Origin of the sequence: Mesorhizobium sp. WSM4307 (assembly GCF_007003945.1) — a bacterium.
Lineage (GTDB): Bacteria > Pseudomonadota > Alphaproteobacteria > Rhizobiales > Rhizobiaceae > Mesorhizobium.
This window is the reverse complement of sequence record NZ_VFTB01000004.1, coordinates 396,802-510,448: the sequence shown is the minus strand read 5'-3', so window position 1 is coordinate 510,448 and position 113,647 is coordinate 396,802. Positions and strand designations below refer to the sequence as shown.

Annotated in this window: 108 protein-coding genes and 1 pseudogene (1 of these 109 cut by a window edge); 53 read left to right on the top strand and 56 right to left on the bottom strand. The window is 63.5% G+C overall.

Annotated elements, in window-relative coordinates:
- The 7 genes from FJV83_RS12485 to FJV83_RS12455 all read left to right on the top strand — a co-directional run.
- Positions 1–1,085: the 3' portion of a slipin family protein gene (locus FJV83_RS12485; protein WP_185973330.1), read on the top strand. It extends 61 nt beyond the left edge of the window; the window shows 1,085 of its 1,146 coding nt (coding positions 62–1,146); its start codon lies beyond the left edge, outside the window; its stop codon occupies positions 1,083–1,085.
- 162 nt (positions 1,086–1,247) lie between these two features.
- Complete coding sequence (locus FJV83_RS12480; protein ID WP_010909964.1) at positions 1,248–1,529, top strand: acyl carrier protein; 282 nt, start codon at positions 1,248–1,250, stop codon at positions 1,527–1,529.
- A 56-nt stretch (positions 1,530–1,585) separates the two neighbouring features.
- Positions 1,586–2,776 carry a beta-ketoacyl-ACP synthase gene (locus FJV83_RS12475; protein WP_095790945.1) on the top strand — a complete coding sequence of 397 codons (1,191 nt, stop codon included), beginning with the start codon at positions 1,586–1,588 and terminating at the stop codon, positions 2,774–2,776.
- Between the two features lie 54 nt (positions 2,777–2,830).
- Positions 2,831–4,102, top strand: coding sequence for a beta-ketoacyl-ACP synthase (locus tag FJV83_RS12470; protein WP_095772911.1), 1,272 nt, complete (start codon positions 2,831–2,833; stop codon positions 4,100–4,102).
- Between the two features lie 36 nt (positions 4,103–4,138).
- The gene (locus FJV83_RS12465) at positions 4,139–5,167 is read left to right on the top strand and encodes a zinc-binding dehydrogenase (RefSeq protein ID WP_095772912.1); all 1,029 of its coding nucleotides are present in this window, start codon (positions 4,139–4,141) and stop codon (positions 5,165–5,167) included.
- Between the two features lie 13 nt (positions 5,168–5,180).
- Positions 5,181–6,167 (top strand): lipid A biosynthesis lauroyl acyltransferase, encoded by a 987-nt coding sequence (locus FJV83_RS12460; RefSeq protein ID WP_179295839.1) that lies wholly within the window; start codon positions 5,181–5,183, stop codon positions 6,165–6,167.
- Between the two features lie 144 nt (positions 6,168–6,311).
- The gene (locus FJV83_RS12455) at positions 6,312–7,142 is read left to right on the top strand and encodes a class I SAM-dependent methyltransferase (RefSeq protein WP_246691851.1); all 831 of its coding nucleotides are present in this window, start codon (positions 6,312–6,314) and stop codon (positions 7,140–7,142) included.
- On the opposite strand, the gene FJV83_RS12450 is transcribed toward FJV83_RS12455, so the two are convergent.
- From FJV83_RS12450 to FJV83_RS12440, 3 genes are all read right to left on the bottom strand, one after another.
- A complete protein-coding gene (locus FJV83_RS12450; RefSeq protein ID WP_142878229.1) occupies positions 7,130–8,344 on the bottom strand; it encodes an NAD(P)/FAD-dependent oxidoreductase in 1,215 nt (404 codons plus the stop codon). The genes FJV83_RS12455 and FJV83_RS12450 overlap by 13 nt on opposite strands.
- Before the next feature lies 1 nt (position 8,345).
- Positions 8,346–9,311 carry an ATP-grasp domain-containing protein gene (locus FJV83_RS12445; RefSeq protein WP_246691850.1) on the bottom strand — a complete coding sequence of 322 codons (966 nt, stop codon included), beginning with the start codon at positions 9,309–9,311 and terminating at the stop codon, positions 8,346–8,348.
- A 581-nt stretch (positions 9,312–9,892) separates the two neighbouring features.
- Positions 9,893–10,324, bottom strand: coding sequence for a L,D-transpeptidase (locus FJV83_RS12440; protein ID WP_095772917.1), 432 nt, complete (start codon positions 10,322–10,324; stop codon positions 9,893–9,895).
- 220 nt (positions 10,325–10,544) lie between these two features.
- Here FJV83_RS12440 and FJV83_RS12435 point away from each other — a divergent pair, with 220 nt between their 5' ends.
- The 5 genes from FJV83_RS12435 to FJV83_RS12415 all read left to right on the top strand — a co-directional run bounded on the left by FJV83_RS12435 (position 10,545) and on the right by FJV83_RS12415 (position 17,110).
- A complete protein-coding gene (locus tag FJV83_RS12435; RefSeq protein WP_142878231.1) occupies positions 10,545–11,822 on the top strand; it encodes an acetylornithine deacetylase/succinyl-diaminopimelate desuccinylase family protein in 1,278 nt (425 codons plus the stop codon).
- A 124-nt stretch (positions 11,823–11,946) separates the two neighbouring features.
- On the top strand, positions 11,947–13,425 hold the full coding sequence (locus tag FJV83_RS12430; RefSeq protein WP_142885308.1) for an ABC transporter substrate-binding protein: 1,479 nt from the start codon (positions 11,947–11,949) through the stop codon (positions 13,423–13,425).
- A 252-nt stretch (positions 13,426–13,677) separates the two neighbouring features.
- The gene (locus FJV83_RS12425) at positions 13,678–14,625 is read left to right on the top strand and encodes an ABC transporter permease (RefSeq protein WP_142885307.1); all 948 of its coding nucleotides are present in this window, start codon (positions 13,678–13,680) and stop codon (positions 14,623–14,625) included.
- Positions 14,622–15,491, top strand: a complete 870-nt coding sequence (locus FJV83_RS12420) for an ABC transporter permease (protein ID WP_142885306.1) — start codon at positions 14,622–14,624, stop codon at positions 15,489–15,491. The genes FJV83_RS12425 and FJV83_RS12420 overlap by 4 nt, the downstream gene beginning before the upstream one ends.
- Positions 15,488–17,110, top strand: coding sequence for a dipeptide ABC transporter ATP-binding protein (locus tag FJV83_RS12415; RefSeq protein WP_142885305.1), 1,623 nt, complete (start codon positions 15,488–15,490; stop codon positions 17,108–17,110). The genes FJV83_RS12420 and FJV83_RS12415 overlap by 4 nt, the downstream gene beginning before the upstream one ends.
- Before the next feature lie 14 nt (positions 17,111–17,124).
- On the opposite strand, the gene FJV83_RS12410 is transcribed toward FJV83_RS12415, so the two are convergent.
- On the bottom strand, positions 17,125–17,556 hold the full coding sequence (locus FJV83_RS12410; RefSeq protein WP_027046940.1) for a TerB family tellurite resistance protein: 432 nt from the start codon (positions 17,554–17,556) through the stop codon (positions 17,125–17,127).
- A gap of 134 nt (positions 17,557–17,690) precedes the next feature.
- Here FJV83_RS12410 and FJV83_RS12405 point away from each other — a divergent pair, with 134 nt between their 5' ends.
- The 4 genes from FJV83_RS12405 (at position 17,691) to FJV83_RS12390 (ending at position 20,122) form a co-directional block, all read left to right on the top strand.
- Positions 17,691–18,476, top strand: a complete 786-nt coding sequence (locus tag FJV83_RS12405; RefSeq protein WP_095787450.1) for a TSUP family transporter — start codon at positions 17,691–17,693, stop codon at positions 18,474–18,476.
- A 51-nt stretch (positions 18,477–18,527) separates the two neighbouring features.
- Positions 18,528–18,698 (top strand): hypothetical protein, encoded by a 171-nt coding sequence (locus tag FJV83_RS12400; RefSeq protein WP_142885304.1) that lies wholly within the window; start codon positions 18,528–18,530, stop codon positions 18,696–18,698.
- Positions 18,699–18,799: 101 nt separating this feature from the next.
- The gene (locus FJV83_RS12395) at positions 18,800–19,630 is read left to right on the top strand and encodes an AraC family transcriptional regulator (RefSeq protein WP_095787576.1); all 831 of its coding nucleotides are present in this window, start codon (positions 18,800–18,802) and stop codon (positions 19,628–19,630) included.
- Between the two features lie 72 nt (positions 19,631–19,702).
- Positions 19,703–20,122 carry a VOC family protein gene (locus FJV83_RS12390; protein ID WP_095772923.1) on the top strand — a complete coding sequence of 140 codons (420 nt, stop codon included), beginning with the start codon at positions 19,703–19,705 and terminating at the stop codon, positions 20,120–20,122.
- A gap of 3 nt (positions 20,123–20,125) precedes the next feature.
- Here FJV83_RS12390 and FJV83_RS12385 read toward each other — a convergent pair whose 3' ends face one another.
- Together FJV83_RS12385 and FJV83_RS12380 are read right to left on the bottom strand one after the other, a co-directional pair.
- Positions 20,126–21,601: a cobyric acid synthase gene (locus FJV83_RS12385; protein WP_095772924.1), complete on the bottom strand. Its 1,476-nt coding sequence runs from the start codon at positions 21,599–21,601 to the stop codon at positions 20,126–20,128.
- Entirely contained in the window at positions 21,601–22,215 is a 615-nt protein-coding gene (locus FJV83_RS12380) for a dimethylsulfonioproprionate lyase family protein (protein ID WP_142885303.1), read from the bottom strand. Before FJV83_RS12380 ends, FJV83_RS12385 begins: the two co-directional genes overlap by 1 nt.
- A gap of 142 nt (positions 22,216–22,357) precedes the next feature.
- Between FJV83_RS12380 and FJV83_RS12375 the strand changes: the two genes are divergently transcribed.
- Genes FJV83_RS12375 through mmsB form a run of 3 tightly spaced genes read left to right on the top strand, consistent with a single transcriptional unit; the run spans position 22,358 to position 24,849 of the window.
- Complete coding sequence (locus FJV83_RS12375) at positions 22,358–23,524, top strand: isobutyryl-CoA dehydrogenase (RefSeq protein WP_095772926.1); 1,167 nt, start codon at positions 22,358–22,360, stop codon at positions 23,522–23,524.
- A gap of 21 nt (positions 23,525–23,545) precedes the next feature.
- Positions 23,546–23,914, top strand: coding sequence for a four helix bundle protein (locus tag FJV83_RS12370; RefSeq protein ID WP_095772927.1), 369 nt, complete (start codon positions 23,546–23,548; stop codon positions 23,912–23,914).
- Between the two features lie 50 nt (positions 23,915–23,964).
- The gene (gene mmsB, locus FJV83_RS12365) at positions 23,965–24,849 is read left to right on the top strand and encodes a 3-hydroxyisobutyrate dehydrogenase (protein WP_142878237.1); all 885 of its coding nucleotides are present in this window, start codon (positions 23,965–23,967) and stop codon (positions 24,847–24,849) included.
- A 282-nt stretch (positions 24,850–25,131) separates the two neighbouring features.
- Here the strand turns inward: mmsB and FJV83_RS12360 are convergent, their stop codons facing one another.
- From FJV83_RS12360 to FJV83_RS12325, 8 genes and pseudogenes are all read right to left on the bottom strand, one after another.
- A complete protein-coding gene (locus FJV83_RS12360; protein WP_095772929.1) occupies positions 25,132–25,776 on the bottom strand; it encodes a cytochrome c oxidase assembly factor Coa1 family protein in 645 nt (214 codons plus the stop codon).
- Between the two features lie 84 nt (positions 25,777–25,860).
- Positions 25,861–26,166, bottom strand: a complete 306-nt coding sequence (locus FJV83_RS12355) for a hypothetical protein (protein WP_245318123.1) — start codon at positions 26,164–26,166, stop codon at positions 25,861–25,863.
- A gap of 197 nt (positions 26,167–26,363) precedes the next feature.
- Complete coding sequence (locus tag FJV83_RS12350) at positions 26,364–27,743, bottom strand: aspartate aminotransferase family protein (protein WP_095772931.1); 1,380 nt, start codon at positions 27,741–27,743, stop codon at positions 26,364–26,366.
- A gap of 50 nt (positions 27,744–27,793) precedes the next feature.
- Positions 27,794–27,919 (bottom strand): capsid protein, encoded by a 126-nt coding sequence (locus FJV83_RS12345; RefSeq protein ID WP_095772932.1) that lies wholly within the window; start codon positions 27,917–27,919, stop codon positions 27,794–27,796.
- 67 nt (positions 27,920–27,986) lie between these two features.
- Positions 27,987–30,050 carry a prolyl oligopeptidase family protein gene (locus tag FJV83_RS12340; protein ID WP_095772933.1) on the bottom strand — a complete coding sequence of 688 codons (2,064 nt, stop codon included), beginning with the start codon at positions 30,048–30,050 and terminating at the stop codon, positions 27,987–27,989.
- 78 nt (positions 30,051–30,128) lie between these two features.
- Entirely contained in the window at positions 30,129–31,256 is a 1,128-nt protein-coding gene (locus FJV83_RS12335; RefSeq protein WP_245433484.1) for an MFS transporter, read from the bottom strand.
- Between the two features lie 155 nt (positions 31,257–31,411).
- Positions 31,412–31,721 (bottom strand): annotated as a pseudogene (locus tag FJV83_RS12330) (MFS transporter); the annotation flags it as partial.
- Between the two features lie 59 nt (positions 31,722–31,780).
- On the bottom strand, positions 31,781–33,688 hold the full coding sequence (locus FJV83_RS12325) for a phospholipase D-like domain-containing protein (RefSeq protein ID WP_142885302.1): 1,908 nt from the start codon (positions 33,686–33,688) through the stop codon (positions 31,781–31,783).
- Positions 33,689–33,958: 270 nt separating this feature from the next.
- Here FJV83_RS12325 and FJV83_RS12320 point away from each other — a divergent pair, with 270 nt between their 5' ends.
- The 4 genes from FJV83_RS12320 to FJV83_RS12305 all read left to right on the top strand — a co-directional run bounded on the left by FJV83_RS12320 (position 33,959) and on the right by FJV83_RS12305 (position 40,089).
- Positions 33,959–35,536, top strand: coding sequence for a trimethylamine methyltransferase family protein (locus FJV83_RS12320; RefSeq protein ID WP_142885344.1), 1,578 nt, complete (start codon positions 33,959–33,961; stop codon positions 35,534–35,536).
- Between the two features lie 135 nt (positions 35,537–35,671).
- The gene (locus FJV83_RS12315; protein ID WP_142885301.1) at positions 35,672–36,157 is read left to right on the top strand and encodes a DUF559 domain-containing protein; all 486 of its coding nucleotides are present in this window, start codon (positions 35,672–35,674) and stop codon (positions 36,155–36,157) included.
- Positions 36,154–38,724 (top strand): FAD-dependent oxidoreductase, encoded by a 2,571-nt coding sequence (locus FJV83_RS12310; protein ID WP_142885300.1) that lies wholly within the window; start codon positions 36,154–36,156, stop codon positions 38,722–38,724. Before FJV83_RS12315 ends, FJV83_RS12310 begins: the two co-directional genes overlap by 4 nt.
- A gap of 9 nt (positions 38,725–38,733) precedes the next feature.
- On the top strand, positions 38,734–40,089 hold the full coding sequence (locus FJV83_RS12305; protein ID WP_142885299.1) for a Xaa-Pro peptidase family protein: 1,356 nt from the start codon (positions 38,734–38,736) through the stop codon (positions 40,087–40,089).
- Here the strand turns inward: FJV83_RS12305 and FJV83_RS12300 are convergent.
- Positions 40,054–40,881, bottom strand: a complete 828-nt coding sequence (locus tag FJV83_RS12300; RefSeq protein WP_142885298.1) for a PhnD/SsuA/transferrin family substrate-binding protein — start codon at positions 40,879–40,881, stop codon at positions 40,054–40,056. The genes FJV83_RS12305 and FJV83_RS12300 overlap by 36 nt on opposite strands.
- A 93-nt stretch (positions 40,882–40,974) precedes the next feature.
- Positions 40,975–41,985: a fatty acid desaturase gene (locus tag FJV83_RS12295; protein WP_179296431.1), complete on the bottom strand. Its 1,011-nt coding sequence runs from the start codon at positions 41,983–41,985 to the stop codon at positions 40,975–40,977.
- Between the two features lie 230 nt (positions 41,986–42,215).
- On the opposite strand from FJV83_RS12295, the gene FJV83_RS12290 reads away from it, so the two are divergent.
- The gene (locus FJV83_RS12290; RefSeq protein ID WP_095772939.1) at positions 42,216–43,073 is read left to right on the top strand and encodes a helix-turn-helix transcriptional regulator; all 858 of its coding nucleotides are present in this window, start codon (positions 42,216–42,218) and stop codon (positions 43,071–43,073) included.
- Between the two features lie 149 nt (positions 43,074–43,222).
- A complete protein-coding gene (gene bmt / locus FJV83_RS12285; RefSeq protein ID WP_095772940.1) occupies positions 43,223–44,245 on the top strand; it encodes a betaine--homocysteine S-methyltransferase in 1,023 nt (340 codons plus the stop codon).
- Between the two features lie 9 nt (positions 44,246–44,254).
- Here bmt and FJV83_RS36400 read toward each other — a convergent pair whose 3' ends face one another.
- The 6 genes from FJV83_RS36400 to FJV83_RS12255 form a co-directional block, all read right to left on the bottom strand.
- Positions 44,255–44,536, bottom strand: coding sequence for a hypothetical protein (locus FJV83_RS36400; RefSeq protein ID WP_185973329.1), 282 nt, complete (start codon positions 44,534–44,536; stop codon positions 44,255–44,257).
- Between the two features lie 211 nt (positions 44,537–44,747).
- Positions 44,748–46,871 (bottom strand): VWA domain-containing protein, encoded by a 2,124-nt coding sequence (locus tag FJV83_RS12275; protein WP_142885297.1) that lies wholly within the window; start codon positions 46,869–46,871, stop codon positions 44,748–44,750.
- Positions 46,872–46,873: 2 nt separating this feature from the next.
- A complete protein-coding gene (locus tag FJV83_RS12270) occupies positions 46,874–47,434 on the bottom strand; it encodes an RNA polymerase sigma factor (protein ID WP_095773110.1) in 561 nt (186 codons plus the stop codon).
- Between the two features lie 191 nt (positions 47,435–47,625).
- Positions 47,626–48,363, bottom strand: coding sequence for a dienelactone hydrolase family protein (locus tag FJV83_RS12265; RefSeq protein ID WP_095773111.1), 738 nt, complete (start codon positions 48,361–48,363; stop codon positions 47,626–47,628).
- Between the two features lie 105 nt (positions 48,364–48,468).
- Complete coding sequence (locus FJV83_RS12260; RefSeq protein WP_142885296.1) at positions 48,469–49,155, bottom strand: hypothetical protein; 687 nt, start codon at positions 49,153–49,155, stop codon at positions 48,469–48,471.
- 89 nt (positions 49,156–49,244) lie between these two features.
- Positions 49,245–50,819 (bottom strand): trimethylamine methyltransferase family protein, encoded by a 1,575-nt coding sequence (locus FJV83_RS12255; RefSeq protein ID WP_142875703.1) that lies wholly within the window; start codon positions 50,817–50,819, stop codon positions 49,245–49,247.
- A 289-nt stretch (positions 50,820–51,108) separates the two neighbouring features.
- Between FJV83_RS12255 and FJV83_RS12250 the strand changes: the two genes are divergently transcribed.
- Positions 51,109–51,807, top strand: coding sequence for a B12-binding domain-containing protein (locus FJV83_RS12250; protein WP_032930649.1), 699 nt, complete (start codon positions 51,109–51,111; stop codon positions 51,805–51,807).
- Positions 51,808–51,891: 84 nt separating this feature from the next.
- Here the strand turns inward: FJV83_RS12250 and FJV83_RS12245 are convergent, their stop codons facing one another.
- Positions 51,892–52,029, bottom strand: coding sequence for an entericidin A/B family lipoprotein (locus FJV83_RS12245; protein WP_019858698.1), 138 nt, complete (start codon positions 52,027–52,029; stop codon positions 51,892–51,894).
- Between the two features lie 54 nt (positions 52,030–52,083).
- On the opposite strand from FJV83_RS12245, the gene FJV83_RS12240 reads away from it, so the two are divergent.
- Positions 52,084–52,713: a DUF1638 domain-containing protein gene (locus tag FJV83_RS12240; RefSeq protein WP_142885295.1), complete on the top strand. Its 630-nt coding sequence runs from the start codon at positions 52,084–52,086 to the stop codon at positions 52,711–52,713.
- Positions 52,714–52,723: 10 nt separating this feature from the next.
- Here FJV83_RS12240 and FJV83_RS12235 read toward each other — a convergent pair whose 3' ends face one another.
- A complete protein-coding gene (locus FJV83_RS12235; RefSeq protein WP_095772945.1) occupies positions 52,724–53,644 on the bottom strand; it encodes an NAD(P)-dependent oxidoreductase in 921 nt (306 codons plus the stop codon).
- A 153-nt stretch (positions 53,645–53,797) separates the two neighbouring features.
- On the opposite strand from FJV83_RS12235, the gene FJV83_RS12230 reads away from it, so the two are divergent.
- The 6 genes from FJV83_RS12230 (at position 53,798) to FJV83_RS12205 (ending at position 58,497) form a co-directional block, all read left to right on the top strand.
- Entirely contained in the window at positions 53,798–54,373 is a 576-nt protein-coding gene (locus tag FJV83_RS12230; protein WP_142885294.1) for a DUF4893 domain-containing protein, read from the top strand.
- Between the two features lie 86 nt (positions 54,374–54,459).
- Positions 54,460–55,242, top strand: coding sequence for a formyl transferase (locus tag FJV83_RS12225; protein ID WP_142885293.1), 783 nt, complete (start codon positions 54,460–54,462; stop codon positions 55,240–55,242).
- Positions 55,243–55,443: 201 nt separating this feature from the next.
- Complete coding sequence (locus FJV83_RS12220; protein WP_095772947.1) at positions 55,444–55,746, top strand: virulence factor; 303 nt, start codon at positions 55,444–55,446, stop codon at positions 55,744–55,746.
- Positions 55,739–56,353: a methylenetetrahydrofolate reductase C-terminal domain-containing protein gene (locus FJV83_RS12215; RefSeq protein WP_095772948.1), complete on the top strand. Its 615-nt coding sequence runs from the start codon at positions 55,739–55,741 to the stop codon at positions 56,351–56,353. The genes FJV83_RS12220 and FJV83_RS12215 overlap by 8 nt, the downstream gene beginning before the upstream one ends.
- Complete coding sequence (locus FJV83_RS12210) at positions 56,350–57,441, top strand: methylenetetrahydrofolate reductase (RefSeq protein WP_095772949.1); 1,092 nt, start codon at positions 56,350–56,352, stop codon at positions 57,439–57,441. Before FJV83_RS12215 ends, FJV83_RS12210 begins: the two co-directional genes overlap by 4 nt.
- An 81-nt stretch (positions 57,442–57,522) precedes the next feature.
- On the top strand, positions 57,523–58,497 hold the full coding sequence (locus FJV83_RS12205; protein ID WP_095772950.1) for a methyltetrahydrofolate cobalamin methyltransferase: 975 nt from the start codon (positions 57,523–57,525) through the stop codon (positions 58,495–58,497).
- Between the two features lie 79 nt (positions 58,498–58,576).
- On the opposite strand, the gene FJV83_RS12200 is transcribed toward FJV83_RS12205, so the two are convergent.
- Positions 58,577–58,837, bottom strand: a complete 261-nt coding sequence (locus FJV83_RS12200; protein WP_095772951.1) for a hypothetical protein — start codon at positions 58,835–58,837, stop codon at positions 58,577–58,579.
- 71 nt (positions 58,838–58,908) lie between these two features.
- Between FJV83_RS12200 and FJV83_RS12195 the strand changes: the two genes are divergently transcribed.
- The 3 genes from FJV83_RS12195 to FJV83_RS12185 all read left to right on the top strand — a co-directional run bounded on the left by FJV83_RS12195 (position 58,909) and on the right by FJV83_RS12185 (position 62,540).
- On the top strand, positions 58,909–60,978 hold the full coding sequence (locus FJV83_RS12195) for an ASKHA domain-containing protein (RefSeq protein ID WP_095787430.1): 2,070 nt from the start codon (positions 58,909–58,911) through the stop codon (positions 60,976–60,978).
- A 188-nt stretch (positions 60,979–61,166) separates the two neighbouring features.
- Positions 61,167–61,352: a hypothetical protein gene (locus tag FJV83_RS12190; protein WP_027046953.1), complete on the top strand. Its 186-nt coding sequence runs from the start codon at positions 61,167–61,169 to the stop codon at positions 61,350–61,352.
- Positions 61,353–61,583: 231 nt separating this feature from the next.
- The gene (locus FJV83_RS12185; protein ID WP_095772953.1) at positions 61,584–62,540 is read left to right on the top strand and encodes an alpha/beta hydrolase; all 957 of its coding nucleotides are present in this window, start codon (positions 61,584–61,586) and stop codon (positions 62,538–62,540) included.
- Between the two features lie 21 nt (positions 62,541–62,561).
- Here the strand turns inward: FJV83_RS12185 and FJV83_RS12180 are convergent, their stop codons facing one another.
- Positions 62,562–63,461: a LysR substrate-binding domain-containing protein gene (locus FJV83_RS12180; RefSeq protein WP_010910020.1), complete on the bottom strand. Its 900-nt coding sequence runs from the start codon at positions 63,459–63,461 to the stop codon at positions 62,562–62,564.
- Positions 63,462–63,691: 230 nt separating this feature from the next.
- On the opposite strand from FJV83_RS12180, the gene FJV83_RS12175 reads away from it, so the two are divergent.
- The 3 genes from FJV83_RS12175 to FJV83_RS12160 all read left to right on the top strand — a co-directional run bounded on the left by FJV83_RS12175 (position 63,692) and on the right by FJV83_RS12160 (position 65,634).
- Positions 63,692–63,877: a hypothetical protein gene (locus FJV83_RS12175; protein WP_095772954.1), complete on the top strand. Its 186-nt coding sequence runs from the start codon at positions 63,692–63,694 to the stop codon at positions 63,875–63,877.
- Positions 63,878–64,214: 337 nt separating this feature from the next.
- Positions 64,215–64,349 carry a hypothetical protein gene (locus FJV83_RS37540; protein ID WP_080512035.1) on the top strand — a complete coding sequence of 45 codons (135 nt, stop codon included), beginning with the start codon at positions 64,215–64,217 and terminating at the stop codon, positions 64,347–64,349.
- A gap of 283 nt (positions 64,350–64,632) precedes the next feature.
- On the top strand, positions 64,633–65,634 hold the full coding sequence (locus tag FJV83_RS12160; RefSeq protein ID WP_095772955.1) for a GlxA family transcriptional regulator: 1,002 nt from the start codon (positions 64,633–64,635) through the stop codon (positions 65,632–65,634).
- Positions 65,635–65,642: 8 nt separating this feature from the next.
- Here the strand turns inward: FJV83_RS12160 and FJV83_RS12155 are convergent, their stop codons facing one another.
- The 14 genes from FJV83_RS12155 to FJV83_RS12090 all read right to left on the bottom strand — a co-directional run bounded on the left by FJV83_RS12155 (position 65,643) and on the right by FJV83_RS12090 (position 83,198).
- Positions 65,643–66,440, bottom strand: coding sequence for an ABC transporter ATP-binding protein (locus FJV83_RS12155; RefSeq protein ID WP_095773114.1), 798 nt, complete (start codon positions 66,438–66,440; stop codon positions 65,643–65,645).
- The gene (locus tag FJV83_RS12150; RefSeq protein WP_095772956.1) at positions 66,437–67,210 is read right to left on the bottom strand and encodes an ABC transporter permease; all 774 of its coding nucleotides are present in this window, start codon (positions 67,208–67,210) and stop codon (positions 66,437–66,439) included. The genes FJV83_RS12155 and FJV83_RS12150 overlap by 4 nt, the downstream gene beginning before the upstream one ends.
- An 87-nt stretch (positions 67,211–67,297) precedes the next feature.
- Positions 67,298–68,248, bottom strand: coding sequence for an ABC transporter substrate-binding protein (locus FJV83_RS12145; RefSeq protein WP_142885292.1), 951 nt, complete (start codon positions 68,246–68,248; stop codon positions 67,298–67,300).
- A gap of 213 nt (positions 68,249–68,461) precedes the next feature.
- Positions 68,462–69,310, bottom strand: coding sequence for a DUF1194 domain-containing protein (locus FJV83_RS12140; protein WP_095772958.1), 849 nt, complete (start codon positions 69,308–69,310; stop codon positions 68,462–68,464).
- 94 nt (positions 69,311–69,404) lie between these two features.
- Positions 69,405–71,966 carry an FAD-dependent oxidoreductase gene (locus FJV83_RS12135; protein ID WP_142885291.1) on the bottom strand — a complete coding sequence of 854 codons (2,562 nt, stop codon included), beginning with the start codon at positions 71,964–71,966 and terminating at the stop codon, positions 69,405–69,407.
- 139 nt (positions 71,967–72,105) lie between these two features.
- Positions 72,106–72,864, bottom strand: coding sequence for an FkbM family methyltransferase (locus FJV83_RS12130; protein WP_142885290.1), 759 nt, complete (start codon positions 72,862–72,864; stop codon positions 72,106–72,108).
- Positions 72,861–74,093 carry a DUF2029 domain-containing protein gene (locus FJV83_RS12125; RefSeq protein WP_142885289.1) on the bottom strand — a complete coding sequence of 411 codons (1,233 nt, stop codon included), beginning with the start codon at positions 74,091–74,093 and terminating at the stop codon, positions 72,861–72,863. Before FJV83_RS12125 ends, FJV83_RS12130 begins: the two co-directional genes overlap by 4 nt.
- A 25-nt stretch (positions 74,094–74,118) precedes the next feature.
- A complete protein-coding gene (locus FJV83_RS12120; protein ID WP_185973332.1) occupies positions 74,119–75,549 on the bottom strand; it encodes an aspartate aminotransferase family protein in 1,431 nt (476 codons plus the stop codon).
- Positions 75,550–75,651: 102 nt separating this feature from the next.
- Positions 75,652–76,659, bottom strand: a complete 1,008-nt coding sequence (locus tag FJV83_RS12115) for an NAD(P)-dependent oxidoreductase (RefSeq protein ID WP_142885287.1) — start codon at positions 76,657–76,659, stop codon at positions 75,652–75,654.
- A complete protein-coding gene (locus FJV83_RS12110; RefSeq protein WP_142885286.1) occupies positions 76,656–77,090 on the bottom strand; it encodes an EamA family transporter in 435 nt (144 codons plus the stop codon). The genes FJV83_RS12115 and FJV83_RS12110 overlap by 4 nt, the downstream gene beginning before the upstream one ends.
- A gap of 124 nt (positions 77,091–77,214) precedes the next feature.
- Positions 77,215–78,564 (bottom strand): FAD-binding oxidoreductase, encoded by a 1,350-nt coding sequence (locus tag FJV83_RS12105; protein WP_142885284.1) that lies wholly within the window; start codon positions 78,562–78,564, stop codon positions 77,215–77,217.
- Between the two features lie 2 nt (positions 78,565–78,566).
- A complete protein-coding gene (locus tag FJV83_RS12100; RefSeq protein ID WP_142885283.1) occupies positions 78,567–80,000 on the bottom strand; it encodes a UbiA family prenyltransferase in 1,434 nt (477 codons plus the stop codon).
- A 226-nt stretch (positions 80,001–80,226) separates the two neighbouring features.
- Entirely contained in the window at positions 80,227–80,490 is a 264-nt protein-coding gene (locus FJV83_RS12095) for a hypothetical protein (protein WP_027145877.1), read from the bottom strand.
- Positions 80,491–80,708: 218 nt separating this feature from the next.
- A complete protein-coding gene (locus FJV83_RS12090; RefSeq protein WP_095790912.1) occupies positions 80,709–83,198 on the bottom strand; it encodes a mechanosensitive ion channel family protein in 2,490 nt (829 codons plus the stop codon).
- A gap of 204 nt (positions 83,199–83,402) precedes the next feature.
- Between FJV83_RS12090 and FJV83_RS12085 the strand changes: the two genes are divergently transcribed.
- Genes FJV83_RS12085 through FJV83_RS12070 form a run of 4 tightly spaced genes read left to right on the top strand, consistent with a single transcriptional unit; the run spans position 83,403 to position 88,553 of the window.
- Positions 83,403–84,662 (top strand): sarcosine oxidase subunit beta, encoded by a 1,260-nt coding sequence (locus tag FJV83_RS12085; protein ID WP_095773115.1) that lies wholly within the window; start codon positions 83,403–83,405, stop codon positions 84,660–84,662.
- 24 nt (positions 84,663–84,686) lie between these two features.
- Positions 84,687–84,983, top strand: a complete 297-nt coding sequence (locus tag FJV83_RS12080; RefSeq protein ID WP_142885281.1) for a sarcosine oxidase subunit delta — start codon at positions 84,687–84,689, stop codon at positions 84,981–84,983.
- Complete coding sequence (locus FJV83_RS12075) at positions 84,980–87,973, top strand: sarcosine oxidase subunit alpha (RefSeq protein WP_142885279.1); 2,994 nt, start codon at positions 84,980–84,982, stop codon at positions 87,971–87,973. The genes FJV83_RS12080 and FJV83_RS12075 overlap by 4 nt, the downstream gene beginning before the upstream one ends.
- Positions 87,966–88,553: a sarcosine oxidase subunit gamma gene (locus FJV83_RS12070; protein WP_095772972.1), complete on the top strand. Its 588-nt coding sequence runs from the start codon at positions 87,966–87,968 to the stop codon at positions 88,551–88,553. Before FJV83_RS12075 ends, FJV83_RS12070 begins: the two co-directional genes overlap by 8 nt.
- Before the next feature lie 21 nt (positions 88,554–88,574).
- On the opposite strand, the gene FJV83_RS12065 is transcribed toward FJV83_RS12070, so the two are convergent.
- Positions 88,575–88,985, bottom strand: a complete 411-nt coding sequence (locus tag FJV83_RS12065; RefSeq protein WP_142885278.1) for a VOC family protein — start codon at positions 88,983–88,985, stop codon at positions 88,575–88,577.
- The gene (locus tag FJV83_RS12060) at positions 88,982–89,494 is read right to left on the bottom strand and encodes a DMT family transporter (protein WP_142885276.1); all 513 of its coding nucleotides are present in this window, start codon (positions 89,492–89,494) and stop codon (positions 88,982–88,984) included. The genes FJV83_RS12065 and FJV83_RS12060 overlap by 4 nt, the downstream gene beginning before the upstream one ends.
- 86 nt (positions 89,495–89,580) lie before the next feature.
- Between FJV83_RS12060 and FJV83_RS12055 the strand changes: the two genes are divergently transcribed.
- On the top strand, positions 89,581–90,477 hold the full coding sequence (locus FJV83_RS12055; RefSeq protein ID WP_142885274.1) for a LysR family transcriptional regulator: 897 nt from the start codon (positions 89,581–89,583) through the stop codon (positions 90,475–90,477).
- 165 nt (positions 90,478–90,642) lie between these two features.
- Complete coding sequence (locus tag FJV83_RS12050) at positions 90,643–92,085, top strand: MFS transporter (protein ID WP_095772974.1); 1,443 nt, start codon at positions 90,643–90,645, stop codon at positions 92,083–92,085.
- 35 nt (positions 92,086–92,120) lie between these two features.
- Here the strand turns inward: FJV83_RS12050 and FJV83_RS12045 are convergent, their stop codons facing one another.
- The gene (locus tag FJV83_RS12045) at positions 92,121–92,825 is read right to left on the bottom strand and encodes a nitroreductase (protein WP_185973328.1); all 705 of its coding nucleotides are present in this window, start codon (positions 92,823–92,825) and stop codon (positions 92,121–92,123) included.
- A 204-nt stretch (positions 92,826–93,029) separates the two neighbouring features.
- Between FJV83_RS12045 and FJV83_RS12040 the strand changes: the two genes are divergently transcribed.
- The 5 genes from FJV83_RS12040 to FJV83_RS12020 all read left to right on the top strand — a co-directional run bounded on the left by FJV83_RS12040 (position 93,030) and on the right by FJV83_RS12020 (position 100,665).
- On the top strand, positions 93,030–93,593 hold the full coding sequence (locus FJV83_RS12040; protein ID WP_095772976.1) for an XRE family transcriptional regulator: 564 nt from the start codon (positions 93,030–93,032) through the stop codon (positions 93,591–93,593).
- Between the two features lie 97 nt (positions 93,594–93,690).
- Complete coding sequence (locus FJV83_RS12035) at positions 93,691–96,144, top strand: FAD-dependent oxidoreductase (protein WP_095787413.1); 2,454 nt, start codon at positions 93,691–93,693, stop codon at positions 96,142–96,144.
- Positions 96,141–97,040 carry a homocysteine S-methyltransferase family protein gene (locus FJV83_RS12030; RefSeq protein WP_142885271.1) on the top strand — a complete coding sequence of 300 codons (900 nt, stop codon included), beginning with the start codon at positions 96,141–96,143 and terminating at the stop codon, positions 97,038–97,040. Before FJV83_RS12035 ends, FJV83_RS12030 begins: the two co-directional genes overlap by 4 nt.
- The gene (locus tag FJV83_RS12025) at positions 97,040–98,221 is read left to right on the top strand and encodes a pyridoxal phosphate-dependent aminotransferase (RefSeq protein WP_095790906.1); all 1,182 of its coding nucleotides are present in this window, start codon (positions 97,040–97,042) and stop codon (positions 98,219–98,221) included. The genes FJV83_RS12030 and FJV83_RS12025 overlap by 1 nt, the downstream gene beginning before the upstream one ends.
- The gene (locus FJV83_RS12020; RefSeq protein ID WP_142885269.1) at positions 98,218–100,665 is read left to right on the top strand and encodes an FAD-dependent oxidoreductase; all 2,448 of its coding nucleotides are present in this window, start codon (positions 98,218–98,220) and stop codon (positions 100,663–100,665) included. Before FJV83_RS12025 ends, FJV83_RS12020 begins: the two co-directional genes overlap by 4 nt.
- A gap of 213 nt (positions 100,666–100,878) precedes the next feature.
- Here the strand turns inward: FJV83_RS12020 and FJV83_RS12015 are convergent, their stop codons facing one another.
- The 7 genes from FJV83_RS12015 to FJV83_RS11985 are packed head-to-tail and all read right to left on the bottom strand — an operon-like array spanning position 100,879 to position 107,481.
- Entirely contained in the window at positions 100,879–101,466 is a 588-nt protein-coding gene (locus tag FJV83_RS12015; protein WP_095787411.1) for an NAD(P)H-dependent oxidoreductase, read from the bottom strand.
- A complete protein-coding gene (locus tag FJV83_RS12010) occupies positions 101,466–102,047 on the bottom strand; it encodes an NAD(P)H-dependent oxidoreductase (protein WP_142885267.1) in 582 nt (193 codons plus the stop codon). The genes FJV83_RS12015 and FJV83_RS12010 overlap by 1 nt, the downstream gene beginning before the upstream one ends.
- Before the next feature lie 48 nt (positions 102,048–102,095).
- Entirely contained in the window at positions 102,096–103,499 is a 1,404-nt protein-coding gene (locus FJV83_RS12005; RefSeq protein ID WP_142885342.1) for an FAD-binding oxidoreductase, read from the bottom strand.
- Entirely contained in the window at positions 103,499–104,800 is a 1,302-nt protein-coding gene (locus FJV83_RS12000; protein WP_142885265.1) for a cytosine deaminase, read from the bottom strand. Before FJV83_RS12000 ends, FJV83_RS12005 begins: the two co-directional genes overlap by 1 nt.
- Positions 104,801–104,804: 4 nt before the next feature.
- Positions 104,805–105,653, bottom strand: coding sequence for an ABC transporter permease (locus FJV83_RS11995; RefSeq protein WP_140889340.1), 849 nt, complete (start codon positions 105,651–105,653; stop codon positions 104,805–104,807).
- Entirely contained in the window at positions 105,640–106,464 is an 825-nt protein-coding gene (locus tag FJV83_RS11990; RefSeq protein ID WP_142885264.1) for an ABC transporter ATP-binding protein, read from the bottom strand. The genes FJV83_RS11995 and FJV83_RS11990 overlap by 14 nt, the downstream gene beginning before the upstream one ends.
- Positions 106,465–106,476: 12 nt before the next feature.
- Positions 106,477–107,481, bottom strand: a complete 1,005-nt coding sequence (locus FJV83_RS11985) for an ABC transporter substrate-binding protein (protein ID WP_095773117.1) — start codon at positions 107,479–107,481, stop codon at positions 106,477–106,479.
- Between the two features lie 265 nt (positions 107,482–107,746).
- Here FJV83_RS11985 and FJV83_RS11980 point away from each other — a divergent pair, with 265 nt between their 5' ends.
- Both FJV83_RS11980 and FJV83_RS11975 read left to right on the top strand, forming a co-directional pair.
- Positions 107,747–108,130: a RidA family protein gene (locus FJV83_RS11980; protein WP_142885262.1), complete on the top strand. Its 384-nt coding sequence runs from the start codon at positions 107,747–107,749 to the stop codon at positions 108,128–108,130.
- Between the two features lie 54 nt (positions 108,131–108,184).
- Positions 108,185–108,988 carry a creatininase family protein gene (locus FJV83_RS11975; RefSeq protein WP_095787406.1) on the top strand — a complete coding sequence of 268 codons (804 nt, stop codon included), beginning with the start codon at positions 108,185–108,187 and terminating at the stop codon, positions 108,986–108,988.
- Positions 108,989–108,994: 6 nt separating this feature from the next.
- On the opposite strand, the gene FJV83_RS11970 is transcribed toward FJV83_RS11975, so the two are convergent.
- Complete coding sequence (locus FJV83_RS11970) at positions 108,995–109,504, bottom strand: tyrosine phosphatase family protein (RefSeq protein WP_095787405.1); 510 nt, start codon at positions 109,502–109,504, stop codon at positions 108,995–108,997.
- Entirely contained in the window at positions 109,501–110,547 is a 1,047-nt protein-coding gene (cobD, locus tag FJV83_RS11965) for a threonine-phosphate decarboxylase CobD (RefSeq protein WP_142885260.1), read from the bottom strand. The genes FJV83_RS11970 and cobD overlap by 4 nt, the downstream gene beginning before the upstream one ends.
- On the opposite strand from cobD, the gene cbiB reads away from it, so the two are divergent.
- Complete coding sequence (gene cbiB / locus FJV83_RS11960) at positions 110,546–111,520, top strand: adenosylcobinamide-phosphate synthase CbiB (RefSeq protein WP_142885259.1); 975 nt, start codon at positions 110,546–110,548, stop codon at positions 111,518–111,520. The genes cobD and cbiB overlap by 2 nt on opposite strands.
- Here the strand turns inward: cbiB and cobO are convergent.
- Genes cobO through FJV83_RS11940 form a run of 4 tightly spaced genes read right to left on the bottom strand, consistent with a single transcriptional unit; the run spans position 111,517 to position 113,634 of the window.
- Positions 111,517–112,131 (bottom strand): cob(I)yrinic acid a,c-diamide adenosyltransferase, encoded by a 615-nt coding sequence (cobO, locus tag FJV83_RS11955; protein WP_142885257.1) that lies wholly within the window; start codon positions 112,129–112,131, stop codon positions 111,517–111,519. The two genes, cbiB and cobO, sit on opposite strands and share 4 nt — an antisense overlap.
- Positions 112,131–112,643, bottom strand: coding sequence for a bifunctional adenosylcobinamide kinase/adenosylcobinamide-phosphate guanylyltransferase (gene cobU / locus FJV83_RS11950; RefSeq protein ID WP_142885255.1), 513 nt, complete (start codon positions 112,641–112,643; stop codon positions 112,131–112,133). The genes cobO and cobU overlap by 1 nt, the downstream gene beginning before the upstream one ends.
- Entirely contained in the window at positions 112,636–113,439 is an 804-nt protein-coding gene (locus FJV83_RS11945) for a CbtA family protein (RefSeq protein WP_142885253.1), read from the bottom strand. Before FJV83_RS11945 ends, cobU begins: the two co-directional genes overlap by 8 nt.
- Before the next feature lie 15 nt (positions 113,440–113,454).
- Positions 113,455–113,634 carry a CbtB domain-containing protein gene (locus FJV83_RS11940; RefSeq protein WP_142885252.1) on the bottom strand — a complete coding sequence of 60 codons (180 nt, stop codon included), beginning with the start codon at positions 113,632–113,634 and terminating at the stop codon, positions 113,455–113,457.
- Between the last annotated feature and the right edge of the window lie 13 nt (positions 113,635–113,647).

The following is a 113,647-nucleotide window of genomic DNA, read 5'->3' as shown; positions in this document are numbered from 1 at the left end:
CCCTCACCCTCTACAAGGGTGAGATCAAGGCCGTCCTGATGCCGGGCGAGCACTGGCTAGCCAACCGGCGCGGGAGCCTGGAAGTGTCACGGCACGATCTGAAGAACCCGGAATTCGTTTCGGCATACGAGAAGGCGTTGTTCGACAAGCTCCCGGATGTGACCGCGCGTCATTTCACCGTCGTTCGCACCGGGCGCACGGATGTCGCCATCATCGAGCGTGACGGAAACCTGCATGCCGTTCTGGCGCCGGACCGCAAGCTGGTTCTGTGGACCGATGCCGGCCCGTGGGCGGTGACGACGGTCGATACCTCGGCCGATCTGGCCATCGATCCGGCGGTCATGCGCCGGCTCGGCCAGGCCCGGAAGGCGGAGTTGATGTCCGTCCATCCGGTCGTCGATGGCCAGGCCGGCCTGCTGTTCGTCGACGGTGTCCTGGTCCGGACGCTAGCCGCGGGCGTGCACGGCTTCTGGAATGTCGGACGCCTGGTGCAGGTGAAGGTCGTCGACCTCAAGCGCCAGTCGCTCGACGTCGCCGGGCAGGAAGTGCTGACCAAGGATCGCGTGACGATCCGCGTCAACATCGCCGCCGAATACCGGGTCGTCGACCCGGTCAAGGCGGTGAGCGCCGTGAAGGACTTCTCCGAGGCCCTTTATCGCGCCCTGCAATACGCCTTCCGCAAGACGCTGGGCGCGCTGACGCTCGACCAGATCCTTGAAAAGAAGGTAACGGTCGACGAGGAAGCCGCGGCCAAGGTCCGTGCCGACATGGCCGAGATCGGCGTCGAGGTCAGCGATATCGCCCTCAAGGATGTGATCCTGCCGGGCGAGATGCGCGAGATCCTCAACCAGGTGGTTTCGGCCGAAAAGCAGGCCGAGGCCAACGTCATCCGCCGCCGCGAGGAGACGAACGCCACGCGTTCCCTGCTCAACACGGCCAGGGTGATGGCGGAGAACCCGGTGATGCTGCGGCTGAAGGAGCTCGAGGCTCTGGAAACCATCGCCGGCAAGGTCGAGCGGCTGACCGTCCACAACGGAACGGGCGGGCTGCTGAACGATCTGGTCAAGCTCCGTGACAACAACTAACCTGACGTAATGGGAAGGGGCGCCGGGCGCCCCTTCTTGCGTTTCTTGGGCACGCTTCCCATCTGCGCCCGGACTATCAGGCCTTTTCCTGCCGGGAAAAACCGATTAGACAGCGCCCAAACAGGATGCGGACAGATTCCGCCCGCAAAGAAGGAAAAGCCCTTGTCCACCACGTTCGACAAAGTCGCCAAGATCATTGCCGACACCAGCGAGATCGATATCGACACCATCACGCCCGAGAGCCACACGATCGACGATCTCGGCATCGACAGCCTCGATTTCCTCGACATCGTCTTTGCCATCGACAAGGAATTCGGCATCAAGGTGCCGTTGGAAAAGTGGACCCAGGAAGTCAATGACGGCAAGGCTTCGACCGACGACTACTTCGTCATGAAGAACCTGTGCGCCAAGATCGACGCGCTCGTCGCCGCCAAGACCGCCTGACGTCAGTTGAGCGCGTGACCTTGACGCGCTTTGCCGCCTGACCCACAAAGCCGCCCATGAGTAACCCCCGCGACGTCGTCATCACTGGTATCGGCCTTGTCTCCTCGCTGGGAGAAGGCCCTGACGCCCACTGGCAGAAGCTCGCGCAACCGGGCCTGCAGCCGGTGCTCGAAACCGCGCGCTTCGCGCCCTATACCGTTCATCCGCTGCCGGAGATCGACTGGAACCTGCAGATCGCCAAGCGCGGCGACCAGCGGCAGATGGAGACATGGCAACGGCTCGGCACCTATGCCGCCGGCCTGGCGCTCGACGATGCCGGCATCAAGGGCAATGACGAGCTTTGCACGACCATGGACATGGTGGTGGCCGCCGGCGGCGGCGAGCGAGACGAGGCGGTCGACGCCGCCATCCTCGCCGCTTCGGAAAGCCGCAACGACCGCGATGTACTGCTCAACGAGAAGCTGACCACGGAATTGCGGCCGACCTTGTTCCTGGCCCAGCTTTCCAACCTTCTCGCCGGCAACATCTCCATCGTCCACAAGGTGACGGGCTCCTCGCGCACCTTCATGGGCGAGGAAGGGGCCGGCGTTTCCGCCGTCGAGACGGCCGCGGCGCGGATCCGCTCGGGCCAGTCGACGCACGTGCTGGTCGGCGGCGCCTTCCAGACCGAACATTCCGATATGCTGCTCGGCTACGAGCTTGCCGGCTATCTGCATCGCGGCCCCTGGAAGCCTGTCTGGCAAAGGCAGGGTGCCGAGGGTGGCGGCGTGGTCTCCGGCTCCGGCGGCGCCTTCCTGGTGCTGGAACAGCGCGACCACGCAATGAGCCGTGGGCGCAAGATCTATGCCGAGCTCGGACCGGTCGTCTCCGGCCGGGCCAGGCGGTCGCGCGGAGAACTCGACGCCGAAATCGCCGGACTGCTCAGCCAGGCGGCGCTGCCGAACGGCAGACTGCTCGCCATGTCGGGCGCGTCCGGCGCGCATGCCGCAACCACTGCCGAGAAAACAGCGCTCGATGCCGTCGAGACAATCGCCGCGCGCGGCTTCTCGACGCTGACCGGACACATGAAGGAAGCGCAGTTTCCGTTCGCCGTGGCGCTGGCGGCACTCGCCGTTGACCGTAAGGCCGCCTACCCCGTCTTTGATGCCGCGGCCGAGAAGCCGTTCGAAGGCATTCCCGCAAGCGTCCTTGCAACGGCGATCGGCTATCACCAATTCGAAGGCATGGCGCTGGTCAAATCAGCGTAAGGCGGGCACTCGCCATGCTGCCATGCTGCAGAGATAAACCGCTCGAGGGCTCCGATGACCAATTTCAGAGATCACATGGGCAGGCCGATCGTCGCCGTCACCGGTATCGGCGTGGTGACTTCGCTTGGCGTCGGCAAGGCTGACAATTGGGCGGCGCTGACTTCGGGCAAGTCGGGCATCCACCCGATCACCCGCTTTCCGGTCGACCACCTCAACACCCGCATTTCCGGCATGGTCGACTTTCTGGACTCAAGCTCGAAGGGCGCCAGCCCCCTCACCTACGAGCTGGCCGAAACCGCCGCGCATGAAGCCGTGGCCGAATCCGGCCTTGATTCCAGCGATTTCGGTGGGCCTCTCTTCCTTGCCTCGCCGCCGGTCGAGCTCGACTGGCACGAACGCTTCTCGCTCTACAATTCCGACAAACAGGACGCCGGCGCCGAAAGGCTGCTGCGGGTAGCGCGCGGACTGAAGGAACTCGACATCTTCGAGACCACCCAGTTCGGCTCGATCGCTGACCGGCTCGCCGATCGGTTCGGCACGCGCGGCCTGCCGATCACGCTGTCGACCGCCTGCGCCTCGGGCGCCACAGCCATCCAGCTCGGCGTCGAGGCGATCCGCCGCGGCGAATGCGACCGGGCGCTGTCGATCGGCGCCGACGGCTCGGCGACCGCCGAGGCACTGATCCGCTTCTCGCTGCTGTCGGCGCTGTCGACCCACAACGACATTCCCGAAAAGGCTTCCAAGCCGTTCTCCAAGGACCGCGACGGCTTCGTGCTGGCCGAGGGCTCCGGCGCGCTGGTGCTGGAATCGCTGGAAGCAGCCCTGGCCCGTGGCGCGACCGTGCTCGGCATCCTGCGCGGCTGCGGCGAAAAGGCCGACGATTTCCACCGCACCCGCTCCAAGCCTGACGGTTCGCCGGCAATCGCGGCGGTTCGCGCCGCCCTTGCGGATGCGGGCCTCAGCAAGGACGAGATCGACTACGTCAACGCCCATGGCACCTCGACGCCGGAAAACGACAAGATGGAGCATTTGTCGCTGTCGACAGTGTTCGGCGAGCGCATCGGCTCGATGCCGGTCTCGTCGAACAAGTCGATGATCGGCCACACACTGTCCGCGGCGGGCGCCGTCGAGGCGGCGTTCTCGCTGATGACGATGCGCGAAAGCGTCATTCCGCCGACCATCAACTACGACAATCCCGACCCGGCGATCGTGCTCGACGTGGTGCCGAACAAGAAGCGCAACGCCGAGGTTCGCAGCGTTCTGTCGAACTCCTTCGGCTTCGGCGGCCAGAACACTTGCCTTGTCATGGCGCGGGAACCGGTCTAAGCGACCTTTTTCAGCCCCACTGAACCGACAGGCCCAATGCGCGCATTGCAACTTATCGAGGATCGCCGTCTTGAGACGGTGGACCTGCCGCCTCCCCCGCCACCCGCACTCGGCGAAGTCACGCTGCGCATCAAGGCAGTGGCGCTGAACCATATCGACGTCTGGGGCTGGCGCGGCATGGCCTTCGCCAAGCGCAAGCTGCCGTTGGTTGTCGGCGCCGAGGCCTCCGGCGAGGTCGAGGCGGTCGGTCCCGGCGTGTCCAGCCTGCTGCCCGGGCAATTGGTGTCGATCTACGGCGCGCGCACTTGCGGCCTTTGCCGCGCCTGTCGCGAAGGCCGCGACAATCTCTGTGAACATGTTTCCGGCGTCCACGGCTTCCATCTCGACGGTTTTGCCCAGGAGAAGATCAACCTGCCGGCGCGCCTGCTGGTCCCCGCCCCGCCCGGCGTGAGCGATATCGGCGCCGCGGTGGCCCCCGTCACCTTCGGCACGGTCGAGCACATGCTGTTCGACAATGCGAGATTGCAGCCCGGCGAAACCATCCTCGTCCATGCCGGCGGCTCCGGCATCGGTTCGGCGGCGATCCAGCTGGCGAAGCGGATGGGCTGCACCATCATCACCACGGTCGGTTCCAACGACAAGATCGACAAGGCCAAGGCGCTCGGCGCCGACCAGGTCATCAACTACCGCGAAGACCGCTTCGAAGGCGTCGTGCGCAAGCTGACCAAGAAGAAGGGCGTCGATGTCGTCTTCGAACATGTCGGCGCCGACACCTTTGCCGGTTCGATGCTGTGCCTGAAGCGCGGCGGCCGCCTGGTGACCTGCGGCTCGACCTCGGGCGTTTCGACGCAGATCAACCTGATGCAGCTCTTCCAGCAGCAATTGAAGCTGCTCGGCTCCTTCGGCTGCCGCATGGAGAACATGGCCAACGCCATGCAGAAAATGGCGGCGGGACAGGTCGCGCCGGTCATCGACACCGAAGTCGGCTTCGACGATATCGACGCAGCGCTGAAGCGCATGGAAGGCCGCGACGTCTTCGGCAAGATCATCCTGCGCGTCGCCTGAGGCCTTGACTTCGGTGCTCAAGAAGTTTCGCCGCGATCTCAGGTTTCGCTATGGCAGGCAGTTGCGCCAGCTGAACTACTGGCTGGTCGCACGTGCGGCGATGATCATCATTTCGGTGCTGCGCCTGCTGCCGGTCGACAGCGCGCTGAATTTCGCCGACCGCGTCGCGCGCTTCATTGGTCCCAGGGTCGGACGCCACCGGGTCGCCATCGACAATCTGCGCAAGGCCTATCCGGAAAAGAGCGAGGACGAAATCCAGGCTATTGCCTCCGACATGTGGGGCAACATGGCCCGCCTTGCCGCCGAATACATCTTCCTCGATGCCCTGTTCGACTATGACCCGGCCGCCAGCACGCCCGGCCGCGTCGAGGTCAAGGGAATAGAGCATTTCGTCGAGATCGCCGCGGAGAAGCAGCCGCACATCGTCTTCACCGGCCATCTCGGCAATTTCGAGCTGCTGCCGGTGGCGGCGGCGACCTTCGGCATGAATATCACGGCGCTGTTTCGCCCGCCCAACAACCCCTACCTTGCCGACTACATCCTCTCGACGCGGCGCTCGACCATGGGCGCGCTGCTGCCGTCGATGGCCGGCGCCTCCTTCGCATTGGCCGGAGTGCTGGAAAACGGCGGCAATATCGGCGTCCTTGTCGACCAGAAATTCTCCAACGGTCTGGACACGACCTTTTTCGGCCGCCCCTGCCAGAGCAACCGTGTGCTCGGCACGCTTGCCCGTCACTATGACTGCGACGTCTATCCGGCGCGTTGCATCAGATTGCCAGGCAACCGCTTCCGCCTCGAGATCGAGGACAGACTGGTCCTGCCTCGCACCGCCGACGGCAGCGTCGACGTTCACGCCACCACCCAGATGCTGAACGACGTGGTCGAGCGCTGGGTGCGCGAGGATCCCGGCCAGTGGATGTGGTTCCACAAAAGGTGGGAGATCAGCAACTGGCGGCGTAAAAAGCAGCCGCAAGCAAAGGCGCCGGCCGCGAACAGCTGACCCCTGAAGTGTTTGGCGCCTGCCATTTCCGGTACCGATGGGCCGCGATCCAGACATTCGTAACGTCGCTGGTCAGGGAATCTTAAACGACGAGAGCGCACATACCCCACCGAGATGTTCATCGACTGGGATGGAGCCCGTGGCATGACGAATATCGAAATGCCGCGCCTGGATCGGGATGGCCTCGAAGATCGTTCCTTCGGCCGTCTTGGCCGGGCATGGTCCTATCTTCGACAGCATGGCCTGCTGGAGCCGCTAAGGCTCATCCGCCGGCATGGGCTCGGCGCAAGCCTTGGCTTTGTACAGCGCAACATCAGGCATATGCTCGCCGACCGTCTCGCCCGCAAATGGGATCGCCGGCACGGCGTCGATACGGCCGGCTCGATCCAACTCGGCGCCCTCAATGTCGTCGGCCCGCACCGCGCCATGGGCAATGAAGCCGTCTGCACGTCGCCCAGAACCTTCGACTTCATCATGAAGTCGCTGCCACGCGATCTCCATGCCCATACATTCATCGACATCGGCTCCGGAAAATCGCGAACGCTGTTGCTGGCCTCGCAATATCCGTTCGCCGAGATCATCGGCGTGGAGTTCGCCCGCGAACTGGTGGACATCGCCCGGAGCAACATCGAGCGTTTCCGCGACCCGTCGCAGCAATGCCGGACGCTCAGCGTCGTCGAGGCGGATGCGGCGGCGTATGATTTCCCCGAAGCGCCGCTGGTGGTCTATTTCTACAATCCCTTTTCGAAGGACGTCTTCGATATCGTCCTGAAGAATCTCGTGTCGTCGCTCCAACGCCACCCGCGGGATTGCTTCATCGTCTATGGCAGCTCGAGCCACCGCGCCATCGATTGGGCAAGGCCCGCCATCCGTGACACCGGTATTTTCCGGGAACTGTCCGTGCCGGCCATGCCGGGCTTCCTCGATGCGGTCCGCACCATCGACTACGCGGTCTTCCAGCTTCAGGCAGCGTAACGTCTGTCTCTCGTCCTCTGAATGAAACGGGAGACGGTGCGCGCGGCGAACGGCGTGCCGGCGGTGAACCGCATCAGCGGGCCAAAGCTGTCGACCGCGCTCGCGCCGACGAAATGCAGGCCCGGGATGCTGGATTCGAACCCGGCGGAAAGCAGCGGCAACCCTTCCCGGCGCGCAATCGCGGCAAGCATTGCGGGCGCGAACAGACCGAGCTTGGCGATATCGATCCGGTAGCCCGTGCCTAGCAGGACGTGATCGAAGGTGGCGGCATCCTTCTCGAACCGCAGTTCGATGCCATTGTCCTTGGGGGATGCGCTGATGATCCTGCTGCCGGCCCTGATCTCTATCCCGTCGAAATCCGGCTTCAGCCAGCCCGTCGCACCGGCACCGAGGCTGCGCCTGTTGAGTCCGGCCCGGGCTGGCTCCGGGAACCGGTGCACGAAGCCCGGGACCTCGACCAGCCAGGAAATCGGGAAAGGACCGACCCTGGACGGCGATGCGAGCCGCTCCGACAGGAAGTCGCGCAGGCTCCAGCTCTGCTTTCCCGACAGCGCCCGATAGCCCAGCCAATGGATGTCGCCATGGCAGATGAGCTCGACTTCGGCCCCGTTTCGTTTGAGCAGAACGGCGGATTCGCAGGCGCTTTGCCCACGCCCGATGACGGCGACGCGCTTGCCGCGGAAGGCCTCATAACCAGTATGGTCACTGGCATGGCTGACAAGTTCTTTTTGGATGCCGTTGAAGACAGCGGGGATCAGTTGCTGGTTCATCAGGCCGGTGGCAACCACGACGCGACGCGCCTTCAAGGCATCGCCATCGGCCAGTGCCAGACGAAATCCGCCATTCGCCTTCTCGACGTGGTCCACCTTGCGGGTATCCAGATCCGGAACCGTCTGGGCCTGGATCCACAATCCATAGTCGACGAAGTTTTCGAGCAGCAGCGGTTCGCGTGGCGAGATTCCAAGAGCCTTGGCATAGGAATCGAGCGAGAGCGGACCTTTGGTGTGGCCGATATAGGTCGCGTGCCAGGGCGAGCGCAGCCTCATGCCTCTCGGCATATGGTCGCGCCAGAACGACATCGCGCCGCCGAGGGTAAGCGTATCGACGCCCGCTCGCTTGAGGGCGGAAGCCACGGCCAGCCCAAAAGGACCGGCGCCGATCACGGCCACCTCGCAGTCGGTCCTGGGCGTGAAAACGGTCATGTCAGCGGTCTCGCCTGTCTGGTTCTGCAGCCGTGGAACTCACTCCGTCACGCCGCCGTCCTAAACATTTCCCGGTTAAGATTGCGGAAAGTATCCGTCGCGTCAGCACTCTCCAGGCCGTCAACGGCACGTCGATCAGGCCAGGCATCGGGTCATTCGCCTGGAATGTCGCCCATGCCCGTACTTTGGCGAATGAACTGAAATAGGCGAGTTTTGCCAACCGGCCGCTCGAGATCAACCGGCCGGCCGCCACAATATCCCGGACCAGATACATCCACGACGTGTTGGGCCGCGCTGAACCTGTCTTTACCGGCTGGCCCGATTGGATCGCCCAAAGCATGGCGCCGAGGTCGACGCCAGCGGCGGCCCCCAGCCCAAACCATGTCCAGGGCCGTGGATTGACGTCGAGCACCTTCATCGAGCCATCGCGCGCATCGCGCTTGAATTCGACCTCCACCAGCCCGTGATGCGCGATCGATCCAAGCAGCCGGCGCGCGGCGTCGATCAATTGCGGTTCGTCGACCACCTCCACGAAGGTGCTGGTGTAGCCGAAATCGACCGGATATTGCCGTGTACGGCGGGCGGTGAACTCCGCCACCGGCGCGCCCTCATTCCAGAGCGCCGCGTAGGAGAACTGGCCCTCGCCTCCGCCCGGTATCATCTCCTGAACCACGACATTGTCGCCACCGATCTCTTCGGCAGCCCAGGCATAGGCTGCCAAAAACGCTGCTCTGTCATTGGTGAGAACGGCCTTGGCACGCGCAAAACGGCTGCGCCCGCCCATATTCGGCTTCAGGATCACTGGAAAGCGAAGTTTGGCTGCCTCTGCCTGCACGAGCGAGCTGATCGCATAGGTCAGCGGAACGGCAAGCCCCAGTTCGCCCGCCCGGCGATACAGCAGCGGCTTTTCACAGACCCATTTCAGTTGCTCCCAAGGCGGCAGCACCACGTCGAACGCGGCGGACAACCGGTCGATCGATTGCGATACGAAGCGAACTTCTGGATCACCGCCGGCAATCAGCAGAAAACCGCCCAGCCCATGAACCTTGGCCAGATCGAGCAGGAAGGCGGCCGCACCACCATCGTCGGGGCCGGGCCACGTCATTGTCCGCCGGGCATATCGCGAAAAGCCGGGCAACGGCGTGTCGTTGCTCACCAGCCAGACAGGCACTTTCCGAGCGCCGAAGCTTCTGGCCAGCGCCAGCGTCCCGTGCGCCCCGCCAAGAATGAGCACCCCGGCGGGCCGACTGGGAAGACGATCGTCCATCTGTGACTGGGGATGCATCTGTCAATTCCAGCAAACGGCACGCAACGGCAGGTTTCCGGCGAACCGATTGATCAGCCGGCAATATTTAAGCTATTCCTAATAATTCAACCGCCCGATACTGCCGATTGCCCTCAGTCAGACATTGGCATGGAAAGCACACCCCTTATCCCTCGGCAATAGCCGTCCTTCTTGGAACAGGTAAACCTTGGCCGATTGTTGTTGCCGTCAGTAAAATGTCTCGCGCCGGGCTCCGGCCCGGCAACGAGAATTCGCGCGTGCTGCTAGTTCGTCACGACAATGCGCGTGTTGCCGAAGCCCACTTCCCGCACCATGGCATAGAACGTCGCGGCATTGGCCGTGTGCAGCCGCACGCAGCCATGCGAGGCCGGACGGCCGAGTTGCCTGACGGCGCCCGTCCCATGGATGGCATAGCCGCCATGGAAGAACACCGAATAAGGCATCGGCGACATTTCGTATTTGCGCGAATACCACATCCGCGCGGTCCGTTGCGGCCGATACGTGCCACGCGGTGTGAAATAGCCCGGACGGGCAGTCGACACGACCCAGCGATAGACCTCCGACCCGTACCGTACCGTCATCGTCTGCGACGACACGTCGATATTTGCTTCCAACATTGCCGCGTAACTTGCGGACGGCGTACCAAACAGCGCGGTTGCCAACATCGCCGCTGCTACGAGAAAGAACTTCCTCATGCGATCAAACCCCTTTGATTGCCCCTTGCCTTCTTGCCATCACGTTGTTTTTCACCTTTTTAATGGCAGTGAACAGCTAGCACACACTCCTTGATCAATTCGCCAATCCAAAGCAGCGAATTTGAACGATTTCCCGCGATAGTTGCCGCAACGACACGCCGCACCGGCTTGATTGCCGGCGGGCTTGCAATGCAACGTCGTTCGTTGCTCAACTCCCCTGATGAACGAGCGACTCCTTCAAGCAATCGATGACAGGCGCGACGATGTCGTCGCGCTGACCGCTGACCTGATCCGTTTCCCGACCATCAATCCGCCTGGCGAGGCCTACCGGCCATGCGCCGAATATGTCGGCGCGCGGCTGAGGAAGCGTGGTTTTGAAACCGAATTCATTCGCGCCGAAGGCACGCCCGGCGACACCGATCGCTACCCGCGCGTTAATGTCGTGGCCCGCTTCGACGGCCGGTCGCCCGGCGCCTGCGTCCACTTCAACTCGCATATCGACGTGGTGGAGGCGGGCGACGATTGGACCGTCGATCCCTTTGCCGGCATCGTCAGGGACGGCAGGGTCTATGGACGCGGCGCCTGCGACATGAAGGGCGGCCTGGCCGCGTCGATCATCGCCGCCGAAGCCTTCATGGAGGTCTATCCCGACTTTCCCGGCGCCATCGAGATATCAGGCACCGTCGACGAGGAGTCCGGCGGCTTTGGCGGTGTCGCCCATCTGGCCGGGCTCGGCTATTTCTCCAAACCCAGGGTCGACCACGTCATCATCCCCGAGCCGTTGAACAAGGACCGAATCTGCCTTGGCCATCGCGGCGTCTGGTGGGCGGAGATCGAGACCAAGGGTGAGATCGCGCATGGCTCGATGCCGTTTCTCGGCGACAATGCGGTGCGCCATATGGGTGCCGTGCTCAGGGCGTTCGAGGACGAGCTGTTCCCGGCGCTCGATCGCAAGATAACGCGCATGCCGGTCGTGCCCGAAGGCGCCAGGCGCTCGACCATGAACATTAATTCCATCCATGGCGGCCAGACCGAGGATTTTCGGCCTGGCCTGCCTTCGCCCAACGTGCCCGATTCCTGCCGGCTGACCATCGACCGCCGCTTCCTGCTCGAGGAAGACCTCGCCACGGTCAAAGGCGAAGTGACCGGCATTCTCGAGCGGCTGAAGCGCGAGCGCAAAAAATTCGACTATGAGATCCGCGACCTGATGGAAGTGCTGCCGTTGATGACCGAGCGCGACGCGCCGGTGGTCAAGGCGGTGGCGCAAGGCATTCATGCGATCTTCGACCGCGAGCCCGACTACGTCATTTCGCCCGGCACCTACGACCAGAAGCACATTGCCCGCATCGGCCACATCTACGACTGCATCGCCTACGGGCCCGGCATTCTCGATCTCGCCCACCGGCCGGACGAGTGGGTCGGCATAGAGGACATGGTGGAATCGGCAAAGGTGATGGCGATCGGCCTCAACGTGCTGCTGCGCGGCACAACCGGATGATCGGCCCGCGGCGCAAAAACATTTCTCCTGGCGCGGCGCGACAGCACGAAACGCAATTTACTCCCGTGCGAAATCACGCTTCTATCCCCAGGCTTGAGCATTTGAGCATATGGGGAGTTCAGCGATGAAACTTTGGAAGACCCTTCTGGCCGCTGCCGTGCTGGCGGTCGCAACCGCCACTTCGGCGTTTGCCGCCCGGACCGATCTCGTCATCGGCATTCCGCTTGAACCCCCGCATCTCGACCCGACTGCGGGAGCGGCCGCGGCAATTAGGGAGGTCACCTACGCCAATGTGTTCGAGGGCCTGACCCGGATCGGCCCCAATGGCGAAGTCTTGCCGGATCTCGCCGAAAGCTGGACCATTTCCGATGACGGCAAGATCTATACCTTCAAGCTGCACACCGGCGTGAAATTCCACGATGGCGCCGATTTCAGCGCCGACGACGTGAAATTTTCGCTCGACCGTGCCCGCGCGGAAAACTCCGTCAACGCGCAAAAGCAGCTCTTTGCCGCCATCGACAAGGTCGACGTGGTCGACCCCGCCACCGTGAAGGTGACGCTGACCCACCCGCAAGGCTCGTTCCTCTACAATATGGGCTGGGGCGACGCGGTGATCGTGTCGCCGAAATCCGCCGACACCAACAAGGAAAAGCCTGTTGGTACCGGCCCGTTCAAGTTCGAGAGTTGGGCCAAGGGCTCATCGATCACGCTGCTGAAATCAGATCACTACTGGGGCGCCCCTGTCTTCCTCGAAAAGGTCGAGTTCCGCATCGTTCCCGATGCCGCGGCGGCGGTGCCGGCGCTGCTTTCCGGCGACATACAGGCCTTCCCCTTCTTCGATCCCGACAGCGTCTCCCAGGTCAAGGATGATCCGCGCTTCAAGGTGGTGGTCGGCGCGACCGAAGGCGAGACCATCCTGTCGATCAACAACAAGCAGCCGCCCTTCGACAAGTTGCAGGTGAGACAGGCGATCTCCTACGCGCTCGACCGCAAGGCGATCATCGACGGCGCCTCGGCCGGGCTCGGCCTGCCGATCGGCTCGCATATGTCGCCGGCCAACAAATATTATGTCGACCTCACCGGCCACTATCCGCACGACGTGGCCAAGGCCAAGCAACTGCTGAAGGAAGCAGGACTGGAGAACGGCTTCAAGGCCACGTTGAAGCTGCCGCCGACGACCTATGCACGGCTCGGCGGCGAGATCATCGCCTCGGAACTCCGCGATGTCGGCATCAACCTCGAGATCATCCCCGTCGAGTGGGCGCAGTGGCTGGACCAGGTGTTCACCAAGAAGGATTACGATCTGACCATCGTCTCCCATACCGAGCCCAACGACATCGATATCTATGCCCGCAAGGACTACTACTTCAATTACGACAACCCCACCTTCAAAAAGGTGATCGCAGATCTGGAACTGACGTCCGACGAGGCCAAGCGCAAGGAATTATATGCCCAGGCGCAGAAGATTCTGGCCGACGATGCCGTGGTCGGCTTCCTCTACGAATTGCCCAAGGTCGGGGTCTGGGACGCCAAGCTGCAAGGGTTGTGGGAAAGCGCACCGATACCTGCCAACGACCTGACCAAGGTGAAGTGGAGCGAGTGAGGTTCGTTTCGTCATCCTGGGGCGGAGCAGGCGCGCTGCGACTGTGCAGACCCTGGGATCCATTCCGTGACTTACGAGCGCCCTCGCGGTGCAGAATCTGGGAGACGTTGCAGTGGAAACAGTGAGGCGCGAGGCTGGTTCTGGACCGTCGCGCTGTTCGACCTCTGTTACGGAATGGATCCTGGGGTCTACGCGACGGAGCTTCGCTCCTGCTTCGCCCCAGGACGACGACACCTCTGTCGTCCCGTGTCCATGACTGCCTACCTCCTCAAGCGCCTCGCCATCTCGCTTGCCACGCTGGTGCTGGCCTCCATCGTGGTGTTCGCCGTGCTGGAAATCCTGCCGGGCGACCCGGCGCGACTGATGCTGGGCATGAACGCCAGCGCCGACCAGGTCGAACTCTTGCGCAACCAGATGGGCCTGAATGCGCCCCTGCTCTTGCGCTACCTGCACTGGGCCGGCGGCCTGCTCAGCCTCGATTTCGGCCGCTCCTACACCTATTCGGTGCCGGTCATCGATCTCGTGCGTGAACGGCTTGCCGTCTCGCTGCCGCTGGCGCTGATCGCGCTTGCACTCTCCACGATCATCGCCATTCCGGTCGGCCTGTTTTCCGCCAGCCGGCGCGGCCGGGCCGGCGACACGATTTCAATGGGCGCAGCCCAGTTTGGCGTCGCCGTGCCCAATTTCTGGTTCGCGCTGATGCTGATCTATGTCTTCGCCGTCTGGCTGCGGCTGGTGCCGGCCGGCGGCTTTCCCGGCTGGAGCGCCGGCATATGGCCAGCGCTGAAATCGCTGCTGCTGCCGGCGGTGGCGCTTGCCTTGCCGCAGGCGGCGATCCTGGCGCGCGTCACCCGCTCGGCACTGATCGAGGTGCTGAACGAGGACTATATCCGCACCGCCCGCGCCAAGGGCCTGCCCTACCGCGCCGTGCTGTGGCGGCATGCATTGCGCAACGCCATGATCCCGGTCCTGACCATTCTTGGCCTGCAATTCGCCTTCCTGCTCGCCGGCACCATCATCATCGAGAATGTTTTTTATCTGCCTGGTCTCGGCCGGCTGGTGTTCCAGGCGATCACCCAGCGCGACCTGATCGTCGTCGAAAGCGTCGTCATGTTGCTGGTCGCCGCCGTCATTGCCGTCAACCTCGTCGTCGACCTTTCCTACGCGGTCGTCGATCCACGCCTGAGAAGCCGGCAATGACCCGGCACATCGACATCCCCGAGGAGACGCTCAGCGGCATCCTGGCCAAGGCGTTCCGGAACACGGCTTTCGTCGCCGGCTTCGTCATCACAGTGCTGATCCTGGTGATGGCTGTCATCAGCTACCTCTGGACGCCTTACGATGTGACGAAGCTGATCATAGCCGACAAGACGCAAGGCCCCTCGCTGGCGCATTGGTTCGGCACCGACCATTTCGGCCGCGACATCCTGTCGATGATCATGGTCGGTGCCCGCAATTCGATCGCCGTGGCGCTGGTCGCGGTCGGCATCGGCATGGGTGTCGGCGTGCCGCTCGGCGCTTTTGCCGCCGCGCGCGGCGGCCTCGTCGACGAGGCGCTGATGCGCGTCAACGATCTCGTGTTCGCCTTTCCCGCGCCGCTGTCGGCCATCATGATAACAGCCATCTTCGGGCCGGGCGCCGTCAACGCCATCATCGCCATCGGCATCTTCAACATCCCGGTCTTTGCCCGCGTCGCCCGCGCCGGCGCGCTGGCGATCTGGCCGCGCGAGTTCATCCTGGCCGCGCGCGCCGCGGGAAAAAGCAGCACGCAGATATCGATCGAACATGTGCTGCCCAACATCGCCACGCTGCTCCTGGTGCAAGGCACCATCCAGTTCGCGCTGGGCATCCTCGCCGAAGCCGGGCTTTCCTATCTCGGCCTCGGCGCGCAGCCGCCAATGCCGAGCTGGGGCCGCATGCTGTTCGACGCCCAGACGCGCATGGTGGTGGCGCCGTGGATGGCGATCTTCCCCGGCATGGCGATCGTCATCACCGTGCTCGGCCTGAATCTCCTGGGCGACGGCATCGCCGACATTCTCGACCCGAAATCGCGGCGGCAGCGATGAGCCTGCTGGAAATCGACAGTCTGTCGCTGACCATCGGCGACACGCAGATCCTGAAGGGGATGGAGCTTTCCGTCGCCCCCGGCGAGGTGATGGGGCTGGTCGGCGAATCCGGCTCCGGCAAGTCGATGACCGCGCTGACGGCGATGCGGCTTTTACCGCATGCAGCGCGCGCCACCGGGCGCGTCACCTTCGACGGCATCGACATCCTGGCGGCAACCGAGGACCAGATGTGCGCGCTGCGCGGCGACGACATCGGCATGGTGTTCCAGGAGCCGATGACAGCTCTCAATCCAGTGAAGACCATCGGCGAGCAGGTCGCCGAAGGCATACGCTGGCATACCAAGGTCACACGCGCGGCGGCTGAAGAGCGGGCGCGAAAAATGCTCGACCGCGTTGGCCTGCCGCAAGCGAAATTCCCGCTGTCGCGCTATCCGCACGAACTCTCCGGTGGCCAGCGCCAGCGCGTCGTCATCGCCATCGCATGCGCGCTGAAGCCGAAGCTCTTGATTGCCGACGAGCCGACGACGGCGCTCGACGTGGTGCTGCAGGCGCAGATCCTCGGCCTCCTGCGCGACCTTGTCGCGGAGAGCCGCATGGGTCTGCTCCTGATCTCGCACGACCTCGCCGTGGTGACCGAGATGGCCGATCGCATCACCATCCTGCGCCGCGGCGAGGTGATGGAGGCCGGCGACACCGCCCGCACGCTGTCCGAACAGCTCCACCCCTACACACGCCAGCTGGCGCAGGCCTCGATGCATGTGCCGGCACGCGCCAGAACGCACGATACAAGTCAGGGCAAGCCCCTGATCCAGGTCGAAGGCGTGACCCGCGACTACCCCGGGCGGCGCAGTTCCCTGCTCAAACGGGCAGCCCCTATCCGCGCCGTCGACGATGTCTCGCTGTCGATGCAGCCGGGCCAGTCGGTGGCGCTGGTCGGCCGCTCCGGCTGCGGCAAGTCAACACTCGCCCGCATGATCCTGGCATTGGATCGACCGAGTTCGGGCACGATCCGGTTTCGCGGCGAGACCATTACCGGCAAGAGCGAAGTCGAGCTAAAACCCGCCAGGCGCGACATGCAGGTTGTCTTCCAGGACCCATACGGCTCCTTCGATCCGCGCCAGAAGGTCGAGAAACTGGTTGCCGAGCCGCTGCACGTGCTGGAGAAAAAACCGACGCGCGCCGAGCGCCGCGAGATGGTTGCACATGCGCTGCACGAGGTCGGCCTCGACCAGCGCGACATGGATAAATACCCGCACGAATTTTCCGGCGGCCAGCGCCAGCGCCTGTCGATCGCCCGCGCTATCATCACCCGCCCCAAGCTGGTCGTCGCTGACGAGCCGGTCTCGGCGCTCGATGTCTCGATCCGCGCGCAAATCCTCGATCTGTTCGCCGAGCTCAATCAAAAACTCGGTATCGCCTATCTCTTCATCACCCATGACCTGACTGTCGCCCGCGCCATCACGGACGAGGTGCTGGTGATGCATGACGGCAAGATCGTCGAGCGTGGCAAGACGACCGAGGTGCTCGATCATCCGCAATCAGAAGCGGCACAGGCGCTCGTCGCTGCCGCGCCGGACCTGCATCGGGCGATCGCCCGGAAGATGCAAGAGCAAGGCTGAGCGGGTGAAAGAACCTACTCTTCCGGCTTCACCACATCGACCGGGCTGATGTCGAGCAGGTCGAGCGTGCGGCGCAAGAGGCGCACCTCGCTCTCGGCCAGTTGCGAATCCGCCTTGGCGATCTCAGCCATGTGCTGGGCCAATTGCTTGCGCCGTTCGACATCGAGGTCGCGAAACAGCGCGATCGCCTGCGAGCCATTGGTCTCGTAGCCGAACTCGTTGAGATATTCGATGACGGCGTCGATGCTGGTTTCCTGGATGCCGAAGGCGTCCTTGCAGATCCGCCGGAAGGCAACCATCTCGCTCTCGCTGACCGTCCCGTCGGCCAGGATCATACGGAAAAGCATCAGCAGCTCCGCCGACAGGACAGGATCGTCGGCAACCTTGCGCACGCCCGGGTCGCCGTCGAAGATGGAGCGTATCTGGTCCAGCAATGCGAATGCCATCAGGGTCTCTTTCCGGGTTAACCAAATCCAAGCGCATTGCGCTTGGATAGAGGTAGCGCGGAATCGGCCTTGCGCAAACAGGGCTGTCGTGGTCGAACGCGTTATCCCGCCGACCGGACGCCTCCTCACATCAGATGATCGATCTCACCACCCAGACAATCGTCATGCTCGCCTTCGCCGCCTTTGCGGCGGGCTTTGTCGATTCTATTGCCGGCGGCGGTGGGCTGATCACCATTCCGGCGCTTTTGCTTGCCGGCTTCTCGCCGGTCGAAGCGCTTGGGACCAACAAGCTGCAAGGCATGTTCGGCTCCGGCTCGGCGACCATCCACTATGCCTCCAAGGGCCATGTCGATCTTCGCCGGCAATTGCCGTCGGCGCTGCTGGCGGCTGCAGGCGGTGTCATTGGGGCCTTGCTGGCCACCATCGTTCCGGGCGATCTCCTGCGCGCCCTGCTGCCCCTGGTGCTGATCGCCATCGCCCTCTATTTCGCGCTCAAGCCCAACATGAACGATGTCGACCGGGCCGAGCGCCTGTCGCCATTCCTGTTCGGACTGACCCTGGTGCCGGCGATCGGCTTCTATGACGGCCTGTTCGGTCCGGGCGCCGGCTCCTTCTATATGCTGGCCTTCGTCGCCCTTGCCGGCTACGGCGTGCTCAAGGCGACGGCGCACACCAAGCTGCTCAACTTCGCTTCCAACATCGGCGGCTTCATCGTCTTCGCCGCTGTCGGCGTCATCTCCTGGAAGATCGGCCTGATGATGGGCGTTGCCCAGTTCCTCGGTGCCCGCGTCGGCGCGAGCCTCGCCATGCGCATCGGCGCCAGACTGATCAAGCCGCTGCTGGTGATCGTCTGCCTGGCGCTGGCCGTAAAGCTGCTGGCCGATCCGGCCAACCCGCTGCGTGTCCTGATTGGTGTGTGATCACGCGCCTGTTACTATGGCGCTGTTCGAATCATGTTGGAGGAGCCACACATGAATCTCAGCGCGCCTACCCAGATCGTTTTCATCATTTCCCTGGTCATCGCCATCATCGGCATTCTCGCCGCGCTTGGCCTTCTTGCGTTCATCCCGCTCGCATCGGTGTGGATAGTTCTCGTTGCCTACATCGTGCTCGCCGCCGGCTGCCTGATGCGCGGCGCCTGACAGGTTTCCCTTGAAGTGGGGACGGAGAGCGCCCGGCCAAAAGCCGGGCGCTTTTGATTCCGGCCGACGGCTGATAGATTTGTCCCGGCGGAAGGATGGCCATGCCGATCGAGATGCAGCGCCGGGAGGAACAGGACCGCTCCGTCGCAGGGCGCTTCGAGATGCGCCGGCGTCTTCCTGATCCGGCGCTTGACGGCATCGTCACCGATATTTGTGGCTATCGCGAAACAGCGGCAGGCCATTTCCGCAATGTCGAATACGCATCACTGACCGTGCCGCTGGTGATCAGCTTCGCCGAGCCTTTCGCCATCGGCCTCGGCAGGACGCCTGGCGACAATGACCGCTTCGCCAGTTTCGCCGCCGGGCTTTTTGCCGGACCGGTGATGATCGAATCCTTCGGCGCCGCCTGCTGCATCCAGGTCAACTTCACGCCGCTTGGAGCGCGCCGTTTCTTCCGCTTGCCGATGAGCGAACTCACCGACACTATGGTCGTCCTCGACGACGTGCTGGGCGCCGAGGGGACGGCACTGCGCGAACGGCTCGGCAATGCGTCGGACTGGGCATCGCGTTTCGACCTTGCAGAAACCTTCGTCACCGCCCGGCTTGAGCGCGCCGCCGAAACGCCGCTGGAAATCGCCTGGGCGTATGACCGCATCATCGCTTCCGGCGGCCGGGTCCGCATTTCCTCCATCGCCGAAAAACTGGGCTGGAGCCGAAAGCATCTCGCCGGCAGCTTTTCCAATGCGATCGGCATCGGTCCGAAGACACTGTCGCGCATCGTCCGCTTCAACCGGGCGCTCGGCCTGTCACGGCGGCAGACCGCCGATTGGGCCGATATCGCCGCCGATTGCGGCTATGCCGACCAGGCGCACATGGTGCGCGAATTCCGCGACCTTGCAGGCGACGCGCCGACGGCGCTCTCGGTCAGGTAACATTTCTTCAAGACGCTGGACCGGCCATGGAACAGAGTGGGTTATCGGCCAACTCAGATCAAGAAGGTTCCCATGCCCACCGCCACTGAAGCCCCTCGCCTCTACCCTGCCTTGCGTTACAAAAACGCGGCGAAAATGATCGACTGGCTCTGCGAAGCCTTCGGCTTCAGCGTCCGTGCCCGCTATGGTGAGGGCGATGTCGTGCACCATGCCGAGCTGGTCTTCGGCACCTCGATGATCATGCTGGGCAGCGCGCGCGATGACGATTACGGCAAGATGGTCGGCGAACCCGGCACCGGTGGCGGCAAGTCGATCTATATCGCCGTCGATGATGCCGATGCCGCCTATGCCAGGGCCAGGAAAGCCGGCGCCACGATCATCCAGGAACTGACCGAGCGCGATTATGGCAGCCGCGAATTCATCTGCCGTGATCCGGAAGGCAATGTCTGGTCGTTTGGCACCTACTGGCCGAAGGCCGGGGAAAGGGCATAGGTCCTACCTAGCCAGCGAAAAAATCGCGTCGCAGTCGAGATGGGTCTCCAACTCGGCCGCGACGTCGTCCAGCGCCCGCTCGACTTCGGCGCGGTAGTCGATGCCGCCGCCCTTGATGCCGAGGCTTTCGAGGAATTTTCCGCGAAAGGCGTCGGCACCGAACAGACCGTGCATATAGGTGCCTGACACCTTGCCGTCGGCCGAGATCGCACCGTCGGCAACGCCATTGATGATCGCCGACGGCCGCATCGTGTCCGGGCCGGTGGTGCGGCCGAGATGGATTTCGTAGCCTTCGAGCGGCAGGTCGAACTGGACCGAATGCGCGCTGACATTGCGCACCGTCTTCTCCGGTTCCATCACCGTTTCGATATCGAGCAGGCCAAGCCCTTCGGCCTCGGTGATGCTGCCTTCGATGCCGTCGGGATCGCGCACCCTGCGGCCAAGCATCTGAAAGCCGCCGCAAATGCCGACGACATGGCCGCCGCGCTTGCGATGCGCGGCAAGATCCCGGTCCCAGCCATTCTCGCGGAATTTCAGGAGATCGCCGATCGTCGATTTGGAGCCGGGAATGACCACCAGCCCGGCATCGGCCGGCAGCGGTTTCCCAGGCGGCACGAACACCACCTCGACCTGCGGTTCGGCCTTGAGCGGGTCGAGGTCGTCGAAATTGGCGATGCGGCCAAGCATCGGCACCGCTATTTTAAGCGCCCGCGCCTCGCCTGATGCCAGCCGCTCGAGCACCACCGAATCCTCCGACGGCAGCCGCGCCGCCGCCTTCAGCCACGGCACGACGCCAAAACAGCGCCAGCCGGTGAATTTCTCGATCGCCTTCAAACCGTCATCGAACAGCGAAACATCGCCCCGGAACTTGTTGATGAGATAGCCGACGATCATGCGCCGGTCCTCTTCCGGCAGGATCAGATGCGTGCCGGCGACCGAGGCGATGACACCGCCCCGATCGATGTCGCCGACCAGCACAACCGGCACGTCGGCACGCGTGGCAAAGCCCATATTGGCGATATCGCGGCTGCGGAGGTTGATTTCGGCCGGCGAGCCCGCGCCCTCGACGATGACCAGATCGGCGCCCTCGCCGACCTTGCCCCAGGAGTCGAGTACGGCATCCATCAGCTTGGCCTTCAGCGCCTGGTAGTCGCGCGCGCGCGCCTCACCGAACACCTTGCCCTGCACGATGACTTGGGCGCCGACATCGGTCTGCGGTTTCAACAGCACCGGGTTCATGTGGACCGATGGTGCCACGCCGCAAGCGATCGCCTGCAGCCACTGCGCGCGGCCGATCTCGCCGCCGCCATGGTTGTTGTCGCCCGGAATATCCGCGACGGCGGCGTTGTTCGACATGTTCTGCGGCTTGAACGGCCGCACCTTCAGGCCACGCTTCTTCGCGGCGCGGCACAGGCCGGCGACCAGCACCGTCTTGCCGACATCCGAACCGGTGCCTTGCAGCATGATTGCCCTGGCCATCAGATTCGGCCCTGCGTGGCGGGTCCAGTGATAGTGGATTTCTGCGCCAGTGGTCCGCCGCGCCAGATGTAGAGCGCCAAAAGCGGTTCGGTGCCGGTTCGCATGGCGTGGTTGACATTCGAGGCGTGGTGGACGACCTCGCCCGCCTCCCGCACTCGAAAACCGCCCTCGCCCATGCGCCATTCCGTGCCGCCCGTCAGCGGAATGTAGATCTCCTCGGCGACGTGATGATGGTCGGGATAGACAATGTCTGGCCCAAGGATCAGCAGGCCGGCGGCCACTTCGTCATTGGCGAAAAGGCCGCGCGTACCGAACACTTCCAGCCAGCCATAATTGTCGATGAAGGCCTTGCTGAAATCCGCCTCGGTGTAGGTCTGCCCCCAGTGCAATCCGTTGTGATGCTCCGCCAGCCATTGCACCAATGGTTTGGCGGCAGGAGGCGCCAGTTCGGCGGCACGGTCGAGATGGCGCAGGCAACTGATCCTATGCGGCTCCAGCGCGCGGGCCGGCATGTCCCAGCCGATGCGGGCCACGGCGTCGCGCACCAGGGCATTGTTCACAGAAGTGAGATAGGCGTGGAATTGCCGAAGCAGCTCATCGAATTTTGTCGTCACATCTCGCTCCGGACATGCATTGGTGCACAGCCGCTCCGCGGAGGCTCGGGTTGCGCGGCGGCATCATTGGTCTAGATTGATGCGCGCGCAAAGCCAAAAACGACAGGCCAGCGGGCCAGCTGGCATATAGGGAGAGAACGCCATGGACGCCGCGGTCGATGCGAGCACCAGCCAGTTCGAACTCAACGAGGAACAGCGCGCCATCCAGGAGATGGCGCAGGCGTTCGCCGCCGACCGCGTCGCGCCGAATGCGCTCGACTGGGATCGCAGGAAGCATTTCCCGGCCGATGTGATCCGCGAGACCGGGCCGCTCGGCCTCGGCGGCATCTATGTCAGGGACGATGTCGGCGGCTCCGCGCTCGGCCGCCTCGACGCCGTGCTGATCTTCGAGGCGTTGTCACATGCCGACCCGGGCTTTTCGTCCTTCATCTCGATCCACAATATGGTGGCCTCGATGATCGACCGCTTCGGCGATGAGGAGCAGCGCCAGCGCTTCCTGCCGAAGCTCACCTCGATGGAATGGCTGGCGAGCTATTGCCTGACCGAGCCGGGCTCCGGATCGGATGCCGCGGCGCTCAAGACGCGCGCGGTCAAGAGCGGCGGCGACTATGTCCTCAACGGCGCCAAACAATTCATCTCGGGCGCCGGCGACAGCGATGTCTATGCCGTCATGGTGCGCACGGGCGCCGACGGGCCGAAAGGCATCTCCACCATCGTCGTACCGAAAGATGCGCCTGGCCTCTCCTTCGGCGCCAACGAGCACAAGATGGGCTGGCACATGCAGTCGACCCGCCAGGTCATCTTCGAGGACTGCAAGGTGCCGGCGGAAAACCTCTTGTCGGGCGAAGGCGCCGGCTTCGGCATCGCCATGGCCGGGCTCGATGGCGGCCGGCTGAACATCGCCGCCTGTTCGCTGGGCGGCGCCCAGTCGGCGCTCGACAAGGCGCTGTCCTACACCGCCGAGCGCAAGGCCTTCGGCTCGAAGATCAACCAGTTCCAGGCGCTGCAGTTCAGGCTGGCGGACATGGAGACCGAGCTGCAGGCAGCGCGCATCTTCCTCTATGCCGCCGCCTCCAAGCTCGACCGCAAAGCGCCGGACGCCGGCAAATGGTCTGCCATGGCCAAGCGTTTCGTCACCGACACCGGCTTCAACGTCGCCAACGATGCGCTGCAACTGCTCGGCGGCTACGGCTATCTGCACGATTACGGCGTCGAGAAATTGGTGCGGGACCTGCGCGTCCACCAGATCCTCGAAGGCACCAACGAGATCATGCGCGTCATTATCGCGCGCGCGTTGATCGGACGATAGGCAGTAGGCAGTAGGCAAGAGATGACCGGCAAGATCAATTCTTACAAGGATCTTATCGTTTGGCAGCAGGCAATGGATCTGGCCGTCGCCACCTACTCCTTGACCAAGACATGGCCAAAAGAAGAAATGTATGGCCTGACCAGCCAAATCCGCCGCTCTGCAACCTCTATCCCTGCCAACATCGCTGAGGGCTACGGCCGCGACAACAGAGGCTCCTATCAGCAATTTCTCGGGATAGCCCAAGGCTCACTGAAGGAGTTCGAGACACACCTCCAGATCGCTGAACGCATTGGCCTCGCCACGCATGATCAGGCTCATCAGATGCTATTGGCGACCGAGGGTCTTGGAAAAATGCTTCGCCAACTCATTATCAAACTTGCCCCAGAATAAAGTCCCTACTGCCTACTGCCTACTGCCTTACCCAACCACGGAGCGTCACAATGACCACAATCGCCTTCATCGGCCTCGGCAACATGGGCAATCCGATGGCCGCCAATCTGGTAAAGGCCGGGCATGCGGTTCTAGGCTTCGATCTCATGCCGGAGAACCTTACGGTCGCAAGGGAGCATGGCGTGACGGTGATGGCCAACGCCATCGCGGCAGTCAAAGATGCCGATGTCGTCATCACCATGCTCCCTGCCGGCAAGCACGTGCTGTCGGTCTATGAAGACATCGCGCCCAAGGCAAAAAAAGGCGCGCTGTTCATTGATTCCTCGACCATCGACGTCGAGTCGGCGCGCAAGGCGCATGCGATTGCCGCCAAACACGGCCTGCTCTCCATCGACGCGCCCGTCTCGGGCGGCACCGGCGGTGCGGCGGCCGGCACGCTGACCTTCATGGCCGGCGGCTCCACCGATGCCTTCGCCGCAGCCGAGCCGATCCTGAAGCCGATGGCCGGGCGCATCGTCCATTGCGGCGGCGACGGTGCCGGCCAGGCGGCGAAAATCTGCAACAATATGATCCTCGGCATTTCGATGATCGGCGTCGCCGAGGCCTTCGTGCTGGCCGAAAAGCTCGGCCTGTCGCATCAGGCGCTGTTCGACGTCGCCTCGACCTCTTCGGGCCAATGCTGGTCCTTGACCACCTACTGCCCGGTGCCCGGTCCGGTGCCCACTTCACCCGCCAACAGGGATTACAAGCCGGGCTTCGCCGCTGCCCTTATGCTGAAAGACCTGAAATTGTCCCAGGAAGCCGCACTGAGCGCGGGCGCGGTGACCCCACTTGGCGCCGAGGCGGCACAGCTCTACGCCCTGTTCAACGCCCAGGGGTACGGCGGCGCCGATTTCTCCGGCATAATTAATTTTCTCAGGGGCAACCCAGCGTAACCAGCGGATTTGATGGGTTTGTTCCAGATCAACCCGGCAGAAGAACCGCAAATTTAGATTTGCTTAAGCTCTCGATAACTCTGCGGTAACGATGTCCCTATAAAACGGACTGCGAGGCGGACATATCGCATCCGCCCGGCGCTCCGGATCAGGTCTCGCGTACCGGAGCCCGTAAGTTTCGCCAAGTGTTTGCGTAGCGAAACGCCATGCGTATCTGGCAAAGCCGCGTTCCCGATGGAGCGCGGTTTTTGCATTTCTGCCGCACCCACTTCTCCCCGATGTCTATATTCCGATCGCCGCGTTCGGGATTGGCACATGATCTTCGTTGGTCAGCACAATCGGCGCGTCCACTCCATCGACCCTGACCACAAGCAGGCGGATGCTCCACGTGCCGGCATTGCGGACCAGATGGGATAACACGGTGGCTTTGCCCTTGGCGCCGTGGACGGGAATGCTGAACTGGGCGTCGCCCGTGCCGTTCGCACTGACGTTGAGATGGCCGCCGACCCAGAAATTGTCGGTCACGTCGTCGCCAATGGCAGCCTTGACGCGGGTATCGGAACGCACGGCGTCCATGGTCATGTGGTAAGCGTCGCTGCCTTTGAACATGAAGGGGATGCTGCCGACCGCCGTCGCACAACCCCCGATACTGAGCACCCAGACAGCCAGGCCGGCTATTGCCCAGTTGCGCTGCGTCTTGCGGAACTGCTCCGCGTCGCGCCAGGCCCGGTTCTGCCAGGCCCAGCGGCTGCCGCGTGCTCCGAGCACGAAGATCATGACGAGGTTGACGACCGGGATCAGTGCCAGCAGCGCGATGAAGGTGCTGTTGCCGATGCCCCAGATCCAGTTGAGGAAGAACGCGCCCCAATTCCAGCGGTCGAGCTCGGCCGGGATTTCAGCCGGCTGGTTGAGCGGTTGTCCGGCCATGATGTCCCCCATCGGTGCTTATACCGATTGGTTCTAGACCATGATTTCGACAATGCGCAAAATCAAAGTTCCGCAGGGTCTATTTCAAGCCTTTGACGACAGCCGGCGAAAATTCGCCTTCACCGCGCGGCTGGCGGGCTTGAGCGCGGCGCTGATCGACCGTTCCGCCGCGACGCCGTTGAACAGCGACGGCGTGCGACCGGAAAGGAGTTCCGGCCAGAATCGCGATGCCGATTGCAGGAAGGACATTTGCGCCGCGAACGCGCCCTCGGCGATTGCCGCGGTCTTCTCGTTCACCGCACGCGCGGTTTCGGTGCTCCAGGGCTGGCTGCTGCCGCTGTCCATCGCCATCAACGGCAGGCGCATCATCGCCACCAGCGGCGCCAGCATCAGGTCAGCGCCGATGCTGGCTGCTTCTTGCGCGCGTCGGCTCTTGCCGGTTTTTGTCATGGAAATGAACCCCTTGTCGCGGCCGGATGGCTGCTGCCGGACACACTACGCGCGGAGGATAACGTTTGTTCCCCATCGGGCAGCATGTTTCTCGAGGCCGGGCGTTCCCCTGAAGAAACGCCCGGTCGAGGTTCGCCTTACCGCTTGCGCAGATCGGCCTGCGCCAGATCCAGCGCCTTGCGGATCCGCTCGCAGGCCATGTCGATCGTGTCGCGGGTCCAGATCAGCGGCGGCGACAGGATCATCGTGTCGCCGGTGGCGCGCAGCATCATGCCGTTGGCGATGGCATGGTCGCGCACCGTCACCGCGGCACTTCCCGACGGCAGGAACCGTTCCTTGGTCGCCTTGTCCTTGACGATCTCGATCGCGCCCATCAGCCCGATCGAGCGTACCTCGCCGACCAGATCATGCCCGGCGATACGCTCCTGCAGCGCCTTGGCGAAATAAGGCCCAGTTTCGTTCCTGACACGATCGACCAGGCCTTCCTGCTCGATGATCTCGAGGTTCTTCAAGGCCACCGCGCAGGCCACGGGGTGGCCGGAATATGTGTAACCATGGTTGAACTCGCCGCCCTTCTCGACCAGCGTCGAGGTGATGCGGTCGCCGACCAGCAGCGCCGACAGCGGTTGATATCCCGAGGTCAGCGCCTTGGCGGTGGTGATGGTGTCCGGTTCGATGCCGAAGGTCTGTGCCGCGAACCATTCGCCGGTGCGGCCATAGCCGGTGATGACCTCGTCCAGCATCAGCAGCACATCGTATTTGCGGCAGATGCGCTGCACCTCAGGCCAGTAGCTCGCCGGCGGGATCTTGACGCCGCCCGCACCCATTACCGGCTCGCCGATGAAGGCCGCGACCTTGTCGGCCCCGGCCTCGAGGATGGCGTCCTCGACCGATTTGGCCGCGCGCAGGCCGAAATCATGGTCGCTCTCGCCCGGCAGCGCCAGCTCATAGGCATAGGGCATCATCACATGCACGATGTTGGGCACCGCTCCGTTGAGCTGCTTGTGCATGGCGTCCATGCCGCCGAGCGAGGTGCCGGCGATGGTCGAGCCGTGATAGGCCATCTTGCGCGAGATGACGCGGTTCTTCTCGGGCTTGCCCTCGATCACCCAGTAGTGACGGACAAGACGCAAGGCGGTGTCGTTGGCTTCCGAGCCGGAGGAGCCGTAGAACACCTGGTTGACGTTCTTCGGGGCGATCTCGGCCAGCTTCTTGGACAACAGCACCGGCGTCGGCGTCGAGCATTTGAAGAAGGAATTGTAGTAAGGCAGTTCCTTCATCTGGGCGTAGGCGGCCTCGGCCAGTTCGTCGCGGCCATAGCCGATGTTGACGCACCACAGGCCGGCCATGCCGTCGAGCAGTTCCACCCCTTCGGAATCGTAGATGAACGGGCCATTGGCGCGGGTGATGATGCGCGAACCCGCCTCACGCAATTCCTTGTGGTCGGTGAAGGGATGGAGGTGATGCGCGGCGTCGATCTGCTGAAGCTGCTTCAGCGAATAATTCTGATAGGTCATGTCTGGATCTTTCCTCTGGATTCAGTCCGGTTGGCGCCGGGGCGAATGCATCAGAGGGCGGCGGGTGGCGAATAACCGATGCGGGCGCACAGCCGCAAAAGCTCCGCACGCAGCGTGCGCGGTGACGGTGTCACCGCGACCCCGAACGTGCAGACAAAGGTCATAGCAGGAGCCATGCCAGGCACCTTAGAGCAAAGGCTGGCCGAGGTGAACCACCCTTTGCCTGGCCCATGACGGATACTTCTAAGCCTTGGCGCTCAGTGCCCGCTGCAGGAAGACATATTTCATCGCCGTCTGCGCCGCCTGCGGCCGGCGGTCGCCCCGCCCGCCATGGCCGCCTTCGGTCTCCTCGAAGAACAGTGTCCTGTCGTGGCCGGCCTCCTGCAGGCGAGCCGCCATCTTGCGCGCATGGCCGGGATGGACGCGGTCGTCGGCGGTCGAGGTCGTCAGCAGCACCGGCGGATAGGCGGCACCCGCCTTGACGTGCTGGTAGGGCGAATAGGCGGCCAGCCACCTGGCATCCTCCGGCTTCGACGGATCGCCATACTCGGCCATCCATGAGGCGCCGGGCGGCAATTCGGTGTAGCGCAGCATGTCGAGCAGCGGCACCTCGATGATGACGGCGCCGAAGAGTTCCGGGCGCTGCGTCAGCGAAACGCCGGTCAGCAGGCCGCCATTCGAGCCACCCTGGATGCCGAGCGAGCCTGCCGTCGCGATGCCGCGCCTGACGACGTCCTCGGCCACCGCGGCAAAATCGTCAAAACCGTTCTGGCGATTGCCTTTCAGCGCCGCCTGATGCCAGGCCGGGCCGAACTCGCCGCCGCCGCGAATGCAGGCCTGCACATAGGCATTGCCCTTCTCCAGCCACAGCCTGCCGCGCACGCCGGCATAGCCGGGCAAGAGCGGCACTTCGAAGCCGCCATAGCCGTAGAGCAGCGTCGGCACCGGTCCTTTCTGGTCGCGCCGCCGGACGACGAAGTATGGGATCATCGTGCCGTCCTTCGAGCGCGCCTCGAACTGTTCCGAGATCAGCGGCGCGGCATCGAAGCGCGCCGGCTGCGACTTCACCGTGGCGAGCGTCTCGCCATCGTCATCCGACCAGATGATCGAGCTTGGCGTCAGGAAATCGGTGAAGGAGAAGGACACGCTGGAGCCGAAGTGCTCGGCATGGCTGATGCCGACAGTGCCGTTCTCAGGCAACGCGACCGGCTTCAGAGACCAGGCGCCATTCTTGCGCTCGCAAACGAGAACCTTGCCGCGCACATTGTCCATCAGGCTGATGAACAGCCGGTCCTGCGTTCTGGCGAGCCCGGCGATGGACACGCGATGCGCCGGCGCCAGCAGGGTTTCGATGGTGCCCAAGCCGCCGGTTTCGATCCAGTGGGCGAAATCGAGCGAATAGAGCCCGTCCGGTTGGCACAGCGTGCCGTCCGGCGCCGTCCAGGGCGTGCGCACCCCGAACACCAGCTGGTCCTTGAAAAGCGATGTGTCGGTGGCGTCGTCGGGCAGCGGAATGCGCCTGTTCTCACCGGACGGGAGATGCAGGAAACTGTGCGATGCGAAGAAATTGATTGCCCGCGCCAGAAACACGTGACGCTTGTCGCCGTCGAACTCGACGCCCGCGCCGGCGGCGAGATCGTCTTTCTGCGCCTCGAAAATGGGTGTTGCGTCTTCGAGGCTGGTGCCGCGCTTCCAGAGCTTGATCACACGCGGATAGCCGGACTCGGTCTTGTCGGATTCCTCGAAGGCCGCCGAGACGATGACCGTGTCCTTGTCCAGCCAGCCGAAACCCGACTTGGAAGCCGGCGCACGGAACCCGCCCTCGATGAACGATCTGGTTTCAATGTCGAATTCGCGCATCTCGCTGGCGTCGCCGCCGTCCGGCGACATCGAGAGCAGGCAGCGGCTGAAGTCCGGATAGAGCCGGCTGGCGCCGCTGAACACCCATTTTATCCCCTCCTTCGCCGCGAGCTGGTCGAAATCGATGATCGTTTCCCAGACCGGGTTCTCGGTCTTGTAGGAAGCGACCGTCGTGCGGCGCCACAGGCCGAGCGCATTGGTCTTGTCCTGCCAGAAATTGTAGACATGGCCGGCGATTGCCGCGCCGACGGCGATGTTGTCCTCGGCCGTCATCAGGTCGAGTGCCGTCTGGAACGACGCCTGATACGAAGGATCGCCTTGCAATTCCCCAATCGCGATCTCGTTCTGGCCATGCACCCAGTCGAGCGACTGTTTGCTGGTCCTGTCCTCCAGCCAGAGGAAGGGGTCCGCGGTATCGGCTTCTGGCTTGGCGATGGGCTTGGTCATGGAATCTCCAAATAGGCAACGCTTGGGCATGCAACATCGACATGCCGCGTCCGATATTCAAGAGTTGCTGCCAAGGATTTAGGCCTTGCCGCGACCGGGGAGGCTCGCGACCGCCAGGGCCAGGCACATGAAGCAAAGCGTGATCGGCAGGCCTCTCGCGCCCAGTATATTCATGGCGCTGCCAGCCAGCGGCGGCACGGCTATGCCGCCGACGCCCCACATCAGCGAGAAGGCGGCGTTGCCGGCGACCAGGGTCGAGCCGGTGAAACGCTCGCCAAGCTCGATGATCGACATCGTGTAGATGCCATAGGAGACCGCGCCCCAGACGAAGATCATCGGCCAGATCAGCGGCGTTTCGATGAGAAGCGGCAGCAACACGCATCCGAGCACGGTCAAGGAAACACAGGCAAGCCGAACCAGGCGTGCGGTCAGCCTCTCCGCCAGCAGGCCGAGCGGCACCTGCATGGCAATGTTGCCGGCGATCATCATCGACAGCAGCGCCGACATGCGGGCTTCCGCGATACCATAGTGGTTACCATAGACCGGCAGCAAGGCCAGCGCCCCCTGTTCGAACCCCGCGGCCACGATGACCGCCAACAGAAGCAGCCAGGCCATCGGTACGAAGCCCAGAACGGAAACCCGATGCCCGGCCTCGTCCACCTTCGGCAGGCGCGGCAGCACCGACGCCAGGCACATGCCGCATAGCACGAAGGCGCAAATACCGACGAGGAAGGGCGGCCATCCCTGCGTACCGACGGCGAGCAGGCAGAGCGGGCCGGCCGCGAAGCCGGCCGAAATGATCGTCGAATAGACGCCCATGATGCGCCCGCGCCTGGCCGGCGGCGCAAGGGCAATTACCCAGATTTCGCTCAAGACATAGAGCGGATTGGTCACCACGCCGATCAGGAAGCGCAGCGGAAACCACAGATAGACATTCTGCGTCCAGCCGATCAGCGCCAGCACGACGGCCGAGAGCGCGGCGCAAGTAAGCGCCGTGCGCCCCGCCCCGAACCGCCGTGCCAGCCCCGGGATCAGCGGCGACGAGACGATGAAGCCGATCGGCGTCATCGCAGCCGACAGGCCGATCATCGCCGGCGAGACGCCCTGGCGCTGCAGGATGAAGCTCAGCAGCGGATAGGACAGGCCCTGCGCGATGGCGAACACCGAGACGGTCGCGATCACGCCGGTGATCGCCGCCCATTGCATTCCTTCGCCAGTTTTCGAAGCCGACGCGGCCATGGTCCTACCGTTGGTACCCGGCAGGATTAACGGTTCGGCCAGACAGCGGTAAGCCCCGCCGGCGGAAAGCGCTTGCTCCAGCCAGATCGATGTCAGGAGGCTCGACGTTGCGAGGAGCGGTACTAGGCGAAGACGACCAGAATCGCATCGAGAGCGGCGATCACCACGGGCAGGCCCAGCGGGCCGATGCCTTGCATCAGCAGGCCGGCACTTGGCGGGCCGACAATGCCGCCAACGCCCCACAGCAGGGCGAAGGCCGCATTGCCGGTGACGAGCAGCGTGCCCTTGAAGCGGCTGCCGAGTTCGACCAATGCCATCGTATATACGCCGTAGCCGACCGCGCCCACCACCAGCAACACCGCCCCAGATCAACGGCATGGTGAGCAGCAGCGGCAGCAGCGCCGCGCAGATTGCCGTCGCCACCGCGCAGGCGCGGCCCTGGCCGAGCGGCCGCGGACTGGAATGAATGGCAGATCCCCGGCCCGGCGGCACTACGGGAAATAGCGGGCAATCGCGCCCTTCTTGCCGTCGGCGTATGGCGTCAACCACTTGTCGTCGATATTGAGCCCGTCGTCGTCGGAAGGCCCCTTGCCGATTGTCCTGCGCCAGGCGCGGAATTTGTAGTGGTCGAACACGTCAAGCATGTGCACGGCATAGGCGGTCGCGAAAGTCTTGTCGCCCTCGACGATCACCATGTTCTCGTCATTCTCGTAGGACGCCTTGTAACCGAGATTGTGGCTGCCGGTGATGACGGTGGCGTTGTCTTCCATCGGATCGATGATGACGATCTTGTCGTGCACGATCGCATGGCCGACGGTCAGCACCTCCGCCTGGAAGTCGCGGGCGATCGTGGCGCCGGTCAGGTTTGCCGCACGCACGATGGAGACGTTCGGCGCTTCCCAGACCTTCTCCGGATAGACGAACGGCGCCTTGCCGTCCTTGTTCGACTTGTGGGTGACCGGATCCTTGGTCGGCGCGACATAGTTGGGCATGGCGGTTTCGTCAGAGATCGCGCCCTGCACGATCAGGTTCGGATCGGCCTTGGCCGCCGCCACGGCCTGGTCGACGATCGAGTTGTCGCCGAGCAGCGAGGGATTGAACACCAGGAACAGCACCGCCCGCTTCGCCGCTTTGATGCGGGCAAACACATCCGCGAGGTCGACCGGCCGCACGGAGATGTCCTTCTTGTTGCGGTCAGGGTCGTTGGGCGAAAACCAGACCGTCATGCCGTCCAGCGCTGCGGTGGCGCCGTTGAGCGGATTGGGCATGTGGTTCTCCCCGCGGAACGGCACGCCTTGTGTCTGCGCGACACGACCGGCCGCACTTTCCGAGGCCGGGGGCGGAAAGACGTCTGCCTTCATGCGCTGCCAATAGGCGTCGAAGATCTCGGCCATCGCCGGATCGTCGCGGATGAAGGCGTTGTTGGACTGTCCGCAGATACCGGTCGACGTCCAGTTGGTGCTGCCGGTCATCACTGCTTGCGGCTTGCCGTGGGCATCGCGGTAGACGGCAAATTTGTTGTGGCCGATGTGGTTGTTGTTGAACAGGCGGTCCGTCACCACGACGCCCGCGTCATGCAGGCGCTTCCTGTATGGCGCATTGCCGGCATCCCAGGCCTTGGTCTCGTCGTCCCTGCCCGAATTGGAAAGGATGACCTCGACGGCGTCCTTGGCGGCGATGATGGCATCGCACAGCTCGTCGTCACCGAGTTCATAGAGCGCGAGCCTGACGGTGCCGCCTTCGGTCTTGGCCCGCTTCAGGAGGCTGGTCAGCACGTCGGGAACATCGCCATGCAGATAGGCCCGTATCTTGCTCGTCGGGTCCTGCAGCACTGCCCTGATCTTGTCGCGCTGCCCGACCTTGATGCCGGCCTCCTGCAGCGCATGCGACATCCATTGCGTCGACAGCACGCCATTGGTGAAGGCAACCCGCGCCTTGCCGAACATCTGACCCAGATAGATCGGCGGGCTGACCGCACCCTTGCCGAGATAACCGAGCGGGCGCGCCGTGCCGGTGTAGGCGGGTTTGCCGTCGACGATCTGATCAGGGCGCACCGGCACCGCATCGAGGCCTGGCTTCATGTCGCCGACCGGGCGCACCCGGTAGGCGATCATTTCGCCGTCCAGCCTGACGTCAATGCTGTCGCGCCGGCGCCGCACGGTGAGATCGCGCCAGAATGTCTTCTGCACCGGCCAGACGCCGGTATCCTGCGGGATCCAGTCCTTGTTCCTCTGCCCCTTGAAGGGCACCCAGGAGGCCAGGCAGCGCTCCTCGCCTGTACCGGGATAGAGGCGCACGATCTCGAAACCGAGGCAGCCCGGGATCATCCCGTCTATGTCCCAGGAAAGGAACGCGACTTCGTTGTTTGTCGCGGCACGCACTTTGACGACGTCAGGCATGGCTGTCCCTCCAGAGACACTCGGCGCGCAAGTATGTCAGAAGTAGCGAGTATGTCAGAAGTAAAAGACGATACTGTAACGTACGACCCGTCGATATCCATCGCGCTCGGCACTCGTCGGGCGCGACGCTGTGGACCGGGCAATGTCGCAGCCATGCGGCTGCCGTTCAGGCATGTCGCTTCCCTCGCCCTAGTGGTCGCCGCCTCCGCAATGGCTGGCGGGTCGCCGGTCCATTATGCCGGCCGCTATTCGCATCCTACGAGGACCATCATGACCGCCGCCCTAAACCCCTTGGAACCGGCTCTGGCACCCGACCGTGCCCGCCGTGGCGGCCGCGCCGGAAAGCGCGCTGGAGGCTCGGCCGCCTTCGAGCAACCGGCTTTCCGCCAGTTGAAAAACCCGCTGGCGCCGACCAGGCTGGTGTCGGAAGACGAGCTGGAATCGATCCACCTCGCCTCCTTGCGCGTACTCAAGGAAATCGGTGTCGACGTCCTGCACGACGAAGCCCGTCGCATCATGCAGGCGCATGGCGCCGATGTGCGCGAAGGTTCGGAGCGCGTACGCTTCGACAGCGACATGATCCTCGAACTCGTCTCGCACTGCCCGTCGGAATTCACCATCCATGCCCGCAACCCTGCGCATAATGTGCGCTTTGGCGGCGACAATCTGATCATCTCGATGATGGCGTCGGCGCCCAACTGCTCCGACATCGACCGCGGGCGCCGGCCCGGCAACCAAGCCGACTACCGCAATTTCCTGCGCCTGGCGCAGATGCACAACATCCTGAATTGCACCGGCGGCTATCCGGTAGAACCGACCGATATCCATCCGTCGGTGCGCCACCTCGAATGCATCCGCGACCTCGCCACGCTGACCGACAAGGTGTTCCACATTTATTCGCTCGGCAAGGAGCGCAATGTCGATGGCATCGAGATCGCCAGGATCGCGCGCGGCATCAGCCACGAGCAACTGCTCGAGGAGCCGTCCGTCTTCACCATCATCAACACCAATTCGCCGCTCAAGCTCGACGTGCCGATGATGGAAGGCATCATCCAGATGTCGAGCAAGGGCCAGGTCGTTGTCGTCACGCCCTTCACCCTGTCGGGCGCCATGGCGCCGGTCACCATTGCCGGCGCGCTGGTGCAGCAGAATGCCGAGGCGCTGTCCGGCATCGCCTTTGCCCAGATGGTACGCAAGGGAGCACCCGTCGGCTATGGCGGCTTCACCTCCAATGTCGACATGAAGTCAGGCTCACCGGCCTTCGGCACGCCCGAATATATGAAGGCGCAGCTTGTCGGCGGCCAGCTTGCCCGCCGCTACAACATCCCCTACCGCACCTCCAACACCTGCGCCGCCAACACGGTCGACGCGCAGGCGGCCTATGAGAGCGTGTTCTCGCTATGGGGCGCCATCCAGGGCGGCGGCAATCTGATGATGCATGCCGCCGGCTGGCTCGAGGGCGGCCTGCGCTGCTCCTACGAGAAGACCATTCTCGACATCGACCTGTTGCAGATGGTGGCCGAATTCCTCACCCCGCTCGACCTGTCCGACGAGGCGCTCGGCTTCGACGCCATCCAGTCGGTTGGCCCCGGCGGCCATTTCTTCGGCACCCAGCACACGCAGGACCGCTACAAGACCGCCTTCTATTCGCCCATCATTTCCGACTGGCGCAATTTCGAGACCTGGGCGGAAGCCGGCTCGCCGACGGCGCTCGAAAAGGCCAACAAGGTCTGGAAGGAACGACTGGCGTCCTATGAAGAACCCTACATGGATCCGGCGATCCGCGAAGAACTCAACGACTTCGTCCAGAAGCGCACAGCCGAAGGCGGCGCGCCGACCGATTTTTGATCAATGTTGTTGATGAACAGTCGACCCCCACTCCGTCGAGCTGCGCTCGACACCTCTCCCCCGATCGACGGGGGAGAGGAAGGGCGCGAGCGTGCCCCGGATGGCTCCCTTCCTCTCCCTCCGGAGGGGGGAGGGGTGGTGCCGCGAAGCGGCGACGGAGTGGGGGAAGCCGCTGGTCAACCCCGCAGTCGCCGCAAGACAGGCACAACCCAGCGGGTGCGCAACCTCAGGCAAGCAGGCAATCAGGCGGAAGCATTGCTTTGGCTTGAACTGAAGGCGCGCAAGCTTGGCGGCTATCGCTTTACACGCCAGTTTTCCATCGGCCCCTTTTTTGCTGACTTCTGTTGCCGCGAGCGAAGGCTCGTCGTTGAGACTGACGGCTCGCAACACGCCGGCAGTTCACATGACCGCCGCCGCGACGACTTCATGCGCGGCCAAGGCTATTCGATCCTGCGTCTTTGGAACCATGACGTTCTGAAACATCGTACTTCCGTCTGTGAAGCCATTCTTGCCGCGCTTGACGGCAGGCTGGTCGAGGATACCACTGTCTCCGACCTCCGCTTCGTCTTCGCGCCGCGCTTATCCGATTCAATTTCTCTAAAAACGGACCTATCTTCATGAAATCCCATGCAAAAGCGGTTGTCATCGGCGGCGGTGTCGTCGGCTGCTCGGTGCTCTATCACCTGGCCAAGGCCGGCTGGACCGACATCATGCTGATCGAGCGCTCGGAGTTGACCTCCGGCTCGTCCTGGCACGCGGCGGGCGGCTTCCACACGCTGAACGGCGATCCCAACGTCGCCAAGCTGCAGGCCTACACGGTGCAACTCTACAAGGAGATCGAGGAAATCTCCGGCCAGTCCTGCTCGCTGCACCTGACCGGTGGCGTGATGATGGCCGACACGCCGGAACGCATGGACTTCCTGCGCCTTGCCCATGCCAAGGGGCGTTATCTCGGCATGGACACCGAGCTGATCACGCCGTCCGAAGCCAAGGCGATGTTCCCGCTGATGGACGAGAAGAACTTCGTCGGCGCCATGTGGGATCCGGTGGAAGGCCATCTCGACCCGTCCGGCACCACCATCGCCTACTCCAAGGCGGCGAAGAAACTCGGCGCCGAGATCGTGCTGCGCAATCGCGTCGTCGATCTCACGCAGCAGCCCGACGGCACCTGGAATGTCGTCACCGAACAGGGCACGGTCCACGCCGAGCATGTCGTGAATTGCGGCGGCCTGTGGGCGCGCGAGATCGGCCGCATGGTCGGCGTCGAGCTGCCCGTGCTGGCCATGGAGCACATGTACCTCCTCACCGAGCCGATGCCGGAGGTCGAGGAGTTCAACAAGTCGACGGGCCGCGAAATGATCGGCGTGCTCGACTTCAAGGGCGAGATCTACACACGCCAGGAGCGCAACGGCATCCTGCTCGGCACCTATGAAAAAGCCTGCAAGCCGTGGTCGCCGATCAACACGCCGTGGGATTTCGGCCACGAATTGCTGCCGCCCGACCTCGACCGCATCGCGCCGTCGCTGGAGATCGGCTTCAAGCACTTCCCCGGCATCGAGAAGGCCGGCATCAAGCAGATCATCAACGGGCCGTTCACCTTCGCGCTCGACGGCAACCCGCTGGTCGGTCCGGTGCAGGGCCTGACCAATTTCTGGTGCGCCTGCGCTGTCATGGCCGGCTTCAGCCAGGGCGGCGGCGTCGGTCTCGCACTATCGAACTGGATGGTCCATGGCGATCCGGGCTTCGACGTCTGGGGCATGGATGTCGCCCGCTTCGGCGAATGGGCAGGCCTACGCTACACCAACGCCAAGGTGCGCGAAAACTATTCGCGCCGCTTCTCCATCCGTTTCCCCAACGAGGAGCTGCCGGCCGCGCGGCCGGCCCAGACGACGCCGCTCTACGACACGATGCTCGCCAACAACGCCGTCATGGGCGACTCCTGGGGTCTTGAAACCCCGCTCTGGTTCGCGCCGAAGGGCAAGGAACCGAAGGACATCGTCTCCTTCCATCGCTCCAACGATTTTGGGCCCATCGGCGAGGAAGTGCGCGCCACGCGCGAGCGCGTCGGCGTCACCGAAATCGCCAACTTCGCCAAATACGAAGTGTCGGGACCGGGCGCGGAAGAGTTCCTCAACCGGCTGATGACCAACCGCATGCCGAAGACCGGCCGCATCGTGCTCACCCCGATGATCAACGAATTCGGCAAGCTGATCGGCGACTTCACCATCGCCAAGGCCGGCGAAGACCGCTTCATGATCTGGGGTTCGTCGGCCGCGCAGAAATACCACATGCGCTGGTTCGAGAAGCACCTGCCGAAGGACGGTTCGGTGCGCATCCACCGTTTCGACCAGACGCTTGTCGGCCTGTCCATCGCCGGGCCGAAATCGCGTGACCTCTTGCAGAAACTCGTCGACGTCGACATCTCGACGAAAGCCTTCCGCTTCATGGATTTCCGCGAGATGGCGGTCGGCGGCGCTCCCTGCATGGTCAACCGCATCACCTATACCGGCGATCTCGGCTACGAGATCTGGATGGCGCCGGCCTATCAGCGGCTGGTGTACAAGGCGATCAAGGACGCCGGCGAGGAGTTCGGCCTGGTCGATTTCGGCATGCGCGCTTTGCTGTCGATGCGCCTGGAAAAGAACTTCCCGACCTGGTTCCGCGAGTTGCGGCCGATCTACGGGCCGTTCGAAGGGGCGATGGACCGCTTCATCAAGCTCGAGAAGAACGACTTCATCGGCCGCGAAGCCGCTGCCAAGGAACAGGCGGAAGGCCCGAAACTGCGTCGCGTCTCCTTCATCGTCGATGCGGCGGACGCCGATGTCATGGGCGATGAGCCGATCTGGGCCAAGGTCAGCAAGGATTACGGCACGGTGGAAAAGCCGCATGGCTATGGCGCGCCGCGCTTCGATGACAAGGGCAAGGAAGTGCGCGGCTCCAACGCCGCCGAAGGCGCTTCCGCCGTGCGCGGCATCGTCGATGGCGGCTGGCGCGTGGTCGGCTGGGTCACATCAGGCGGCTATGCGCACTATGTGCAGAGGTCGATGGCGCAGGGCTACGTGCCGGCGGCACTGGCCGAGGACGAAAGTGCCGGCCTTTTCGAGATCGAGATCCTCGGACATCGCCGCCCGGCGCGAATCAATGTCGAAGCGCCTTTCGACCCGAGCGGCGAGAAGATGCGGACCTGAGGTTCGACGATGGACAGCGCGGCGCCAAAGGGCAGCTTCGGCCGCCATCGCAAGATCATGCCGTTCGAGCCCGGCTCGATCGAGGCGCTGCGCGAAGCCTCCCGCCAGAAGGCGGCGTCTCTCAACCAGCATGTGCTGGGCTATGGCGCGCAGGCGGAAGCTGAATGGGCAGCGGCAGGGATTGCCGCGCCCGACCTGCCGGCGATGCGCCAATACCGGCTGGAGCGCATCCGCGCCGAGCTGAAGCGCCGCGACTATGCCGGCGCCCTTCTCTACGATCCCGTCAACATCCGCTACGCCACCGACAGCACCAATATGCAGCTGTGGGTGGCGCACAACCCGACTCGGCATTGTTTCGTCGCCACCGAGGGTCCGGTGGTGCTGTTCGACTATTTCTCCTGCGAGCACCTGTCCGACCATTCCGGCGTCGTCGACGAGGTGCGTCCGGCCGTGTCGTGGATGTATCTCTATGGCGGCGAACTGACAGAGCAGAAAGTCCGCCGCTGGGCCGCCGGCATTGCCGATCTGGTCAGGGAACATGGCGGCGGCAACAGCCGCATCGCGGTTGATCACATCAATCCGGAAGGCGCCGAGGAACTCGCCCGTCTCGGCATCTCCATCGGCAATGGCGAAGCGGTGATGGAGAATGCCCGGCTGATCAAATCACCGGACGAAATCCTCGCCATGCGCCGCGCCATCGTTGCCTGCGAGGCGGCGATGGGCGAGATGAAACAGGCTCTGCAGCCCGGCATTTCCGAGAACGAGTTGTGGGCCGAACTGCACCGCGGCAACATTGCGCGCGGCGGCGAATGGATCGAGACGCGGCTGCTGGCGTCCGGCCCGCGCACCAATCCGTGGTTCCAGGAGTGCTCGTCGCGCATCATCGAGGCCGGCGACCTCGTCGCCTTCGACACCGACCTGATCGGCCCCTACGGCTTCTGCGCCGACCTGTCGCGCACCTGGCTGTGCGGCGATACAAAGCCGACCAACGAACAGCGCGACCTGTTCCGCATCGCCGCTGACCAGATCACCCACAATACCGAATTGATGCGGCCGGGCATCTCGTTTCGTGACCTTGTCGAACACTCGGCCGTGCCGCCTGGAGACTGCTTCCCGACCCGTTACGGCGTGCTCTATCACGGCGTCGGCCTGGCCGACGAATACCCGACGCTGCCACATGCCAGCGACTGGACGCCGGACACGCCGGACGGCATGCTCGAACCGGGCATGGTGCTGTGCGTCGAAAGCTATATCGGCAGGCTTGGCGGGCGCGAAGGCGTCAAGATCGAGGAGCAGATCCTGATCACCGAGACCGGCAACGAGCAGCTTTCAACCTACCCGCTGGATGCGAGGCTGCTCGGCTAACCCAGCCAAGGCTTCACGCATTGCCCGGACGGTCTTTTCCGGCGTCGTCCTGGCAGTGATGAAGGGCAGGCCCTTGCGCCGTGCGGTCCAGCCGACGATCACAACCTTGCGTGCCGCCGGTTCGAAACGCTGCGCCAGCGCCCAGCTCTCGCAGTCGATCGCGGCGACATCTGCCCTGCCCTCGGCAACAGTGACGATCGAAGCGCGATGACCGCCGCTTTCGCTGCGCGAGGAAAAGATGGCGAGGCTTTCGCCGGCCGCCTGCAGATCGCGCGTCAGGCCGATGGTGCCCGACATCGAATCCAGGCTGTTGAAGGTGAAGCATTTGCCGCGGAGCAGGTCGAGCGGCAGCACGGCCTTGCCATCCGCGGGCGATCGCGCCTCCGGCCCCTCGCCCGTCCGCATCACCAGCGCGCTGGAATAAAGTTCGCCCTGCCCGCCTTCATAGGCGTCATAGCTTGGCTGGCCGACCACTTGCACATGGCTCGACAGGCCGAATTCCATCGGCCCCCAGCAGGTCTGCGCGAACAGCAGCGCCGGGTGCAGCCAGAGCCTGTGATAGTCGAGTTCATCCGGTGGCAATGTCGCTGGATCCGGCGCGATCAGGACCCCCTGGGCATCGTGGATGCCGCCCGGCACCGGCGGCAGATCGCCATTGCGACGCACGATGGTTTGCGGTGCGTCGATGCCCTTTTGCCGGAAGGCATCGCGCAGCAGCGCCCACTGCGCATCGACCTCGCCGCGCACTTCGGGCCAATCGTACATCGGCAGGGCCGCAATCGATTCACTCATGCCGACACTCAATCATCATGTCTGTAGAAAGGATCGCAAAAACGCGGCGTCCAATCAGAATTGGCCGACACAGAACCCGAGGGATGCCCCGGATTATTCCTTGGGCGGCTCGGCGGGCACCGGCGCGGTGCCGAGGCCATTGATGTTGCGCGCCCGGATACGCGGCTTGAACGCCCGGCCGTGCTCGGGCGCACGCCGCAGCACCGGATGCACGATCGGCTCTTTCGCCTTGAAGGCATAGGCTTTGATCAGCGCGAAATAATTCGGATAGGCATAGCCGTTGTTCATCCGCAGCCATTCGTCGCGACGCTCGCGAAACAGTTTCGGCAGCTTGTACCAGGCCACCGTAGGCGTCTTGTGATGGACGAAGTGCAGATTGTTGTTGAGGAACAGGAACGACAGCGGCGAGCGCTCGATGATCACCGTGCGGCCTTCCGGATGCTCGGACCACTGATGCTCGGCAAAGGTGCGGATCGCGATCAGCGACTGGCCGAGCCAGACCGGCGCGAGAATGTAGAGCCACAGCGGAATGCCGAAGCCAAACTGCACGATCGGCGCCACGATGGCGAGGCCGATCGCATGCAGCAGCCAAGCCTTGCGGATCGCCTTGTCGCCGGCCATCATCTGCTTGAAATCGTCGATGAAGAAGCCGATGCAGGACAGCCAGGGGCCAAGGAAGAAACGGCCGACCATGGTGTTGTTGATCTTGAGCAGGAACTTCATCGTCGGCGGCAAATCGTCATGCTGCCACAGCGCCTGGTAATAGCTTTCCGGATCGTCGAGCGGATCGGTCAGCCGCTCGTCGGCATGGTGGCGCAAATGCAATGTCTTGAAGCGGCGGAACGGCCAGACCAGGCCGATCGGCAGGAAGACGAAGGCCTCGTTGATCAACGCGCTGCGCGTCGGATGGCCATGCAGCACTTCGTGCATGATCGACGACTGCAATGCCAGGATGAAGCCAAGGAGAGCGAGCGCGAGGATGGGATAGGACGGCCAGAGCAGGAAACCGGTGGCAAGCCATGTTCCGTAGCAGAAGAAAGCGAGAACCACGGTCGGCCACTCGATGGCCGGTGCGTTGCGTCGCTTGATGCTCTTGCCTGTCATGCTATCGACCACTGCCCCTCAGTCGTCGGAACCCCAACTGGTTCCTGACAGCATAGTGTCAGGAGAAACGATTCCACTCAACGCGACAAAGTATACAAAATGTTGCGATTGCGCATTTTTGACCGCACATGTTACACATTGTAAACAACCTTGGGGATTCATTTACGCCTGAGGCGCCTCACCAGGCTGCCTTGACGCAAATTTTTCCTCAAGACTCGGAGAAGCGGACGATGGACAAACGCGATCTGTCAGCAATTTTCCGGGAGCGTCTGAAGCTGCTCCTGACACGCTCGGACCTCAACCAGTCGGCCTTCGCGTCAGCGGTCGGCATCGACCGGTCGGCACTGTCGCAGCTGATGTCAGGTGCCTCGACGCGCCTGCCGCGTGCCGAAACGCTGCTCAACATCGCCGCCGAATTCAAGGTGTCGCTGGACTGGCTGCTGGGCCTCAGCCAGGACGAAGGCGTCACCGGCGAAATCCGCGAAAGCCTGGAGATCGAGGAAGCGCCCGATGGTTTCGACCGCACGCTGCTCGCCAAATGGTTCGCCGAGGCAGCGGGCACCAAGATCCGCTACGTGCCCGCGGGCATTCCCGATCTGCTGCGAACCCGCGCGCTGGTCGACTACGAAGCCAACATCACCAACAGGAGCCGGCTGGCGCAGGCCAGCGAGACGCAGTACCGCATCGAATACAACCGCCGCCCGGAAACCGACATGGAAGTCTGCATGCCGCGCCACACGCTGGAGATTTTCGCGCGCGGCCTCGGTGTGTGGGATCGCTTTCCCGAGGCCGACCGCCGGCAGCAGCTCGCCCATATGGCGACGCTGCTCGACGATCTCTATCCGACCTTCCGCCTGTTTCTCTATGACGGCCGCATGCGCTATTCGATCCCGCTCACCATCTTCGGCCCCTATCGCGCCGCCATCTATGTCGGCGACATGTATGTCGTGCTGAACGCCACCCAGCCGGTCCAGGCACTGACCCAGCATTTCGACAATCTGATCCGTGCCGCCGACGTCAATCCGCACGAGGCAGCAAGCTTCGCCCGCAATCTGGCCGGCATGTCGTTCCCGTCAGGCTCTGTCTGATCGACGGCAATCATGGTCATTCGAATGCTGGACCCCGACACGGTCGAAGGCCACGCCATTGGCTTTGCCGAAGGTCGCCACAAATCATTGACTAGACATAAAGACTTCTTTATATCCTTATTCGAATTTGAAACACGAAAGCCAATCCGATGACCACCACCAATCCGATCGATGCCCTGCTGGCTGAAAAGGGCGTGCTGCTGGCCGATGGCGCCACCGGCACCAACCTGTTCGCGATGGGTCTGGAGGCCGGCGAGGCACCCGAACTGCTGAACGAGACGGCGCCCGGCACCATCACCAGCCTGCACCAGAATTTCGTCGATGCCGGTGCAGACATCATCCTGACCAACTCCTTCGGCGGCACCCGCCACCGGCTGAAACTCCACCATGCGCAGGACCGCGTGCATGCACTCAACAAGCGCGCCGCCGAGATTGCCCGCGCCGTCGCCGACAAGGCCGGCCGCAAGGTGATCGTTGCCGGCTCCGTCGGCCCGACCGGCGAATTGCTGGTGCCGCTTGGCGCCATGACCTATGACGAGGCGGTCGACGCCTTCGCCGAGCAGATCGAGGGTCTCAAGGAAGGCGGCGCGGAAGTCGCCTGGATCGAGACCATGTCGGCGCCCGACGAGATACGCGCCGCCGCCGAAGCCGCCATCCGTGTCGGCCTCCCCTACACCTATACCGGCTCCTTCGACACCGCCGGCCGCACCATGATGGGCCTGCTGCCGAAAGACATCCATGGCGTCGCCGACGGGCTGTCGGAAGCACCGCTCGGCGTTGGCGCCAATTGCGGCGTCGGCGCCTCGGACATCCTGGCCTCGCTGCTCGACATGACTGAGGCGAAGCCGCGGGCGACGGTGATCGTCAAGGGCAATTGCGGCATTCCGGAATTCCGCGGCACCGAGATCCATTACTCCGGCACGCCGGAACTGATGGCCGACTATGTTCGCCTCGCCGTCGATGCCGGCGCCAAGATTGTCGGCGGTTGCTGCGGCACGTCGTTCCAGCACCTCGCCGCCATGCGCAAGGCGCTCGATGGCCACACCAAGGCCAGCCGCCCGACGGTCGAGACGATCGTCGAGCGCATCGGTCCGATGCGCAACAAGGTGGCAACGCAAAACACCGCCGAGACCAGCGAAGCGCGCCGCGAGCGTCGCCGCAGCCGGGCCTGAGGATTTCGATTATTCGCTGTTGTCGGCGTAGCTCGACTGCGCCGACTTGAAATCGACGGCATTGTCGCCGCGCATCGTCATCAGCGCGCCGGACGAAGCCGGATCGGTGATCTGTTCCAGCATGGCGCTGAAGCGGTCGTTGGTCAGCGCCGACATGGCGGTGTGACGGGCCTGCGCGACATCGTCGCTGATGCGTTTGGATTCGGCTGATGGTCCGCGCGAAGCCGTCGATGTTTGTGCTGGAATCTCTCGCGCCGGCGGCAACGAGTTGGCGATGGTGGTGATCTGCAATTGCGGCTCCCTCAAGCCCGAAGGCCAGTCCTGAATAATGGACCCGGGTTGCGATCCTCTACCGGAAATAACGCGCAATTTAACGACCTCGGAAAATCCGAAAAAAAGGCCGGCAAGGGAATGAACCCCTCGCCGGCCTGCCTCACCCGCCCGTGGGCCGGTTTCCCCTGTCAGAACGATCCCACCTGAAGGAAACCGGCCGTCATCGCCACTACCGGTTACCGCCCAGCGCCGAGGCAAGGCGCACAAGCGAGAGGAACTCGGACCTGTACCCAAACGGGTCGGCTCCTCGGGCGGCAGTGGCAATCTCCATGATCTTGTCGTAGCCGAACTTCGCGGTCGCATCCTCGTCGCGCAGCTTCTGGCCGAAGGCGGCGACCGCGACGGAGAAACGCTGGTCGGTGCTGGCCTGGTCGAAGGACGCCACCTCGTTGGCCGATGTCACCGGCGTGGTGATCAGCTTCGAGACGTCCTCGCTGGGCAGCTTGTAACGGATCTTGACGAAGGCATATTCATCCGCATTGGCGACGCCGCCATTGTTGACCGTGGCCTGGCCATAACGCAGCGGATCGATCTGCTCGCCACCACTGCCCTTCGGGGTGATCTCATAGATCGCGGTGACCGAATGGCCCGAGCCGATATCGCCGGCATCGACGCGGTCATTGTTGAAGTCCTCGCGGTTGAGCGCCCGGGTCTCGTAGCCGATCAGGCGGTATTCCGAGACCTTGTTGGGGTTGAACTCGACCTGGATCTTCACGTCCTTGGCGATCGGGAACAGCGTCGAGGAGGCATCCTCGACCAGTACCTTCTCCGCCTCGGCCAGTGTGTCGATATAGGCGGCGGTGCCGTTGCCGTTCTGGGCGATGGTCTGCATCATCTGGTCGTTCAGATTGTCGTGGCCGAAGCCGAACACCGACAGGAAGACACCGCTCTTGCGCTCCTGCTCGATCAGGCGCTTGAGATCATCGTCGTCGCTCTGTCCAACATTGAAGTCGCCATCGGTGGCCAGCATCACCCGGTTGACGCCGTCCTTGACGAAGGATTGCTGGGCAAGCTTGTAGGCTTCCTTGATGCCGGCTTCGCCGGCCGTCGAACCGCCGGGCGTGAGATTGTCGATGGCGTTCAGGATCTTGTCCTTCTCGGCAGCCCTGGTCGGCATCAGCACGGTGCCGGCCTCACCGGCATAGGTGACGATCGAGATCGTGTCGTCGGCCCTGAGCTTGCTGACCAGCAGCCGGAATGCCGACTTGAGCAGCGGCAGCTTGTCCGGCTCGTCCATCGAGCCCGAGACGTCGATCAGGAAGACCAGATTGGCCTTCGGCTGCTCGGTCGGCTTGATGTCGAAGCCCTTGATGGCGACATGCATCAGCTTGGTGTGACCATTCCACGGCGTCGGCATGACGCTGACGGTCGAATTGAACGGCGTCGACGCCGAGTCCGGCCCCTTCCAGTCATAGGGGAAGTAGTTGATCATCTCCTCGACACGGACGGTGTCGGCCTGCGGCACGGCCCCTTCCTTCAGCGAACGGCGCACGAAGGAATAGGAGGCGGTGTCGACATCGATCGAGAAGGTCGAGACCGGGTCTTCCAGTGCCGCATGCACCGGATTGGTCTTGAAATCCTGGACGCGATTGCGGTTTTCCTCTTGCGGCGCGATCTGATCCGCCGGCGCCATGGCAGGCTGCTGCGGGGCCATCAGCTTGGCCTCGGGAGCAGCTCGCGAGGCACTGCCCTCGAGCGCGAATTCGCCGGTTGGCGCCGGCGCTGGCGGTGCAATTTCGCTCAGCACGCCTCGTCCGAGCGCTTTCTGCTGCTGCGCTGTGCCGCCGGCAACGGTCGATTCGGATTTAGGCGGCGAAGCCGGCGCGACGAGCGCATCGCTGGCGTCGCGGCTTTCGACATCCGCGTCGGCCTTCTTGTCCTTGGCCGGCTCGGTGGCTGCAAGCGGCTGGTTGATCTTCGGCTTCGCCTGCTTCGGCTCGGCCGGCTTCAGCGTCGCCGGCTTGTCGGCCAGCGTTTCGGTGATCTTTTCGTCGCCGCCGAATTTGGCCGGCTGTTCCCTCAGCAGATGGAAAGTGGCGTATCCGGCGATCGGCAGGGCGACGAGCCCGGCAAGGGCCGGCGTGGCGATGAGTTTCTTTTGCATGATCTCGCTCCAGAGCTTTTGTGCTCGCTCTGTGAGACGAAGGCCGCCGACCGATCCTTGGGTGACGGCAGAAATAATTTCCTCATCATAGGCGCGCAAGGCGGCTTCGAAGGCGCGCGCCTTCGCGCTCTCACCCGGCGCCGGTGCCGCGATATCGCGCAGTCTGTTGAGTTCGTTGTCGTCGACCATGGTCACACTTCCCCGGCCGAGCGCATCAGCGTCTTCAGCCGTTTCTTCGCTTCATGGATGTGCCAGGAAACCGTCGTCTCCGAGATCGCCATCGCCTCGGCAGCGGCCGCATGGCTCAAGCCCTCGCCATAGACCAGCAGCACGGCGTCGCGCTGCTTGTCCGGAAGCTGCCGCACGGCGGCCCACAGCGCCTCGGCCGGATCCTCGCTCTCGGCCGGGGCCTCGCCCGAAATCAGCGCATGGACGCCATAGGCCTCGGTCTTCACGGTCTCGCGGGTGGTCTTGCGCATCATATCGCGCGCCGCGTTCATCGTCACGGAATAGAGCCATGTCGTGAAGGCACCTCCACCGCGATAGTCGCGGATCGCCTTGCCGAGCCGGACGCAGACTTCCTGGGCGATGTCTTCGGCATCGGCCTTCTTGCCGCACCAGCGATAGGCGGCGCGATAGACGAAGTCGTAGTGGCGCTCCAGCAATGTGCCGAAGGCCCCCCTGTCTCCGCCCTTCGCCCGCCCGATCAGTTCGGCGTCGGAGGCTTCGCTCTCATCCAGCATCATCGCCATCATTTGCCTGTTGGACGAAGGCTAATGGCTAATCCTTGGGATGATGGAAAGATTTTTTTGGCAAGCGCCCTCCTCCTTCACCCCGTTCACGGGAGAAGGTGCCCGGCAGGGCGGATGAGGAGCGGCGCCAACTCTCGAAGGTTCGTGCTGGAGTGCCCGAAATTGGAGCTTATCCCAAGCAGGCAGCCCCCCTATCCCAGCGTCTCCGCAAACAGCGTGATCAGCCTCTGCCAATGCCGTTCGGCGCCGGCCTGGTTGTAGACGCTGTGGTCCGGCACGCACCAGCCATGCGCCATGCCGACATAGTTCTCGATGGCGTGGTCGACTTCGGCATTGCGCAGCGCCTCCTCCAGCCGTGTCGACTGCTCCGGCGGGAAACTCCTGTCGATCCCCGCCATGCCGACATAGACACGCGCCTTGATGGATGCCGCTTTGCGGTGCGGGCTGTCGGCGGCATCGCTGGCGAGATTGCCGCCATGGAAACTCGCGGCGGCCCTGATCCTGTCCGGGTAGGCCGCGGCCGCATTGAGCGCCCGCGCGCCGCCCATGCAATAACCCACGGTGCCGATCGGACCGGTGACGCCTTCCTCGGCGAGCGCATCGAGAAAGGCTTCGCCGTCACTGATGGTCATCTGCTGCGTCGTGCCGGTGACCAGCGCCATCAGCGCTGCCTTGGTGCTTTCCTCGGTGAAGGCGGTCTTGGCGTCGAACGGACCATAGGGCGCGTTGCGATGGAAGAGGTCCGGCACCAGCACCGCGTAACCCTCGCCTGCCAGCCGCTCGGCCATGCCGTCGAGCGCCGGACGCGGACCGAAGGCGTCCTGGTAGAGAATGACACCGGACTTGGCGGAGGGCGTCTTGGCCGAGCGGAACAGGCCCGCTTTCGCCACCCCGTCACGGGTCTTGATCCTGAGATCCTGCTTCGCCATTGCGCGCTCCATTTGTCGGATGCGCGATACATATCCACGCGGCCTGCCACGGCAAGGCATTCCTTGAAAGTACCCGTCAACATTTCGTGCAGGATCGCGGGACGATCACAGGCCGGCGAATGCCGCCATGTGGAAGGCCTGGATATCAGACGGATAGCGATATTCCGTGCCATAGGGACAGGCATTGCGGTCGAGGCAGCCGCCGCTCCGGCACGGCTCGCCATTCCCTCCCCGCACATGCGCCAGGCAGGCCTGATAGGCGAAGCCTTTCGTGGAATAGGCATCGACCGGACAGGATTTCAGGCAAGGTTTCTCAACACAGGCATCGCAGAGATGCGCTGCCGCGCCCTGCCCCGGAAGCGCGATCTCGTCCTCGAACAGCAAAGCGCCGCGATAGGCATGCCAAAGCCCGTATTGCGGATGCATCAGAATGCCGAGCGGCGACGGTTTTAGCCCCTCGGCCCGGACAGCCCATTGCTGGAACGGCAGATAGGGCTTGTCGGAGGGAGAAACGGCGCGCGCGCCGAATGCCTCCGCCACATCGCCGATGACCTGCCGCGACCAGTTGTCGAGCGGATCGGCGATTGTCGACGGCTGCTGCTCCCGCCAGCGCAGGAAATGCGGCCAGGGTGCCGCACCCGCCTGCCCCACCAGCAGCACGGATTTCGCCGGCGCGCCCGAGGCGCTATGAGGGGCATCCTCATCACCGGGGAAAAAGAAGCCGCCACGCAGGATGAGGCCGTTGACGCCGAGCGCGGCCGTGATCTCTTCGACCATGCCGCGGGCAATCATCCCTTGTTGTCCGGATCGGAGAAGGCGCTCCGCCAGACTTCCTTGTGGATGATGTTGGCGACTTTAGCCCCGCCTGACTCGGGCTCCTTTCAAGTGAAGGCGTCGGGCATCGACCCCTTCTTCTTGGCGATGAACTCCTTCAGGGCTTCGTCGATGCTTGGATCGAGATGCGGCGCCTCGTAGCTTTCCAGCCAGCGGCGGGCGAGCTCGTTGGCGCGCTGCGGCGCGGTCTTCTCGCCTTCGGCCAGCCACTGTTCGTAGGAATTGTTGTCGGCGATGCTGGAGCGGTAGAAGGCCGTCTGGAAATTGGCCTGGGTGTGGTCGCAGCCGAGATAGTGGCTGCCCGGGCCGACCTGGCGGATGGCGTCCATCGCCTGGCCGTTCTCCGACAGGTCGACGCCTTCGGAGAATTTCTGCTGCATGCCGAGCTGGTCGATGTCCATCATGAACTTTTCATAGCAGGACGCCAGCCCGCCCTCGAGCCAGCCGGCCGAGTGGAGGACGAAGTTGGTGCCGGCAAGGATCGTCGAGTTCAGCGTGTTGGCGCTTTCATAGGCCGCCTGCGCATCCGGAACCTTGGACGCGCACAGCGAACCGCCGGTGCGGAACGGCAGGCCGAGGCGGCGTGCGAGCTGTGCGGCGCCATAGGACACCAGCGACGGCTCCGGCGTACCGAAGGTCGGCGCGCCCGACTGCATCGAGATCGACGAGGCAAAGGTGCCGAACAGCACCGGCGCGCCCGGCCGGATGAGCTGCGTGAACGATGCGCCGGCCAGCACTTCGGCCAGAACCTGCGTCAACGTGCCGGCGACCGTCACCGGGCTCATCGCGCCGGCAAGGATGAACGGCGTGACGATGCAGGCCTGGTTATGGCGCGAATAAACCTTCAGCGCGCCCAGCATGGTTTCGTCGAACACCATCGGCGAGTTGGCGTTGATCAGGCTGGTCAGCACCGTGTTGTTCTCGACGAAATCGTCGCCGAACACGAGCTTGGCCATGGCGACGGTGTCCTCGGCGCGTTCCGGCGCGGTCACCGAGCCCATGAACGGCTTGTCCGAGTATTTTATGTGCGAATAGATCATGTCGAGGTGGCGCTTGTTGACCGGCACGTCGACCGGCTCGCACACCGTGCCGCCCGAATGGTGGATCGACGGCGCCATATAGGCGAGCTTCACGAAATTCTGGAAATCCTCGATCGTCGCGTAGCGCCTGACACCGTCAAGGTCGCGCACGAAGGGCGGGCCATAGACCGGCGCAAAGACGGTAGCATTGCCGCCGATCTGCACCGAGCGCTCGGAATTGCGGGCATGCTGGGTATAGACGGACGGCGCGGTCTTCAGCAGCGAACGGCAAAGCCCCTTCGGGAAATGCACACGCTCGCCCTTGACGTCGGCGCCGGCCTCTTTCCACAGCTGCAACGCTTCGGCGTCATCGCGAAAGATGATGCCGATCTCTTCGAGCACCGTATCGGTGTTCTTCTCGATCAGCGCGAGGCCTTCCTCGTCAAGCACCTCATAGATGTTGATCTTGCGCTTGATGTAGGTGAGTTGGGTGCCGGGTCCGCCGCCGGAACGCGCGGCGCGCCTTGCCGCCGCTCCGCCGCTCGCGCCTCGCCCACGCCGCGCGTTTGACGCTTCCTGGTCGACTGCCGCGTGTTCACTCATGATCGCTCTTCCCTGAATATGGCCTGGCCTGACGATGGCCGGTCCGTAGCCGTTCTGGCCGCATGGCGCGGCTTTCGCCGGATCGTAGCCATGCACCCTATTCGAAACGGCCCGTCCGCGCCAACGCCTGTCGCAAAATCGACAAGAAAACCAATAGATTTTCCAGTCGCTTTCCTTTTGCGGGAAGTCGCAAATCAGCTATGGATAGCCGCCCGTTGCGGGTTAGGTATGAACGCTAATATTTTGTGCCTTGCGACACAGTCGCGATGCCGTGAGGAGCTGGATAAAAATGTCCGACGACGAGATCATCCTTTCTGAACTTTCCGACGACGAGTTGGTGCAGCAGATGCACGACGACCTTTATGACGGGTTGAAGGAAGAGATCGAGGAAGGCACACGCATCCTGCTGGAGCGCGGCTGGGCGCCCTACAAGGTGCTCACCGAGGCGCTGGTCGAAGGCATGCGCATCGTCGGCGAGGATTTTCGCGACGGCATCCTGTTCGTTCCCGAGGTGCTGCTGTCCGCCAACGCCATGAAGGCCGGCATGTTCATCCTGCGTCCGCTGCTCGCCGCCACCGGCGCGCCGAAACAGGGCAAGATGGTGATCGGGACCGTCAAGGGCGACATCCACGACATCGGCAAGAACCTTGTCGGCATGATGATGGAAGGTGCCGGCTTCGACGTCATCGACCTCGGCATCAACAATGCGGTCGAGAAATATCTCGATGCGATCGAGCAGCATCAGCCCGACATCATCGGCATGTCGGCGCTTCTGACCACGACCATGCCCTACATGAAGGTCGTCATCGACACGATGAAGGAAAAGGGCATTCGCGACGACTATGTCGTGCTGGTCGGCGGCGCGCCGCTCAATGAGGAATTCGGCAAGGCCGTCGGCGCCGACGCCTATTGCCGCGATGCCGCGGTGGCGGTCGAGACCGCCAAGGACTTCATGAAGCGCAAGCACAATGTCCGCGCTTCGGCCTGACCCAAGGCATCAGGATGACCGATAAGAAAAGCCGCGCCTTGCAGCGCGGCTTTTTTGTTCCCAGATGATGGGAAAGGCTGCCGATCAGTTGGCGACAGTGTCTTTGACTGCCCTTGCGGTCGATTTGACATCCTTGCCGACACCCCGAATGGTGTTGGCGCAGGCGGTGAGTGCAAGTGCGCAGGCAAGGATGGCTATCGGCGCGATGCGTAGCAGTTTCATGGATGGTGTCTCCCTCGACAGATAAATTAGCCCCGCAGCGAAAGCCTGATCGACTTGGTCAAGACGCAAAAAACGAAACCGAATCAAACAGACAGGTTGCTTGTCATCGCCTGTGGAATGATTGCGCGTGAGGTATTGGCCGTCAAGGAACAGCTCGGGCTGGATCACCTGGAACTGACCTGCCTGCCGGCAGAGTTTCATTTTTATCCCGACCGCATCGCACCCGCCATGGACAAGGCGATCGAGAAGGCCAAGACGGAGGGGTACGAGCACATCTTCGTCGGCTATGCCGATTGCGGCACAGGTGGCCTGCTCGACCGCGTCATCGAGAAGCATGGCGTCGAGCGCATGGCCGGCCCACACTGCTTCGCCTTCTATCAAGGCATGGAAACCTACGCGAAGATCGCCGACGACGACATGATGTCCTTCTACATGACGGACTTCCTGTGCCGCCAGTTCGATGCCTTCTTCATGAAGCCGCTCGGCCTCGACAAGCACCCGGAGCTGATCAAGGACTATTTCGGCAATTACGAAAAGCTGGTCTATCTGGCCCAGACCGACGACCCGGAACTCGACAAGGTCGCGGAAAAGGCCGCCGCCCTGCTCGGCCTTGCCTATGAGCGGCGCGCGACCGGCTATGGCGACCTGACGGCGGACTTGGCGCAGGCGGCGAAGGTCGCCTGAGCGCAATGCGCTAGGCGGCCTCCTCCGCCCTCAGCGCCGCCAGCACATCGGCAAAACTCGTCTTACAGACAAAGCCGAGCCTCTCCCGCAACCGCGAGGCATCATAGACGCGGTCGATGGAGGAAAACATCGTCCAGCCTTTTTGCGCGTACAGCGCCGGAAAATCCGGGAAATAGCGCGCGGCCACCGACGGCGCATCGGCGATCAGTTCGGCGCAATCATCAGGCCGGAACGGCGTCGGCGCACAGACGATAAAGATGTCGAAGCCGAGCTGTGGCGCCTTCTCCAGCGCAGCGACATGAGCTTCCGCCGCATCCTCCACCGTCAGCCGCCGGAACAGCAATTCATTCGCCTTGGTGTTGGCGTCAGACTGTTCGATCGCATGCGCCATGTCGTCGGCTTCGGGAAAGAACCGGGCCGTGCGCAGCACGACCACCGGCAGGCCATGCTGCAGATGATAGAGGCGGCAGAGATGTTCGGCCGAAAGCTTGGTCACGCCATAGATGTTGCGCGGCTCGGGCGACATCGCCTCGGTCAGCCAGGCGGCCTTGCGCGCACCGCCCTTGAACCCGTCGCGTATCGCCTGCGAGATCATCAGCGAGGTGGTCGAGGTGAAGACGAAGCGCTGCACGCCGCTCGCCACCGCGGCGTCGAGAAGGTTAAGCGTGCCTTGCACGTTGGTGGCGACGAAATCGCTGTTGGCGCGGCTCTCAATATTGGGCTTGTGCAGCGCGCCGCTGTGAATGATGGCTTCGATTCGGTTGTCCCCGACCGCCCGCATGACCAGATTGCGGTTGGCGATCGAGCCGATCATCTGCGTTTCCACCGAAGGAACAGGGTCGAGGCCAATCACCTCATGGCCAAGCGCGCGCAGGCGCGGCGCCAGCGCGCTGCCCAGCCAACCCGACGATCCCGTGAGCAAGATTCGCATGCGTCACACCATGATTTCTGACGGCGACGCTGTTAAGCACGGATGACAGGCGCGGGCGACCCGATAAAATCAGCCATCGACCGGCAACGGCGCCGTTCCAGACATTAACTGCCATTTTTGTCGACTGCATTTTAGAGACTCAGGGAGTTCCAGATGATCGTTCGTCCCCTTTTTGCCGCCATCGGCCTGCTCTGCTGCACCCTGCCCGCTCTTGCCGACGGCCAGGTGCAGAAGCTGATCACGCCTGCCGACAAGGTCCGCCTCGACGAATATGGCGAGACGCGCAAGACGGCGCTCGCCGAGGCGAAAGCGGGCGGCCCGGCCGAGGTCAAACAACTCGATGCCTTGCTGGCCAAGCCGCTGGTGTCGTTCTCCGACAAGGACCTGACCGGCAGCTGGAAGTGCCGCACCATCAAGGCAGGCGGTTTGAGCCCGCTCGTCATCTATGGCTGGTTCAAGTGCAAGGTGACCGACGATGGTTCCGGCTGGCGGCTTGAAAAAATCAGCGGCTCGCAGCGAACCCAGGGCCACTTTTTCGACGATGGCGAGAAGCGCGCCATCTATCTCGGCTCCGGCTCCGTCAACAATGATCGGGCAAAACCTTATGGCAGCGGTCCGCAAACCGACCAGGTCGGCTATGCCTTCCGCACCGGTGCCAGCGAATGGCGCGTCGAACTTCCCGCGCCCTACTACGAATCGAAACTCGATATCATCGAGTTCAAGCGCTGAGTGCGGTCATCAAGATTTAACCCCATTCCGGCACAAATCAAGCCAGCATGCGGCAGCCGGCCGCGTGCAAGGCAGGAAAGCGGGCCATGTCTTCACCGGTTGGAGCCAGCGCGTCGATCGTCGTCGTGACCGGCGGCGGCCAGCATGTATGGGCCATGATCAACGCAATTGCCGATCGCGTTGGTCCTGTCAGCGTCATCCTCGAAACCCCTGAATCCAAAAAGCAATTGCTGCGTGGTCGGGCTCGCCGCCAGGGCTGGGTCTCGGCCATGGGCCAGCTTGGCACGATGGTGCTGAGTAGGTTGGGCAAGCGGCTGCGGGCCGGCCATAGCGCGCGATTGATTGCCGAGGAGAGACTGGAGGTTGAGCCGCGACCAGGCCAGGAGATCATCCAGGTGGCCTCGGCCAATGGGCCTGAGTGCCTGCAGGCGATCCAGAAGATCCAGCCAGGCGTCGTGCTGCTTAACGGTTGCCGACTGATCTCGGCTGAGATGCTGCGCAAAATGCCCTGCCCGGTGCTCAACTACCATGCGGGCATCACGCCGAAATATCGCGGCATGAATGGCGGCTATTGGGCCCTCGCATCAGGTGATGTGCAGAATTTCGGCACGACCGTCCACCTCGTCGACGCCGGCGTCGACACTGGCGGCGTGCTGAAGCAGGTGCGCGGCAGACCGGAAAAAGGCGACACCATCTCAAGCCACGCGCTGCGCCAAACGGCGTTCTCGCGCGATATCTGCATCGAGGCGGTCAGCGATGCCCTGGCCGGAAAACTCACGACTTTCGATCCCGGCCTGCCTTCCAAACTATGGTATCATCCGACGATCTGGTTCTACCTCTGGACCGGCCTCAGAACCGGAATCTGGTAGGGTCTCATCAGCCCGGAGCCGCACAGGGCTAGACGGCTTTTCGGCACGCCGACGCTCCGCCGGTGCGCCCCGCGAACGAATTAACACGCCTTTCATTTTACGACATTGCAATGCGTCGCTTTTGAATGCGCGCGCGTCGTCCCATAACAAGCGGCTCCATTGCGCATCCGGCAATGCTCTGAGATCGAGGAGCGAGAATTCATGGCCGATCTTATCGTCGTCTACTGGCGCGACATCCCTGCCCAGGTCATCGTCAAGAAGGGCCGGCAGAATGCCAAGCGCGAGCTGCCGCTGCGCTTCACCGAAGCCATCGACATGTGCGCCATGCGCACCGGCGCCGGCGGCACCGACGACTATCTGGCCGAATGGCGCAAGGCCGATCCGGTTCCTGTCGGCGACGATCTCGAAACCGAGGTCGAAAAGGCTTTCCAGGACCTCGATACGAAATATGACCGAGAGAGATTGGTCGCTCTGGTCAAAGCGGGCGGCAAAGAAAATGTCTGAGACCACTCCTGTCAAAAACGATGGGCCGACGGTTACCCAGGCCACCCTGGTCAAGAAGGCAGCGCCGAAATCCGACTACAAGCCGGCCGACGTGTCGCCGCAGCGACGCGTGCAGCGCTCCTTCGCGGTGAGACTATGGTCGATCCGGCATTCGCGCCTGCTCGAATGGTTCTATTCCCGTTTCGCCGACATGTTTCTGCTCCTCCACCCTCTGTGGAAAGGCATCGGCTACGGTCGCGTCGAGGCTCCGATCAAATTCGTCGAGAAGCGCGTCAAGGGTTTCATGTTCGACTGCCGCATGTGCGGCCAGTGCATCCTGTCTTCGACCGGCATGTCATGCCCGATGAATTGCCCCAAGCAACTGCGCAACGGCCCCTGCGGCGGCGTGCGCGCCAACGGCAATTGCGAGGTCGAGCCCGATATGCCCTGCGTCTGGGTCAAGGCCTGGGAAGGCTCGCAGAACATGGTCAACTCCGACAAGATCCTGGCCGTGCAGAAGCCGGTCGACCAGTCGTTGCGCGAGACCTCCGCCTGGCTGCGGGTCACCGCGCAGGCGGCCGCCGCCCGTGAGACCGCGGCCGCGCCAAAGACCGGAGCCGCCACATGAGTGCCCGTCAGCGCGACGAGAACCCGGCCGGCATTCACCTGCCGCTCGACCCCCTGCCCGGCCATTCGTCCCGCGGCCGCCTCGAGCGCGTGTTGCGGCGCGGTGAATTCGCCGTGACGACCGAGCTCAATCCTCCCGACAGCGCCGATCCCGAGGACGTCTACAACAGGGCCAAGATCTTCGACGGCTGGGTCGACGCCATCAACGCCGTCGATGCCTCCGGCGCCAACTGCCACATGTCCTCGGTCGGCATCTGCGCGCTTTTGACCCGCATGGGCTATGCCCCGATCATGCAGATCGCCTGCCGCGACAAGAACCGCATCGCCATCCAGGGCGACGTGCTGGGCGGTGCTGCCATGGGTGTCGCCAACATGCTGTGCCTGACCGGCGACGGCGTGCAGGCTGGCGACCAGCCCGGCGCCAAGCCGGTGTTCGACCTCGATTCCATGTCGCTGCTCGAAACCATCCGCATCATGCGCGACAACGGCAAGTTCCTGTCCGGCCGCAAGCTGACGACGCCGCCGCAGGTCTTCCTCGGCGCTGCCGTCAACCCGTTCGCGCCGCCCTTCGACTTCCGCCCGATCCATCTCGGCAAGAAGATCGCCGCCGGCGCGCAGTTCGTGCAGACGCAGTATTGCTTCGACGTGCCGATGTTCAAGACCTTCATGCAGAAGGCGCGCGATCTCGGCCACACCGAAAAAGTGTTCGTCCTGTGCGGCGTAGGCCCGCTCGCCTCGGCCAAGACCGCCAAGTGGATCCGCTCCAACGTGCCGGGCATCCACATCCCGGATGCCGTCATCAAGCGGCTGGAAGGCGCGCAGGACCAGAAGAAGGAAGGCAAGCAGCTCTGCATCGACATCATCAACGAGGTGAAGGAAATCCCTGGGATCTCGGGCGTCCATGTGATGGCCTACCGCCAGGAGGAATATGTCGCCGAGATCGTCGATGAATCGGGCGTGCTCAAGGGCCGCCAGCCCTGGAAGCGCGAAATCCGTCGCGACGACCAGATGGTTGCCGACCGGCTCGACCACATCCTGCACGACGAGATTACCGAAACCCAGGTGGATATGGTCAAGACCGCGCATTGATCCGCGCGGAGGACCACCATTCGCTTGATCGAGAAGAGATAACGATATAAAGAACTCTTTATATCACGACGGAGAGATTTCATGACCCGGACCATCGTTGCCTCGGCGACACGAGAAATCATCATCGGCTTCGACCAGCCCTTCTGCGTGATTGGCGAGCGCATCAACCCGACCGGCCGCAAAAAGCTCGCCGCCGAGATGGTGGCCGGCAATTTCGAGACCGTCATCAAGGACGCGCTGGAACAGGCCGCCTGCGGCGCCACCATGCTCGACGTCAATGCCGGCGTCACCGCCGTCGACCCCAACGCGACCGAACCGGCGCTGCTGGTGCAGACGCTCGAGATCGTCCAAGGGCTCGTCGACCTGCCGCTGTCGATCGATAGCTCGGTCACCGCGGCGATCGAGGCGGCGCTCAAGGTCGCCAAGGGCCGCCCGCTGGTCAATTCCGTCACTGGCGAGGAAGAAAAACTCGAAGCCATCCTGCCATTGATCAAGAAATACAACGTCCCGGTCGTCGCCATCTCCAATGACGAGACCGGCATTTCGATGGATCCGGACGTGCGCTTCGCCGTCGCCAAGAAGATCGTCCAGCGCTGCGCCGATTTCGGCATTCCCGCGCACGACGTCGTCGTCGACCCGCTGGTCATGCCGATCGGCGCGCTGGGTGACGCCGGCCGCCAGGTATTCGCGCTGCTGCGCCGCCTGCGCGAAGAGCTCAAGGTCAACACCACCTGCGGCCTGTCCAACATCTCCTTCGGCCTGCCGCACCGCCATGGCATCAACGCCGCCTTCATCCCGATGGTGATCGGCGCCGGCATGACGAGCGCCATCATGAACCCGGTGCGTCCGCAGGAAATGGAAGCCGTGCGCGGCGCCAATGTGCTCAACGGCACCGACGAGAACTGCACCAACTGGATCAGGACCTACAAGGACTACAAGCCGGCCGAAGGCGGCCATGCGGTCGCGGCGCCGACGCAGGTCAATGCGCCGGGCGACGGCGCTGCCAACGGTGGCCGCCGCCGCGGCGGCCGTGAAGCCCGCATGGCTCGGGGGTAAGCGCGCAATCGTGAACCGGACTGCAAACCACGCTGGACCGATCGCATCATCGATGCGGTCGGACGCGCCTGCGTTGCGGTCAGGCGACGCCCAATATGGCGTCGAACAACGCCATTCCCGCCCACGATCCGAATATGCCTGTCACGCCGCCTATGACGAAGTCATCGTCATAGGCGGGCCACAGCCCGTGCAGCAGCAGCACCGCGACGATCGCGCCGAGAATTCCGGTGGCCAGATATTGCGGATTGCGCAGCCACGGCCCCTTCAGCACCCGCACCATGGTAAAGGCGGTAAATATGCTGGACAGCAGGAGATCGGACATGATTGGCCTCTGGACCATCAGACACTCCGCCCAATAATGAAACGATCCGTTAAACGGTATCGACAATCCCTTCCGAGACACGTGTACGCATGAACTCGCCTGCCAACATTACCGATCCACTCGTGCTGTTCATGCCGTCGGGCAAGCGCGGGCGGTTTCCTGTCGGCACGCCGGTGCTCGATGCCGCGCGCCAGCTCGGTGTCTATGTCGAGAGCGTGTGCGGCGGCCGCGCCACGTGCGGGCGCTGCCAGATCGAGGTGCAGGAAGGCAATTTCGCCAAGCACAAGATCGTCTCCTCCAACGACCACATCTCGCCCAAGGGACCGAAGGAAGAGCGCTACGAGCGCGTGCGCGGCCTGCCTGAGCGGCGCCGCCTCTCCTGCTCGGCGCAGATCCTCGGCGACCTCGTCATCGACGTCCCGCAGGACACCGTCATCAACGCGCAGACCATCCGCAAGGATGCCGACACCAGGGTGATCGCCCGCGATACGGCGATACGCATGTGCTATGTCGAGATCGAAGAGCCCGACATGCACAAACCGCTCGGCGACCTCGACCGGCTGAAGATCGCGCTGATGAAGGATTGGGGCTTCAAAAACCTCGAATTCGATTTCTACCTGCTGCCGCAGGTGCAAGGCATATTGCGCAAGGGCAACTGGACCGCGACCGCCGCCATCCACAAGGATGCCGACAGCGACATCGCGCGCGTCATCGCCTTGTGGCCTGGCCTCAAGAACGAGGCCTACGGGCTGGCCTGCGACATCGGCTCGACCACCATCGCCATGCATCTGGTGTCGCTCCTGTCGGGCCGAGTCGCCGCCTCGTCCGGCACCTCGAACCCGCAGATCCGCTTCGGCGAGGATCTGATGAGCCGCGTCTCCTATGTGATGATGAACCCGGACGGCCGCGAAGGCATGACGGTGGCCGTGCGCGAGGCGATCTCCAGCCTCATCGACAAGGTGTGCGCGGAGGGCAATGTCCAGCGCAACGACATTCTGGATTCCGTATTCGTCGGCAATCCGATCATGCACCATCTGTTCCTCGGCATCGATCCGACCGAACTCGGCGGCGCCCCCTTCGCGCTCGCCGTCTCGGGCGCGGTGCGGATCAAGGCCTCCGACATCGGCCTCAAGCTCAACCAGGGTGCGCGCCTCTATATGCTGCCCTGCATCGCCGGCCATGTCGGCGCCGACGCGGCGGCGGTGACGCTGTCGGAAGGCCCGCATCGCCAGGACGAGATGATGCTGATCGTCGACGTCGGCACCAATGCCGAGATCGTGCTCGGCAACCGTGCGCGGGTCGTGGCGGCCTCCTCTCCGACCGGTCCGGCTTTCGAAGGCGCCGAAATCTCCGGCGGCCAGCGTGCCGCGCCCGGCGCCATCGAACGCGTGCGCATCGATCCCGACACGCTGGAGCCCAAATACCGCGTCATCGGCTCGGAACTGTGGTCCGACGAACCGGGCTTCCTGGAAAGCGTGCAGGCGACCGGCGTCACCGGCATCTGCGGCTCCGGCATCATCGAGGTGGTGGCGGAAATGTATCTTGCCGGCATCATTTCCGAGGACGGCGTGGTCGACGGATCGCTGAGTGCACGCTCGCCGCGCGTCACCGCCAATGGCCGCACCTTCTCCTATGTGCTCAAGGAAGGCGAGCCGAAGATCACCATCACCCAGACCGACGTGCGCGCCATCCAGCTCGCCAAGGCCGCACTCTATGCCGGCACCAAGCTGTTGATGGAAAAGCAGAATACCGACCATGTCGACCGCATCCACTTCGCCGGCGCCTTCGGCTCCTTCATCGATCCGAAATACGCCATGGTGCTGGGCCTGATCCCCGATTGCGAGCTCGACAAGGTTTCCGCCGTCGGCAACGCCGCAGGTGCTGGTGCGCGCATGGCGCTCTTGAACCGCGGCTATCGCCGCGAGATCGAGGAGACGGTGAGCCAGATCGAGAAGATCGAGACCGCGCTGGAGCCGAAATTCCAGGAGCATTTCGTCTACGCCATGGCGCTGCCCAACAAGGTCGACCCGTTCCCGAAACTGTCGGCGGCCGTGAAACTGCCGCCGCGCAAGACGGTGAGCGAGGACGGCATCGCCGGCGACGCCACGCCGCGCCGGCGCTCGCGCGAAGGCCACGCGGCGAGGCGTGGCCGCGAATAGACGCGACCTTCACAGGCCGTCTCCAACCTCAAACTCATTTGCATGCAAATGTTTCCGGATCGACCGATCCGGAAACCGAAACACTGTTTTCGCGAAATCCATCCGATACATGGCAGGCGCATTTACCCCGCATCGAACGGCGGCCGAAGATATTCCTCGGTCGTCGCCGTTCTTCAAGGGAGATGAAAATGTCGATGTTCGAAAATCTCGGCCGCTTCGGTGTGACCATCAGGCAGAACCACGCCAGGAACAAGGCGATCCGCGCGCTGAACAGCCTGCCGGCGCATGTGCAGAAGGACATTGGCTGGCCGGCATCGCCGCCCAGCGATCCGCAGGCCGCGCTCACGTCGCTGCTTCTGGGCACGGCGCGCTGATGACCTTTGCCGACAAATGCGAATTGCTCGGCAGGCGCCGGGGATCTCGGAAATCCCCCGTCGCCACCAGCAACCGGCTGCGCGCGGCCCTTTTGCCGCGCCGCTGACGGCGGCGCGGATCACACCGCCGTGTGGACAGAGCGCAAATCTTGACATTTCGGGCGAGCGTACGATCTTCGGAAATAGTGGAGGTTTCTCTTAGTCGGCTGCAGCCGAAGTTCGTGTATCCGCATGCCAAGTTTCAAAAGCCACATCGTGTCCTTCGTGCTCAGGTACAGCCGCAAGAAGGCGTTTGCCAGCCCGGAAAACCTGAAGCGCTGGATCGCGGCCGCACGCAAGACCGAGGATCACCATCCGCCGGCCTCGCTGCATCAGCGTTTCGACATCCAGACGCGCACCGTCGACGGCTTTCCCGTCTACGAAATCGCCCCAAGAGGTGACGAGCAGAAGCGGATTCTCTACCTGCATGGCGGGGCCTATGTCTTTGAAATCACGCCCTATCACTGGCACCTGATTGCCGACATGGCCGACCGGCTCGGCCATGGCATCACGGTGCCGATCTATCCCATCGCCCCGGAGCACGATTTTCACGCCATGTTCGGCATGGTCGGCGACGTCTATCGCCAGATGCTCGACGAGACCGAGGCGGAAGACATCGTCTTCATGGGCGATTCCGCCGGTGGCAACATGGCGGTGGTGCTGACCATGATGGCCGCGGAAGAAGGCTTGCCCCTGCCCTCGCACCACGTGCTTATCTCGCCCGGCCTCGACATGTCGCTTTCCAACCCCGATCTGTTCGAGGCCGAGCGCAACGATCCCTGGCTCGGTATTCCCGGCGGTCTCGAAGCGATCCGGATGTACAGCGCCGGCATCGATCGCAGCGACTGGCACATCAGCCCGATTTACGGCGACCTGTCGGTGCTGCCGAAAACGCTGCTCTTGACCGGCTCGCGCGATCTCTTGACGCCCGACAATCTGATCTTCGCGCAAAAGGCGCGGGAAGCGGGTGTCGAGGTTGATGTCGTCCACGAGGAAGGCATGTTCCACGCCTGGCCGTTGATCGACATGCCGGAATCGCGACGTGCGCGACAGCGCATCGTCACGTTCCTCGGCGAGAGCCGCTCACCGGTCAGGCAAGACAGGAAAACGAGGTCTCAAGCGCCCTCCGCCGAGGCGGCGGCGGAGTAGCGCTTTCGATCCGGCGACAGATCAGAACTTGCCGGTTTCCCGGAACACTTCGAAGGTCGCGCGGATGTGGTCGGCGACGGCCTTGACCGGCGCGCTGGCGTCCGGCGCCACCACCATGGCGAGGTTGTAGGTGCCGATATCGGGCATGCCGTCCTTCGGGCAGAGTTCGACCATATCGTTGCCGAGGAATGATCGCGGCAGCGGCGCGACCGCGAGGTCGGCCATGATCGCGGCACGCTGGCCTGCCGTATGCGCGCTCATATAGGCGACGCGGTAGTTGCGGCCCTCGCGTCCCAGCGCTTCGAGCGCGCCGGCACGCCAGGCGCAGCCCTCTTCCCACAGCGAAACCGGCAAGGGCTCGCGCAGATGCGCGCAGCCGCCCTTGGCGCCTGCCCACACGATCGGCTCGGTCAAAAGCACTTCGGCGCCGAGTGCGCTGGTCTTGTAGGAGTTGGTCAGAAGCGTGATGTCGAGCGCGCGGTCGTCCATGCGCCGGCGCAGATTGCTGCTCTGGTCTATGGTGACGTCGACGGCGATCGAGGGATGCGACTGCGCGAAACGCTTCAGCACATGCGGCAGCACGCGCTCGCCGTAATCATCCGGCGAGCCGAGCCGCACCACCCCGACAATCTCGGGAATGATGAACTTCGACACCACCTCGCGGTTGATCGACAGCAGCCGGCGGGCATAGCCGAGCAGCATCTCGCCGTCCGTGGTCAGCGATACGGAACGCGCATCGCGCGCGAACACCGAACGGCCGAGAATGTCCTCCAGCTTCTTGATCTGCATGGAGACGGCGGACGGTGTGCGGAAGACGGCATTGGCGGCGGTGGTGAAGCTGCCGGTCTCGGCAATCGCCACGAAAGTGCGCAAAACGTCGAGATCGAGGAGCGGCAGCGGATGATTGAGCGGGGCGTTCATGGGAAGCGACCTTCAATTTTTCTGATACAAAGCATCATTCCATTTCGTTTGATTGAACACCGGATCAGGAGGATAGTCAACTCCATCGATTGAGGTTGCTGCCACAAGCAGCCATGAAACGACCATGTCACAGGCCTGCAATCGACATGAAATGGGGTTGAAACACGCCGCGTGTAAGCCCCCACATCAAAGGCCGGAATGTCTCCGGCCCGGCACCTAAGGAGAATGAAATGTCTATCCTCTCGTCCCTCGGTCGCATCGCGACTGAATTCAGCGCGGCACGCGCCCGCTACCAGACCGAACGCGCCATCCATTCCCTGCCGATCGAATTGCAGAAGGATATCGGCTGGCCAGAAGCCGCCGACACCAAGACCGGCATTCGCAACGGCGTCGGATCCTGGGCTGGAGCAAAGTAAATCGTGTGTACCCTGTGCTGAAGGCCTGCCGCGCAGCCCGCCGGCAGGCCTTTTCTATTTTATTTGCGTTCAAATGATTTCCTAAGCCATGCCGCCGCTGCATGGCGCATATGAACAAGCCGCATAGCGGCCTGTTTTCGAACTAACTTCCTGTAAACAATCGCAAATCCTAGGCACCTTGCCCAAATTTGTCGCAATCCGTGTCGCATTTCATATCAAGCGCTTCGTTTTTGCGATTTAGTTTTACACAACACAAGCCTATATCACCGCCAGCAAACGAGCTGCCCCACTCCATCAAGCGAAGGCGACCCGTCTGAGCAACCGATAGGAGATGATAATGAAGCTTTTTGCCCGCCTCTTTACCCGCCGCGAAATGAACCTGACCACCGCTCTCGAGCGCCAGCGCCTTGCCAACACCATGCCCGGCCAGACCGGTGCGATGGCTGCGGCGCGGCTCGGCTTCGTCGCCTGACTATTTTCCAGGCAGCGTCTCCCTGCCGCTGCTTCAAGAACTGTAACGCCGCCTGGCTCCAGCCACGGCGGCGTTTTTTGTCTTGCCTTTGTACATTTTGCCTGTCGCGTGAACAGTTGATGCAGCTCCCCTGAGCACTGCCGCACACTGATTGCCCATTTGCGACCCATGTCGCAAATTTTGTCTCACTGAGGCAGCGCAGACGATTGACAGCCAAGGTTTTTCCTGATGTCGCTATGCTATTCGCGACATCCTGTTCGCGCCATGGCCAGGTGAGGTTCCCGTGAACGCCATCAAGCATCCGATCAAGCGATCGTTTGTCTTTTTCCTTGTCCCCGATTTCACTATGATCGCTTTTGCGACCGCACTCGACCCGCTGCGCTCCGCCAACCGCATGCTCGGCTACGAGGCCTATCGCTGGCGGCTGGCCAGCATCGACGGCAAGCCGGTGCGCGCCTCGAACGGCGTCGAATGCGCGGTCAACACCTCGCTGGAGGAAGAGCGCAAGAAGATGGCGGGCCCCGACCGGCCCAACATGGCCATCGTCTGCAGCGGCATCGATGTCGAGCGCTACCATAACAAATCGGCCTTCGCCTGGCTGCGCGAGGAGTATAATCGTGGGGTCGCCGTTGGCGGCCTGTGCACCGGCGCGCACATCCTTGCCGCCGCCGGCCTCCTGTCCAACAAGCGCTGCGCCATCCATTGGGAAAACCTGCCGGGCTTTTCCGAGGCGTTCCCGAAGGCCAATGTCTTTGCCGACCTCTTCGAAGTCGACCAGAACATCTATACCTGCGCCGGCGGCACCGCCGCGCTCGACATGATGCTGAAGCTGATCGGCGACGATTTCGACGAGAGCCTCGTCAACCGGGTCTGCGAACAGGTGCTGACCGATCGCGTGCGCAGCCCGACCGACCGCCAGCGCCTGCCGCTGCGAGCCCGTCTCGGCGTGCAGAACTCGAAAGTGCTGACCATTATCGAGCTGATGGAAGGCAATCTCTCCGAGCCGCTGTCGCTGATCGAGATCGCCGACCATGTCGACCTTTCGCGTCGCCAGATCGAGCGCCTGTTCCGCACCGAGATGGGTCGTTCCCCTGCCCGCTACTATCTGGAGATCCGCCTCGACCGCGCCCGGCATCTGCTGATCCAGTCCTCAATGCCGGTGGTCGAGGTGGCGGTCGCCTGCGGCTTCGTCTCGGCCTCGCATTTCTCGAAGTGCTACCGCGAGCTCTACGCCCGCTCGCCGCAGCAGGAGCGTGTCGACCGCAAGCAGTTGCTGGCGGCCTGATCGCCGGATCAGGCCTCGGCCGGCTGCGTCTGTGCCGTGCGCATCGCCTCGACCCGGATGTCCTCGGTCAGCCGCGCTTTCAGCGCCGAGAATTCCGGGCTGGTCTTCAGCGTGTAGTGGCGCGGATGCGGCAGGTCGATGGCGACATCCGATTTGATGCTGCCGGGCCGCGCCGTCATCACGATGACGCGCGAGGCCATGAAGATCGCCTCCTCGATATCGTGGGTGACGAACAGCACCGTCTTCTTGCGCCGCTCCCAGATGCCGAGAAGCAGCTCCTGCATCAGCCCGCGCGTCTGGTTGTCGAGCGCGCCAAACGGCTCGTCCAGCAACAGGATCTCGGGATCGTTGGCGAGCGCACGGGCGATCGCCGTGCGCTGCTGCATGCCGCCGGAGAGTTGCTTCGGCCAATGATTTTCAAATCCCCTCAGCCCGACCAGATCGACATAGGAGGCGACGATGTCGTCCCGCTCCTTCGGCGCCATGCCGCGTTCGCGCAGGCCAAAGGCGATGTTCTCAGTCACCGTCAGCCACGGGAACAGCGTGTAGGACTGGAAGACCATGCCGCGATCGGGTCCCGGCCGCGTCACGGCCTTGTCGTCGAGCAGCACGCGGCCTTCACTGGGCGCCTCCAGGCCGGCGACAATTCTAAGCAGTGTCGACTTTCCGCAGCCGGACGGCCCCAGAATGGTGATGAAGTCGTTGGCGGCGACCGCCAGATCGATCGGCATCAGTGCCTTGACCGGCGGTCCGCCACGCACGCCGGCAAAGGTGCGCGAGACGCCCTCGATGAGAAGCTTGCTCACGCCAGGCTCCATGGAAAGAGCCAGCGGTTGAACGCCTTGAAGGCGAAGTCGGACAACAGCCCGATCAGCCCGATGACGATGATGCCGAAAATGATCTGTCCGGTCGCCAGCCGCGACTGGCTGTTGATGATCATGTAGCCGATGCCGGAGGACGAACCGATCAGCTCGGCGACGATGACATAAGTCCAGGCCCAGCCGAGCACCAGCCGCAGCGTCTCGGCGATTTCGGGCGCGTTGGCCGGCATGATCACCCGTTTGACGATGCCGTTGCTCGTCGAGCCCAGCGTATAGGCGGCCTCGACCAGATCGCGCCGCGTCGAGCCGACCTTGACGGCGATGATCAGGATGATCTGGAACACCGAGCCGACGAAGATGACCAGCAGCTTTTCCAGTTCGCCTATGCCGGCCCACAGGATCAGCAGCGGAATGAAGGCCGAGGCCGGCAAATAGCGGGCGAAGGAGACGAAGGGTTCCAGGAACGCTTCCACCGGCTTCCAGGCGCCCATGGCGATGCCGATCGGCACGGCGACGACCGAGGCCAGCACGAAGCCGCCGAAGACGCGCCAGATGGTGATCAATATGTCGAGCCAGAAGCGGTCCTCGACCAGCAGCCGCCAGCCATCCCTGAGCATTGATAGCGGATCGGCGAGGAAGATGCGGTTGACGTGGCCGCCAAGCGTGATCCAGGCCCAGAAGGCAATAAACAGCACGAAAAAGGAAATGCCGAGCACGGTTCGCAGGCTCGGCGAGACTGGATGCAAGGGGCGCATCTTCACATCGTCCCCATCAAATGGTCACGTGTCGAGGAAAGAGCGGCGGCGCCGGACGCCGCCGCACGATGGGCAAAGGCCTGACGATCAGTTCGCCACCGCGCTGGTGTCGGCCAGCGTGGCGACGTCGGGCGCTTCCTTGATCAGCCCCATCTGCAGCAGCAACTCGCCCGCGGTCTTGGAAAAATCCTGGAATTCCTTGGTGAAGAACTGCTGGTTCTCGGCCTTGTCGGCCCATTTCAGGTACTTCGCCGAATCCTCGAATTCCTTGGCCGACTGCTTCACGTCGGCGCCCATGATCTCATAGGATTTCTGCGGGTCCTTCTTGATCAGGTCGAGCGCCTCGAAATAGCTGTCGGCCAGCGCCCTGGCGGCGTCGGGATTGGCCTTGAGGAATTCGGGCGTGCAGCCGACCGTGTCGAGCACCATCGGATAGTCGAGCGTGGTCGCCAGTATGTGGCCCTGGTCGGCCTTGTCGCGCACGGCCGAGATGAACGGCTCATAGGTGACCGCCGCATCGTTCTGGCCGGCGAGGAAGGCTTGCGCCGCCGCGTCCGGCTCCAGATTGACTACCGTCACGTCCTTGGTCGACATGCCGTTCTTGTTCAGCACCCAGGCGAGCAGGAAATAGGGCGACGTGCCCAGGGCCGAGGAGGCGACGTTCTTGCCCTTGAGATCGGCGACCGTCTTGATGTCGTTGCGCACGACGATGCCGTCGGCGCCATAGGATTTGTCGAGCTGGAAGATCTGCTTGGTGGTCACCCCGCTGGCGTTCCACACCAGCCACGTCTCGACGGTAGTGGCGGCGCATTGCAGGTCGCCGCTGGCGATGGCGAGCGGACGGCTGGCCTGCGGCACCTTCTTCAAGGTCACGTCGAGGCCGTGCTTGTCGAAGAGGCCTGCCTGCTTGGCGAGCGTCAGCGGTGCGAAGCCGGTCCAGCCGCTGATGCCGATGGTGACCGATGTGGCGGCCATCACCGGCGCGGACAGACCGGCGGCAAGCGTCAAAGTCGCGGCGAAAACGGCGATTCTGTTCATGTCGGTTCCCCTTTTGTTTCTCTGGGCGAAATTGTTCACAGACGCCCGTCGGCTTGTCAATCAACAGGAACGTGTTCGGCTGCTGCCTGCAGGCTCGCCTCTACCACTTGCGTTGGACAGAATTGAAGCCCTGCCCGTGGACAGTCGCCGCAACGGCGCTCGGCCGAAGAGCTGCGATCGTGTCGGTCGTCACCGTTGGTTGGCTCGCCCGGCTCAGCGGCTGTCGAGCATCCAGTTGCGGTTTCGCCACATTTTCTCGCCGATCTGGCAGTCGGCGGCGGGCTTGTCCTGCGCCAGCACCACCGGCGGATGATCGGCCTCCTCCGCCGCCCATTGCGGTGAGGTCGGGCCGGCAAGCTCCAGCACCAGTTTGCGGCGAATGGCTTCGGGAAATTGCGTCCAGTCGTTGACCGGGATCATGAAGGCGCCCGGGCCGCCGATGACGCAGTCGCTGTAGTAGCGGTCAAGATCGTTGACGTCGTAAGCGCCGGAAAGGCCACCCCGGGTCATCAGCGGCAGGCCGTTGATGACGATGCCTTGTCTGACCACGCCGTCGCGGGTGAGATTGACCGGAGCGCCCTGGTTGTTGGGCCCGTCGCCGGAAATGTCGATGACCCGCTTGGTCCCCTGGTAGCCGCTTTCGGCGAACAGATCGCTGCCGAATTCCAGCGCGCCGGAGATCGAGGTGCGCCGCGCACTGTTCGGCGGCTGCGCCGACAATTGCGCGACCACCCGCTCCGCGTCGGCTCGGGTTGCGATGACAGTCCATGGCACGATGACGCGTTGCCATGTGGTGCCGGCCCATTCGACATAGGTGACGGCGATCTTGCCATGGGCGCCATCGGCGATCGCCTGCAGCACATTGTCATGCGTCAGCGCCGCCGCGTAGCCATGGCGCTGGATCTCGAGCTCGTCCGCCGACATCGACAGCGAAACGTCGACCGCCAGCACCAGCTCGACATCGACCGGCTCATCCGCGCGAGACCCCGGCGTCAGCGAAAGCATCAGAGCCAGCGCGGCGCAGCCGGAAAGCAGATGTCTCGCGCGCGATAAAGCAGACATGCCGCAAGGGTAAGCGAAAACCGCCCGCTTAAAAAGACAAAAGCCCGGCTCGCAGCCAGGCTTTTGCAATAAGTCCCGTGGTCCGCCCGACCGATCAGCTGCGCGGCTTGAGGTTCTCCGGGTCATAGAGCGGCTTGTAGCCGACGCCGGCGACCTCGACCGGATAGGTCTCGCCGAAATATTCGACCTCAAGCTTGCGGCCTTCCTGCGCATATGAATGCGGCAGATAGGCGAGCGCGATGTTCTTGCCGATCGTCGGCCCATAGGCGACCGAGGTGGTGAAGGAGCGGCGGCCGAGCTCGTCGACCAGCGTCTCACCGGTAGCCGGATCCAGCACCGGCATCGTGCCAACGGGATAACGCGCCACGCCCTTGGAATCGGTGTTTTCGGTCATCACCAGCGTGCACAAAGTCGCCAGCTGGTGCTCGCGGGCGCGGTATTCCACATGCTTGGCCTTGCCGCAGAAATCGTTCTCCTTGACCTTCGGACGCGCGAGGTCGGCTTCCAACAGATTGTACTCGGTCAGAAGGTCGGCATTCTGCAGGCGCAGGCTCTTTTCCATGCGGCGCGTGTTGGCATAGGTCTCGACGCCGAACGGCATGACGCCGGTCGAGCGCAGCGCGTCCCAGACGGCGAGGCCATCCTCGTAGCGCATATGCAGTTCCCAGCCCTGCTCGCCGACATAGGAGATGCGGAAGGCGGTGACATCCTTGCCGCCGATCCTGACCGGCTTGATCGCCGCGAAGGGGAAATTCTCCAGCGAAAGGCCCTCGGGATTCTCGACCACCTTCTGCAAGGTGGTGCGGGCATTCGGACCCCAAATGCCGATGGTGACGTATTTCTCCGTCACATCGGTGACGGTGACGTCAAAGCCTTTGTCCTGCGCTGTGCGCTGCATGTAGCGGAAGTCGCGCGGGCCGGCATCGGCGCCGTCGATCACGCGGCAGCGGTCGGCCATACGGATCACGGTGAAGTCGGCGCGCACCATGCCTTCCTCGTCGAGGAAGTGGGTGTAGATGCCCTTGCCGATGTTGTTGTCGCCGCCGATCTTGGCCGCGCACAGCCATTCCAGCAGCGCGACGTGGTCTGGCCCTTCGACGTCATACATCGAGAAATGCGACAGGTTGACGATGCCGCAATCCTCGCTCATCGCCAGATGCTCGGCATTGGAGACGCGCCAGAAATGGCGGTTGTCCCACTCGTTCTCGCGTACGGGAACGCGATTGCCATACTTCTCCAGCAGGTGCTCGTTGGCGGCGTAACCATGAGCACGCTCCCAGCCGCCCAGTTCCATGAAATAACCGCCGAGCTCCTTCTCGCGCTCCCAGAACGGCGAGCGCCTGATGTTGCGGCCCTTGGAGAAGGGCTCGCGCGGATGCACCGCGGGATTGTAGACCTTCATCGCCGTCTCGGTGCAGCGATCCCAGATGAACTGTTCCTTCGTCTGGTGCGGATAGAAGCGTGCATAGTCGATGGCGTGATGGTCGACCGCGGTGCGGCCGTCCGTCATCCAGTCGGCTATCAGCTTGCCCATGCCGGGGCCATCCTTGACCCAGATGGCGACGGCATACCACAGCCCTCTCACCTTCTGGCTTTCGCCCATCGACGGCCCGCCATCGGCGGTCACCTGCAGCAGGCCGTTGAAGGAATGGCTTTCGTTGTAGCCGAGTTCGCCCAGGATCGGCGTCAACTCCATGGCGCGTTCGAGCGGCGCCAGGATCTGCTCCATGTCGAGATCGCGCTGCGACGGCGACAGCCGCGCCTGGTCCTTCTCCAGCAGATCGCGCGGATGGCAAAGGCGCGGGTTGTTTTCTTCGTAATAGCCCCACTCGATCTGGCCGCCCTCGGCGGTCTTGGGGTCGCCGGTGTCGCGCATATAGGCCGAATTGCCCTGGTCGCGCAGCAGCGGCCAGCCGATCTCCTTGCCGGTACCGGCGAACTCGTTGTAGGGGCCGAAGAAAGTCAGCGGATGGTCGATCGGCATGACCGGCAGGTCCTCGCCGACCATTTCGGCGATCAGCCGGCCCCAGATGCCGGCGCACACGATGACATAGTCGGCCTCGATCGTGCCGCGATCGGTCACCACGGCGCTGATGCGGCCGTCCTTGACCACGAGCGACTTGGCCGGCGTGTTGGCGAAGGATTTGAGCTTGTCCGACGCTTCCGCCTGGTCGACCAGCTTGCCGGCGACGGTCTGCGAGCGCGGGATGACCAGACCTGCGTCCGGATCCCAAAGGCCGCCCTGCACCATCCCCTCTTCGATCAGCGGGAACTTCTCCTTGATCTCGGCCGGCTCGATCAGGCGCGCGCGCGTGCCAAAGGCCTTTGCCGAGGCGATCTTGCGCTTGATCTCGTCCATGCGGCCATCGTCGCCGAGGCGAGCCACTTCGAGGCCGCCGATGCGGGCGTAATGACCCATCTTCTCGTAGAAATCGATGGAATAAAGTGTCGTCCAGCAGGACAGGAAATCGTGGCTGGTGGTGTAGCAGAAATCGGAAGCGTGCGCGGTCGAGCCGATATCGGTCGGGATGCCCGATTTGTCGATGCCGACAATATCGGTCCAGCCACGTTCGATCAGGTGATGGGCGATCGACGCGCCGACAATACCGCCGAGGCCAATGATAACGACCTTCGCCTTTTTCGGAAACTCTGCCATTGCCCGCGACTCCAGATGCTATTGCGGGCAGCGTCGGCGCCCGTTTGATCGGCGCACAATATGCAGACGACAGGCACGGCGCTACCGCCTGTTTGCGACACGCTGCGGGTGCGGCGCGACCCCATGAAAACGCCAGCCGTCAGGCGAAGGCCCAGACGTCCTCGGCCTGGAAACCGACCTGGTAGCCCGCCGTCTTCAGCTTGACCACGACCTGGCCGATCTCCGCCGCCGGCAGCGCGCCGACTTCGACCTTGATCATGCCGGGACGATAGCGTTTCAGATCAAGCTGTTCGAAGACGATCCAGTCGGCACCCTCGCAATCGACGAGGAAGGCGTCGATATGGCTGATGCCGTTACGGTCGAGCAGCGTCTGCAGCGTTTCCGACGGCACCTCGATATCCCTGAGGTGCGGTGCGAACTTGTTGAAATTGGCGTCGGCCTCGCCCCAGGCGTTCTTGCCCGACATCAGATTGGTGTCGGTGACCGAGGAGCAGCCGATAAACTCGATCGGCAGCGTGCCGGCCTCAAGCGCCGCGGCATCGAACGTGTGAACGGTGATCGTGCCCTTGGTCCTGGTCACTGCCACCGGCTCGATGATGAAGCGCTGCGTATCGGGATAGTTGGCGCGCAGGCGTTTCTGATTGTACGGGATCGGCTCGACCAGCATGGCGCGGGCGCCGGCAATCCTGTGTAGCCACGGCGTCACATCGTCGAACAGCGCGCCGTCGCAGGCGCCGACATTGACCATCTGGAACGGCTGCCCTGCCCCGCCGAAGCGCGCTTTCAGCGCCGCCTTCGCCAGGAATTTCGTGCCACGCAGCGACGGCCCGCGATCGAGCAGGCCCGAGGGAAGGCCGAGCGACAAGGCGATGCGCGCCAGGCTGGATAGCGAACTCATGGCTTGTCTCCCGGAATGACGTGCAAGGCCGCGCGATGCTGGCCGCGGACCGATGCTGCCCACAGCGCCATGAACGGCGTTGCCAGCAGCAGGAAGGGCGGGATCAGATGTGGGAAATAGATACGCGTGTCATGGATCGGAAAGACCGTGAACTTCGCCAGCGCACCCAGCACCAGCGCCGCGAACAGGATGCCTGCACGCCGGTCGAGCCGAAAACCGGCGCGGCTGGTGGCAAAACAGCCGGCCAGTGCCAGCACCGAAACGCCGACCCAGCTGTTCAAATTGACGGCGCGCAGCAGCGATGTCGCAAACGCCCTGAGGTAGGCGGTGACCGAGAACGCCGGCTCGAACCCATCCATATTGTAGTGCTGCTCGATGCTCGAGAACCACAGATGCGGCCACCAGCCGGGATGCTGGGCCCAGTGCGAAATGGCGAAATAGGCGATGAAGGACGCCGCAAAGCCGGCTAGCGCGCCCCACGCCTTCTGCCGGAAGGCGACCAGCAGCACCGCGAATATGGCAAGGAAAACAATATTGTCCGGCCGCACCATGAAGGCGAGGAAGAGCAGGATCGCCGTCGCCGCCTCGCGGCCTCTGACATAGGCGTAGAGCCCGCCGAGCAGCAGCACCGACGTCAGCAGGTCCGGCGTCGAAGCGCGCGCCGCATCGCCGAAATCAGCCATGATCAACACCGCGCCGATCACCGGCGCCAAGGCCAGGGCCTTGTCCCTGTGCAGCCAAAGCAGCGCGATCGCACCGAACAAAAGCACCGAAAACACCTGTACCAGCCGCATCGCCTCGACCGGCGACATCACCGCGCTCAGCGTCGACAGGATCTCGGCATAGAGGAATTTTATCCGGTACATGCCGAGCAGCGAATGAAAGTCGGCGGCATTTTCCGTCATGTGACTGCGGAAGCCGCCGCCATCATCGGTCAGCGCCTTGTAGCCACCCGCCGACACGCCTGCCTTGACGGTGCTGTAGGCATAATCATGCAGCGCCTGTGCGTCGGGATGGGTGCCCTCTTCGGCGATGGCAAGGTAGGGCAGCATGTCCCAATTGGCATCGGGCATCACCCACGCCGTGAATGCCGTCAGAAGGATGTAGAGCGCGAAGGCTACCGCGCCGATGGGTGCGGCCAAGCGCGCATAGGTCCCCTCGCCCCACGCCAGACCGGTCTCGGTGAGCCGGTCGAGCGGGTTTTTCGCAGCGGGAGACTTGGTCAGCATCTTTTTGTGCTCAACGGACTCTCTTCTAACGGACCTGGCTTTTGACGAAGTCCTTCACGATAGACACGATGCCGCGCGACAGCAGGCTGTCGAAGGCATCGGCGAAGTGGTCGACATGCTCGCGCTGGCAGATCAGCGGTGGCTCGAGTCGGATGACGTTGCGGTTGTATTCGGTAAAGGCGACGAGCACGTCGTAGTCGCGCAGCAGCAGCGCGCCGACAAAGCCTGACAGCGAGCCCTTCAGCTTGTCGTCGAGCATGCTGACCACCGGGCGCAGCACCATCGGCAAGGTCTGCGAGAAATCGTGGAACTCCAGGCCGACCATAAGGCCTTTGCCGCGCACGTCCTTGATGATCTTCGGGTACTTTTCCTTGAGCGCCTGCAGTCGCTGCAGCAGATAGTCGCCGGTGATCGCGGCGTTGTCGATCAGCCCCTCGTCATAAAGCACGTTGAGCGCCTCGATCGAGGTGACGCAGGCCTCGCCCATGCCGCCAAAGGTTGCCATGGCATGGATCATCGCCGTTTTCGGCGTGCCGTAGGCCTTCATGTAAACGTCGCGCCTGGCGATCATCGCGCCGACAGCCGCCTTGCCGCCGCCGAGCGACTTGGCCAGCGCCGTCACGTCAGGCAGGACGCCGTAATGTTCGAAGGCATAGAAGCGGCCCGAGCGGCCATAGCCGCACTGCACTTCGTCTGCGACCCACAGCACCCCATACTGATCGCAGAGCGCGCGCAGCTTCTGCCAGTATTGCGCCTCTGCCTGGATGATGCCGCCGCCGCCCTGGATGGTTTCGAGCACGATGACGCCAACCTCCGGATCCGAACGAAACAGGCTCTCGACCGCCTCGATGTCGCCGAAGGGAATGCGCACTGTATTGTCGGCCACCTTGAAATCGGCGCGGTAGAGCTGGCCGTCGGTGATGCCGAGCACGCCCTTGGTCTTGCCGTGGAAGGAATTCTCGGCATAGACGATCTTCGGCCGCTTCGGGCCGGCAGCGCGTTCGGCGAGCTTCACCGCCGCTTCCATCGCCTCCGAGCCGGACGAACCCAGGAACACCATGTCGAGATCGCCGGGCGAGCATTTGGCGAGGTTGTGCGCGAGCGCTGCCGCATATTGCGACATGAAGGCGATGGCGATTTCCTGGCGCTTCTCCTCCTGGAATTTTTTGCGTGCGTCCAGGATACGCGGATGGTTGTGGCCGAAGGCCAGCGAACCGAAGCCGCCGAAGAAGTCGAGGATCTTGCGGCCGTTCTGATCGATGTAGAACATGCCTTCGGCACGCTCGATCTTGATCTTGTGGAAGCCGAGCAGCTTCATGAAGTGCAGCTGGCCGGGATTGAGATGCGCCTTGAACAGGTCGGTCATGCGGGCGACATCCATCGCCTTGGCCTGCTCGACACTGATCAGGTCGGGCTTGGCTATTGCTGCGGGCGACAGTGCCGGCGCGCTCACCATGGTGCCCGCATTCGTCTGTTCGGGCTTGGCCATGACGGTCATTTCAATCTCCTGTCCGCGCTACGACCAGCGTCGTGCGCCATGAATTGTTTGGCGCGACCGCTATTCGGCGGGCACATGTTTGGTGGCGACAGCAGGCCCGCCCTTCTTGGCGCGGTATTCGCTGTAGGCGGCGATCAGCATGTCCTCGTCGCGATATTGCGGCACCCAGCCGAGCTGACGCTCGGCCTTGGACACGTCGAGCACGCATTCCTCGTCGGCGATCAGATATTGTTCGGGATCCATGATCGGCATGTTTACGAGATCGAGCAGGTCGAGCGTGCGCTTGACCGCCCAGCCGGGCGTCGGCAGCAGCATCGACTTCGAGCCGGCATGGCGGATGAGATCGCCGAGCAATTTCTTCACCGGCGGCGGGTTGAGCGAGCCGAGATTATAGGCCTCATTGGGCACGCCGGCCTTCCAGGCCGCGCGGGCAGCTTCCGCGCAATCGAAAACAGAAATGAACTGATAGGGGTTCCTGCCGGAGCCGATCATTGGCACTGGAAGGTTCCAGTCGATCAGCTTGAACAGCTTTTCGAGGATGCCGAGCCGGCCTGGGCCGATGATCAGGCGCGGCCGGAACAGCGAGATCGACATGCCGCGCTTGCGCCATTCGGCGGCGAGTTCCTCGGTCTTCTGCTTCGACCAGCCATATTCGCCGAGCGGCGTGACGGGGTGCTCCTCGGTCATCGGCTGGGTGACGGTGTGGCCGTAGATCATGTCCGTCGTGTAGTGGACGAGCCTGGACGCACCAGCCTTGTCCATAGCCTGTATGATGTGCTCGGTGCCGTGGAAATTCACCGGGAAGAAGAAGTCGTGCCGTTTGGCGCGCACCTGGATCGGCGACAGCATCTTGGCCGACAGATTGTAGACCATGTCGTCGGCCTTGAGCCCGACGGCAGCGACCGACGCCGGATCGGTGACGTCGCATTGGACGAACCGGACGTTGCGGTAGTGCGCAAGGTCGCTCCTGGCGATGTCGGCGACGATGACCTCTTCGCCGTCCGCCACGAACTTGGGCGCAAGGTGGCGGCCGACAAAGCCGTCACCGCCGAAAATCACATGTCTCATCGAACGGTCTCGTTTGCAGGGATCTTGTCGGGCGTGATGGAAGCGGTCTGGTCCTCATGCCCTCGCCCGCTTTGCGCGATCAGCACCGTGCCGACGCAGATGAAGGCGATGCCGGCGATGCGCCAGCCATTGAGGTCCTCGCGAAAGACGAAATAGGCGAAGATGGCGACGGCGACATAGGCGAGGCTGAGGAAGGGATAGGCAAAGGAAAGCTCGACCTTGGACAGCACATAGAGGTGCGAAGCCATGGAAATCACGAAGGTGCAGAGCCCGAGGAACACCCAGGGGCTAAAGACGATCTGCAGCAGCTTGACGAGCGGATTGACGGCCTCGAACGAGATCGGCCCAAGCAACATCATGCCTTGCTTCAGCATAAGCTGCGCAGCGGCATTGGTCATGACCGTAAAGAGAATAAAGACGATATATTTCATGCTCGCGCGCCAACCCCGTGATTTCCACTAATACAAAGCCCAAAAGATTTCGTGAACTCACAAGACTGTTTTAAGTAAATCTTGCAATTAACCGTCCGCTAACCACGATTCATTCCATTTTTATCTATTCGGCGGCCTCCACGCCGCGCCGCCGCAGGTCGATGCCGCCGGCCGTGCGCGCCCAGAAATCGGACATGAAGGCAGGATCGCGCAGCGCTTCCAGCCTCGGCCAGTCCGCGAAGGAAGCAGCAAAGATTGCCGCGCCCATGCGCGCATCCTTGTAGGGATTGACCGCCCCCCCGGCCGCGACCGTGATGCGGTCGAGTTCGCCAAGCAGGGCAAGCGTCGACGCTCCCTTGTTGGGGAAATCCAGCGTCAGCGTGTAGCCGGGGCGCGGGAACGACAGCAGCGCCGGCGATCGGATCGAACCGAAGCGCTTCAGCACGGTGAGGAAAGATCCTTGCCCGGCTCGCCGGGCCGCCGCGAGCAATTCCGGCACGACGCTGCGCGCCACCTCCTCCGGCACCACGCTCTGGTGCTGGAACAGCCCATTGGGACCATAGAGCCGGTTCCAGTCGCGCACGCCGTCGAGCGGAAAGAAAAAACCGTGGTAGCCGGTCTGGCGCGGCGCGGTCGCGCGACTTTTATTCCACCGGTAGGCGGCGTTGAAAGCAGTCAGGAACGGCCGGTTGAGCACATTGAAGGGCGGCTGGAACGGCACGGAAAGATTGCCGCCGGCGCGCGAGGCCGCATGCGAGCCGTGCTCGGCATGGTTGCCGGTAAACAGCAGCCCACGCCCATTGTTGCGGCCGCCGGCGAGCTGGTCGATCCAGGCCACCGCATATTCATTGGCCTGGTCGGCCGCCTCGGCCAGCTCGAAGAATTCGCCGAGATCACGAAATGGCGTCGTCTTCTCGACGATGTCGAGCGAAGGCACCCGCATGAGCTGGATCGAGGCTGAGAGCATCAGGCCAGTCAGGCCCATGCCACCGATGGTGGCCCGGAACAGGCGCGGATTGTCGGTGGCCGAGCAGCGATAGGTCTTTCGATCGGACCGCAGCAGCGTGAAGCTTTCGACATGGCAGCCGAACGTGCCGCGCCGATGGTGGTTCTTGCCGTGCACGTCATTGGCGATGGCGCCGCCGAGCGTGACGAACTGCGTGCCCGGAACCACCGCCGGGAAGAAACCGTAAGGTGCGGCGTACGCGATGATATCGGACAGCAGCACACCGGCATCCGCTTCGAGCACGCCCGTCTCGGCGTTGAAGGCGCGGATGTGGTTCAGCGTCCGCATATCGACGACCGTGCCGGCCTGGTTCTGGCAGGAATCGCCGTAGGAACGCCCGTTGCCATAGGCAAGCAGCGAGGCTTCCTTCGCCTGGCCACCCTTCAGCAGCGCGATGGCATCGTCGGCGTGGATCGCACGCGGCGCCGGCGGCGTGGCAAGGCCAAAGCTCCGAAAGCGTTCGGCCATGCCTACCAACCCCCGATGACCAGCAGCACGGCGCCGATCAGCACCACGATCTGGCTGCGCCAGTCACGGATGATGAAGACGACCGGGTCGTCATTCATCTCGTCGCGGCGCGCCAGGATCCAGACGCGCATGGTGAGGTAAAGCACGATGGGCGGCAGCGGCCAGATCAGCCACGGATGCGGGTAAAGCTCGCGCACCGCGACACTGTCCATGTAGAGCGCCAGAACCAGCGCCGAGGAGAAGGCGGAGGCCATGCCGGCCTGGGCGACGATCTCCTGGTCTTCCGTGCGATAACCGCGCCCGGCAATGCGTTCGCCGGGCGGAATGGCGGTTGTGCGCAGTTCGACGAAGCGTTTCACCAGCGCCAGCGACAGGAAGAAGAAGATCGAAAAGGCGAGCAGCCAGAACGAGACGGCGACGCCGGTCGCGGCCGCACCGGCGATCACTCGGATCGTGTAGAGGCCGGCAAGCGTCAGCACATCGACCAGCAGCATGCGCTTGAACGATAGCGAATAGGCCGTCGTGACGACCATGTAACCGCCAAGCACGGCCAGGAATTCAGGCGACAGGAACAGCCCGGTACCGACGCCGATCGTCAGCAGCACCGCGATGGCACCCAGACCGAACGGGATCGACAGCGCACCGCTGGCGAACGGCCTGTTGCACTTGGTGACATGCTTGCGGTCGAGCGCCAGATCGAAGAAATCGTTGAGGATATAGATCGCCGACGCTACCGCGCTGAACGAGACGAACGCCAGCAGGCATTCCCAGATCATGTTGGTGTTGAAATATTCGTGCGACAGCACCATCGGCACGGCGATCAGCGAATTCTTCAGCCACTGATGCACGCGCAGCATCTTGATGATGGTCCGCAAGGTCGGCCTTGGCGCCGGCATGGTTTCGGCGCCATGCACTGCCTGCCAGCGCGCCGCATGACGGTCGGGCGCGACGACGATTGCATTGCGCGCGGCGTCGAAGACCTGGAGATCATGGCGGCTGTTGCCGGCATAGTCGAAGCCGCCATCGCCATAGGCTGATATCAGCGAGGCGCGCTTCTTGCCGGAGGTGAGATTGTCGAGGCCGTCGGTCGCCAGCACACGGTCGAAAATGCCGAGATGGGCCGATATGGCGTCGGCGAATTTGCGCGGCGTACCGGTCGCCAGCACGATCTTGCGGCCTTCGCCGTGCTCGGCGCGCAGCCGGTCGAGCAGCGGCGCGCGATAGGGCAGCGTCGCGGGGTCGATATCGATGCGCTGTGCGATCGCCTGCTTCAGCCGCGCCGGCCCGGCGGCGGCCCAGAACGGCACCAGGAAGATATAGAGCGGGTTCTTCTTGAGGAGGAGGAACATGCCTTCCCACAACAGGTCGGTCGCGATCAGCGTGCCGTCGAGATCGACCGCAAGCGGTATTGCGTTCCTGTCCGACCGCGCATCCATGCCCGTCCTGCCCTGCCAGCCTATGATCCGGAACGCCGGAAACCCGTTGAGCGCCGCTTTTCGGCGTCTTGACGCTGGTATAGCGGGGTATGGCGCAGCGAACGTTAAAACGCCTGGTTGCAGGCGGCTGCCGCGGCGGTATTTCCGGCGTCATTGTTAAACAACAGCTACCGGAAACGATAAAAGGCCGAGCAAATGCCCGGCCTTTCCAATCATGGCGCCTGGGTTACTTGATGCGGGCGACGCCGCCCGAGATTTCGACGGTTTCCGAGCCGGTCAGGGCTTCAAGGTCACCGTTCGGCAAGGTGACGAAGCAGCCGTTCTGGCAGAATTCGACGGTTTCACCACCGGCCAGCGCAAGCTCGGTCTTGCTGCCGCCTTCCGTCACGACCAGCGTGCGGGTCTCGGCGTCCTTGTTGACCGCGCTGGCGGCATGGGCCGAGCCGCTCACGGCGAGCAAAGCCACGGCAGCGACGAGAGACTTCCACATGTTGCAATATCGGTGTTCCCACCGCCTCTGTTGCATTTCGCAAGGCATTTTCGCCCTTTGCATGGGAGCTTATATGAGATGGAAGCTGAACCGCAACTGAATGCCGCATTCATGCCGCAATTGGTTTTGGCCTGTCCGCAATCATACGCCCGACCCCGTCATTTTCGCTGGCCGGCACGATATGATGCGGGGCGGCAATGCGCTGACGGGAACCGACCCTAGCTGGGATCGGGCTTGCGCGCCTTGCGTCCGGATTTGGCGAGCCTTTTCGCTTCGGCCGCGGCTTCCACCTTCGCCTGTTCCTGTTCGGCGAAGTCGGCCTCGATCTTGTCGTCGTCGGTTGGCCAGGCCTTGGGCTTGTTCACCTCGACGACAGCGCGCGGCGTCGACGGAATCTCGATATGCTGGTCGTTGAATGTCTCCAGCACGGCAAAACGAATGTCGTTCTGCACGACGCTGCCGTTCATGATATCGGCCAGGAACACGCGGATTTCGAACTCCAGCGCGGCCGCGCCGAAATTGGAAAACAGCACGAAGGGCTCCGGGTTCTTAAGCACCATCGCATGGCTGCGCGCGATTTCCAGCAGCATGGCATGCACCTGCTTGACGTCGCTGCCATAGGCGACGCCGACCTTGATCTCGACACGGCCGAGCTTGTTGCGGTGCGTCCAGTTGCCGACGGCGTTGTTGATCAGGTTTGAATTGGGCAGGATCACCGACTGCCGTTGGAAAGTCTCGATCTCGGTGGCGCGCACGCTGATCTTCTTGACCGTGCCGCTGACGTCGCCGGCGACGATCCAGTCGCCGACCTTGAACGGCCGCTCGGCCAAAAGGATCAGGCCGGAGACGAAGTTGGAGACGACATTCTGCAGGCCGAAACCGATACCCAGGGAAAGGGCACCGGCGACCAGAGCGAGGCTGGAAAGATCAATGCCCGCCGCCGATATGCCGACCAGCCCCGCCAGCGCCACGCCGGCATAGCCGACGGCCAGCCGGATCGAGTTGCGCACGCCGGTATCGACCTTGCCGCGCGCCATCACCGAGCCGTCGAGCCAGCCCTGGAACCATCGCGTCAGGAAATAGCCGATGATGAAGACGACGATGCCCGAAAGGATGCCGGTGACCGAAATCGTCACGGAACCGATATTGATCCCGGTCGCCAGCTTGTAGGCCCAGGCCTGGATGTCGCCGGGCTGGAACCCCCACATCAGCAGGATAAGCGGCAGGAAAACCAGCACTATCAACAGGTTGATGGCAACACTGACGACGAGGCCGAGCTGATCGAGTGCCGTGTCCTCGTAGCTGGAATGGGTCGACAGCCAGCGCCCGACCGTGGTGTTGGCGAACGCCCCTTCCTCGCCGATCGCCCGCGCCGACAGGAAGCCGATATAGGCGGTGATCAGCGCCGTGCCGGTGACCACGACCTGCAGCGAGACGAACAGGGCAAGGCCGATATAGCCAAGCAGCGCGGCGATGATGGTGAACAGTCCAAGCGCCAGCGCCAGATAGCGCAGCCATGCCGGCCAGGGCCGCCAGCTTCCGTCGCGTGCCCTGAACGGCCGCAGCATGGCCATCAGGATCAGGATGATGCCGACGACGATGGTGGCGACGAAACTGCGCGCGATGGTCAGCGACAGCGGCGAGCCCATCTTGTCGTTGACGACAGACAGGAAGGTGTTGACGCTGATGACGACCGCCATGGCGGTCGACAGGCGCACCAGCCAGCGCGCCGCCCCGGTTTCGACCGGGATGAGGCGCCAGTTCGGCAGTTGCGGCTCAAGCGCGGCATTGGTCAGCCGGTTGACGCAGAAGATCACCCCGATGGCGGTTGCCAGTGCATTCAGAAAGACTCCGATGTCGCCGCGCAACACATTGTAATAATTGAAAAAGAACACCGTGGAGGCGAGGAATACGCCGACCGCCAGGGTCGGCAGCATGGTAGACCAGAAGGCCACCGACAGACGGCTGAGATAGGACGGGTCCTCGTTGGCGGGATCGGCCTCGAACACCCGCCCGAACAGCCGCCGGCCACCGACCAGCAGCACCAGCGCCAGGCCGAGCGCCACGAAGGTTGCCGCCAGGATGGCCTGGAACTTGAACTTGAACGCGAAGCTCAGCCAGGACGACACCGCCTTGTAAAAGTTGGCGTATTCCTCCTGGGCGTCGGAGAAGACCTGCGGGCTCAGCGCGTCCGACAGCACGTAGCGCTTGGTCAAAAGGTTGCGGAACAGCGCGCTGCGCATGTTGCCGATCTTGTCGACCAGCCCGCTGATGCGGATCGACAAGTTCTGCGCGCTGGCGACGACCGAGTTGATCTCGGCCTTTTCCGACGCCAGCGCCTGGCGCTCGCCGGTCACGATGTCGGGCTCCTGCGGCTGGCCCGCCGCCGGCGGCGGGCCGAGCACCTCGATACGATTGTTGATGTCAGTGAGGCGCGAACGGAACGCCAGCGCACTGGTCAGTGCCGCTCGCGACAGATCCTCAAGTTGCAGACGGATATCCACGAGCGAGGCATCGTCCTCGGCGTCCTGTTGGATTTTCTTCTCGAGATCGTCGGTCTTGGCCGTCAGGCCCTGGATGACTTTCTGCTGATCAGTGACCAGGCCGATGGAGCCCTGGCCAAGCGCCTGCGCCATCGCCTCGAACGAAGGCGACGCCGAAATGACCAGCGTGAAAACCAAAATGAGGCGAAGCAATCTCAAAAGCATGACTATCGGCGACTCACGGCGGCAAAGGCATTTAAAAAGCCTGTCCTTGATAAAGACGGCCATATCGTGGGGCAAGCCGTCGCATCCGATGGCGATCCGATCGCGATCCGAGCGTCGGCCAGTCGAAAGGCCATGGCGCAATATTGGCTTTGCGGATGCAGCCTGCTCTATAGTCTGCCGCATCGCTCGAACCGGATGACAATGATGGCAGAGTACTCGGCCTTTTCGCTGCTCGCGAACGCGCTCAAGGGAAACAAGGACTGGAAGCCGGCCTGGCGCAAGCCGGACCCGAAGGCTTCCTATGACGTCATCATCATTGGTGGCGGCGGTCACGGGCTGGCGACCGCCTATTATCTGGCCAAGGAGCACGGAATCACCAACGTCGCCGTGCTGGAAAAGGGCTGGCTCGGCTCCGGCAATGTCGGCCGCAACACCACGGCGGTGCGCTCGAACTATCTGCTGCCCGCCAACACCCGCTTTTACGAACATTCGATGAAGCTGTGGGAAGGCCTGTCGCACGAACTCAATTACAACGTCATGTTCTCGCAGCGCGGCTGCCTGAACCTGGCGCACACGCCGGCGCAGTTCGACGACTATGCCAGGCGCGGCAATGCCATGCGCCATCTCGGCGTCGATGCCGAACTGATGACGCCGGCGCAGATCAAACGCCTGATCCCGGCGCTCGATATCTCCAGCGATGCACGTTTTCCGGTGGTCGGCGGCCTGATGCAGCGGCGCGCCGGCACCGCCCGTCACGATGCGGTGGCCTGGGGTTATGCGCGCGGCGCCGACCGGCGCGGCGTCGACATCATCGAGAATTGCGAGGTCACCGGCTTCCTGCGCGATGGCGATCGCGTCATCGGCGTCACCACGTCGCGCGGCGACATCAGGGCCAGGAAGGTGGCGGTCGCCGTGGCCGGCAGCACCGGACGCGTCATGCAGTTGGCCGGCGTCGAAACGATGCCGATCGAGAGCCATGTGCTGCAGGCTTTCGTGACGGAATCGCTAAAGCCCTTCATCGACACGGTCGTGACCTTCGGCATGGGCCATTTCTATATGTCGCAGTCCGACAAGGGCGGCCTTGTCTATGGCGGCGATATCGACGGCTACAACAGCTACGCGCAGCGCGGCAACTTGCCCATCGTCGACGAGGTGATGAGCGAGATGCTGGCACTGTTTCCGGGCCTTGCGCGTGTGCGCATGCTGCGTTCGTGGGGCGGTGTCTGCGACATGTCGATGGACGGTTCGCCGATCATCACAACCGGTCCCCTGCCCGGCATGTATCTCAACTGCGGCTGGTGCTATGGCGGCTTCAAGGCGACGCCGGCCTCCGGCTGGACCTTTGCCTGGACCATCGCCAAGGATGAGCCACACGATTTCAACGCGCCGTTCACCCTCGATCGCTTCCACCGCGGCCTCGTCATCGACGACAAGGGCCAGGGCGCGAACCCCAGACTTCACTAAGCAAGGCTGCATTAGGAAAATCCGATGTTGATCACCTGTCCCTATTGCGGCCCGCGCGACGTCATCGAATTCACTTATCAGGGTGACGGCAACCGCGACCGTCCCGACCCGGCCTCGCAGAATTTCGAGGCGTGGAACGCCTATGTCTACGACCGGCTGAATCCGGCCGGCGACCACAATGAGATCTGGCAGCATTCCGGCGGTTGCCGCGCGCATCTGCGCGTCGTGCGCAACACGCTGACGCATGAGATTTCGAGCGTCGCCTTCGTGCGCGGCGATCATGCCTCGGCCGCGCGCCGCAAGGCGGAGGACAAGGCATGAGCCCGCGCCGCACCGACACTGGCGGCCGCATCGACCGGCTGAAGACGATTCGCTTCAGCTTCGACGGCGTTGCCTATACCGGCCATGCCGGCGACACGCTGGCCTCCGCCCTCCTGGCCAAGGGCATCACGCTTTTCGGCCGCTCGTTCAAATACCACCGTCCGCGCGGCCTGCTGACCGCGGGCGTGGAGGAGCCCAATGCGCTGGTGACGGTGCTGAAGGGCGAGGTGCGCGAGCCTAACATTCCAGCGACCATGGTCGAGATCCATGACGGGCTGGTGGCGATCAGCCAGAACCGCTTCCCTTCGCTGGCCTGGGACATCCATGCCGTCAACCAGCTCGGCGGCAAGATCCTGTCGGCCGGCTTCTACTACAAGACCTTCATGGGGCCGGTGATCGGTCCGCTGAAAGGCACGCGCTTCTGGATGTTCTGCGAGCACTTCATCCGCCGCGCCGCTGGTCTCGGCAGTGCCGGATCAGCGAAGGATCCCGCCCACTACGAACGCATGAACGCCTTTTGCGACGTGCTGGTGGTCGGCTCTGGGCCGGCCGGCCTGATGGCCGCCAAGGCGGCCGCCGATCAGGGCGCGCGCGTCATGCTGGCCGATCTCGAGCCGCGTTTTGGCGGCTCGACCAACTGGTCGAACGAAACCATCGATGGCGCGCCGGCCGCCGATTGGGCGCGGCGCACCGTCACCCAGCTCGAAGGCCGCGACAACGTCCGGCTTTTGCCGCGCACCACGGTATGGGGCTACTACGACAACAACACGCTTGCCGCGCTCGAACGCGTCAGCGACCACAAGGAACAACCCGCCAAGGGCGAACCGCGCCATCGCTATTGGGCGATCCGTGCCAGATCCGTGGTGCTGGCCACCGGCGCCTTCGAACGGCCATTGGTCTTCCCGGGCAATGACAGACCGGGCGTGATGCTGGCGCATGCGGCGGAGCGCTATGCCAACGAGTTCGGCGTGCTGCCGGGCGAGCGGATCGCGCTGTTCACCAACAATGACAGCGCCTATCGCGCGGCCATCGCCCTGAAGAAGGCCGGTGCGGCGATCGTCGCCATCGCCGACGTCAGGTCCGAGCTTTCGCCAGAGATGCGCAAGCTGGCCACGGAGGCCGAGGCCGATATCTTTGCCGGCCACGCCGTCGTCGCCACCGAGGGCGGCAAGGCGCTCTCCGGCGTCAAGGTGCAGCGTTTCGACATGGTCACTGGCGCGCTCACCGGCGATGAGCGCAGCATCCATGCCGACTGCCTGCTGATGTCGGGCGGCTGGTCGCCGACCATCCATCTGGCCAGCCAGGCCGGCGCCAAAGCGGAATGGAATGCCGCACGCCAGGCCTTCCTGCCGCCGAAGCCGGCGCAGCAATGGATCGGGGCCGGCGCTTTTACCGGCAGTTTTTCCACGGCCGAGGCGATCGCAGAAGGCCGCGCCGCCGGCCTTGCAGCAGCCGGCGGAACGAGCACGCCGGCGGCATTGCCCACGGTCGAAGCCGTCCACGGAGATCCCGATCCGGCGCCTGTCTTCGAGATCAGGGCCAAGGGCAAGAGCTTTGTCGACTTCCAGCATGACGTGACGGCTGAGGATGTCCGGCTGGCGCACCGCGAAGGCTTCGTCTCGGTAGAGCATCTCAAGCGCTACACCACGCTCGGCATGGCCACCGACCAGGGCAAGAGCTCCAATGTTCCCGGCCTGGCCATCATGGCCGAGGCGCTGGGCAAGCCGATCCCGGAAGTCGGCACGACGCGTTTCCGGCCGCCCTTTGCGCCGGTGTCGATCGGCTCGCTGGCGGCGGAGCGCTTTGGCGACCTGAAGCCCGAACGGCTGACGCCGATGCATGACTGGCACCTCGCCAATGGCGCGACCATGTATTCCGCCGGCCTCTGGTACCGGCCGATGATCTACGGGCTTTCAGGCGAAACGATCGAGCAGGCCTATGTGCGCGAAGCCAAGGCGACGCGCGAAAGTGCTGGCATCGTCGATGTCTCGACACTGGGCAAGATCGCCGTGCAGGGCCCCGATGCCGCAGCGTTTCTCGACCGCGTCTATACCAACATGTTTTCGACGCTCGCCGTCGGCAAGGCGCGCTACGGGCTGATGCTGCGTGAGGACGGCTTCGCCTTCGACGACGGCACCACCTGGCGACTGGGCGAACAGGATTTTCTGATGACCACCACCACGGCCAATGCCGGCAAGGTGATGCAGCATCTTGAATACTTCCTCGACGTGATCTGGCCCGACCTCAAGGTCCACGTCACCTCGGTGACCGACGAATGGGCGGGTGCGGCGATCGGCGGCCCGAAAGCCAGGCAGATCCTCGCCGCCTGCGTCACCGGCACCGCGGTCGACAATGCGATACTGCCCTTCATGGGCATCGTCCATGGCCAGATAGCGGGCGTGCCGGTGATGATCTGCCGGCTTTCCTTCTCCGGCGAAATGGCCTTCGAGGTCTATTCCGGCGCCGGCCACGGCATCCATGTCTGGGAAGCGCTGATCGAGGCCGGCAAGCCGTTCGGGCTGGTCACCTACGGGCTCGAGGCGCTGGGCACGATGCGCATCGAAAAGGGCCATGTCACCGGTGCCGAGATCGACGGCCGCACCACGGCGCGTGACCTGCATCTCGATTGGATGCTGTCGAAGAAGAAGCCGTTCATCGGCTCGGCGATGATGGACCGCGAAGGCCTGATCGCGTCCGACCGGTTGGAACTGGTCGGCCTGATCGCGCTCGACAACCGGCCGCTAAATGGCGGCGCGCACATTGTCGAGGCGTTGGACGAGACCAATCCGCACGGCTCGATTGGTCACATCACCGCCTGCTGCTATTCGCCGGCACTCGGCAAGCACATCGCGTTGGCGCTGGTCCAGGCCGGCAAGGCCAGGCACGGCACGCGTGCCCATGTCTCCGATCCGTTGCGCAATAGGTTCGGACCGGTCGAGATCGTCTCCAACCATTTCTACGATCCGGAAGGGACCCGCATGCATGGTTGAGCGCCAATCCCCCCTCGAGCCGGAGTTCCATGTCGGCTCGCATGGCAATTTCGAGCATGGCGTCGAGATACTCCTGACCGAGACCAGGCCGGGCTCGATCGTGCAGCTCGCCGCCTGGCCGGGCGAGGAGAAGAAACTGATTGCGGCCATCCGCACCGTCACCGGGCTGGCGCTGCCGGACGGCGCCGGCGGCGGCTCGAGCGACGGCGTGAAATCGGTGTTCGGCTTCGCGCCGGGAAAATTCACCGTGGCCGACGAGGCCGAAGGGCTGGCCGCTGCCTTCGCCAAGGCGGTGACACCGGCCATCGGCACGGTGACTGATCTGTCGCATGGCCGCACCGCCATCCGCATCGCCGGGCCGAAGGCCGAATGGGTGCTGGCGAAATTCTTCGCCATCGACTTCGCGCTGCCGGCCTTCCCGGTCGGCGCCGGCCGCTCGACGGCTCACCACGACGTCTTCGCCCAGATCCAGCGCACCGGCGCCGACCAGTTCGACATCTACGTCTTCCGCTCCTTCGCGCGTTCGTTCTGGAAGGCGCTTTGCCATGCCAGCGAGGAAGTCGGCTACGAGGTGCAGTAGGGCCACCTCCTCCGGTGCCGGCTAGGATTGCTGCGCGACGGCGTGCCAGTCGACGTTCTGCAGGACAACACGATAGCCGTCGCAATCCTCGAAGGTGATGCCTTGCCTGTCCCAAAAGGGATTGAAGGACGGCACCGCGGCGTAGCCATGGTCCTTCATGCGCTGGATGGCCGCCTCCCAGGCGTCACGATCCGGCATGTAGAAGACAACCAGATTGTCTGCTGTGGGCGCCCTGCCCGCTTCATGACCATGGGCGTGGGTAAATTCGAAATGATAGGCGTCGCCGGGCTGCCCGAGCATGACGCCGTCGAAGCCATCGTGATCGCTGAAGCGAAACAGCTCCTGAAGGCCGAGACCATCCCGGTAGAAACGGATGACCGCCGCCAGATCGTTGGTCGGCCGCGCCACTCGCAGGACGATCTGAGGTTTCATTTGCTGTCTCCTTTTTTGTCCGGATTGAAGTCGAGTTGGCTTGCCCGTGGCGCAATCGTGCTTGCCCATTGCGTCACCACGAGCCCGCCAATGATCAGCGCAAGTCCGGCAAAACGAGCGACGGTCACTGGCCGATGGGCAAAGCTCATCAAGGCGAAATGATCGATGACCAATGACGCGGCCATCTGGCCTGCAATCACGGCAACGATGAAGCTCGCGGCACCGAGCTTCGGTGCCAGAAGCAATGCGGCAGTGATGTAGGCCACGCCTGCCGCACCGCCGATCCAGATCCACCACGGACCTTTGACTGCCATCCCGACGGCGGGAACGGGCAGCTTGAAGCCTATCATGACCGGGACGATCAACACGGCGCTCACACCCAGAGAAACGAAGGTTGCCCAGAGCGGGTGACCGAGCAGGCGGCCAAGCATGGCGTTCGCCCCAGCCTGGAAGGGAACGGCGGTCCCTGCCAGCAGGGCGGCGATCAGAAAGGAAAAGGTGCTGGCCATGAGATTGTCTCCATATCGATCATGGCCGACTACATCATCAGGTTCACATATGGAAATTCGATTGTCGTACACATAGTATGCATGAAATGAATAATCTGGCCGCTATCGATCTAAACCTGCTCGTCGTACTGGAGGCCTTGCTGGCCGAACGCCACGTTTCGCGGGCGGCAATCCGCTTGAACAAGAGTCAGCCCGCTGTCAGCCATGCGCTCGCCAGGCTGCGTCACCTTCTCGATGACCCGCTGCTGGTGAGGCGGCAAGGGGGCCTCGAGCCGACGGCGCGCGCCATGGAAATCAGCCCGGCGCTCACCGAGGCACTCGATCGCATGCGGCACCTTCTGGCGCCGGCTGGCTTCGACCCGGCAACGGAGCGCCGAACGTTTCGGCTCGCCATGTCGGACTATGGCGCGGCGGTCATCCTGCCGGCCCTGCTGCCGCTCATGCGGGCGCAGGCACCGCAGGTCGATCTCATGGTCAGCCAGGCGAGCCGCGAGGTCATGGTTTCGCAAATCGTCGACGGCGAGATCGATCTGGCCTTTGGCGTCTTTCCCGACCTGGATCGATCCGTGCGCTCGCATCGCTTGTTCGACGAGCGTTTTGCCTGTCTCGCCGATGCGGCAAGTCTTGGCGGCAGAAAGACGATGGATCTAGCGACTTATCTTGAACGGCCGCACGCGCTGGTCGATTTGCGGCCCGAGCGCCAGAGCGAGGTCGACAAGGCCCTGGCCGGATTGGGCCGCAAGCGGCGGCTCTGCCTCATCATCCCGCATTGGGGCGTCGGGCCACACCTGATCGCCGGCACCGACCTGGTTCTTACCATCGCCAGCCGGATACTTCCGGCGCCGGACAATCGGATTTGCGTGTTCGCCCCGCCTTTCGAAATCCCGGCCTTTCAGTTCACGCAGATCTGGCACAAGCGACGCGACGGCGACCCGGCGCACCAATGGCTGCGGTCGCAGATTCAGCATCTGCTTGACGGTTGAGCAGGCTGAGCGGCGCGACATCGCTTCTGGCCTCAATGCCGGCCGGTTCTGCCGCTAGAGAATCGCACAGTGGGCGGCCATGGTGGAAAACGTGGCCGCCAGATCGGCCCAAGGGATAAAAATCCCGTCTCAGGCTCGGCACATTCGTTTGGTTCGAACATTCCCATGACCGCAGAACTATCCGCCGGCGCCACGGATCGCGCCGATGTGTCGGCCCGAGCCTTGCTCCTGCTGCCGCTGACGGTCGCTTGCGGTGTGTTCATGACCAGCCTCGACCAGAATGTCGTGGTGACGGCGCTGCCCGGTATCGGCGAAAGCCTCGCCCGCCCGCCGAGCCAGCTCGGTTTGCTGATCACCGTCTATGTCGCCAGCCTGATCATCTCGATGCCGCTCGGCGGCTGGGCGGCCGACCGCTTCGGCCTGCGCAACGTCTACTGCTTTGCCTTGCTGGTGTTCGCCACCTCCTCGGCGCTCTGCGGCCTGTCTGATAACATCTGGACACTGGTCGGCGCCCGCGCGCTGCAGGGATTTGGCGGGGCGCTGATGGGCACGCTCGGCCAGGTCGTCATCCTGTCGAGCTTTCCGCGCAACCGGACGCTGAAGATCAACATGTATATCTCGGTCGCCAGCCAGACGGGACCGCTGGTCGGGCCGCTCGTCGGCGGCGCGCTGACCACCTACATTTCCTGGCGCTGGATCTTCTTCATCAACGTCCCGTTCGCGCTGGCGGCGGCGGTCCTTGCCGCCTCGCTGTTCCCGACGGTGACCAAGCCCGTTCGCACGCGGTTCGATTTTCCAGGCTTCCTGCTGGTCGGCAGCGGCATGATCCTGCTGGTGTTCGGCATGGACTCGCTTGCTGCCAAGGACGCCGCCGGCGGCATGATTGCCGGCGAACTGGCGCTGGCGGTCATCATCTTGTCGGTTGCCTCGCTCTACTGCCTGCGCGTGCCAAATCCCTTGCTCGACCTCAAGCTCCTGCGCATCCGCACCTTCCGCATCTCCTTCCTCACCGGCGGCGGGCTGGACACGATCGGGCTGAGCTCCGTCGCCTTCCTGCTGCCGCTGATGTTCCAGCTCGGCTTCGGCATGAGCGCGGTGCAGGCGGGATCGCTGACCTTCGTTGCCGCGCTCGGCTCGGTGATCATGCGTTTCTTCATGCCGCGCGTCCTCAACCGGTTCGGCTTCCGCCTTGTCCTGGTCTTCAACACGCCTGTCGTTGCCGCCATGGTCGCCGGCTTTGCCTTGATGCAGGCGACGACGCCGGTGTGGATCGTGCTTGGCTATATCTTTGCTTTCGGCGTTTTTCGGTCCGTCCAATGGGCCTCGACCGGCAACCTCGCCTATTCCGACATAGCCCCCGACCAGCTCGCCCGCTTCAGCGCGCTCTACTACATCCTCTGGCAGCTCGCGGTGGCGGTCAGCGTCGGCCTGGCGGCGGCCATGCTATCGTTCCTGGCCGGCGGCGGGCCTGCCGTGACCAATGACTTCCGGATCCTGTTCGCGATCGAGGGCATCATCACGCTCTGCGCGCTGTTTGCCTATCTCAAGCTGACACCGCGGGACGGCGCCCATGTCAGCGGACATGGCATGCAGATGAATACGGAATAGCCACCATACGCCGCCGATTTCCTTCGGCGACCGCTCTATTCGCTGAACGACACCCACTCTTCCAGCGGCACGCGGTCGGTGCGGAAGGCGTTTTCCGGCTTGGAGGTGTCCTCATAGCCGAGCGCCATGCCGCAGACGACGATCTCCTCGTCGGGAATGTTGAGCACCGACCGGATCTGCCGATGATAGGGCGCGAAGGCGGCCTGCGGGCAGGTGTGCAGGCCCCTGCCCCGCGCAGCGACCATGATGTTCTGCAGGAACATGCCGTAGTCAATCCACGAACCCTGGTTGAGCCGGCGGTCAATGGTGAAGATCATGCCCACCGGCGCGTCGAAGAAGACGAAGTTGCGGTCGTGCTGGGCACGCATCCTGTCGACCTCGCGGCGGCCGATGCCGAGCGCGCCGTAAAGGCCGAAACCGTTAGCGCGTCGCCGCGTCAGATAAGGTTCGAAGAACTGGGTGGGATAGTAGCGATACTCGTCCCAGTCGGCCTTTTCGGCGCGGATACCGGAATTCAGAACGGCGTCCGATATACGCTGCTTGGTCTCGCCCTTGGTGACGTAGACCCGCCATGGCTGCATGTTGGTGCCGGACGGCGCGCGTGCCGCAACCGCCAGAATGTCGCGAACGGTGTTGTCGTCGACCATGTCGGGCAGAAATGCGCGCACCGAACGGCGCGACACGATCGCCTCGTCGACGATCTCGGCCTCATCCGCTATTCGAGCCTTCTTTTCCAACATGGGCCGTCCCTTAGCCATTGCGTCGATCGGACGTCCCCACTCGCCGCTTGCGGCGGAGCCTTTGCATGAACCGTCAAAATCCTGCAAGCAAATCTTGAGCATTGGTGAAAATCTACTTGATTTTTTCATGAGCTTGATTTCTCATGAAATTCGGATTGAATTTTTCATGAAGTGAGCGTTTTGGCGTCTCCTACCGCACGAACATTGCAGGGACCTGACGAACGCGTGCTGGCCGGCGATATCAGGGCGCTGCGCCGGGCACGCGGGCTGACGCTCGCCGAAATCGCCCTGAAGCTTGGCCGTTCGGTCGGCTGGGTCAGCCAGGTCGAACGCGGCCTGTCGACGCCGTCGCTCAGCGACCTCAGGGCGTTCGCCGAACTGTTCGGTGTGCCGATCAGCCTGTTCTTCAGCCATGACGTGCCGGTCGAAAGCGAGCGCGGCGTGGTGGTGCGCGCCGGCAGGCGCCGCACGCTTGGCACCAGCGAATCCGGCCTGGTGGAAGAACTCCTGTCGCCCGATCTCGGTGGTAGCTTCGAGATGGTGCGCTCGATCTTCGCGCCGGGCGCGGAGATGAAGACCGAGCAGCTGCGGCCGACCGAGGAAGCCGGATATCTCGCCTCGGGTATTTTCGAGATCGAGATTGCGGGCGTCTGGCACCGGCTCGGCGAAGGCGATTCCTTCCGCTTCGAAGGCAAGCCCTATCGCTGGCGCAATCCAGGCACCGAGCCGGCGGTTGTCATCTGGGTGGTTTCGCCGCCGGTTTATTGACATGCATGTCGCCCAAAACTGTGCAGCGGTTTTGGCATAACGACATGCATCACAACAAAAAAGGAAGCGCAACGCGCTTCATTTCTGGGAGAAGAAGATGGCGGGTTTGCCGAGCACGGCGCGCGTGGTGATCATCGGAGGTGGCGTCGTCGGTACCTCCTCGCTCTATCATCTCGCCAAGGCGGGCTGGACCGACTGCGTGCTCCTGGAAAAGAACGAGCTGACATCGGGCTCGACCTGGCATGCAGCCGGTAATGTGCCGACCTTCTCCTCGTCCTGGTCGCTGATGAACATGCAGCGCTATTCGACCGAGCTTTACCGCGGGCTGGCCGACGCGGTCGACTATCCCATGAATTACCACGTCACCGGCTCGCTGCGCCTTGCCCATACGAAAGAGCGCATGCAGGAATTCCAGCGCGCCAAGGGCATGGGCCGCTACCAAGGCATGGATATCGACGTGGTCGGCGTCGACGAGATCAAGGGCCGTTACCCCTTCATCGAGACGCACGACCTGAAGGGCGCGCTCTATGACCCGAGCGACGGCGACATCGACCCGGCGCAATTGACCCAGGCGCTGGCCAAGGGCGCGCGCGACCTGGGTGCGAAAATCATCCGCTTCTGTCCCGTCACCGGCGTGCGCCGCGAGAAGGACGAATGGGTGGTGGCCACACCGCAGGGCGAGATCCGCTGCGAGATCGTTGTCAACGCCGCCGGTTACCGTGCCGCCGAAGTCGGCAGGATGGTCGGTCGCGAAGTGCCGATGATGGTGATGAGCCATCAGTACATATTGTTCGAGGAAATCCCCGAACTCGCCGCATGGTCGAAGGAACAGGGCAAGAAACTGCCGCTGCTGCGCGATGTCGATACGTCCTACTATCTGCGCCAGGAAAAGGCCGGCATGAATCTCGGCCCCTATGAGCGCAATTGCCGTGCGCATTGGGCTGATCACAACGATCCGATGCCGGAGGATTTTTCCTTCCAGCTCTTCCCCGACGATCTCGACCGGCTGGAACATTATCTGGCAGACGCCGTCGCCCGCGTGCCGATCCTGGGCACGGCCGGCTTGTCCAAGGTCATCAACGGACCGATCCCCTATGCGCCGGACGGCAATCCGTTGATCGGCCCCATGCCCGGTGTGCCCAACGCCTTCGAGGCCTGCGTCTTCACCTTCGGCATCGCCCAGGGCGGCGGCGCCGGCAAGGTGCTGGCCGAATGGGTCACCCAGGGCCAGACCGAATGGGATATGTGGTCCTGCGATCCGCGCCGCTTTACGTCCTTTGCCTCGGCGCCGGACTATTGCATCGCCAAGGGCATGGAAATCTACGGCAATGAATACGCCATCCAGTTCCCGCGCCATGCCTGGCCGGAAGGGCGAGACCGCAAGCTGTCGCCGATCCACGACCGCACGAAGGCACTTGGCGGTCGCTTCGACGCCTATAATGGCTGGGAACGCGCCACCTGGTACGCGCAACCCGGCGACGACATTTCCGAGGAGGCAACACTGACCTTCCGTCGCGACGGACCCTGGCAACAGCGCGTGCGCGAAGAATGCCTGGCAGTGCGCGACGCCGCCGGCATCCTCGATCTGCCCGGCTTCTCGCGCTTCAACCTCGAGGGCCCCGGCGCCGCCGAATGGCTGAGCCTGCAGGTCACCGGCCTAGTGCCGAAGCCCGGCCGCATCGGCCTTGTCTATTTCGCGGACGACAAGGGCCGCATCGTCACCGAAATGTCGGTCGTTCGCCACGGCGAGGACCAGATGACGCTGATCACCGCGGCGGTCGCGCAATGGCATGATTTCGAATGGCTGAAATCCCGCATGCCGGGGGATGCGGCCTTCGCCCTGACCGACCGGACCGAGGACTATTCCACCCAGATCCTGGCCGGTCCCAATTCGCGGAAAATCCTGGCCGATGTCAGCGACGCCGATCTCACTCTGCCGTGGCTGACGCATCAGGAAACTGAGATAACAGGCCGCTGGGCCAAGCTCGTTCGCGTCTCCTTCGCAGGCGAACTCGGCTGGGAAATCCACACCAAGACCGGCGACACCGCCACCATCTTCGACGCCATCTGGGCGGCCGGGCAGAAGCACGGGCTGAAACCCTTCGGCATGTACGCGCTGGATTCGCTCAGGCTTGAAAAAGGCTACCGCACCTGGAAGGGTGATCTGTCGACCGACTATTCCATCCTGCAGGGCGGGCTCGAGCGCTTCGTCAAATGGGAGAAGCCCGATTTCCGGGGCAAGGCAGCGCTGCAGAACGAGAAGCAGCAAGGCGTGAAGAAGCGCTTCGTCACGCTGGTCGTCGAAAACCCAGGCGATTGCGACGCGCCCTACATGTCGACGCTGTGGCATGGCGGCCAGATCGTCGGCGAGACCACCTCGGGCGGCTGGGGCCATCGCATCGACAAGTCGATCGCGCTCGGCATGCTGCGGATGGATTTGACCGAGCCCGGCACCTCCGTCGAGGTCGAAATCTTCGGCGATCGTTTCCAGGCGGTCGTGCAGAAGGACGAGCCGCTCTGGGATCCCAGGAACGAGAGGCTGCGCGCATGAAGAATGTCATCCTCACCGATGGCGGCATGGGCCAGGAACTGGTCCGGCGAAGCAAATCCGAGCCGACGCCGTTGTGGTCGGCCAGGGTCCTGATCGACGAACCCGATCTGGTGCGCGACCTGCATGCCGAATTCATCCGCGCCGGCGCGCGCGTCATCACCATCAACACCTATTCGGCGACACCTGAACGCCTGGCGCGCGAGGGGGCCGAGGACCTGTTCAAGCCGTTGCAGAAGCGCGGCATCGAATTGGCCAGGCAGGCCTGTGACGAAGCCGGCGAGGCAGCGATCGCCGGCTGTCTGTCGCCGCTTTTCGGCAGCTACGCCCCGGCGCTGACCATTTCCTACCAGGAGACGCTCGACATCTACCGCCGCATCGTCGCGGAGCAGGCCGACGGCGTCGATCTGTTCCTCTGCGAAACCATGGCCTCTGCCGATGAGGCGCGCGCGGCCGTCACCGCGGCATCGGAAAGCGGCAAGCCGGTCTGGGTGTCGTGGACGCTCGCCGATCACGGCGCGCCGCGACTGCGCAGCGGTGAAACAATAGCCGCCGCGGCAAACGCGCTCGATGGCATGCCGATAGCGGCGCGGCTGCTCAACTGCTGCCGGCCGGAAGCGATCGCCGCCGCCTTGCCTGACCTGATCGACCTCGGCGGCCCGGTCGGCGCCTATGCCAATGGCTTCACCTCCACCGAGGCGCTGAAGCATGGCGGTACCGTCGATGTGCTGCACGCCCGCCACGACCTCGGCCCAGACGCCTATGCCGAGCAAGCGATCGGCTGGGTGCAGGCAGGTGCCGACATCGTCGGCGGCTGCTGCGAAGTCGGCCCCGCCCATATCGCCGCACTGCGCGGCCGGCTCGAACAGGCCGGCTACCAGATATCAGGAGTTCAGTGATGCCCAGACCATCGTCTCGCATTTCCGGCATCGTGCCTTCGGGCAAGGATGGCTGGGAGGTTCATTTCGCCGCCTGGACCCGCAAGGAAGCCGGCGAAGACATCATCATGCTGTCGGTCGGCGACCACGACTTCGACACGCCTTCGCAAACGATCGAGGCCTGCGTGACCGCGGTTCGCGGCAGCAACCACCACTATACCCCGCTTCCCGGCCTGCCGCGCCTGCGCCAGGCCATGGCGGCCGCCTCCAGCGCCTGCACCGGCGTCGAGACGACGCCTGATCAAGTCATCGCCACGCCGGGCGGCCAGGCCGCCCTTTATGCGGCCGTGCAGGCCGTTCTCGACCAGGGCGACCACGCCATCGTGGTGGCACCCTATTATGCCACCTATCCCAATACGTTCAGCGCCGCCGGCGCCAGTTTCACCGTCGTCGAGACGCCGGCCGAGGATGGGTTTCAACCCCGCGCCGACATGATCCGCGCGGCCCTCAAGCCCAACACGCGCGCCATCCTGATCAACACGCCGAACAATCCGACGGGTGCGGTCTATTCGCGCGAGCGGCTGGAACAGCTGGCGCAAATCTGCAGGGAGCACGATCTCTGGCTTTTGTCTGACGAGGTCTACTGGACGCTGGGCGGCGGCGAGCATGTCTCGCCACGCTCACTGCCCGGTATGGCCGAGCGCACGCTGGTCATCAATTCCATGTCCAAGAGCCATGGCATGACCGGCTGGCGCATGGGCTGGCTGACCGGTCCGCAGGATATGATCACGCTGCTCATCAACCTCAATCTAGTGACGACCTACGGCCTGCCGGCCTTCATCTCGATCGCCTGCGCCGAGGCGCTTGAGAACCGTTACGGCGTCAAGGAGATCGCCGAGCGCTACGCGGCGCGCCGGACCGTCCTGCTGGATGCCGTGCGCGGCATGAACAATGTCAGCGTGCACGGTTCCGAAGGCGGCATGTATGTCATGCTCGACATATCCGATGTCGAACCCGACGACGAAAAATTCGCCTGGGCCCTTCTCGACCAGGAGAAGGTCGGCGTGATGCCCGGCTCCAGCTTCGGCAAAGCCGCCGCCGGCCACATCCGCATCAGCCTCTGCCAGCCCGAGGCCGTACTGCAGGAAGCGGCCGCTCGGCTGCGCCGTTTTGCTTCCACCTATCGCCGCGAGGCCGCATGACCAAGACCGTCCCTGCCAAGGCCCGCGCGGTGATCATCGGCGGCGGGGTTTCCGGCTGTTCTGTCGCCTATCACCTGGCCAAGCTCGGCTGGACCGACATCGTGCTCCTGGAACGCAAGCAACTGACCTCGGGCACGACCTGGCACGCCGCCGGTCTGATCGGCCAGTTGCGCGGTTCGCAGAACATGACGCGGCTGGCGAAATATTCGGCCGACCTCTACGTCAAGCTGGAAGCCGAGACAGAGGTCGGCACCGGCATGCGCCAGGTCGGCTCGATCACCGTTGCGCTGACCGAGGAGCGCAAGCACGAGATCTACCGGCAGGCATCGCTGGCGCGCGCCTTCGACGTTGACGTGCGCGAGATTTCGCCGAATGAAGTCAAGCAGATGTATCCACATCTCAATGTTTCGGACGTCGTCGGCGCCGTGCATCTGCCGCTCGATGGCCAGTGCGACCCCGCCAACATCGCCATGGCCCTGGCCAAGGGCGCTCGCCAGCGCGGCGCCACCATCGTCGAGAATGTGAAGGTCACCAAAGTCCACACCAGGAATGGCCGCGTTACCGGCGTGTCGTGGGCGCAGGGTGACGAACAAGGCATGATCGAAGCCGACATCGTCGTCAATTGCGCCGGCATGTGGGCCCGCGAACTCGGTGCCCAGAACGGCGTCACCATTCCGCTGCACGCCTGCGAGCATTTCTATCTCGTCACCGAGCCGATCCCCGGCCTCTCCCGCCTGCCGGTGCTGCGCGTTCCGGATGAGTGCGCCTACTACAAGGAAGACGCCGGCAAGATGATGCTCGGCGCCTTCGAGCCGGTGGCAAAACCCTGGGGCATGGACGGCATCCGCGAGGATTTCTGCTTCGACCAATTGCCCGATGATATGGACCATTTCGAGCCGATCCTCGAAATGGGTGTCAACCGCATGCCGATGCTGGCCACCGCTGGTATCCACACCTTCTTCAACGGCCCCGAAAGTTTCACGCCTGACGACCGCTATTATCTCGGCGAGGCGCCGGAATTGCGGGGCTACTGGATGGCGACCGGCTACAATTCGATCGGCATCGTCTCCTCGGGCGGCGCCGGCATGGCGCTGGCGCAGTGGATCAACGATGGCGAAGCGCCCTTCGACCTATGGGAGGTCGACATCCGCCGCGCCCAGCCGTTCCAGAAGAACCGCCGCTATCTCAAGCAGCGCGTCTCCGAAACGCTCGGCCTGCTTTACGCCGACCATTTCCCCTATCGGCAGATGGCGACATCGCGCGGTGTGCGCCGCTCGCCCCTGCATGAACACCTGAAGGCGCGCGGCGCCGTGTTTGGCGAGGTCGCCGGCTGGGAGCGAGCCAACTGGTTCGCCCGCGAGGGACAGGAGCGCGAATACCGCTATTCCTGGAAGCGGCAGAACTGGTTCGACAACCAGCGCGACGAGCATCTGGCGGTCCGCAACAAGGTCGGCCTGTTCGACATGACCTCGTTCGGCAAGATCCGTATCGAGGGCCGCGATGCCTGTGCCTTCCTGCAGAGGCTGTGCGCCAACGATATGGATGTGGCGCCGGGCAAGATCGTCTACACCCAGATGCTCAACCAGCGCGGCGGCATCGAGAGCGACCTCACCGTGTCCAGGCTCTCGGATACGGCCTACTTCCTCGTCGTTCCAGGCGCCACGCTACAGCGCGATCTGGCCTGGCTGCGCCGGCATGTCGGCGAGGAGTTCGTGGTCATCACCGATGTCACGGCGGCCGAAAGCGTGCTCTGCCTGATGGGTCCGGATGCGCGAAAGCTGATCCAGAAAGTCAGCCCCAACGATTTCTCCAACGAGAACAATCCGTTCGGCACGTTCCAGGAGATCGAGATCGGCATGGGACTGGCCCGCGCCCACCGCGTCACCTATGTCGGCGAACTCGGCTGGGAGCTCTATGTCTCGACCGACCAGGCCGCCCATGTCTTCGAGGCGATCGACGAGGCGGGTGCGGATGTCGGTCTGAAACTCTGCGGCCTGCACACGCTGGATTCCTGCCGCATCGAAAAGGCCTTTCGGCATTTCGGCCACGACATCACCGACGAGGACAATGTGCTGGAAGCCGGCCTCGGCTTCGCGGTGAAGACCGCAAAGGGCGATTTTCTCGGCCGCGATGCGGTGCTGAAGAAGAAGGAAGCCGGATTGAACCGCCGGCTGGTCCAGTTCCGGCTGAACGACCCGCAGCCGCTGCTCTTCCACAACGAAGCCATCCTGCGCGACGGCAAGATCGTCGGCCCGATCACCTCGGGCAATTACGGCCATTATCTCGGCGGTGCGATTGGGCTCGGCTATGTGCCGTGCCAGGGCGAGAGCGAGGCGGATGTGCTGGCCTCGACCTTTGAGATTGAGATCGCCGGCGAGCGGTTCGCAGCGGAGGCCTCGCTGAAGCCGATGTATGACCCAAAGGCGGAAAGGACGAGGATGTAGCGCAGTCCTGTCCTTCTCCCCTTGTGGGAGAAGGTGGATCGGCGCGCAGCGCCGACACGGATGAGGGGTGCGTGACGAAGCGCACCGTGAAAAGATCGAAGGATCACAAGCGCTTACTACTGCAAAGCAGAGTTCCTTCGCGCACCCCTCATCCGACCTCGCTTCGCGAGGCCACCTTCTCCCGCAAGGGGAGAAGGGAACGTCGCGCATCGCTCAAAACCGCTCCAGCTTCGTCCGCACCTTCGCCAAAAACGCCGCCCGCGTCTTTGGCGTCGAGGCGTCCATCAGATAATGCGCCAGGAAGAACGTCCTGCACCGTCTCGCGCACAGCGCCCGCATGCCGCGCAGCAACGTCTTGCGTCCAGGCTGGCCGACCACGACGCTCCACCAGGTCGGCGCGCCGCAGGTGGTGATGACACCGACCTTGCTGACATGCGTCATCAGCGATGTGATCCGCCCCTTGCCCGCCGGCAGTTTGAAGGCGACGTCCGTCGCCCAGACCCGGTCGAGCCAGCCCTTCAGCATCGCCGGCAGCCCGTACCACCAGGTCGGATAGACGAACAGGATCGCCTCGGCCCAGGCGAGCAGCTCGAAATGCAGCTTCAGCGCCGGGTCCTGCGGCGCCTGATTGTTGTAGCTGCGCCGCTCGTCGCAGCCCATCACCGGGTCGAATTTCTCGGCATAGAGGTCGAGCAGCCGCACCTCCCAGCCCCTTGCCTTGAGCACATCCAGGGCGGTGTCGCGGATTGCGGCGCAAAAACTTTCCGGCACCGGATGGCAATAGACCACGAGGACCCGCATCAGAATGCATCCATGCTCGCCGCCACCTTCGTCATGAAGGATTTTCGTGTTTGGTCGGTCGACAGGTTCATCGCGTAATGCGCGAGGTAAGTCACCGGCGCGCCGGGCTTTACGGTGGCGCGCAGCATGCGCTTGATCAGCTTGCGGGGCGGATCGCCCATCACAATGGCGCGGAACCGGCTGCCGCCATAGGTGGTGACGGCCGCGACCTTCCTTATGTTGTGCAGCGACGGCTGCACCTTGCCGTCGACCAGCCTGAACGACACGCCGGGCAGAAAGACGCGGTCGAAAAAACCTTTCAGGATAGCGGGGAAACCGTAATTCCAGACCGGATAGGAAAGCACCAGCGCCTCGGCCCGCAGTAGGCGCTCGACATAGGGCGCCGCCGGGTCCTTGGAGCCGCGCTGGTTGTGATAATCCAGCCTCTCCTGGCGCACTAGCCGCGGGTCGAAATCCTCGGCATAGAGGTCGCAGTCATCGACATTATGGCCCGCTGCCGTCAGCCGCTCGACGATCAACCGGTGCAGGCCGGCATTGAAGCTGGTCTCGACCGGGTGGGCGTAGAGCACGAGGATGTTCAAGGGAAGACATCCCGCAGGTCAGCGCGAGGCCACGCGTTCGTCATTGCATCATCCCACCCTCTGCAGCCCCTTGAACAGGAAGGTCCTTCCGGAGCGATAATCATAGTCCGGATTTTCCCAGGCGATCATCTTGCCGGGGTTGAGCAAGCCTTGCGGATCGGTCTCGCGCTTGAAGGCAAGCTGCACCGCATCCGTCTGCTTCATGCCGCCCTCCTCCAGCGTGTAGCGGTGCGGGTTGAAGATCGGGCAGCCATTGTCCTCGTGCAGGCGCACGATCTCGTTCAGCCGCGCCTCGGTGGTGAATTTTACCAGCGGCAGGCCGAAACAGGTGATGTTGCCGTCCAGCCGCACGAATTCGAGATGCGAGTACACTTCGCCCGGAAACATCGCATCCATCTTCTCGACCAGCGCCAGCTGGTTGGGAAACGGATAAAGCGACTGCAGATAGGTGATGTCGGGGTCGACGCGCAGTGCCCTCAGCGTGGTGTGGTTCCAGGCCAGCTCATAGGCCGGCGGCAGGCCCTTTTTCTCCTCCGGCGTCGCGGTCGCGGCGTTGAAGACCACCTCGCCGCCGGCGCGCCGGCTGAAGGCGAGGAATGCATCCAGCCCATGCTGCGCCACCATGACGACGCAGATGCTTTGGCCTTCCCTGAAAAATTTCTGGTGGCGCTTGAAATAGAGCTGCGGCACCGGGGCGGCGATCGGCGTGATCAGCTTGGTCAGGATGCCGTCCTGGCAGGCCAGCGCATTGCCGTAGCGCGCCGCGTCCATGAAGGCATCGAAGCCGACAATGACGTCGACCCACTCATAGGCCGCCGTCAGCGGCATCTCGACTTCCGTGATGATGCCGTTGGTGCCGTAAGCGTGGGTGACCTTGTGCAGGTCCTCGCCGGTGAGTTCGAGCACTTTCGGCTCGGCCTCCATCGTCACCACGCGCAGGCGCAGCACATTGCCGAAATCGCGCAACCCGCCGAAATTGATCGAACCGACGCCGCCCGAGCCGCCGGCGATAAAGCCGCCGATCGAGGCAGTGTTGTAGGTCGAAGGCGAGAGCCGCAGCTCCTGCCCGGAATGCGCGCGCGTGGCCTTGTCGATATCGGCCAGCACCGCGCCCGGCCCGGTTACCACGCGCCCCGGCGCAATCGACTTGATCTCGTTCATCTCGGCAAGATTGAGCACCACGCCGCCCGACAATGGCATCGCCTGGCCGTAATTGCCCGTGCCGCTGCCGCGCGGCGTCACCGGCACGCCATGCCGGTGGCAGGCGGCCAGCACACGGATCAGCTCGGCCTCGGTCTTCGGGGTCACGATCAGGTCACCGGTGACATGGTCGAGCTGCTGTTTCAGCACCGGGCTGTACCAGTAGAAGTCGCGGCTCTTCTGCTGGACGATGGCCGGATTGTCGTCGAGTTTTATCCCGTCGAGATCGCGTTTGAGCGCCGAAACGTCCATCATTCCACCATCAGTTCGTCGAGTTCGGCATAGTCGGGCAATTGCCGCTCGATCACGCGGCCGCCGCGCACGACGATGCGATCCGATTCGGGCCGTGACAGCAATTCCGTCCAGCTTCGACCTTTGAACAGGATGAAATCGGCATCGCCGCCGGCGGCAAGCGTGCCAAGTCCATCGAGCCGCATCACCTTGGCCGGCGTCGCGGCGACCGCTTGCGGCCAGTCCGCGACCGGATGATCGAAATGCAGGATGCGCGTCGCCATGCGGTAGACCTCCAGCATGTCGAGATCGCCATAGGCATAGAAGGGATCGCGCGTGTTATCGGAAGCGACGGCGACAGGAATGCCCCTTGCCTTCATCTCATGCAGCAGCGTCACGCCTCGCCAGCGCGGCGTGGTCTGGTCCCCGCGCCGATCCTGCAGATAGAGATTGCACATCGGCAGCGACACCACCGCCAGTCCGGCCTTCGCCACCTTGTCCAGCGTGTCCAGCACCTCGAGGTCGGGTTGCCGCGCCAGCGAGCAGCAATGGCCGACAAGGATCTTGCCCTCGAAACCGTTCCAAAGTGCGGCCTCGGCGATCTTCTTCAGCGAGATCGCCGCGATGTCGTCGGTCTCATCGGCATGGAAATCAAGATCGAGCCCATGCTTGATCGCTTGCGCGAAGACATGGTCGAGCAGTTCCTCCAGATCCGGCACCATATAGGTGACGACACCCAGTACCCCCTTGGCCGCGGCGACCCGCTTCGCCAGCCTATCGAACCATTTCTTGTCGCGCACGCCCTCTATGCCGAGCAAGCAGGCGCCCTGCAATTCGATGCGGCCGCGCCATGTCTCGCGCATCGTCTCGAACACCGGCCAGGAGATTTCCTCCTGAGGCGCGACGCTGTCGAGATGGGTGCGCAGCGCTTTGGTGCCATGTGCGTAGGCCGAGCGCAGCGAGAAATCCATGCGCTTCGCAAGGTCCTCGGCGCTCCAGCGCGCGACGCGGTCGGCGCCGGCGGCGTTGAGCGCCCCCATGAAGGTGCCGTCGGGATTGGGCTTTCGCGGCCAGATATGGCCCTTGTCGATATGCGTATGGCAGTCGACGAAGCACGGCAAGACGATGCGACCGACAAGGTCGATAGCCTCCGTCGGCGCCTTCGCTTTGCCATGCACCGCAATGCTGGAGATCTTGCCGTCTGCAATAGCAACGTCGGCCAGCGTGAAACCGTCATTGTCGTAAGTTGCGGCAAGGCCCGACGTCAGCGATCGATGAAGGCGGGCGTTGGCGAGCTGGTATGAAGCTGAGTTCGGAATCAAGGTCCTACCGCTCCTGCTTCAGCGCGCTTTCATGCCAGCGCCGCAAAATGAGATGCGAAATCAGCGACAGCACGAGGAAGATCAGGATGCCGGTCAGCGAGATCAGGAACAGCGCCGCGAACAGCCTTGGCGCGTTGAGCCGGTAGCCGGCCTCGATGATGCGCGAGGCGAGCCCCGACGACTGGCCGGTGGCGCCGGCAACGAACTCGGCCACCACGGCGCCGATCAGCGACAGGCCGCCGGCGATCTTCAGCCCACCGAGAAAATACGGCATCGCCGCCGGCAGCCTGAGATAGCGCAACTGCTGCCAGCGCGTCGCGCCATTGAGCTTGAACAGGTCGCGCAGATTGCGGTCGACCGAATTCAGGCCGAGCGTGGTGTTGGACAGGATCGGGAAGAAGGCGACGATCCAGGCGCACAGCAGAAGCTTGGTCGTCTGGTTGTTCACATAGATGTTGATCAGCGGAAAGATCGCCACGATCGGCGTCACCTGCAGCACGATGGCGAACGGGAAGAACGACATCTCCACCCATTTCGATTGCGCGAACAGCACCGACAGGCCGACGCCGCCGATGACGGCCAAGGCCAGGCTGAGGAAGGTGATGCGCAAGGTGACCAGCAGCGAGGAGAACAGCAGCCCGGCATCGTTGTGGAGCGTCTGCAGCACCACGCCGGGGCGCGGCAGGATATATTGCGGGATCTCGTTCCACACGCAGATGCGGTCCCACAGCCAGATCGCCAGGATCATGATCGCCAGCGGCAGCACCCAACGGCCGACCCGCTCGAGCCGCTCCTGGCGCACGCGGCGCGCTTCCTCGGGGTCGAGTTTCAACGTGCCGTCAATGACCGTCATGATGAGGGCCCGCTGTTGAATTGATGGCATTGACCAGCACGTCGGAAGCCTGACCGCAAAGGGCTGCATAGTCCGGCGAGGTGCGAAATGCCTCGTCGCGTGGATAGGCGGCCTCGATGGCAAGTTCGTCGAACACCCTGCCCGGCCGCGCCGCCATGACGACGACCCGGTTGGATAAAAACACACTTTCGAAGACGCTGTGGGTGACGAAGACGACGGTGAAGCGTTCGTCCTGCCACAGCTCCAGCAGATCGTTGTTGAGTTTGAAACGGGTGATCTCATCCAGTGCTGCGAAAGGTTCGTCCATCAGCAGCACACGCGGCTTGGTCACCATGGCGCGCGCGATCGAGACACGCATCTTCATGCCGCCGGACAGTTCGCGCGGCACGGCGTTCTCGAAACCGGTCAGGTGCACCCGCGCCAGCATTTGCGTGATCGCCGGGGCGGCCTTGGCGCGGGAAATGCCTTTCAGCCTGAGCGGCAGCCAGACATTGTCGAAGACGCTGGCCCAGGGCAGCAGCGTCGGCTCCTGGAAGACGAAGCCGATATTGGCGCGGTCGAGCGAACCGCCGCCGCGCCAGTCAAGCACGCCGGAGGTCGGCGTCGACAGGCCGGCGATCAGCCGCAGCGCCGTCGACTTGCCGCAACCGGACGGCCCGAGCAGGCTGAGGAAATCGCCTTCCCGGATCGTCAGGTCGACGTCGCTCAGTGCCGTCACGCCGTTGGAAAACACCTTGCCGACGCCGCGCAGCGCCAGCAAGGTCGGAGCGACGTCCGATGCCGGCGCTCGCGCCACCTTTTCCCCTATCATGCTCAGGCTGGCCTATTTCTTCAGGTCGAGCCCGACGCCCTTGTTGACGAAGGCCAGCGTATAGGCCTTCGAAATGTCGATGCCTTCAGGCGTAACCTTGGCCTTGACCATCTTGTCATAGAAACTCTTGATGCGCGCGTCGGTCATGGCGCCGATGCCGAGCTTCTCGGTATCGCCGGAATCGGCAAGGCCGAACTTCTTCATCTGCTCGATCGAGAAAGCGATCTGCTCGTCGCTCATGTCGGGATTGTCTTTCTTGATCATGTCGTTGGCGGCCTTGTTGTCGCCGTAGAGGTACTTGTACCAGCCCTTGGCCGAGCCATCGACGAAGCACTGGACCACCTCCGGCTTCTTGTCGATCGTGTCCTGCATCACCTCGATCGTCGTCGAGTAGGTGTCCCAGCCATAGTCGGCGAGCAGGAACTGGTTCGGCACGAAGCCGCCTTCCTTCTTCACCGCGAACGGCTCCGAGGTGACGTAGCCCTGCTGGATCGACTTCTTGTTGGCGAGGAAGGGAGCGGTGTTGTAGGTGTAGGGCGCGCGCTTGGCGGCGTCGAAGCCGAGTGCGGTGACCATCCACTGGAAGAAGGTCTGCACGCCTTCGTCACCCAGTATGTACTGGTCGGCGTTCTTCAGATCTTCCCACTTGTCCAGCCCCTCGCCGGGGTGGGACATGATCACCTGTGGATCCTTCTGGAAGTCCGCCGCCACCACGCGCATCGGAATACCTTGCTGGACGGCATCGAAGGCCGACAGCAGATTGCCGCCCATGTAGAAATCGATCTTGCCAGCCAAAAGCATCGGCCGGCCGCTGACCTGCGGACCGCCCTGCATGATGGTGACGTCGAGGCCGCAGGCGGCGTAGGTGCCGTCGGCCACGGCCTGATAGTAACCACCATGTTCCGGCTCGGCCAGCCAGTTGGTGCCAAAGGTGACTTTTTCATTCGCCGCGGCACCCAGCGTGCTGGCGGCAAGCAAGGCCACCACCGCCACCGAGATCTTCTGTTTTGCGTACATCGACAACCACCCTTTGTTTGCTCCGGCGCCACGCGCCAGGCTCGACACCAAAGATTCAAGAAGCAAGACACATGCCACCGGCGTCACGCGCCGGAACCCGCCCGCCTGCACCACAGCCATCTGCGAAAGCCGGAAAGGTCGTGCTGCACCGAAGGCATCGTGCCTATTTTTTGAACGCCTGTCCACAATCGCACCGGCAAGATGCACCGCCATCTTGAAGCTGGGATGCGTCCCGCCTTAGGCTGACGGCATCCAGGAGATTGCGATGTTCAGATTCCTCACCCCGAAGTCGATCAAACCGCCCTTTGCCCGCTATAGCCACGGCGTCGAAGTGCCGGCGGGCAAGCGGCTGGTGCTGTGCTCGGGCCAGGTGGCGATCACGGCGGACAACCAGATTCCCGAGGAGGCCGGCGCCCAGGCCGAACTCTGCTTCCGCAACATCGAGGCAATCCTCGGCGAGGCTGGGCTGGGGCTCGGGGACATCGTGCGCATCAACGCCTATGTCACCGACCGCGCCTATTTGCGCCCCTATATGGATGTCCGCGACAGGCTGTTTTCGAGCCCTGCGCCGGCCTCGACGCTGATGATCGTTTCCGGCTTTGCCCGCCCCGAATTCAAGGTCGAGGTCGAGGTCATCGCGGCTGGGTGATCGACAGCAGGCCTGTGCCGCGCTAGGTCTCACCGTTCATCGAAGAGGCATGACATGACCGCTGCAAAAAGACGCGTCTGGTGGGGCGACTACCGGACAACCGAATACGCCTCGATCGATCCGGAGGCGACGATCGCCGTTCTGCCGGTGGCGGCGATTGAGCAGCATGGACCGCATCTGCCTGTCTCGACCGACACTTCGATCATGAACGGCATGCTCGACACGGTGATCGCCCGCCTGCCCGACGATCTCGACATCCGCATCCTGCCGGTCCAGGCGGTGGGCAAGTCGAACGAGCACCTGCATGCGCCGGGCACGCTCACTTTGCCGGCAACGACGCTGGTCGAGGCATGGACCGAGCTTGGCGTGTCAATCGCGCGCGCCGGGCTGCGCAAACTCATCGTCGTCAATTCGCATGGCGGCAATGAAGAGATCATGGGCATCATCACGCGTGAATTGCGGGTGCGCGAAAAGATGCTGGCGGTGAAGACGAGCTGGCAGCGTTTTGGCCGCCCGGCCGGCATGTACACCGAACTCGAGGACCGCCACGGCATCCATGGCGGCGATGTCGAGACCTCTTTGATGCTGCATTTCCGGCCCGACCTCGTCGACATGGACAAGGCCGATAATTTCGTTTCCAACGTCGCCGGGGCGGAGACGGAATTTTCGCTGCTGCGCCACACCGGCACACACGCCTTCGCCTGGATCGCTGGCGATCTCAACCCGAATGGCGTGGTTGGCGACGCCAGCATCGCGACATCGGAAAAAGGCAGGCTGACGGCAGAGCATCAGGCCGACGGCTTCATCAGCCTGCTCAGGGATGTGCGCAAGGCGAAGCTCGCCGACTGGCTGAGATAGCCGCTTTTAGCCGTCGATCTTCAGCGCGAACGGCGTGCCTTCGAAGGCGTCGGCGCCGCGGCCGATCGACTGGATCGCCTCGATCATCCGGCCGTTGCGATCCAGCAGCGCGTCGGCCACGGCAATGAGCCGTGGATTGGGTGTCGCCGAGGGCGACAGCGCCCGCAGCGTCCATGCCAGTTCGGCCTCGTCGCGTGTCGGCGCCAGAGCGGCGGCGATGATGTAGGCCGAAGCGGTCGAGCGGCTGATGCCGGCATAGCAATGCACGACCATGGGCTTCGCCTGGTCCCAGCGGCGCGCGAAATCGAGCACGTCGCGCACATGCTCCTCGCCAGGCATCGTCATGCCGTCCTGCGCCACCGCTATGTCGTGCATGACCAGATGCAGATGGTTTTCCCGGGCGATCGAGGCCGGTCGCACCACCTCGGTTCCGGCGGCGAGCAGCGACAGCATGCGGTCGGCGCCGCTCCTTGCCACCGTTTCCTCGACCTTTGCCAGCGAGCAGACATGGATCATTGCTTCGAGCCCTTCGATTGATCCTCGCGCCGCGCCGCCCATTCGGCAAGGGCGGATTCGAGCCGCTGCCATTCCACCTCGCTCCCCGGCAGGCCGGCCCGCAACACAAATGGCCGGTCGTTGAAGTGGCGAAGCAGAATGCCCCTCTCGCCAAGCGCCGAAAACAGCCCGGCGGCATCCGGAAGACCGATATAGCGGAACAGCGTGGTGCCACCCACGGCCGGCACGCCGAAACGGCCGAACAATGCGTCCAGCCGCGCGGCTGCCTCGGCGAGCGATGCCCGCATCGCGTCCTGCCAGCCAATATCGGCAAGCGCGCGAATGCCATAGTCCAGCGCTGGACCGGCCACTGCCCACGGCCCGAATTGCCTTTGCAGCAATTCCACCGTTGGGCGATCGGAAAGCGCGAAGCCAAGCCGCAGCCCGGCCAGGCCAAAGAACTTGCCGAAGGAACGCAGCACGACGATGCCGCCCTGATCGACGTCGCCGGCGAGGCTGTGCTGGCGCGGGCCGACATCCATGAACGCCTCGTCGACGACCAGCAGCCCGCCTCTGGCGCGCAGCCCGGCGGCCAATGCCAGCAGCCGGTCGCGCTCGATGACGCGACCATCGGGATTGTTCGGATTGACGATGATGGCAAGGTCGGCGTCCGCCAGTGCGGCAAAATCGCTGACTTCGCTCACCTGATGCCCGGCGATCGCCGCGGCACGCGCATGTTCGGCATAGGTCGGCCCCAGCACCAATGCCTTGCCGGGCCTGACCAGCGAGGCCACGCGCGGCAGCAGGATCTGCGTGCCGGGCGCCGCGACCACATTGGCCGGCGACGGCGCGCTATAGGTACTGGCCGCGATCTCCGTCAACTCCCGCGCCCGCCCCGCTTCCGGCAATCGCGACAGCGAGGTGGCGGGCAGGTTGAAAAGCGGGTAGGAGTGCGGATTGATACCGGTCGAAAGGTCGACGAACGGCAGAGGAGCGCTGGGGAAAAGCGCCCTCGCCCGGCCAAGACTCCCACCATGGTCCACCGCTCCATCAAGAAGCTTCATGTCAGTCCTGATCGCTTTCCTGTCACTGGCCGTCGAATTTGTCCTGGGTTACCCGGACTGGCTCTTCCGCGCCATCGGCCATCCGGTGACGTGGTTCGGCAGGCTGATATCCTTTCTCGACTTGAGGCTCAACCGCGCCACTGATCCCGACGCGTTGCGTCGCCAACGTGGCGTCCAGGCGCTGCTGGTCATCGTGCTGGTGCCGGCGGTGATCGGCCTTTGCGTGCAGCTTGTCCTGCTCTGGTTCGTTCCGGTGGGGTTTTTCATTGCCGCCCTTCTGGCGACATCGCTGCTGTCACAGAAGAGCCTCTACGAACACGTCGAGGCCGTGGCTGACTCGCTCGAATCGGGCGGCCTCGCCATGGGCCGGGTCGCCGTCTCGCGCATAGTCGGCCGCGATCCCGAAGCGCTCGACCGCGCCGCCGTCTGCCGCGCGGCGATCGAGAGCCTGGCCGAGAATTTTTCCGACGGCATCGTCGCCCCTGCCTTCTGGACCGGTGTCGGCGGGCTCGCCGGCGGCGCCGCCTACAAGGCCGCCAACACCGCCGATTCGATGATCGGTCATCGCACCCCGCGCCACGAGGCTTTCGGCTGGGCGGCGGCGCGTTTCGACGACTGGATCAACCTGCCGGCGTCACGGCTGACTGCGCTGCTGATCGTGCTGGCGGCTTCCCTGGTCAAGGGCGCCGATCCCGGCAGTGCCTGGCAGGCGGTGCGGCGCGATGCAAAAAAACACCGCTCGCCCAATGCCGGCTGGCCGGAAGCGGCCATGGCAGGCGCGCTCGGCCTGGCGCTTGCCGGGCCACGCAGCTATGGCGGCATCATGGTCGATGACGTCTTCATGGGCGAAGGCGGCCGCCGCGACGTCGACAGCGGCGACATCAGGCGGGCGCTGAAACTCTACCGCGTCGCCGATTATTTGCTGATTGCGTTGTTCGCCGTGGTTTTGGTCATCGCCGTTCTTGCGTTCTAGAACTCGATCCCCTGCTGCGCCTTCACGCCTGCCGAAAAGTGATGCTTTGTCACGCCCATCTCGGTGACCAGATCGGCCGCTTCGACCAGTGCCGGCTTGGCGTTGCGGCCGGTGACGACGACATGCAGTCCCTTGCGGCGTGCCTTAAGCTCGGCAACCACCTTGTCGAGATCGAGATAATCATAGCGCAGCGCGATGTTGAGTTCGTCAAGCACGACAAGGCTGATCGAGGGATCGGCGATCAACTCCAGCGCCTTGGTCCAGGCAGCCTCGGCGGCAGCGATATCGCGCTTCAGATCCTGCGTCTCCCAGGTAAAGCCCTCGCCCATCGCGTGCCAGACGACGCGGTCGCCGAAGGCGGCAAACGCATCCTTCTCGCCGGTGTGCCATTTGCCCTTGATGAACTGCACGACGCCGACGCGCTTGCCATAGCCGAGCATGCGCAGCGCCAGCCCGAAGGCGGCGGTGGTCTTGCCCTTGCCGGGTCCAGTGTTGACGATCAGCAGCCCCTTCTCGACCGTCTTTTCCGCCACCTCGGCATCCTGCACCGCCTTGCGCTTGGCCATCTTGGCGCGGTGGCGTTCCTCGTCTTTTGCGTCGATATCGGTCATTATTTCACCTTGAGCGGCAGCCCGGCCACCATCAATAGCACCGTATCGGAAATTGCCGCGACCTGCTGGTTGAGCCGGCCGGCCGCGTCTCTGAAGCGGCGTGCCAGCGCATTGTCCGGCACGATACCTTGCCCGACTTCGTTGGAGACCACGAACCACGATCCGCGCGGCCGCGACAGCACGTCGGCGAGCCGCCGGCATTCTGCGTCCAGATCATGGTCGGCCAGCATATGATTGGTCAGCCACAGCGTCAGACAATCGACAAGCACCGGCTGGTTGTCGGGTAGCGCTTCGAGCGCGCCAGCGAGATCGAGCGGCGCATCGATGGTCGCCCACCCCTCACCGCGCCGCGACCGATGCAACGCGATGCGCTCGCGCATTTCGTCGTCATAGGCTTCAGCGGTGGCGATATAGGCCCATGGCGGCGGCAGCGCCGTCGCCAGGGTTTCGGCATGAGCGCTCTTGCCGGAGCGCGCACCGCCGATGATGAAGGTCAAACTGCGATCAGGCAAAGCTGTCGCGCAGGCTGGTCGCCGTGCCGGTGAAGCGTCCGCGTACCACGCCGACAACCGCGCCGAGCACCAGCCAGAACACCAGATTGGTCAGCGTTACCGCCACCACGAACTGGTGATGCAGGCCTTCGGGGATCGACGTTATGAAGCTGTCCGGCTGCGGCGCACCGACGATATGCGGCGCCACGATCAGGACCACCGCAAGGATCGCCAGCGGCAACGATTTGCGGAAGGCGAGAAGACCCAGGCCAGCCGCTGTCGCCGCCACCGTCGCCCACCACCAGATCTGGCGTTGGGTGAGGTCGGCCACCGGCATCGCCGGTAGTTCCGGCGGCAGGCTGAGGCCCGGGGCGAGCGTGAACGCGGCAAAACCAGCCAGACCCCAGAATACGCCCTGGCGCCAGTTGCCGATGCCGCCGGCGAATTCGGAAACCGCCACCAGGACCAGCGCGAAACCGATGCCGGTGACGATATTGGCCAGCACGCTGAAGGCGAAGCGCTCGAAGCCGTCGGCCGGCGCCCAGCCTTCGTCCTCCGCCGGCGCGGCTGCGTCAGCCGGTGCGGGTGCTGCGGTGCTCATGGCATTTCCCGCAGGTGCCGGGGTGCTCATGGCATTGGTGTCCGCAGCGGCGGGCGCCGCGGCATGCTCATGTTGATGGCCGCCACCGGCCTGTTCGTAGACTTCCGCCTTCAGGATGAGCGGCACGGTCGCATAGGTCTGCAAGCAGGCGAGAACGACGCCGGCCACGAGCCCTGCGATCGCCGCGATAAACACGACGTTGCGAAACAGATTCATGATGTCAGATCCTCGTCAGTGGCAGGGAAAAGCCATCGAATGGCGATAGTCGTGCGCGGCATTGTGGACCGCATCGATATGCGAGAACCCGACAAAGCCGATGATGAACGTGCCGAGCAGCGCGGCGAGCGCCAGCTGCATGAAGCGCGACTGCGAGGAGACGGAGGCGCCGAGGGAGACGGAAGCGGTGTTCATATCTTGTCCTTTC

Coding starts and splice junctions, on each gene's coding strand:
- FJV83_RS12475 (WP_095790945.1), top strand. CDS start 1,586: ATGAGTAACCCCCGCGACGTCGTCATCACTGGTATCGGCCTTGTCTCC.
- FJV83_RS12470 (WP_095772911.1), top strand. CDS start 2,831: ATGACCAATTTCAGAGATCACATGGGCAGGCCGATCGTCGCCGTCACC.
- FJV83_RS12465 (WP_095772912.1), top strand. CDS start 4,139: ATGCGCGCATTGCAACTTATCGAGGATCGCCGTCTTGAGACGGTGGAC.
- FJV83_RS12455 (WP_246691851.1), top strand. CDS start 6,312: ATGACGAATATCGAAATGCCGCGCCTGGATCGGGATGGCCTCGAAGAT.
- FJV83_RS12450 (WP_142878229.1), bottom strand. CDS start 8,344: ATGACCGTTTTCACGCCCAGGACCGACTGCGAGGTGGCCGTGATCGGC.
- FJV83_RS12440 (WP_095772917.1), bottom strand. CDS start 10,324: ATGAGGAAGTTCTTTCTCGTAGCAGCGGCGATGTTGGCAACCGCGCTG.
- FJV83_RS12435 (WP_142878231.1), top strand. CDS start 10,545: ATGAACGAGCGACTCCTTCAAGCAATCGATGACAGGCGCGACGATGTC.
- FJV83_RS12430 (WP_142885308.1), top strand. CDS start 11,947: ATGAAACTTTGGAAGACCCTTCTGGCCGCTGCCGTGCTGGCGGTCGCA.
- FJV83_RS12425 (WP_142885307.1), top strand. CDS start 13,678: ATGACTGCCTACCTCCTCAAGCGCCTCGCCATCTCGCTTGCCACGCTG.
- FJV83_RS12420 (WP_142885306.1), top strand. CDS start 14,622: ATGACCCGGCACATCGACATCCCCGAGGAGACGCTCAGCGGCATCCTG.
- FJV83_RS12415 (WP_142885305.1), top strand. CDS start 15,488: ATGAGCCTGCTGGAAATCGACAGTCTGTCGCTGACCATCGGCGACACG.
- FJV83_RS12410 (WP_027046940.1), bottom strand. CDS start 17,556: ATGGCATTCGCATTGCTGGACCAGATACGCTCCATCTTCGACGGCGAC.
- FJV83_RS12405 (WP_095787450.1), top strand. CDS start 17,691: ATGATCGATCTCACCACCCAGACAATCGTCATGCTCGCCTTCGCCGCC.
- FJV83_RS12400 (WP_142885304.1), top strand. CDS start 18,528: ATGAATCTCAGCGCGCCTACCCAGATCGTTTTCATCATTTCCCTGGTC.
- FJV83_RS12395 (WP_095787576.1), top strand. CDS start 18,800: ATGCCGATCGAGATGCAGCGCCGGGAGGAACAGGACCGCTCCGTCGCA.
- FJV83_RS12390 (WP_095772923.1), top strand. CDS start 19,703: ATGCCCACCGCCACTGAAGCCCCTCGCCTCTACCCTGCCTTGCGTTAC.
- FJV83_RS12385 (WP_095772924.1), bottom strand. CDS start 21,601: ATGGCCAGGGCAATCATGCTGCAAGGCACCGGTTCGGATGTCGGCAAG.
- FJV83_RS12375 (WP_095772926.1), top strand. CDS start 22,358: ATGGACGCCGCGGTCGATGCGAGCACCAGCCAGTTCGAACTCAACGAG.
- FJV83_RS12370 (WP_095772927.1), top strand. CDS start 23,546: ATGACCGGCAAGATCAATTCTTACAAGGATCTTATCGTTTGGCAGCAG.
- mmsB (WP_142878237.1), top strand. CDS start 23,965: ATGACCACAATCGCCTTCATCGGCCTCGGCAACATGGGCAATCCGATG.
- FJV83_RS12360 (WP_095772929.1), bottom strand. CDS start 25,776: ATGGCCGGACAACCGCTCAACCAGCCGGCTGAAATCCCGGCCGAGCTC.
- FJV83_RS12355 (WP_245318123.1), bottom strand. CDS start 26,166: ATGCTGGCGCCGCTGGTGGCGATGATGCGCCTGCCGTTGATGGCGATG.
- FJV83_RS12350 (WP_095772931.1), bottom strand. CDS start 27,743: ATGACCTATCAGAATTATTCGCTGAAGCAGCTTCAGCAGATCGACGCC.
- FJV83_RS12345 (WP_095772932.1), bottom strand. CDS start 27,919: ATGGCTCCTGCTATGACCTTTGTCTGCACGTTCGGGGTCGCGGTGACA.
- FJV83_RS12340 (WP_095772933.1), bottom strand. CDS start 30,050: ATGACCAAGCCCATCGCCAAGCCAGAAGCCGATACCGCGGACCCCTTC.
- FJV83_RS12335 (WP_245433484.1), bottom strand. CDS start 31,256: ATGCAATGGGCGGCGATCACCGGCGTGATCGCGACCGTCTCGGTGTTC.
- FJV83_RS12325 (WP_142885302.1), bottom strand. CDS start 33,688: ATGCCTGACGTCGTCAAAGTGCGTGCCGCGACAAACAACGAAGTCGCG.
- FJV83_RS12320 (WP_142885344.1), top strand. CDS start 33,959: ATGACCGCCGCCCTAAACCCCTTGGAACCGGCTCTGGCACCCGACCGT.
- FJV83_RS12310 (WP_142885300.1), top strand. CDS start 36,154: ATGAAATCCCATGCAAAAGCGGTTGTCATCGGCGGCGGTGTCGTCGGC.
- FJV83_RS12305 (WP_142885299.1), top strand. CDS start 38,734: ATGGACAGCGCGGCGCCAAAGGGCAGCTTCGGCCGCCATCGCAAGATC.
- FJV83_RS12300 (WP_142885298.1), bottom strand. CDS start 40,881: ATGAGTGAATCGATTGCGGCCCTGCCGATGTACGATTGGCCCGAAGTG.
- FJV83_RS12295 (WP_179296431.1), bottom strand. CDS start 41,985: ATGACAGGCAAGAGCATCAAGCGACGCAACGCACCGGCCATCGAGTGG.
- FJV83_RS12290 (WP_095772939.1), top strand. CDS start 42,216: ATGGACAAACGCGATCTGTCAGCAATTTTCCGGGAGCGTCTGAAGCTG.
- bmt (WP_095772940.1), top strand. CDS start 43,223: ATGACCACCACCAATCCGATCGATGCCCTGCTGGCTGAAAAGGGCGTG.
- FJV83_RS12275 (WP_142885297.1), bottom strand. CDS start 46,871: ATGGTCGACGACAACGAACTCAACAGACTGCGCGATATCGCGGCACCG.
- FJV83_RS12270 (WP_095773110.1), bottom strand. CDS start 47,434: ATGGCGATGATGCTGGATGAGAGCGAAGCCTCCGACGCCGAACTGATC.
- FJV83_RS12265 (WP_095773111.1), bottom strand. CDS start 48,363: ATGGCGAAGCAGGATCTCAGGATCAAGACCCGTGACGGGGTGGCGAAA.
- FJV83_RS12260 (WP_142885296.1), bottom strand. CDS start 49,155: ATGATTGCCCGCGGCATGGTCGAAGAGATCACGGCCGCGCTCGGCGTC.
- FJV83_RS12255 (WP_142875703.1), bottom strand. CDS start 50,819: ATGAGTGAACACGCGGCAGTCGACCAGGAAGCGTCAAACGCGCGGCGT.
- FJV83_RS12250 (WP_032930649.1), top strand. CDS start 51,109: ATGTCCGACGACGAGATCATCCTTTCTGAACTTTCCGACGACGAGTTG.
- FJV83_RS12245 (WP_019858698.1), bottom strand. CDS start 52,029: ATGAAACTGCTACGCATCGCGCCGATAGCCATCCTTGCCTGCGCACTT.
- FJV83_RS12235 (WP_095772945.1), bottom strand. CDS start 53,644: ATGCGAATCTTGCTCACGGGATCGTCGGGTTGGCTGGGCAGCGCGCTG.
- FJV83_RS12230 (WP_142885294.1), top strand. CDS start 53,798: ATGATCGTTCGTCCCCTTTTTGCCGCCATCGGCCTGCTCTGCTGCACC.
- FJV83_RS12225 (WP_142885293.1), top strand. CDS start 54,460: ATGTCTTCACCGGTTGGAGCCAGCGCGTCGATCGTCGTCGTGACCGGC.
- FJV83_RS12220 (WP_095772947.1), top strand. CDS start 55,444: ATGGCCGATCTTATCGTCGTCTACTGGCGCGACATCCCTGCCCAGGTC.
- FJV83_RS12215 (WP_095772948.1), top strand. CDS start 55,739: ATGTCTGAGACCACTCCTGTCAAAAACGATGGGCCGACGGTTACCCAG.
- FJV83_RS12210 (WP_095772949.1), top strand. CDS start 56,350: ATGAGTGCCCGTCAGCGCGACGAGAACCCGGCCGGCATTCACCTGCCG.
- FJV83_RS12205 (WP_095772950.1), top strand. CDS start 57,523: ATGACCCGGACCATCGTTGCCTCGGCGACACGAGAAATCATCATCGGC.
- FJV83_RS12200 (WP_095772951.1), bottom strand. CDS start 58,837: ATGGTCCAGAGGCCAATCATGTCCGATCTCCTGCTGTCCAGCATATTT.
- FJV83_RS12195 (WP_095787430.1), top strand. CDS start 58,909: ATGAACTCGCCTGCCAACATTACCGATCCACTCGTGCTGTTCATGCCG.
- FJV83_RS12190 (WP_027046953.1), top strand. CDS start 61,167: ATGTCGATGTTCGAAAATCTCGGCCGCTTCGGTGTGACCATCAGGCAG.
- FJV83_RS12185 (WP_095772953.1), top strand. CDS start 61,584: ATGCCAAGTTTCAAAAGCCACATCGTGTCCTTCGTGCTCAGGTACAGC.
- FJV83_RS12180 (WP_010910020.1), bottom strand. CDS start 63,461: ATGAACGCCCCGCTCAATCATCCGCTGCCGCTCCTCGATCTCGACGTT.
- FJV83_RS12175 (WP_095772954.1), top strand. CDS start 63,692: ATGTCTATCCTCTCGTCCCTCGGTCGCATCGCGACTGAATTCAGCGCG.
- FJV83_RS37540 (WP_080512035.1), top strand. CDS start 64,215: ATGAAGCTTTTTGCCCGCCTCTTTACCCGCCGCGAAATGAACCTGACC.
- FJV83_RS12150 (WP_095772956.1), bottom strand. CDS start 67,210: ATGCGCCCCTTGCATCCAGTCTCGCCGAGCCTGCGAACCGTGCTCGGC.
- FJV83_RS12145 (WP_142885292.1), bottom strand. CDS start 68,248: ATGAACAGAATCGCCGTTTTCGCCGCGACTTTGACGCTTGCCGCCGGT.
- FJV83_RS12140 (WP_095772958.1), bottom strand. CDS start 69,310: ATGTCTGCTTTATCGCGCGCGAGACATCTGCTTTCCGGCTGCGCCGCG.
- FJV83_RS12135 (WP_142885291.1), bottom strand. CDS start 71,966: ATGGCAGAGTTTCCGAAAAAGGCGAAGGTCGTTATCATTGGCCTCGGC.
- FJV83_RS12130 (WP_142885290.1), bottom strand. CDS start 72,864: ATGAGTTCGCTATCCAGCCTGGCGCGCATCGCCTTGTCGCTCGGCCTT.
- FJV83_RS12125 (WP_142885289.1), bottom strand. CDS start 74,093: ATGCTGACCAAGTCTCCCGCTGCGAAAAACCCGCTCGACCGGCTCACC.
- FJV83_RS12120 (WP_185973332.1), bottom strand. CDS start 75,549: ATGGTGAGCGCGCCGGCACTGTCGCCCGCAGCAATAGCCAAGCCCGAC.
- FJV83_RS12115 (WP_142885287.1), bottom strand. CDS start 76,659: ATGAGACATGTGATTTTCGGCGGTGACGGCTTTGTCGGCCGCCACCTT.
- FJV83_RS12110 (WP_142885286.1), bottom strand. CDS start 77,090: ATGAAATATATCGTCTTTATTCTCTTTACGGTCATGACCAATGCCGCT.
- FJV83_RS12105 (WP_142885284.1), bottom strand. CDS start 78,564: ATGGCCGAACGCTTTCGGAGCTTTGGCCTTGCCACGCCGCCGGCGCCG.
- FJV83_RS12100 (WP_142885283.1), bottom strand. CDS start 80,000: ATGGATGCGCGGTCGGACAGGAACGCAATACCGCTTGCGGTCGATCTC.
- FJV83_RS12095 (WP_027145877.1), bottom strand. CDS start 80,490: ATGTGGAAGTCTCTCGTCGCTGCCGTGGCTTTGCTCGCCGTGAGCGGC.
- FJV83_RS12090 (WP_095790912.1), bottom strand. CDS start 83,198: ATGCTTTTGAGATTGCTTCGCCTCATTTTGGTTTTCACGCTGGTCATT.
- FJV83_RS12085 (WP_095773115.1), top strand. CDS start 83,403: ATGGCAGAGTACTCGGCCTTTTCGCTGCTCGCGAACGCGCTCAAGGGA.
- FJV83_RS12080 (WP_142885281.1), top strand. CDS start 84,687: ATGTTGATCACCTGTCCCTATTGCGGCCCGCGCGACGTCATCGAATTC.
- FJV83_RS12075 (WP_142885279.1), top strand. CDS start 84,980: ATGAGCCCGCGCCGCACCGACACTGGCGGCCGCATCGACCGGCTGAAG.
- FJV83_RS12070 (WP_095772972.1), top strand. CDS start 87,966: ATGGTTGAGCGCCAATCCCCCCTCGAGCCGGAGTTCCATGTCGGCTCG.
- FJV83_RS12065 (WP_142885278.1), bottom strand. CDS start 88,985: ATGAAACCTCAGATCGTCCTGCGAGTGGCGCGGCCGACCAACGATCTG.
- FJV83_RS12060 (WP_142885276.1), bottom strand. CDS start 89,494: ATGGCCAGCACCTTTTCCTTTCTGATCGCCGCCCTGCTGGCAGGGACC.
- FJV83_RS12055 (WP_142885274.1), top strand. CDS start 89,581: ATGAATAATCTGGCCGCTATCGATCTAAACCTGCTCGTCGTACTGGAG.
- FJV83_RS12050 (WP_095772974.1), top strand. CDS start 90,643: ATGACCGCAGAACTATCCGCCGGCGCCACGGATCGCGCCGATGTGTCG.
- FJV83_RS12045 (WP_185973328.1), bottom strand. CDS start 92,825: ATGTTGGAAAAGAAGGCTCGAATAGCGGATGAGGCCGAGATCGTCGAC.
- FJV83_RS12035 (WP_095787413.1), top strand. CDS start 93,691: ATGGCGGGTTTGCCGAGCACGGCGCGCGTGGTGATCATCGGAGGTGGC.
- FJV83_RS12030 (WP_142885271.1), top strand. CDS start 96,141: ATGAAGAATGTCATCCTCACCGATGGCGGCATGGGCCAGGAACTGGTC.
- FJV83_RS12025 (WP_095790906.1), top strand. CDS start 97,040: ATGCCCAGACCATCGTCTCGCATTTCCGGCATCGTGCCTTCGGGCAAG.
- FJV83_RS12020 (WP_142885269.1), top strand. CDS start 98,218: ATGACCAAGACCGTCCCTGCCAAGGCCCGCGCGGTGATCATCGGCGGC.
- FJV83_RS12015 (WP_095787411.1), bottom strand. CDS start 101,466: ATGCGGGTCCTCGTGGTCTATTGCCATCCGGTGCCGGAAAGTTTTTGC.
- FJV83_RS12005 (WP_142885342.1), bottom strand. CDS start 103,499: ATGGACGTTTCGGCGCTCAAACGCGATCTCGACGGGATAAAACTCGAC.
- FJV83_RS11995 (WP_140889340.1), bottom strand. CDS start 105,653: ATGACGGTCATTGACGGCACGTTGAAACTCGACCCCGAGGAAGCGCGC.
- FJV83_RS11990 (WP_142885264.1), bottom strand. CDS start 106,464: ATGATAGGGGAAAAGGTGGCGCGAGCGCCGGCATCGGACGTCGCTCCG.
- FJV83_RS11985 (WP_095773117.1), bottom strand. CDS start 107,481: ATGTACGCAAAACAGAAGATCTCGGTGGCGGTGGTGGCCTTGCTTGCC.
- FJV83_RS11980 (WP_142885262.1), top strand. CDS start 107,747: ATGTTCAGATTCCTCACCCCGAAGTCGATCAAACCGCCCTTTGCCCGC.
- FJV83_RS11975 (WP_095787406.1), top strand. CDS start 108,185: ATGACCGCTGCAAAAAGACGCGTCTGGTGGGGCGACTACCGGACAACC.
- FJV83_RS11970 (WP_095787405.1), bottom strand. CDS start 109,504: ATGATCCATGTCTGCTCGCTGGCAAAGGTCGAGGAAACGGTGGCAAGG.
- cbiB (WP_142885259.1), top strand. CDS start 110,546: ATGTCAGTCCTGATCGCTTTCCTGTCACTGGCCGTCGAATTTGTCCTG.
- cobD (WP_142885260.1), bottom strand. CDS start 110,547: ATGAAGCTTCTTGATGGAGCGGTGGACCATGGTGGGAGTCTTGGCCGG.
- cobO (WP_142885257.1), bottom strand. CDS start 112,131: ATGACCGATATCGACGCAAAAGACGAGGAACGCCACCGCGCCAAGATG.
- FJV83_RS11945 (WP_142885253.1), bottom strand. CDS start 113,439: ATGAATCTGTTTCGCAACGTCGTGTTTATCGCGGCGATCGCAGGGCTC.
- FJV83_RS11940 (WP_142885252.1), bottom strand. CDS start 113,634: ATGAACACCGCTTCCGTCTCCCTCGGCGCCTCCGTCTCCTCGCAGTCG.